Source organism: Saccharothrix coeruleofusca (genome assembly GCF_017876325.1).
GTDB lineage: Bacteria > Actinomycetota > Actinomycetes > Mycobacteriales > Pseudonocardiaceae > Actinosynnema > Actinosynnema coeruleofuscum.
Genome location: NZ_JAGINV010000001.1, coordinates 1,040,314 through 1,153,348, shown reverse-complemented (window position 1 = coordinate 1,153,348; position 113,035 = coordinate 1,040,314). Strand labels below are relative to the sequence as shown.

The window sequence follows — 113,035 nt, the reverse complement described above, 5'->3', positions numbered from 1 at the left end:
AGCTCTTGTCCTTGCGGTAGGAGAACGTCGTGGCGCGGGCGTCGCGCACCACGTGCAGCACCCGCACGTCGAGGTCGGTGCCGTCGCGACCGAGCAGAGCCGCCGCCTCGGCGGGGAACTTCGAGCCGTCCACCAGCACGTCGGCCCCCGAGGCGGCGGCCACCGCCCGGTACAGGTCCGCGGTCACGCCGGTCAACCACTCGACGTCCGGCGGGGTGCGGCGCAGGCCCAGGGATTCGGCCAGCCGGGCGGGCGTGTGCCGCGCGCGCAGCCGGGCCGACTGCACGGCCTCCACGGCCGCGGCGGCGTGCGGGTCCGCGGCGACACCGGTGGTCAGCACGGCCGACCACAGTGGACACCGGGTGACGGTCTCGCCGCAGCCGCAGCTGGAGTTGGTCCCGCTGCGCAGCACGCCGTTGCGCCACAGGAAGTGCAGCTCGCCCACGTGCAGCGTGCGCGCGGCCTCACCGAGCACGTTGCCGATCATGGTGCTGCCGCAGCGCATCATGCCGGTGATGTAGAGCACGCGCATCAGCCCGCCCCCTCCTGCTCCAGCAGGACGAAGTGCTGCGGCAGGTGCACGGCCAGGCCCATGCGACTGCTGGCCTCCAGCAGGTCGCTCCCGTCGGGCGCGGCCCCGCGGCGCAGCTTCAGCGCGGCCACGCCGGGGTCGAGGAACGTGGTCGCCGCGCGGAAGTCCCCCAGCAGCACCTGGTTCTTCGGGATCATCCGGGTCCGGGCGATCCGCACGCCCGCTTCGGCGAGCCTGCCCAGCAGCCCGGTCTCCACCGCCCGCCAGTACACCGCGGTGTGGGCCACGATGCCGTCGCACGAGCCGCCGGTCTCCTCCACCAGCGCGGCCGCGCTGGTGAGCAGCTCGGACGGGTCGCGTTCGGTGGTGATCCGCCGCAGGTCCGGCAGCTCCAGCAGGCCGGGCACGGTGCCGTCCTCGCTGCCGCGCAGCAGGACCTGGTTCTCGGTGGTGCCGAACCGCACCAGCAGCCGGTAGTCGATGAACGACGCCAGCAGTCGCGGCTGGTCGAGCAGGCCGGGCGGCACCGGCAGCGACACGCCGATGTCGGTCAGCCTCGCCTCGGCCAGTTCGAGCTGGAACTGGGCCTCCGGCGTGGTGTCGAAGGTGGTGCCGGACAACTCGCGCCGGTTGGCGCGCGGGCGCGGCTCGTGTATGTAGGAGGCGTCGCCGTCGCGGACGGTGGCCATCTTCATCAGCTGGCGCACGGTGTACCGGGGTCGTTCCGCGAACAGGGGGAACGCCGTCGGCAGGTAGGCCCGGAACGTCACGGTGACGTCGTCGCTCCCGCCGAGCGCGGCGGCCTGCGCGAACTCGGAGCCGGGGGTGCTCTCGGTCATCGCCGGGTCGGCCAACAACTGCCGGGTCTGCGTGATCGGGGAGCTGGTCTGGGTTGTCATCACTGCCTTCCTCGCCTGCCCCCGCCGGGCGGGCGGTGTGGTTCTCCAGGGGTGTCGCGGGAGTGGTCAGGGGGTCGGGCGCCCGGTCAGGCGGCGAGCGCCATGCGGCCGTGCACGACGTCGCCGACCTCTCGGGCCAACCTGCCGGGTTTGGGGTGCTGGAAGATGTTGCGGCCCATCGCCACGCCCGCCGCGCCCGCGCGCACCGCCGAGGCGACCCGGTTGAGCAGGACCTTCTTGTCCGCCACCGGTGGTCCGCCCGCGACCACGACGGGGATGGGGCAGGCCCGCACGACCTCCGCCATCGCGTTCGCCGAGCCGGGGTAGCTGACCTTGACGATGTCGGCGCCCAGGTCGGCGGCCAGGGTGGCCGAGTGCGTCACCAGCTCGGGGTCGGTGGAATCGCTGATCCGCGGGCCCCGCACGTACATCATGGCCAGCAGCGGCACGCCCCAGCGGTCGGTCTCCTCCGCGGTGCGCGCCAGATCGGCGATCTGCGCCGCCTCCTGCCGCGATCCCATGTTCACGTGCACGCTCACCGCGTCCGCACCCAGCCGCAGCGCGGCCTCGACGCTGGTGACCAGGTACTTGGCGTCCGGGTCGGGTGCGTGGGAGGTGCTGGCGCTCAGGTGCACGATCAGCGACGTGGTGACGAACCGCTTCGGGTCGATGTGCCGGACGGTGCCCTTGTGCAGCACCACCGCGTCCACGCGGGCACCCGCCAGCTCACCGACCAGCTCGTCCAGCGAGTCGTCGGGCGTGACCGGTCCATCGGCCACGGAGTGGTCCAGCGGGACGATCATCAGCTTCCCGTCCCCGCTGCGGTTGATCCGGTCCAGGCGCAGGCGCGCGCCGAAGGACTGGGGCTGGCTCACGGTTGGACTCCCCTCTTGTCATGCCGGGACCGCGGACGCGGCCGCGTCGGTGTCCGAGCGGTCGAGGCAGAAGCGCTCGTGCAGCACCCGCACCGCGTCGTGGACGCGGTCGCGCGGCACCAGGAAGCTGCTCCTGGTCTGGCTGCACAGCACGCAGTCGGCCGCGATGCCCGCCTCGGACAGCGCGCTCAGCGCGAGCGCGGTGAGACCGGGCCTGCTCAGCAGCCCGGTGCCCACGGCGGAGACCCGGCCGATGTCGCGGCGCTCGGTCACCGCGCAGTCGTGCGCGGCCAGTTCCTCCAGCACCGCGGCCCGCGCGTCGTCGACCGCGTCGTCGGCCACGCAGAAGGCCATCCGCAGCGGCGATCCGCTGTCCGCCGACCAGGTCACCGCGTCGACGGAGATCTCCCGCCGCGCGACCGCGTCCAGCACCCGCGCGGCGCCCGCGCCCATCGCGCACCGCGCCTCGACGACGACCTGGGTCACCCGGTCGTCGTGCGTCACCGCGATCACACCGGCGCGTCCTTCCAGGACGTCGGAGTCGAGCATGGGTCGTTCCCTCCCGAAGATGGTGCTTCCCGCGCCCGGCCCGGACGCGTCGCGGACGACGATGTCGACGCCGTGGGCCGCGGCCAGCTCCACCGAGCGCGGGTGCAGCACGCGCGCGCCGGAGAACGCCATCTCGGTCATCACGGCGGCGGGGACCTCGCGCAGCAGCCCCGCGTTCGCCACCACCCGCGGGTCCGCCCGCCGCACGCCGTCGACATCGGTGCAGATCTCGCACACGCGAGCCCCGTGGGCGACGGCCAGCGCCACCGCCGAGGTGTCCGACCCGCCGCGGCCCAGCGTGACGACCTCGCCGTCGCGGTCCAGGGCCTGGAAGCCCGCGACGACCGCGACGTGGCCCCTGGCCAGCCAGGAGCGGACGGGTTCGACGTCGACAGAGGCGATCACGCCCGCCCCCGGCCTGCCCACCGCCCGCAGCCCGGCTTCCGGCCCGGACAGCGACACGGCTGGCACGCCCAGCTCCCGCAGCGCGATGGCCAGCAGCGCCGCGGAGGCCAGCTCGCCGGTGGCGAGGAGCTTGTCGGTCTCGCGCGGGTCCGGAGCCGGGCTGACCGCGGTGGCCGCGCGCACCAGCTCGTCGGTGGTGCTGCCGCGCGCGGAGACCACGACGATCACCGCGGCCCCGGTGCGGCGGAGGCGCGCGACGCGGCGGGCGACTTCGGCGACCTGGACGTCGTGCGCCAGGGAACTGCCGCCGTACTTCTGGATGCGGATTTCCATGCCACTCCGTTCGGGGAATTCCGAGGGATTTCGACGTCCGCGGCGCGGTCCGGGCCCGGATGCGTCCGTGGGCTCATTTCCGTCGTCGACCGGGTTCCCGGCCCGTCGCGCGTTCTCGCTCGCGCAAATTCATGAACCTCGCGGAGCGGCATCGCGTGGAATGCCGCCCGACGGGCTGTGCGGGCTCACGTGAATGGGCGAGGCGGACCGGCGGAATGCCGACGCCCGCAGGCGGAGCACCTGCGGGCGTCACGGGAAGGTGGTCCTGGAGGGCGCTCAGCGCCGGTCGTGGGCGCTCCGCGCGCGATCGTGGGCGATGACCTGCAGCGCCAGCTCGACGCGGTTGGTGACGCGGAGCTTGGTGAACGCGTTGCGCACGTGCGTGCCGATGGTGTTGGGAGACAGGGTGAGCCTGGTGGCGATGGCCTTGTTGGTCAGGCCGCGGGCGACCAGACGGGCCACCCGCACCTCGGTTTCAGTGAGGCTGGCCCACTGCTCGGGCGACGGGGGCGGGACCACGCCGTCGGCGGGCGGGCCGTGCGACCGCACTCCGGCCAGGCGGCGGGCCACCCGTCGGGCGGCGGGCTCCGCGCCGCAGGACAGCCACACCCGCTCCGCCTCGGCCAGCAGCTCCTCGGCCCGGTCCTGGTCGCCGAGTTCGCGGGCCAGCTCCCCCGCGTCGACGAGGGCCGCCGCGCGGGCGGGCCGCCGCCCGCTCATCCGGTACAGCTCGGCGGCCGACACGATCGCGGCCGGGTCGCGCTCGTCCAGGCCTCGCAGGTGGGCGGCGGTGGCGGCGGTCCACGGCACGCCGGGGTTGCGGTCGGCCAACTCCCGCACGACTCGGGCGAGCCGGGCGGCGCCCCGCTGGTCACCGCGCAGGCGGGCGAGCCTGGCCAGGACCGGCGCGGCCGGTGCGGCGAGCGTGGCGGTGAACGCGACCAGGTCGGTCGTGGCGAGCAGGCCCGCGACCACCTCCGCCGCCTCGTCCTCCCGGTCCGCGGCGCACAACCAGAGCGCGCGCCACCAGGCCAAGCGCGCTGTGTCGGCACCGCGGCCGGGCAGCAGCTCGACCTCGTGCAGGTCGGTCTCGGCGGCGGCGAGGTCGCCGCGGGTGGTGCGGATCTCCGCCCGCAGCCCGAGCAGCTCGCCCAGCAGACCGTGCGCCGTCCCCTCGCGGGCGGCGCGCACCCCGGACTCCACCTCCGCCTCGGCTTCGGCCAGCGCGCCGCGGGCCGCGCGCACGCGGGCGCGGTAGTAGTGCCACTGCGGGGTGGCCCAGGACGTCCGCAGCTGCCTGGACTCCCCCTCCACCAGCAGGAGCGTCGAGTCGACCTCGTCGAAGCGGTCCAGCGCGATCAGCGGTGGGCACAACCACAGCCGCGCGTGGCGCCGCCGGACGAACGGTCCCAGCCGGTCGGCCTCGCGCACGGCCGCGCGGGTGCGCTCCAGTGCCGAGGAGAACTCGCCCCGGCGCAGCGCGGCCAGGCCCTTGGCCGCCGAGGCGAGCAGCACGGCCTCGCCGCGCCCGCTCCCGGCCGCCGCCAGCGCCTCGTCGGCGGCGACGTCGGCGGCGGTGCTCCGCCCGGTCGAGGCCAGCCGGTAGGCCTGCACGGCCCGCAGCTCGGCGCGGTGGTGCTCGGCGAGATCGGCACGGGCCAGCGCGCGATCCGCGTACTCCACCACGGCGTGGTCGTCGCCCCGGCCGTGCGCGGGGTCGGCCAGCTCGGCCAGGGCGCACACCAGCCGCGTCTCGCTCTCGGCGTCCAGGTCGCGGTGCAGCGCCCGCACCGCCAGCTCCCACGCCCGCTCGCCCCGGTCGGTGGCGGTCAGCAGGTGCACCGCCACCACGGTCAGCTCGTCGGTGAGGGGGTGGGCGTCGCCGAGCAGGTCCAGCAGCCTCAGCGCCAGGTCGGCCGCCACCCCCGGTTCCCGCGCCGCGCGCTCGCGCACCGCCCGGTGCAGCACCTCCACCACGGTGGCGGACCCCGTGTGCCCGGCGCGTTCCAGGTGCTCCACGACCTCGTCCGGGGCCCGGCCCTCCGCGGCGACCACGTCGGCCGCCTCCCGGTGCAGCGCCGCGCGCACCGGTTCCGCCAGCCCCGCGTAGACGGCCCGGCGGATCAGCTCGTGGCCGAAGCCGAGCCCGTTCGGCCGCGGCGCCAGCACACCCGCCTCGACCGCGTCGCCCGCGGCCCGCGCGAGTTGCGCGACCGGCTTCCCGGTCAAGCCCGCCGCCTCGTGCACGGTGAAGGGCCTGCCCAGCACCGCGCCCGCCTCCAGCAGCGCCGTGACCGGCTCGGGCAGGTCGGTCAGCCGCGCCCGGACCGCGCGCACGACCGCGTCGGGCAGCGGGCGGCGCCCGGCGTCCGGGGCGACCTCGGCCACGCCGTCGCGCACCTCGACGTGGCCCGCGGCGTGCAGCGCCCGCACCACGTGGGCGACCAGCTCCGGGTCGCCGTCGACCCCGGAGGCCAGCGCCACCAGACCGGGCCCGGCTTCCGCGACCAGCGCCTCCCCGCACAGCCCCCGCACCGCGGCCTCGGTCAGCCGCTCGGGCGGCACCCGGTGCGCGCCCGTCTCCAGCAGCACGTCGATCACGCCGCGGACCGCGGCCCCGGCCAGCGGCGGGTGCAGGGCGAGCAGCCACAGCACGGGCGCGTCGGCCAGCGCGGGCACCAGGACGCGCAGGGTCAGCGCGGTGAGCTCGTCGGCGTGGTGGAAGTCGTCCAGGCACACCAGCAGCCCCTGCCCGGCGGCCGCCCCCAGCAGCGCGGAGCGCAGCCGCGCCAGCGTGGTGAGCTGGTTGCCGTCCAGCTCGCCGAGGCTGGTCTGCCCGACCGCCCCGCCCGCGGTCAGCGTGGCGACCAGGGTCGACAGCGGCGCCACGCGGTCCAGGCGGGTGGCGCGGCCGTAGGCGACCCGCACGCCCCGCCGCGCGGCCTCGGCGCGAACCCGCTCGACGACGGCGTTGCGCCCGAGCACGCCGGGGTGCTCGGCGATCAGGACGCGCCCGCGGTTCTCGGCCAGCGCGCCGAACGCCGAGTCGACCGCTTCACGGCCTGCCTGCCGCGCGTGCTCCGCCGATCGACCAGGGGACGCGGAATGTGGTCTGCCGACACCGTCGTCCAGCACGTCAATTCCTCCCCAGGCGTCATAGCAGTGGGCACACGTGTCCGGCGTCCACCCGCTACGCACCTGCTTTACCGCATGCGCGGTCAACCCCCTCAGCTCCATCGGGCGACGCTTCGGGACCCCGTTCCGCATTGCGCCGATCCAGTGAATCCCGCACCGATCCCGGTGTGCGGGACCGGCGGGCCGGGGACTTCTTTGCAGACAAAACGAGCATTCGCGAACCGCGTGACCGCGCGGTCCCGATCGGGTCGAGCACATGACCGCCGCGCGACACGTCAACCCTGATGACGATCCCCAATCCCGTTCATCCTGGAGGGCGCAGTGAAGAAGTTCTGGATGTGGGCTTTGTTCGCCGGGGCGTTCGCGGTCGCGTGCACCGAGTTCGCCGTCGTCGGACTGCTGCCCCAGATCGCGCGGGACCTCGACGTGTCGGAGGCGGTGGCGGGGCAGTTGGTGACGCTGAACGCGGTGGCCTTCGCCGTGAGCGCGCCGGTGCTGTCCGCCGTGCTGCACCGCGTGGACCGCCGCAAGGTGCTGTTCGGCTGCCTGACCGTGTTCGCGCTCGGGCACCTCACCGCGGGCCTCGCGCCGAACTACCCCGTCCTGCTGGGGTCGCGCATCCTCTCCGGCGGCATGATGGGTCTCTACCTGGCCACCGCCATCGGCGCCGCCGCACGGCTCAGCGACGAGCACCGGCGCGCGTCGAGGATCGCCGTCGTGCAGGCGGGGGTCAGCACCGCCACCGCCTTGGGCGTGCCGCTGAGCACGCTGCTGGGCCACAACATGGGTTGGCGCGCCCCGATGCTGGTGATCGGCGGCATGGCACTGCTGGCGATGGTCTTCATCGCCGCGGCGCTGCCGCCCACCGGGGCGGACGAGTCCGCGCCGTCGCTGGGCGAGCGGCTGCGCGCCGTGCGCGCCATGCCGGTGGTCATCGGCCTCACCGCCATCACCGTGTTCTGGGGCGCGTCGTTCACCGTCTACACCTACCTGGTTCCGCTGCTGGAGCAGCGCGCGGGCCTGAGCGGCACCATGGTGATCATCGTGCTGTTCATCGCCGGTTTCTGCGCGGTGGTCGCCAACGTCGTCGGCGGCAAGGGCGCGGACGCCAACTCGCGGCTGACGCTGCTGACCACCGCGGGCGTCACCGCGGCGGCGCTGCTCGCGGTGCTTCCGCTGTCGACCGGCGCGGTGCAGGTCATCGTCCTGGTGACGGTGTGGCAGCTGGCCGCGTGGTCGTTCGTGCCCGCGGTGCAGGCCGCGCTGTTCCAGGCCGCGGGCAAGGGCGGTGAGCTGGCCGTGTCCTTCGCCGTGTCGGCGTTCAACATCGGCATCGTGGCGGGCGCCGGGTTCGGCGGCATCGCGCTGGACCAGGGCGGCCTGTCCGGTGTGGCCGTGCTGGGCGGCGCGCTCGGCTTGGTGGCGCTGGGCTTCGTGGTGCTGCTGGTGCGCCAGGTGGCCCGCGCCGAGGCCGCGCAGCCGCAACGGGAAACCGCAACCGCTGCCGCGAGGGGATGATCATGCGACTGGAGTTCGACGCGGTGCTGTTCGACCTGGACGGCACCCTCATCGATTCGACGGAGGCCGTGCGCCGCGCCTGGCGGCGCTGGGCCGAGGAGGAGGGCGTGGACCCCGCCCGGCTCGCCGGGACGAAGGGCAAGCCCGCCAAGGAGATCGTGGCGTCCCTGCTGCCACCGGAGCGGCACGAGGAGGCGCTGGCGCACTACTCGCACATCGCGACGCACGACCTGGAGGGCGTGGTCGTGCTGCCGGGCGCCAGGGAGGCCACCGAGGCGGTGGGTGACCGCAAGGCGATCGTGACCTCCTGCACGCGCGACGTCACCACCGCCCGCACCGCCGCGGCCCGCCTGCCGACGACCGACGTGCTGGTCACCGCCGACGACGTGGACCGGGGCAAGCCCGAGCCCGCGCCGTACCTGCTGGGCGCGCGGATGCTGGGCGTGGATCCGCGGCGCTGCCTGGTCGTCGAGGACACGGCCGCCGGTCTGACCTCGGGGCGCGCGGCGGGCTGCACCACCCTCGGCCTGGGGAACGACCTGGCGGCGGACGTGGTCGTGCCGGACCTGTCGCACGTGCGCTTCGAGGTCGTGGGCGACCGGGTCGCGCTGACCGTCCCCGGTGAGGGCTGACCGGTGGACGACCACGTGCTGGCCCGGCGCCTCGCCGACAGCGCCCGCGACCTGCTGCTGCGGCTGCGCCGGGAGAGGACCGACCTGGAGGGCGCGGAACTGGGCCGGGAGGGCGACCGCCGGGCCCACGCCCTCCTGGTCAGCGCCCTGGGCGAGCACCGGCCCGAAGACGCCGTGCTGTCCGAGGAGGGCGACGGTGTGCCGGACGGGGCGCGCTCGGGGCGGCTGTGGATCGTGGACCCGCTCGACGGCACCCGCGAGTACCGCGACCGGGAACGCCACGACTGGGCCGTGCACGTCGCCCTGGCCGACGGCGGGGAACTCGTGGCGGGTGCCGTCGCCCCGGCCTCGGGCCGCACGCACGACACCGCCGATCCGGCGCCGCTGCCCGAGCCCCGGCGCCGCACCCGCCCGCGCGTGGCGGTCAGCCGCAGCCACCGCCCGCCCCTGGTCGACGCGCTGGCCGAGGTGCTGGACGTGGAACTGGTGCCGATGGGTTCGGCGGGGGTCAAGGCGATCGCGGTGTGCACGGGTGCGGTGGACGCTTACGTGCACGACGGCGGCCAGTACGAGTGGGACAGCGCCGCACCGGTCGCGGTGGCCAGGGCCGCAGGGGCGCACGCGTCCCGAGTGGACGGTTCGCCGCTGGTCTACGGCAACCGGGGCGCGAGCATCCCGGACCTGCTGATCTGCCGCCCCGAACTCGCGCGGGCGCTGCTCGACGCCCTGTCGGCCACCCGCGCCACCAAGTGACCACCACCGCCTGCACACGATTCGGAGTCCTCAAAGGACAGGGACGCGAGGCCGATAAGCAGAGGAGGACCGGATGGCCACCGTTGCCGCTTATGCCGCCAGCGCGGCTGGCTCACTGCTGACGCGCACCACGATCGAGAGGCGCCAACCGGGCCCTCGCGACATCACCGTCGAGATCCGCTACACCGGCATCTGCCACTCCGACATCCACCAGGCGCGCGGCGACTGGGGCAAGGGCCTGTTCCCGATGGTGCCGGGGCACGAGATCGCCGGAATCGTCACCGAGGTCGGCGCCGAGGTGACCCGCCACGCCGTCGGCGACCGCGTCGGTGTCGGCGTGATCGTCAACTCCTGCCGCCAGTGCCGCAACTGCGAGAGGGGGCTCGAACAGTACTGCGCGGGCGGTTCCGTGGAGACCTACTCCGACCTGGACCACTACCGGGGCGACGAGCCCACCCAGGGCGGCTACTCCACCCACATCGTCGTCGGCGAGCACTTCGCCCACCGCATCCCCGAGGGCCTCCCCCTGGAACAGGCCGCCCCGCTGCTGTGCGCGGGCATCACCACCTACTCGCCGCTGAGGCGCTGGAACGCGGGACCGGGCACGAGGGTCGCCGTGCTCGGCATGGGCGGCCTCGGCCACCTCGCCGTCAAGATCGCCCACGCCATGGGGGCCGAGGTCACCGTCCTGTCGCGATCGCCGGACAAGCGGGACGACGCCCTGCGCGCGGGCGCCGACCACTACCGCACCACCGATGACCCCGGCACCTTCGAGGCCCTGGCCCGCGCGTTCGACCTCGTCCTGTGCACGGTCTCCGCCCCGCTGGACGTGGACGCCCACCTGTCCCTGCTGGACACCGACGGCACCATGGTCTACCTCGGCATCCCCGAGAAGCCGCTGTCGGTGGGCGTGTTCTCCCTCCTGCCCGGCCGCAGGACGTTGGCGGGCTCCCAGATCGGCGGCATGGCCGAGACCGCGCGGATGCTCGACTTCTGCGCCCGGCACGGCATCGGCGCCGACGTCGAGGTCGTGCCCGCCGAGCGGATCAACGAGGCGTTCGAGCGCGTGCTGGCAGGCGACGTGCGCTACCGCTTCGTCATCGACGCCTCCACCATCACGCCGCGCTGACCACCCCTCGCCCAAGGGGCGGATCACCGCCCTCGCCGGAGAGGACGGCCCGGACGAGTCCCCTCGTCGAGGTGCCCGCCGGGGCTCCACCACCCGAACAGCGTCAGCGTCAGGCGCTCGGCGCGGTGGCCGCGCCTGCCCGCTCCGGGATCGGGGTGGCGGTGTAGCCGCCCAGCCACGTCCCGGTGCCTGCCGGGATGTGGCCGCCAAGGCGGATCTGGTCGGGCAGTTCGGCGGGCACCTCGTTGATCAGGAGCGCACCGGCCAGCACGTCGAGGGTGATCCAGCCGAATCCCGCCGCCTTGGCCCACATCGGAGCGTCCATGCGGGAGATCAGGAACAGGATCACGAGGTGGAACAGGACGCCGGGGTACTCCGCCCAGCGGGCGCCGGGGTCGACGAAGCAGGCCCAGGATGGAAGCGCGCGGGTACGTCGCTCGGCAGAGGACGGAGGAGGCCACGCGGAGGATTTCCCGCTGTGACACGGGTCGACTCGATGACGTTCGCACTCCAGCACGTGGATCTCCTCCGCAGCGCGGGTACCGACCGGGAATCAGCCGCCTGCCGTCCCCGCGGGCAGTCCGTGTTCCGCGATCACGCCCCGCCGACCCGAGCGCGGAGTTGCTCGCAACATCTGTCACGGATCGCGCAATCCTGATCAGGGAGCCCCTTTCCAGCTCCCCTAGAGTCGCTTTTGGGCAGGCACTCGCGCACCGAAGGCGACCATTCCTGAGTTGTGCCTGCCCAGGATGCGGCGGAATCCTGGAAGAGGGATGACCGATGACAAAGGGAACGGTCCACGTTTACGTCGGCCCGACGTGCTCGGCAGATGAGCTGCACCAGCGGTTCCCCGGAGCAGTGGTTCACCCGCCCGCGTCCCACGGGGACTTCTTCTCCGCCGACATCGGCTCCGGGGACGCGGCAGTCGTCGTCGACGGTCATTACCACCACAGGCTGGGACTGCGCCACAAGGAATACCTGTACGCCCTGGACCGGGGTGTCACCGTGATCGGCGCGGCGAGCATAGGAGCCCTCCGAGCCTTGGAATTGAGCGCTTTCGGGATGCGCGGCGTCGGAACCGTCTACGAGCTCTACCGCGCCGGCGTGTTCGACGGCGACGACGCGGTGGCGGTGGCGCACGAGGACGAAGCGCCGTACTCCAGCTTGAGCGTCCCCCTGGTGAACCTCTACACGGCGGCGCGGGCCGCGTGCGCTGCGGGAGTGCTGCGAGCGGAGGACGTCGACATCGTCATCTCCGCGCTCCGCCGCGAGTACTACCCCACGCGGACGCAGGCCCGTGTCCTCCACGTCCTGCGCCGGACCGGCCTGCCCGAGGTGGCGCAGTGGTACGAGCGGCAGGTGGCCGACGACCCGCACGTCTTCGACCAGAAGCGCAGGGACTGCCTCGCCGCCGTGGACGTGGCGCACCACATCGTGGCCGCCGGTGCCGTCGGACGGGTGGTGGGAGCGGAGGGCGCCGACTGGAAGACCACGTTCCTGCGCGCGTGGGCGAACCACTTCATCGGCATGGCCGGGGATCCGCCACTGGCTCGGCGTATCGCCTACCAGCAGATCTTCGACCCCCACTACCCGCGCGTCTGGGAACGCTACCTGGAGGAAGTCCACAAGCGCGACCACCGGGACTGCGCCGAGCGGCCCGCGCGCGGGTTGGCGGAATCGCTGTCCGAGCGGATCGGCGCGGCCGGGTTTCCGCTCTCGGCGGCCCGCGAGCAGCAGGGCTGGCTGCACGACTTCATCTGCCCGATGCCCGACCTGAGCGATCCGTTCGAGGTGGAACTCCTGCTCGGCGCGGAGGAGCCGTCGGATGTCGAGACCGTCGCCCGGTACCTCCGGCAGATGCGGGAATTCAGCAGCCGGAACAGTGGTCCCCTGGGCCAGGAGATCTCGACCGTGCTCTCCGCGGAGGCCAGCAAGATCCTGCTGTGCGACATATGGGGGGTCCCGCTCAAGCAGCTGTCGCGCGAGTACCGCAGCCGCGGCATTCCCAACGCCAGGACAGCGGTCGGCATCCTCCAGCCGTTCATCGTCGGAACCATAAAGGAGCGGAAGCACGTGCGGGCGGAATCGGCATGACGAGGAAGATCGTGCTCAGGGGAACGCACCGCGCCGTACCGCCCGAAGTGACGTGGTCGCGCATCGAGCCGCTCCTGGGGGACTTCGGCATCACCCGCGTCGCGGACGTGACCCACCTGGACCACATCGGCATCCCCGTGATGATCGCGGTTCGTCCCCTGTCGGAGACCTACGGCACCTCCCAGGGCAAGGGGGCCACCCCGCTGCTGGCCCGGATATCCGCGGCGATGGAGTCCATCGAGATGTGGCACGCGGAGAACTTCGACCGCCCCCAGTTCGAAGCGACCGCGCACGACCTCGAACTGCCCTACCCGATCCGGGCGCTGAACGTCCCACCGCTGAAGCAGCCGCTCGAACGCGTGCGGCTCAGCTGGACGCGCGGCCGCACGGTGGTCGGCGGTGACCCGGTGCCGCTCCCGGTTCAACTGCTGCGCCTGTCGTTCGTCGGCAGCAGCCTCTGGGAGCCCCACCTGTTCAGGGACACGTCCAATGGTCTCGCATCGGGCAACTCCTTCCCGGAGGCGTGCCTCCACGGCATCTACGAGGTGGTCGAACGCCACGCGCTGGCCAGTCTCAGCTCCTCCCACGTGGACTCCCGCGCGCAGGTCGACCTGTCCACGGTCGACGACGAGCACCTCGTGTCGCTGCTCGACCGGCTGGCCGGCGCGGGCACGCAGTGCGAGGTGGCCATGATCCCCAACGAGCTGTCGATCCCCGTGTTCGTGGCGTTCATCTGGTCACCTCTCTACCCGCTCGTCGCGGCGGGTTCCGGCGCCCACATGGACGTCACCGTCGCCATGAGCCGCGCGATAACCGAGGCGGTCCAGACACGCCTCACGCGGATCTGCACCACTCGCGACAACCTGCCGTCCGACTACCAACCGCCTCACGTGTTCGATCCCCGGCTGTCCGCGGGCGCTGGGCGGTCCCTCGCCGACGTGACCGAGGGGTACGGCGCCACCCACGACGACCTCGACGCGGAGCTGCGGGAGGTCGCAGGCCGGGTCGAGAGGCTCACCGGGATGCCACCCGTCGTGGTCGACATGTCCACCCGATCCGATGTCTTCTCGGTGGTCAGGGTGGTCTGCCCCGGTCTGGACTACCCCCGCGGAGGCGGGAACAGCATTCCCAGAGCCATGCCCGCCAAGACTCCCGCTTGAGCCGCGCGGAGGTTTCCGGTCACATCCGCCCCATACCCGTCCGAGGTGATCCCATGAGTGAGGTGCACATCGCTCTCCCCTCGTCCTTGGCGCAGTTCACCGGAGGCGTCCGGCGCTTTTCCGTGCGCGGGGCGACGGTGCGCCAGGTGCTGGAGAACATGCACGAAGCGTTTCCGCTCCTCGCCGGGCGCGTCGTCGACGGCAGTTTTCGCCCCCTGCCCTTCGTCCGCGTCTACGTCGGCGACGAGGACGTGCGCGACCTGGGGCCTGCGGACTCCGCGGTCGCCCCCGGCAGCACCGTGATGATCCTGGCCGCCGTCGCAGGCGGCTGAAGCCCGACGAAGGGAAACGCCTATCGAGGACACCCGGGAAGGACTCGACCCAAGAACCGGACGCACGAGAAGAGGTTTGAATGGAAACCGCACCGCAGGTCATGGCGGGCCACCTGCTGAGCAAGGTGGAGCCGCTCAACGGCACCATGGACGTCCTGGCGGACGAGGGCGCGCGGCAGCAGCTCGACCGGCTCGTCGACTACCTCGTGGACCCCGAGCCGAGCGAACCCTTCGTGACCGTCGGCATGTCCACCCAGACCAACACCAGCACCGACACGGGTCCCTCGAACACCAACACCATTCCCGACGCGGACAGCGACACCGAATCGCGGTGGGACGACGAGTGATCCACCCGTCCGCTGAACACTCCTGAGGCGACCTCCGGCACACGCTGATCCCAGCGTGCGCAACTCCGGAGGCCCACCGAACCGGGGCGGGTCTCCGCGGAACCCGGCGGCCCACCCCGGTTCGCCCACTCGACAGCGAAGTCTTCCAATCGAAGGGACGAGGGTGACGTCATGGGCAAGGCGACGATTCTGATTGTCACGTCCAGGTGGGACACCACGGCCTACGCCGCGGCCGAGATCCTGCGCAGGAACGGCCGGGAGTCGGCTTTCTTCTACCCCGAGGACATCCCGCTGCGCGCACGGATCGACTCGGTGTTCCGACAGGGGAAGTGGTCGAACAAGCTGCACACCGAAGACGGGTTGATCGACCTCGACGACATCAAGGCCGTCTGGTGGCGGAAGCCCTACGTGTCCCGTCCGTCGAAGTCGCTCTCCAGGGTGGAGTTCCCCTACGCCAGGCGGGAGAGCGAGTACGCCACGAGGGGGCTGTGGGAGCTGCTCCTCAGCGATCCCGAGGTCTACTGGATGAGCGACCCGCACAACATCCGCAAGGCGGGCAACAAGATGGTCCAGATGACCAAGGGCGCGGCCCACGGCCTCACCTCGCCCAAGACCATCATCACCAACGATCCCGAGGACGTGCGCAGGTTCTACGACGAGTGCTCCGGCAAGATGGTCTTCAAGTCCATGACGGGACCGTTCCTGCTGCCCGGGGAGGTGGAGGACGAGTACATCCCCGAGACCTTCGTACCCGGCATGCCGCTCGTCCGACCGTTCACCGACGAGGACATGGAGCACGTCGACAGCGTGCGGCAGAGCGCCTGCATGTTCCAGGAGCTCGTGGAGAAGAAGCACGAGTTGCGGGTCACCGTCTTCGAGGACCAGATCTTCACCTGCCGGATCGAGTCCCAGGAGAACGAGCTCACCCGGCACGACTGGCGTCGCCAGGACTCGCTGCCCAGGGCGACCGCCGGGGAGCTGCCCGACTCGGTGGCGAAAGCCTGCCTGAAGCTGCTCGACGAGTTCGACCTGCGCTTCGGGGCTTTCGACTTCATCGTGACGCCCGACGACGAGCACGTCTTCCTGGAGGTGAACCCGAACGGCCAGTGGCTGTTCGTCCAGGAATGGGTGCCACAGCTGCGCCTCATGCAGGCCTTCGTCGACATCATGGTGCGGAACTCGTGACGGGGGCACCGCCGTTCCCCGCCGGGCCACCCCGCCCGATGTCGTGAGGTCCCGGTGACGACCCGCCCAGCGTCAGGTACCTCCTCCTCGGAACAGCTCCTCTTCGGTGGTCGCCTGCTCTACCTGGACGGCTCCGACACCCATGACGGCGCTTCGACCCGGCTCGGCCTGTGGTCCGTGGTGCGGGCCCTGCCCCCGCTCGTCCGCACCACCGTCCGCCTCGCGGGGGAGGTCGACGCCGCGGCGGTGTGGTTGGTCGCCTGCGCCCAGATCGGGCGCGGCGTCGCGCAGGCGGTCGGTCTGGTCGCCGTCAACGCCGTGCTGGCCGCTGTGCTGGCAGGCGGCGACGCGACCGACTGGCTGAGCCAGGCCGCGCCGTCGCTGGTGGTGGCCGCGGTCACCGCGGTGCTCGGTGCCGCGCTCACCGCCGCCTCCACCTACGGTTCGGGGCGGCTGCAGCCCAAGGTCGAACGAGCCGCCACCGAGCAGTACCTGGCGTGCGCCTCGCGCGTGGAGCTGGCCGCGCTCGAGGACGACCAGTTCCGCAGGCTGCTCGACACCGCCCAGTACGGTGCGACCGCCGCCCGCCGAATGGTCGACCACTGCACGCGCGTGATCACCGCGCTGCTCTCCACGGCCGCCGCCGGGAGCGTGCTCACCGTGCTGCACCCGGTGTTGCTGCCGCTGCTGGCCCTGGTGATCGTCCCGCACACGTGGGGAACGCTCGTGATGGCCCGCCGCCGCTACGAGAGCTTCCAGACCTGGGTGCAGCACACGCGCGCGGGCCGGGTCCTCAGCACGGAGCTCACCGCCTTCGAGGCCGCGCCGGAGATCCGGGTCCACCGGGTGGGCCCGTTCCTGCTCGAGCACTTCCGCAACATGTCCGCCGCCTCCGAGGCCGAGCAGACCCGACTGGCCGGGCTGGACGCCCGCACCGGCCTGTGGGTCGCTTCCTGGACCGGGCTCGCCACCGCCGCCACCTACCTCGCCCTGGGCGCCCTGGCCTGGAACGGCGCCATCGCCACGTCCGTCGCGGGGACCGCTGTGCTCGCCATACGCACCGGCACGAGCGGCCTCGGCGGCATGGTGCAGGCGGTCAACCAGCTGTACGACGAGAGCCTGTTCATCGCCGATCTCCAGCGGTTGCGCGCCCGAGCCGCCGAGTGGGCCATCCCGGCCGGTGGTCTGGACGTGCCGGAACACCCCCGCCGCATCACGTTCGACCAGGTCACCTTCCGCTATCCCGGCACCGGTCCGGCGGCGCAGCCCGCGCTCGACGACGTCTCGCTCACCATCCCGAGGGGGCGGATCACCGCTCTGGTCGGGGAGAACGGCTCGGGCAAGTCCACCTTGGTGAAGTTGCTCGCCGGCCTCTACCTCCCGGACAGCGGCAGCGTCGTGTGGGACGACGTCCCCACCCGTCAGGCCGACCGGCAGCAGGTGTTCGACCGGATCGCCATGGTGGCCCAGGACTTCAAGCGCTGGCCCTTCACCGCCAGGGTCAACGTCGCCATCGGCGCCCCCCGCGCTCCCGACGACGACGGCAGGCTCAGCGCCGCCGCCGACCAGGCGGGGGCCACCCCGGTGATCGAGGGCCTGCCCCGTGGCTGGGACACCTTGCTGGCCAGGGGGTACAAGGGCGGCCACCAGCTCAGCGGCGGCCAGTGGCAGCGCCTGGGCGTCGCCAGGGCCCACTACCGCCACGCCCCCGTCCTCGTCGTCGACGAACCCACCGCCGCGCTCGACGCCCGCGAGGAGCAGCGGGTGTTCGACCAGATCCGCGGACTGGCCGAGGGCGGGCAGACCGTCATCCTCATCACCCACCGGATGGCGTCCGTGCGCCACGCGGACCTGGTGCACGTGCTCCACCGGGGCAGGCTCGTCGAATCGGGCACGCCGGACCAGCTGTTGGAGCTGCCCGAGGGGCATTTCCGCGGCCTTTACGAGATCCAGGCCGCCCAGTTCGGCCCGAGAGCCGGTCGTGCGCGCCGCGAGGACCGGTTGCCGGTGGAGGCGGACCTTTCCTGAACTCGTCGCTCCAGTGGTCCGGCGTGGTTCGAAGCCACAGGAGTTGGACGCGCGTCAGCGTCAGGCGCTCGGCGCGGTGGCCGCGCCTGCCCGCTCCGGAACCGCGGTGGCGGGGCGGTGGGTGGTGGCCAGCAGGATCAGCCACACGATGAGCAGGATGGCCGCCGGGCGCAGGTACGGTTCCGGCAGGGAGTGCGCCACGAAGGTGTAGCCGCCCAGCCACGTCCCGGTGATCGCGCCCACGATCCGCACGACCGCCACCCGGTGCACCAGGGACGCCGTCGCGATCCAGAGGCCTGCCAGGATGTGGCCGCCAAGGCGGATCTGGTCGGGCAGTTCGGCGGGCACCTCGTTGATCAGGAGCGCACCGGCCAGCACGTCGAGGGTGATCCAGCCGAATCCCGCCGCCTTGGCCCACATCGGAGCGTCCATGCGGGAGATCAGGAACAGGATCGCGAGGTGGAACAGGACGCCGGGGTACTCCGCCCAGCGGGCGCCGGGGTCGACGAAGAAGGACACCAGCGGCGGCAGGAACAGCAGCAGGGGCAGAATTGCGATGGTCCGGAAGCCGAGGTATTCACGGTCGGAGCTGAGCACGGCGATGCCTTCCACGGTCGTCCAGCGGCTGAGTCACGCGTCAACGTAGAGGGAGGGTGTTGACATGTCAACATGGAAGCCGGGGGAGGCAACTGCCCTTTGGCTGCTGTGGAAACGTGTCAGCGAGGGTATCCGAGCCGGGGTCATCAGCGACATGACAGCGCAGACGGGAGTCTCCGAGCCCGAGCTGACCGTCATCGTGAAGGTCGACGAAGCAGGCGGCACCCTGCGCCAGAACGCGATCGCCGCACGACTGGGCTGGGACCGCACACGCCTGTCGCACCTGCTGACCAGGATGGAAGCACGCGGGTACGTCGCTCGGCAGAAGGTCGCGGGCGGCGTGGAGGTCACGTTGCTCCCCCCGGCGCAGGCGGTGCTCCAAGCATCGGTGCCCGGCCTCGAGAAGTCCGCGCGCAAGCACCTCGTGGACCGGCTCGACCCCGACGAGGCGGCGGCGCTCGGCCGCATCCTGCGCCGCCTCGCCGGGGACTGACCGGGCGCGATGGAGAACGCTCGACCGACGACGCGAGTAACGTGATCTTCATGCCCATCACCCTCCCCGCCCTGCACCACATCGGCATCGTCGTGCCCGACAGCGCGGCGGCCGCAGCCGATTTCGCACGCCGATGGGGTGTCACCGCGGGCGAGCCGTTCGACCTGAACCTGTCGGAAGCGCTGTTCCGCGGCGTGCCGACCGACGTCTCGGCGCGATACCGCTTCATCGACTCCGGCGCCTCGCAGATCGAGCTGATCGAGCCGCTCTCGTCGTCGTCGCCGTACACCGAGTTCCTCGAAGGACGCGGGGAAGGCGTTCACCACCTGGCCTACTTCGTCGCCCGCATCGACGCCTACCTGGGCGGCCTGCGCGACGCGGGCGAGCCGGTCGACGTGCTGTTCGACGCCGTCATCCCTGGCCAGGGTCGCTTCGTCTACCTGGAAGGACTCGCCAACGGCCCGATCGTCGAGCTGGTCGAGATGGTTGCCCCCTGAGCGGGAGCCGAGTCGCCGAACCAGTCGGCCGCGGCCTGGACGAACGCGGCGCGGTCGAACCCGTGCTCGCCCGCCCGGGCGACGACGCCGTCGGGACGGACGAGCACGGCGGCGAAACCGAGGTCGTCCCCGGCCTGCCCGGCCGCGTACCGCACCCGGTCCGCCCACCCCGTCACCGACCCTCGCAAGCGCTGGTCGGCGGTGAAGTCCAGGGCGACACCCCGTCCGCCCCGGAGCAGGTCGGCCAGGCGGGTGCCGTCCGCCGAGCGGAACTCCGGGGCGTCGCGGCCGACGACGGGCTGGTCGCTGCCGAGGTCGTAGCGGATCGACAGCCCGGACAGCCTGCCGTAGACGTAGGTCGCCCCGTCGCGGGTCGCGAGCAGGTCGCGGAGCACGCCCTGGAGCGCTTGGGCGTAAGGACCCGGCTGGATGACCGCCACTTGGACGCGCGTCCAGTCGAGCACCTGCGCCCCGATCGGGTGGCGTTCGCGGGTGTAGGTGTCCAGCAGCCCGTCCGGCCCGTGTCCGCGCACGGCGGCGGCGAGTTTCCATCCCAGGTTCAACGCGCCACCGAGGCCGAGGTTGAGCCCTTGATCACCTACTGGGCGGTGAGCGAAGGCCGGTAGGAACTTCCGGCGAAGTGGTCACCGCGGTGCGGCAACTGTCCGATGTGGACGGGTTCGTCCGCGAAGACGTTCAGCGCGGCCGGGCAGGCCCTCGCGACCCCGGCATCGCCCACGAGCACGTCTAGGCGGCAGAACCACGCGGCCACGACCGGTCGTGCCAGGTTCGCACACCGAGTCACGTCCGGAGAGGTCGCCTCCGACGGATTCCGCCTGCGGTACTCCGGGCTGAAACCGATTACCTCGTGAGGGGTCCGTCGACGGGGATGGCGGGGATCGGCTTCGGCGGTGAGGTTCGCCAGCCGGGTGGCCATGATCGCGGTGGGGAAGCCCCCAGGTCGTCAAGACGTTCGACGACATCCGGGTCGAACACCTGCGGCTCAACGCCCGAAGCGCGGCAGCGCCCGCGACGCCACCCAGGCTGGTTCCCTGCCTCGCGCGCCGGACCGGACAGCGAACCGGGAACAGTCCTGCCTACAGCTGCGTGACGCCGCCGTCGACGAGCAGTTCCGCGCCGGTGGTGAAAGCGCTCTGGTCGCTTGCCAGGTAGAGGGCGGTGGCGGCGACTTCGTCGGGACGGCCCACGCGACCGAGCGGGCTCAGCGGGGCGGGTTCGGCCGTGGTGGGCCGGTCGCCGTGCGGGAGAGCGGCGCGGAGCTCGTCCCCGCCAGGAGTTTCGACCGGGCCGGGGGTGAGGGCGTTGACGCGGATTCCCCGGTCGGCCAGCTCGGCGGCCCAGGTGCGGGCGAGGCTGCGGATCGCGGCCTTGGTGGCGGCGTAGACCCCCAGGCCGGGAACGGCCCGCAGGGCCGCGCTGGAGGACAGCAGCACCACCGAGGCACCGGCCGTCAGCAGCGGCAGCGCTTTCTGCACGGTGAAGATCGTGCCCTTGAGGTTGATCGAGGTGGTGCGGTCGTACTCCCGCTCGGTGATCGTGCCGAGCGGGCCGTACTCCCCGACCCCGGCGTTGGCCACCACGACGTCCAAGCGACCGCTGCGGTCCGCGATCTCGGCGAAGAGCCGGTCGAGGTCGCCCAGGTCCGAGACGTCGCCCCGGACGGCCACAGCTCGGGGGCCGACCTGCGCGACGGCGGCGTCCAACTCGGCCTCGCGGCGGCCGGTGAGGTAGACGGTCGCGCCCTCGGCGGCGAAACGGCGGGCGATCGCCAGGCCGATGCCGCCGGTGGCGCCGGTGACGAGGGCGTTCCGGCCGTCCAGCTGTCCCATGAGACTCTCCCATTCCTTGACGTAACTATTTTTGTTACACCGACGAGCGCGGAACACGACTCCCCCACCAGGGGAGTCAGTGCTCCGAGGTCAGGCGGCCTTCAGGACGTCCCGCAGCACGTCCTCCAGCGTGGTCTTGGCCAACTCCCCGCGCAGGGCGGCCTCCACCTCGTCGTACACGGCGGCCATCACCGGCCCGATGCCGTGACCCACCACGCACTCGGGGTCCGGCGTCGCGGGGTGCAGGGCGAAGAGCGGCCCCGGCTCGATCGCCCGGTAGACGTCGAGCAGGGTGATCGCCGCCAGGTCCCGCGTGAGCATCCACCCCGCTCCCGCGCCCCGGCGAGAATCGGCCAGGCCCGCCTTGCGCAGCTCGGCCAGCAGTCGGCGGATCACCACCGGGTTGGTGTTCACGCTCGTCGCGATCTGCTCGGAGGTGGCGACCTCGTGGCCACGCCGCCGGTACAGCCCGATCCACGTCAGGGCGTGCGCCGCGATGGTCAGCCGACTGTTGGCGCTCACGTCGCGCTCCACCTCCCCGTTCGCCACTCCTGGTCGTAACGATAGTTGTTACGACGGCGTGCGGCAAGTGCCGGGGTGCGGCCACTCCCCCGCGCTGGACCGCCCCAGGCGGGCCGGGGCCACCTCCGTGGTCAGAGGAGGCCACCGGCGTCCGCCTGCGCCCTGGTCAGGAAGCGAGGTGGAGTCGGAGCCGGGAGGAGACGACTTCCTCGGGTGTGGCGTCCGGGAAGTGCGTCACGTACTGCCCCGACGGGGAGATCAGGTAGCTCATCGCGGTGTGCGGAACCCGATACCCGCCCGCCTCCTCGGGATCGTCCACGCGGGCGGCGAACGCCCGGAACTCCCGCATGGCCGACTCGATTTCCGCCGTGGTCCCGGTGAGCCCCGTGAAGCCGGGGTAGGAGCTGAGGAACTCCCTCATCACGGCGGGTGTGTCCCGGTCCGGGTCCACCGTGATGTACAGGGCGTCGACCCGATCGGCCAGATCACCGAGGTCCTTCAGAATCGCGGAGAAACGCCGCAGGGCGCGTGGGCAAACCGATCTGCAGTGGGTGAACCCGAAGAGCACGAGACGCCACCGGCCCTGGAAGTCCCTTTCGGTCACGTGCTGTCCGAAGTGGTCGGTGAGCGAGAACCTCGGATTGGTCGGCGCGCTCATGACACCCGCTTGAAGGTGAACTCCTGGTGTTGGTAGGGGGATCTGAGGATGACATCGGCGGCATCGGTCCAGAGGTCCACCGGTTCGTGCTGCTCCGTCGACACGGCGGCGTCCTCGATGGTGGCGAGCACGCGGTCGTCGGTGCTGACGGTCCAGCGGCCGTTCCCGCGGACGCGCGAGACCGCCACGGTGCCGTCACCCGGCACCCCGGCTACTCGGCGAAGCCGGACGCGCAGCGAGCCGTCGACGAACTCGGCCCGGCTGACGTCGACATCGCGGTCCACCGCCGTGAGCGCGGGCTGCCGGAAACGATCGCGGTCCCACGGTTCGTTGAACAGGGTCCACAAGCCGTCCTGGACGTTCAACCGCGCGTAGCCCAACAGCACGTTCCCGCTCATGGGTTCGATCTCCGTGCGGTTGCCGCGTTCGTCGGTCAGCGCGTCGTTGCGCGGGTAGTACAGGCCGCCGTCCCGCCTGCTCGGGTTCATGAACCTGTCGGCGTGGTCGAGCAGACCGCCGGAGGTGTTCTCGTCGCCCATCTCCGATGCCCACGCCGCGACCCAGCCGAAGTCGCAGCTGTCGACGACGACGGGTTCCCCCATCATCTCCTCGGGCGGCGACGAGGGCACGAACAAGGTTCCTTCCGGGCCCACCGCCACCAGCTTCGTGATCTGGTGGGGGTAGTTGGAGCGCACGAACCCGCGGTTCCACATGTTCATCAGCGCACCGCACCACGCGTCGACCCACGGCGCGTTGAGAGCGTTGGGAAGAACCTGCCGGGAATCCTGCAGGATCATCATGTTGTAGTGCCCGTTCGAGTCCAAGCGGCCGAAGTCGCGCCACGCCCTCTCGTAGCCCGCGACCACCTCCTCCGCACGGCTTCCGCCGGTGATCAGGTCGTGCAGCCGGAAGCCCAGGATCGCGGGTTGGTTGCAGATCTGGAAGACGCAGTTCGGCTCGCAGGCCACCCCGAGGTAGCCGTTGCTCACCATCTGCCAGTAGATGTGCTCGTTGAGCTTCTCCCGGTCGTAGGGAAAACGCTTGCGTTCCCCACCCCAGAACGGTGACCAGTACTGGAACGTCAGCGATCCCTCGGACGCGTACCGGTCGCTGTCGAACAGGTAGTCGTGCAGCAGCGCCATCGACTGGACGTAGGCGCTGTACATGATGTTGTCCCGCGCCACCGGATCCCACTCCTCACCGAGCGAACCCGCGAGTGCCGCGTTGAAGACGCTGCCGCCCCGCCCCACATCCCTCCAGTACATCCAGACCTCGGGGAGCAGGATCTTGTCGATGAGCCGCTGGATCACGGGCTGGAAGAGACCCGGCGCCGCCGGGAGCCGGTTCCGGTGCGTCAGAGCGAGGGCGTAGGCCATGTACGCGAGCTGGAAGCGGTATCCGCCGAAGTCCTCCTGGTTGGCCCCCTTTCCCTGCATCAGGGACCAGTCGTTCGGCTGGCGCCGGGAGAGGTTGTCGAAGTGTCGTAGGTGGCCCAACTGCTCATCGGTGAGTGCGGTGGACATTCGGCTCCTGAATCCTCGATTCCTTGGTGCGACGTAGTCGCTCGACTCGATCCGGACCGCGTGGGTCCGTCACCGGTGTCCGGTGGCCTACCGCGCCACCGACGCCTCGGGCGTGCCCCGGCCCTGTCCGACACCTGCCCAGCGACCGCGCAGGAGGATCCCTGCGGCCATCCCCAGAGCGGAGAGGCTGGCACACGCGAGCAGACCCATGCGCAAGCCCGGCGCGTCTTCCACGCCGTTGGCCAGTGTTCCGCCGTTCATCGCGGACGCGACCACCGTCGCGAGAGCCACGCCCACAGCGCCACCGATCTGCTGCATGGTGATCACGAGGGCCGATGCCACTCCGTGCATGCTTTCGCCGACACCGCTCATGGCCGCGATCGTGGCTCCCGGATAAGCCAGGGCGATGCCCGAGGTCATGACCAGGGAAGCCGGGATGATCACCGCGAGCACCGGCCCCACCAGCCCGGTGAGGGCGTACGTCGCGGTGGCGGTCGCCACCAGCGCGGAGCCCAGGACGAGTCCCGTCCGCGCTCCCGACCGAGTGACCAGTCGGGCCCCTCTCGGCGAGGCGATGATGGAAAGCACCGCGGTCGGCAGGAAGACGACGCCCGCGGCGAACGGTCCGTAGTGCTCGATTCCCTGCAGGTACGAGGACACGATGAAAATGGCCGCGGAGACGCCCGCGAAGAACGTGAACGCCACGAGGTTGGCCGCCTGCACGCTCCGCGAACCGACGAGGGCTCGTGGCAGCTGCCGCGTTCCACGTACTCGCCCGGTGACCACGAGGCAGACCGTCAGGGCCAGGGCGGCTGCCAGGCACGCCGCGGCGACCACCGGATGCGCCGTGATCGAGCCGATGCCGTGGACAGCCGCGAGCAGCGCCATGGTGCTGATCAGCGGTCTGGCGAGGGACCGCGGCCGCAGACCGGTCGCGTTGTCCTTGTCGTCGGGGAGGACGGAGTACCCGGTGCCGAGGATGAGCAGCGCCATGACGACGAAGATCGCGAACCCGGAGCGCCAGCCGAACAACTGCGTCAGCCCGCCCGTGACGATCAGCCCGGCGGCGTAGCCGCTGCCGCCCACCGCCGCCCAGAAGCCCAGTGCGCGGTTTCGCACCGGCCCTTCGGGAAAGGTGGTCGTGATGATGGCCATGGCTCCCGGAACGGTGAACGCGGCCCCGATCCCTTGGACGACGCGGCCGGATATGAGCATGACCGGGTTCACGGCCACTGTCGCGATGAGCGATCCCAGGCCGAAGATGCCGACGGCCACCAGGAAGGCGCGCCGACGGCCGACCGCGTCGGCCAGCTGCCCGCCCAGCAGCAGCAATCCGCCGAACGCCACCAGGTAGGAACTCGCGACGAGCTGGGAGGCGTCAGGAGTCAACCGGAGGTCGGCCGTGATCTGCGGTAGCTGCACGTTGACGTTGGCGAGGTTCATCCCCTCGAAGAGCATCGTCGTGCAGAGCACCCCCAGAACGTTCCGCTGTCCCGAGGAGAACTTCTCGGCGGCATCGTTCGGCGACGCCTCTTCCGTCCCGCCCCCTCCTGCGGCCCTCATGCCCGCGAGCCCCTGATGTCGTTCTCACCGGAGGGCTTCGAGCCGGTTTCCCCACCGGCCACGCGCGCGGCGGCCATCTCGTAGAGGCCGCTGTCGCCGTCGATCGGCCCGGTTCGCCCCACAACCCATTTCCTGATGCGCCAACCGTTTTCGGTGCGGATCAGCTCCAGCTGCCACTTCCCGCGCATGGCGCAGTAGTCGACAGGCCCCGGAGCGTCCCGCAAGTGGTGATAGGCGAGCACATACGCCTGGCAACGCGCGAGGTCGCCTTCCAGATCGATCCGGATGTTGGACACCACGTGGTCGGTGGCGTCGAACCCCTCCAGCGCGTTGCGCGCCCCGTCGACCAACTCCTCGACGGCCACTTCCCTGGGCGGGGAGCCCAGGTGCGCGGACAGGTCGACCACCACCTGCGAGGCGAAGATGCGCGGGAACAGGTCCCAGCCGCGCTCGTCCTGCGCATACGCCAGCGAAGTGACCAGATCGCTGATCGTGATGCGGTCGACCACATGGTCACCGATAGCCGACGTCATGCAACCACTCGATTCTTTGTCAGTTTGATCTGCCGTCCAACGTTCACGGAGCGGTCCGGCACCCGACGTCGTCGACCGGTCCGCGGATCGCCCGCAACCACGACACCGGGACCGAAACCGATCCGCTCGCGTCGGCGTGGAGAATTCACCCGTACCTGTCGACGCCCCGTCGGCCGCGACCGCGTCAACGCTTCCCGGATCGCCGGTCCCGCTCGCTGGTCCGGCTCCACCACCTCCGACGGGGCAACCATGCCACGGCGGCGAAAGATCGTGAATTTCTGTTGCCGAAGCCGCAAAAGCGAGTACCCCACGAGCGCAGACGCACCAGTCATGGCGCGAACGGGAGTAGTCGGCCATCGCGCGCCCGATGACCTCACGGGTGACCAGTTCAACGCCGGGCATTCGCCGTGCTCGGACAGCGGAGGGCAGCGTCGGGGTGGACCTCTACTCACGCATCGCCGCCCCGACGAACCGGTGCACCGCCGTCCTGTTCGGCGACGGCGGTCCAGATCCCCCCGAGATTTTCCCCAGAGCGCGGGGACAGCATCGCCCCGGCAGGCAACGACGTCACGGCCGACATCGAAGTGCCGTCGACCGATGCGTCGCGCGAGGTTGAGCAGGTCAGTGCGCTGCGGCGAGCGCGAACCCACGACTCCGCTCGCAGTCGGCCGGGCGTCACCGCGATATTCCGACAGACCCATCAGAGAGGGGTTGCAGCGTGAAACTGCTCATCACTTGCGCCGTGGCGTCGATTGCGGCTTTGTTCTCGACAGCAGTCGTCACGCCCGCGTCCGCCGTGACCCAGCCCTCCGCGCTGACCGGCGAGCGGTGGCGGTTCCACGCCCAGTACAACGGCCTGGTCATGGACGCCGCCAACTCCGGTGGACATGGCAGCGCCGTTCAACTGTGGCCGTCGAACGGCACCGCCGCCCAGGTGTGGGTGCAGGAGAACGCACGCGAAGGGGGCAACTACCTCCACCCGTCCTACGACTGGGGGTTGTGCCTGGACTTCGACGGAGACCGCGGCTGGGGAGTGCCGATGAAGGTCAACCGCTGTGACGGCAGCGCCTCCCAACGTTGGCATTTCTTCATCCACAGCGCGGGCGGTTACGAACTCGCCACGCACACCGATCGGGCCTTCGTCCTCGACGTGCCGAACTCCAACTTCGCCGCCGGGCAGCAACTGCAACTGTGGGGCCCCAACAACGGCGTCGCGCAGCAGTGGAGCATATGGGGCGCGTAGCCGTCAGCCCCGGAGGAGGACGAGGAGCCCCTGGTGAGGCCGGATCCGCGAAGATCGAGTCCGAGCCGGGGGCTCCTCGTGATCACCTGTCGTGCCGCACTCGACGTGTCCCTCGAACTCGCCGACGCCGCGCCCGCCCGCTGCGTGCGGAACGGTTCCTCGACCCCGTCAGGCGCGAAGCCGCCGACTGACCGCTCATCGCCGAAGAGCACCACCTGCCAGTGGTGCCGGACCGACGACTGCGCACCCAACCGGCTGGCGGTATGCCCTCTGAGCAGCGGGTTCGGCACGACCTGAACACTTTCGCCGCGCGTTGGCAAAGACGGGGTGCAAGGGCGAAGCGAACCGAGGAGCTTCATGTCGTCAGACGCGGAACTGATCGACAGATCACTGCGCGGAGACACCAGTGCCTTCGTGGAAGTGATCAGGCGTCACGAGACGGCGATCGGGAACTACCTCGCGCGCAGAGTGGGCCGCCAGGCCGCCGAGGACGTGCTCGGCGACGTGTGGGTGGCGGCCTACGAGTCCAGGGCGACCTATGACCGCTCGTACCCCGGAGCCAGGCCCTGGCTGTACGGGGTCGCGCTGAACAGGTTGCGGCGGCACTGGCGGTCCGAACCCGCCGAGGAACCCACGCCGGACCTGACCCGCGTGGCGCACGACTGGGATCCCTGGCCCGCGGTGGATGCCCGCGTGGACGTGCAGGCGCCGCTGCGCCGGGCTCTGGCCCGGCTCAAACCGGAGGAGCGGGAAGTCCTGGGCCTGGTCGCCTGGGAGGACCTGACCGTCGCGGAGGCCGGGCGGGTGCTCGACATCCCGGCGGGCACGGCTCGCCGCCTGCTGCACCAAGCTCGCAAGGCGCTGCGAGAGGCTCCGGAAGTGGCCGCGCTGCTGCAAGTCCCGACGACGTGAGAAGACGACACATGGACGAAATGGATCTGATGAAGAAGCTGAGCGATGTGCCATCCCCCAGTCCTGAGGCCTACGACCGCGCTCGCGCGGTGTTGGAGACGGCGGTGGCGGAACCCGTGGACACCGTCGTGCGACCGAAGCGCTGGTTCTCCTGGCCCAGGGCGGGCGTCGCCGCCGTGGGCGCGGCGGCCGTCGCCGCGACCGTGGTGATGGGCGTGACGGGCGGCAGCGCCCCGACCGGCACCTCCACCGAGGCGGCCTCGCCGGTGGTCGAGTCACCGCTGGTGAAACTGGCCTCCGAGGTCAAGGCCGCCGCCGCGCAGCCGGGTGATTCCTCGCTGGTCATCGCCACGAAGACCGCGCCGGACAACTCGCGCCACGTCTACTACACCCTCTACACCGACAAGGGCCAGATCTTCACGGGGGACTCGACGACCCTGGCGTCCTCGGTGACCAGGAACGACGACCAGGCCACGCCGTACAACGCGAAGGTGATGGCGGCCGCCCGCGAAGCCGCGAACGGCGACGTGGAGAAGGCCAGGATCGCGATGATCACCGCCGCCAACAACGCCCTGGGAGTCGGCCTGGACCCCGCCGCGGCGGACAAGGCATGGGCGGACACCCAAGCGGAGGTCGCGGAGACGTTCCGCAAGCTCGGCAAGGAGGTTCCCGCGCCCAGGCCGCGTCCGACGGGCAAGGAGCTGGAGAACCGCATCAACAACCACCTCTGGAGCAATGCCACGTACGCGCTGGTCGTCGGTGCCGCCAACACGGAGGTCCGCGCGGGTGTGCTGAAGCTGCTCGCGACCATCAAGGAGGTGACCGTCGGCGAGACCGACCTCGACGGCCAGCGCGTGCTGACCATCACCGCGAGCCCCGACATCCTGGGCGGCAACGCTTCGGCGGTGCTGACCCTCAACGCCGACAACGGCCTGCCCATCCGCGACGAGGTCTTCCCGGCCAAGGACTCGCCGCAGCCGTCGAAGCACGCCGTGGTGAGCTACGAGTCGTCCCGCGTGAGCCTCGCCGACGTGGCCGCGGGCAAGATCTGATCTCCCGCTGAACCGCCTTTGGGAGGGCAGGCACACGCCTGCCCTCCCAAAGGCGGTTCATGCCACGGGCGCGCCCGGCCCGGTCGAGCCGGTGCGATCTCCTGCCGACGACGACAACGCGGCCTCAGCCGGGTTCGCGTCCGCGCACGTCCCGCGGCCGCGAAACGAACAGGCTATCCGCTAAACTGGAGGTCTGCCCCGAAGCTCGACCGGAAGAGGCGTTGCACATGACCGAAGAGCTCGCGACAGGCAAGCGGGTCGACGCCAGGCGGAACCGCGCCAGGATTCTCGACGTCGCCCGCGAGGCGCTCGCGGAGACCGGCGACCTCCCGTCGATGGCGGAGATCTCCCGGCGGGCCGGGGTCGGCATGGCCACCCTCTACCGCAACTTCCCCGGACGGCCGGAGCTGGTCGAGGAGCTGTACCGCTCGCAGGTCGACGACATCTGCGCCTCGGCGAGGACGGCAGGCGGAGACACCCCCGGTGAGGTGCTGTTCTCCTGGCTCAGGCGCTTCCACGCGGCCGGAGCGCGCAAGGGTCCGCTCGCGACGCTGCTGCTGGAGGACTCCGACGGCGACAGCGCCGTGCTCAACGAGAGCCGGTCACGCGTGATCGCCGCGGCGCAGCCCCTCTTCGACGCGGCCTCGGCCAGCGGCGAGGTGCGTGACGACGTGTCCCCGGGCCAAGTCCTCGACGCCATCGTCGCACTTGAGCGCGTCCGCGAAGATCCGACCTCGAACACCTCGATGATCCAGGTGTTGTTCGACGGTCTTCGCAGGTAGAGACCCTCACTGCGCAGTCTTCTTGCAAACGGACAGCCTCTCCGATACTTTGTGGAGAGGCTGTCCGTTTGCGTCGGGCAGCGGTTCCGCCCCGAGAACGAGAGGACCGGAGATGAGTGTTCAGCCGTTGGACGCAGTCGCCACCACCCCGCCGATCGCCGAGGAAGCCCGTCGAGACGTGCCCGAGTTCGTGCTCTCCGGCGACCGGCGGATGTGGATCGGCGGCGAGTGGGTGGCCGCGGCGTCCGGCCGGACCCTGCCCAACACCGACCCGGTCACCGAGCACCCCCTCGCGACCGTTCCCCGCGGCGATGCCGCTGACGTCGACGCGGCGGTGCGGGCGGCGAAGAAGGCTTTCACGGACCCGTCCTGGGCGGAGATGACCCCCGACCGCCGTGGCCGGATCCTCAACCAGATCGCCGACGTCATCGAGCGGCACGCCGAAGAGCTCGCGACGATCGACTCGGTGAACATGGGCGCGCCGCGCCTGATCACCCGCACCATGCTGGCCGAGGCCGGTGAGGTCTTCCGCTACTACGCGGGCTGGCCCACCAAGCTCTTCGGCACGCAGGTCCCCACCCGTGGCGACCGGCTCGCCTACACCCGCAAGGAACCGCTGGGCGTGGTGGGCGTCATCTGGGGCTGGAACGGCCCGATGGGCCAGCTTCCCGGCAAGCTCGCCCCGGCACTGGCCGCGGGCAACACCGTCGTCCTCAAGCCCGCGGAGACGGCCTCGCTGAGCACGCTGCGCCTGGCCGAGCTGCTCGCCTCCACCGACCTGCCCGACGGCGTGGTCAACGTGGTGACCGGGCGAGGTGACGAGGCCGGTCAGGCGCTGGTCGCGCACCCGGACGTCGCCAAGATCGCCTTCACCGGTTCCACCGCCACCGGCAAGCACGTGCAGAAGACCGCCACCGAGACGCTCAAGCAGGTCACCCTCGAACTCGGCGGCAAGTCGCCCTCCGTCGTGTTCGCCGACGCGGACCTCGAGCGCGCCGCTCGCGGTGTCGCCGCCGGATTCCTCGGCAACGCGGGCCAGGCCTGCGTCTCGACGACGCGCATCTTCGTCCAGGAGAGCGTCCGCGACGAGTTCGTCGAGCTGCTGAAGCAGGCGATGACCACCGTGTTCACCCCCGCGGACTCGCTGTCGTCCGGGACCGTGGTGGGGCCGCTGTCGACCAGGGCCCAGTTCGACCGGGTCAGCTCGTACCTGGAGCTCGCCGTCGAGGAAGGCGCGAACGTGGTCACCGGCGGCACCCGCTACGGCGACCGCGGTTACTTCATCGCGCCGACCCTGCTCGACGACGTGACCCCGGACATGCGCGTGGTGCGGGAGGAGATCTTCGGGCCGGTCGGCGCGTTGATGACCTTCACCGATGTCGACGACGCGATCGCGAAGGCCAACGACACCGAGTACGGCCTGGCCGCGTCGATCTGGACGACCGACCTCACCACCGCGCACCGCATGGCCGCGGCGGTCCAGGCGGGCACGGTCTGGGTGAACACGTGGGGCGAGATGAGCACCGGCAACCTCCCCTTCGGCGGCTACAAGCAGTCCGGCCTCGGCCGTGAGGGCGGTCTGGAAGTCCTCGACGCCTACACCCAGTCCAAGGCCGTCGTCGTCGCCCTGTAGTTCCGCCAAGTCCCCTGCAGTCCCGCGAAGTCCGCGGATCAGGCCGAACCCGCCCGAAGGCGCACCGGCGCAGCTCGAACCGGCCGCTCCCATCCGCGCTCTTCCGGCGCGCATACCGATTTCGGTGAACACCCGCGAATTCCGGGGTGTCTTGCGCATGCCCATCTCACCCGCAGGCGAACGCTGTGGCGGCCCCACCGGTCGGGCGCCGCCACAGCGTTCACCCCCTCCCCGGAAGGAACTCCGATGACCGCCACCCGGCCGAGCCGGTACTCCGGACTGCGGTTGATCATCGCCCTCGGTGCGATGGTCGCCCTCGGACCGCTCACCATCGACATGTACCTGCCCGCGCTGCCCTCGATCGCCGACGACCTCGGCACCACGGCGGCCTCGGTCCAGTTGACGCTGACCGGCAGCCTCCTCGGCCTCGGGCTCGGGCAACTGCTCGCGGGCCCGTACTCCGACGCCGTCGGCAGGCGCCTCCCCCTCGTCCTGGGCACGGTCCTGCACGTGCTCACATCGGTGCTGTGCGCGTTCACCACCGACATCACCACGCTCACCGTCCTCCGCGTCGCGCAGGGCCTCGGCGCCGCGGCCACGACGGTGGTGGCGATGGCCATGGTCCGCGATCTGCACGAGGGAAGCACGGCGGCGAGGATGATCGCCCACCTCATGCTCGTCACGGGCGTCGCCCCCGTTCTCGCCCCCTCGCTCGGCAGCGCGGTGCTGCTCGCCGGGTCCTGGCGGTGGGTGTTCGGCGCGCTGGCGTTCATCGGCGCCGCGCTGATCGCGGTGGCGGTGTTCGCGGTGCCGGAGACCCTGCCCGCGCAGCGCCGGAAACCCCTTGCGCCGCGTTCCGTGTCCCAGGGCTTCCGGACCGTTCTGCGCGATGGCGACTTCGTCCTGCTGACCCTGGCGGCCGGACTCGCCTTCGGGTCGATCTTCGCCTACATCTCCGGGGCACCGTTCGTGCTGCGGCACCAGTACGGCCTGGACGAACAGGAGTTCGGCCTGGTGTTCGCCCTCGGCGCCGTCGCGCTCGTCGGCGGCACGCAGCTCAACCCGTTGCTGCTGCGCCGGTTCACGCCTCTGCGCATCATGTCCTCCGCCACCGTCGTCGCGACCACCGCTGCCTGCGTCCTGATCTTCGCCACGGCGGTGCGGCCCGGATCACTGGCCTGCTTGCTCGTCCCGCTCGCCGTCGTGATCGGCAGCATCGCGCTCGTCACGCCGAACGCGACGGCACTGGCGCTCTCGGGCCACGGCCAAGCCGCGGGCACCGCGGCATCGGTGCTGGGAGCGATCCGGTTCGCACTGGGATCAGCCATCGCACCCCTGGTCGGCGTGCTCGGCGGCGACAGCACCGCCACCGCGGTGGTCATGGCAGGCAGTGCCGCGACCGCGTTTCTGCTCGTCCTGAGGTTGCGGTCGCGCCAGCGGCCCGCCCGCCTGCCGGTGGCGGTCGTGAGCGCGCAGATCAGCGCCCCTGCCGCCTGACAGCTCCCACGGGACGCCGGTGCGGAGTCTCCATCAGCCCCGGAGCGACTCGTTGCCGTCGTACCGGGTCAGCACGAAGTCGACGTCCTTGTCGCCGCGCCCCGACAGGTTGACCAGGATGCGTTCGGTGGGCGGCCTGCCTGCTGCCAGGCGGATCGCGAACGCGAGGGCGTGCGCGCTCTCGAGCGCCGGGACGATCCCCTCCGACCGTGCGACGCGGAGGAACGTGGCGACTGCTTCCTCGTCGGAAACGGTGTCGACGGACAACCGGCCGGACTTGCTCAGCATGGCCATCTCGGGGCCGACACCGGGGTAGGCGAGCCCGGAGGCGATCGACATCACCGCGGCGGGTCCACCGTCGTCCCGCCGCAGGACGACGGACGAGGCCCCGTGCAAGGTCCCCGGACGCCCGAAGGTCAGCGTGGCCGCGTGCTGACCGGGCTCGGCACTCCTGCCGAGGGGTTCGACCGCGTGCAGGGCGACCTCGGGATCGTCCAGGAAACCGGAGTACAGCCCGAGCGCGTTCGAGCCGCCTGCGACGCACGCGACGACGTGGTCGGGCAGCGCTCCGCCGGTGATCGAGAGGAACTGCGCACGCGCCTCCTGCCCGACCACCGACTGGAAGTCGCGAACGATCATCGGGAACGGGTGTGGTCCGATGGCCGAACCTATCCCGTAGAGGGCGTGGGCGTGCTGCTCGGCGTAAGCGTGCATCGCCGAGTCGCTGGCCTCCTTCAAAGTCGACTGACCGGCGGCCACCGGGACGACCTGTGCCCCCAGCAGGCGCATGAGGCTCACGTTCGCGTTCACCTTGTCGGCGTCGACCGCGCCGATGTGCACTTCGCATTCGAGCCCGAAACGGGCTGCCGCGCTGGCGAGCGCGACGCCGTGCTGGCCCGCGCCCGTCTCGGCGATCAGCTTGCGCTTGCCCATCTTCACGGCGAGGAGCGCGAACCCCACGCAGTGGTTGATCTTGTGCGCACCGGTGTGGTTGAGGTCCTCGCGTTTGACGTAGATCCTGGCGCCACCCAGCTGGTTCGAGGTGTTCTCCAGGTGGTGCACCGGCGTGGGCCTGCCCTGCAGACCGACGCGGACGGTGTCGAGCTCGTGCCGGAACTCCGGCGATGCCCGCAGTTCCTCGTACGCGCCGGTGAGTTCCTCGAGCGCGGGCCTCATGCGCTCAGGCCAGTGGTTGCCGCCGAAATCCCCGTAGTAGCCATTGGCGTCGGGAGAGCGGCTGACGTGGTTGCTGCTGTGCGACATCGTGACCACCTTTCAGGAAGGTCGACGGTAGGCACGGCCGAGTCCGGAGTCTTGAACAGGATGTGCGCCACGGCCGCTCAGCGGCTGGAGCGGCCCACGCCGCGCGACAGCGCTCCCGGCGGCACGCCGAACACCTTCTTGAACTCGCGGGTGAGGTGTGGTTGATCGGAGAAGTCCACCATCTGCGCGACGTCGTTCAGCCCGAACCCGGCGCAGATGAGCTCCCTGGCACGGGCGACGCGGACCTGACGGGCGTAGGTCTGCGGGGGAACACCGATCGTCTGCCTGAAGGAGCGGGCGAGGTGGCTCGGGTTGACCCCGATCTGGCGCGCGAGGTCGTCCGTGCGAGTCGAGCGCGCGTCGCCCCGCCTGATGAGCAGGCACGCCATTCGCGCGATCGACATCGGGGTCGACGCGGGGGACTCGACCGAGAAACTGCATTCCCGCAGCAGCCGCCGGAGGGATTCCTCGATCGACGCGCTGTCGGCGATCGGTGCCGACAGCGCGTCGACCAGCTCGCGGGTCGTTCGGCTTCGTGTCACCACACCGGTGCGCGTGGTTCGGATCTCGCCCGGCCGGACCGGACCGGTGCAGCTGTCGAGGAACGCCTCCGATGGGTAGAGGACGTCGTACCGCGCGGGGCCCCCCGCGCTGCTGCCCGCGTGCACTTCGAACGGGTTGAAGAAGAACACGTCGCCCGCGCGGACGGTCCCGCTCCAGCGGCTGGACCGGATGTGCGCGGTTCCGCTCGTGACGGCCACGACCGAGTACGTGTCATGCAGGTGCGGGTCGAAGTCCACCGCCGCCGCCCGCGCACGGAGGAGATCCACGTGCTGGAGCGCGAACGTCATCGAGTCGACCCGTGTCACAGCGGGAAATCCTCCGCGCGGCCTCCCCCGTCGCGGCCACCGGCGCACCTCGCGCATCGACGGCCTTCGCGACAGGGCCTGGACCAACCGGTCGGCGCGGCGGCGACCGACCTCGCGCCGGGCTCGTGGACCGGCTGGGCCTGCCGTCCGGCCGTCGCCTGCTTCATGTGCGTCCTCCGCGGCGTCAGCCGTCATCAAAGCACGCCGCGCATCGTCTCCGGGAAGTCCCCAGCTCTCGGGACGGCCGGTGGCGCGCCGTCCCGGCCGCCGTCACAACGCGAGGCGCCGCACCCGGCCACGCTTTCCGGAACGAGGCGGAGTCACGCCTGGACGAGGTCGGGGTCCGGGGCGACTCCGGTGGCGGAGGCCGTGACCCGCCAGAGGTCGCGCGCGAGCACCGGGTCCTGCGCGGTCGCCGAGCGGCGGGCGGGCCCTGCCGGACCGCGGATCTCGAACGGGCCGGTGGGCCCCAGGTAGCTGCCACCGGTCCGGCAGCACGAGCAGGCGTGCTCGCCACGTGCTCCGGCGGGTGAGGGCGTTGTTCAACAGCTCCGATGACCCTGTTGCCCAATTGCATGCGGCATGAGCGAGCTCGAGCCCGGCCACGTAGGAGATTCGGGCCGGCGCGAGTGGTGTTCCGTTCCACCGGGCGTCGAGTCGGATCAGGGTGACGGCGGCGGCGGTGAAGACGTGCGCGAGATGCGTTTTGGCCAGGCTTCTGCGGCGTGAGCGGCGTACTCCGGTGACGGCGACGGCTTGGTGGATGGTGCCCTCGACACCGGCACGGGCGGCGTGGCGTTGCTCCCACTCCTGGGCGGCCTGCTCGGCCCGGACACGTTCGAGTGGAGCGTTCTGCTCCTGCCTTGCGGCCGAATGACAACCGCACGCCCAGGTCGTCGGCGAGGGTGGCGAGCTGCGCGGAGGTGTACTGGCAGCCGCGGTCGGCGTGGAAGATCACGCCGGGTTCGGGGCGGCGGTGGCGCACGGCGTTGTCCTGGGCCTGGGCGACCAGGCCGGTGCGCAGACGGTCGGCGGTGGCCCAGCCGACCACTCGGCGTGCGGCGATGTCGATCACTGTGACCAGGTGGAGCCGGCCTTCCCCGGTGTGGATGCGGGTGGTGTCCCCGCACCACCGGGTGTCGACATCCTTGGCGGCGCAGGATGAAGCCTCGCCGGATCAGATCCGCGGGCACGGTCGCGGCGGGATCGGCGACGGTGGTGATGGTGCGCCACCGCTCGGGGGCGCGTCCCGCGCGTCCCGCTTCGCGCAGGAGCCGGGCGACGCGCTTGCGCGAATGCCGACGACCTCGTGCCCGCAGCTCGGCGTGCACCCCGGCCGCGCCACAGGGCCCCCGCGACTCGTCGTGGATCGCGACGACCTCCGCGGTCACCTCGGCGTCCTGTCGTGCACAGGCGGTGGACGCGGCGGTGCGGCGGGCGTAGCAGGCGGACCGGGAGACCTTCGGCACAACTCCACGATCAGCGCCTTCTGCCCATGGGCTCCATGATGGGACATCCCTCCGGGGACCCGCGTCCCCCTGATCTCGGATGTCCGTCAACACGGGACAAGCCCACTTCTTGGCTAACAGCGATGCGTTTCCGAGCGGCACTGTCAACGAGATCGGACCGGAGACGACTCGACGTGCAGGCTCGCAGCGGGGTTTCGGCGCTTGGTACCCGCGAAGGCGGCGCGCGGGGCGGACAACGCCCGCTGGAATGCCATTTCCGCCGCTCCGACCAGCGGGCCGTCCTGGCCCAGGGAGGACTGCTCGACGCGGACGCCGCAGACCGCACGACTCACAATGCTGCGACGTTGCACGGTTTCCTCGACGAGTGCCACGACCTCGGCGGGCAGTTCGGCCAGCAGGCCGCCGAGCACCACGAGGTCGGAGCCGAGCAGGTTCACCAGGTTGCAGACGCCGACCGCCAGCCACTCCGCGACCTCGCCGAGTGCGCGCCGCACCGCGACGGGCTCCTGCAGCAGAGCGCGCATCCCGGCGGCGACCTCCTCTCGGCCGCAGTTCTCCGGCAGGTTCAACGCGCGGGCGAGCGCGGCTCTGCCGATCTCGGTCTCCCAACAGCCCTCGCAACCGCAGTAGCACTCCCTACCACCGGTGCGCACGACCATGTGCCCGAACTCGCCCACGTGGCTCCTCGTGCCGAGCAGCGACGCCCCACGGGAGATGACTCCGCCGCCGACTCCCACGTCGACGAAGACGTAGGCCACGTCGTGCGCGCCGCGCGCCACGCCGCGGGTGCTCTCGGCCAGTGCGCCCAGTTCGGCATCGTTACCCAGGTCGACGGGCAGTCGCAGCTCGTTCTCGAACCACTCGCGCAGTGCCACGTCGTTCCAGTGCAGGTTCGGTGCGTCGTGCACTATGCCGTCGTCAAGCCGGACTATGCCCGGGACTGCCACGCCTACACCGCAGATCGGGCGTGTGCTCTCCCCGATCAGCAGTCTGGCGTACTCGGCGATGTCGACCAGGACGTGCTCGACCGGCCATCCGCTGCGCAGGTCCCATCGGCGCCTGGTGAACACCCGGCCGTTTATCCCCATCAAGCCGACGACGACCTCGTCCACCCGGATGTCCACGGACAGCACGACGAGTGCGTCGGGCTGCGGGATCACCAGCGGCGATGGACGACCCGGCCTTTCCCGTCCGTCGGGTAGGCGTTCGACTACGAGCCCGTCCGTGGCCAGCTCGTCCACCAGCGCCTTGATCGTGCTGCGGTTGAGCCGCAGGTGAGTGGTCAGGGTTGCCCTGGTCGCCGGGCCATGCAGGTGCAAGTGGCGCAGCAGGTTCGTCCGGTTACGCCAGCGCAGCTCACTCGGGCTGTTTGACATCGACCTTCCTCCTGCGGCGGGGGAACCCATCACTTCCCCCGGTAAAGAGCAGCGCCAGTGCCACCGCGGCGAGCAGCAGGGCGGTGAGGAACCCACGTTGCACCCCCCACCGGTCCGATAGCAAGCCCAACACGAGTGGGCCGAGAGCGATGGCCGTGCCGACGAAGAACTGGGACCTCGCTGCGGCCCGGTCCGTCAGCCCCTGGGCGGAGGCCAGAGCCAGGGTGAGCGCCAGCGGGAACAGGTTCGCGATACCCAGCCCCGCCGCCATCAGCCCGACCAGCGCGACGACCGGGTCGCGCGAGAGCCACAGCAACAGCATGCCCGCTATCGACAGAACCAACGTGCCCGCCAGCAGGCGCCGGCTGCGTCCCGGCCGACGGGTCAGGCCGCTGCCCACGACCCGGCCGAGCAGCTCGGCGGCGAAGAACAGCGCCATGGCGGTCGCTGCCCACACCGTGTCCACGCCCGTCGTGCTGTGCAGGAGTTGCGCCCCGTAGAACACGAGGCAGAACTCGACGCCGACGACGATGCCGACCAGCGCGCAGAGCAACCACGTGCGCGTGGACATGCGCCCGTCCGCCGAGCCCGTCCCCGGCGTCGGCGTGGCCGAGCGCGGCGGCTCGACCCGCCGGAATACCAGGCCGAGCACGATCAGGGCCAGCACCGGCAATGCCATCACCGCGCGCCACCCCAGCGGGCCCGCCGCCAACCCTCCCAGGGCCAGTGGTGCCAGCACAGCCGCCGCGCTGGCACCGATGTTGGCCTCCACGAGCGCTCGATCGCGCCGCGAGCCGTGGTGGTCCGACAGCACCGCGAACGTGCACGTCTGGAGCAGCGAGCCCGCCGTGCCCAGCAGTGCGGACGCGGTGAGCGTCACCGCGACGTGGTTCCCGACCGCGAACAGGGCCGCTCCCGAGGCGGTGGCGACGAAGCACAGACGCAACAGCCGAGTCCTGCCGAGCACCCGCGCCAGCCGGGCGAAGGTCAACCCGGCGACGACGGTCCCCACGGCCCAGAAGCTCGAATGGGCGCTCATCAGGAAGTACGAGATGCCGAAATTCCGCTGCACGACGGCCAACACTGGCCCCAGCGCGTAGAGGCAGTAGCCGAACACGGCGATCGTGAGGTAGCCCAGGACCGTGGTCCTGCTCCGGACGAACGGGGAGGTGGCACTCGTGGTCATCCCGATCACTGCACCCGGTCGAGGAGGTCGAGCACCAGCGAACTCCACCCGAACCGCTCCGCGCCGTGCCCAGCCGCGTCGAAGGGCCCGTAGCACTCTCGCAGGCCGGACCTGGCGACCATGTCGATCGTGCGCCGCGCCAACTCGTCCGCCACGTCGTGCCTGCCGTGGGCGCGCAGGCCGGAGTGCAGGTACCAGTTGAGGTTGACCCACGTCGAGCCGCGGAAGATCGCCTCGGTCGCGAAGTCCGGGTCGAACGACGGCTCGGTGGCTGCGACGCTGGGCACCGGGAAGTCGAGCCAGAACTCGGACTCGTCCAGCAGGTGGTCGTCGACAAGCCGTCGCACGACGGCGTCCGGCAGGTCGGCCAGCACGAGCGGGAACAGCGAGCTGGCCGTGAGCACGTCAACGCGGCGGCCGGTGACCGCGTCGACGTCGGAGAACACGCCGCGCCGGTCGTCCCAGCAGTGCTCCAGCATGCCGACCAGTACCGCGTCGGCACGGCGGGCGAACACCTCACCCCCCGTGCCGACCAGCTCGGCGAGGCACCGCAATCCGTCCGCGTAGATCGTGTTGACCAGGACGTCGATCCAGGCGAAGGTGCGTCCGTCCGCGCCGAGGTGAGGATCGCGGCGGATGGCCGGGTCGCCGATCAACCGCCTCATCGCGCCGTGCCACTCCGCGCCCACCGTCGCCGATGTCGGGTCCAGCCCCAGCGCGGAGTCGTACTTCGGGCTGCTGTCCAGGCCCGACTCATCGGGTTGGAAGATGAGCAGCAGACCGTGCGGCCCGACACGCCGTGCGTCCAACCAGGCGAAGTGCCGGAGGACCGCAGGCAACACACCCCGCAGCCACTCCTGGTCCCCTGTCGCCCGGTAGACCCGCTGCACCGCACGTGCCAACACCGGCGGTCCGATCGTCGGCGTCCTCCAGTCGTCCCACAGCGCGATGCGGAAATCCGCCACCGCCTGTGCGCGCAGGTCGTCCTGCCACAGCAGCATGTGAGGGATGAAGCCGCTCGAATCCGCGCCGAGCAGCAGCGTGGACAGCTCGGCCTTGGCCCGCCGATGGTCGACGTGGGTGAGCGCGATGGCGTGAAAGCAACTGTCCCAGAACCACTGGAACGGGTACGTGGTGGGCGATGGGCAGGTGAAGTCGAACTCGGCCGGCGGTTCCACCGACCGCCCGCGCCTGCGGTTGCCGTCCAGCACGGCGACCGCGTGCGCCGAGGCCTTCTCCGCCAACCCCAGGACCACGCCGTTGTCAGCCGACACCCGTCACCACCGCGTCCACGCGAGGGACCGACGGCAGCTCGAGTGCATGCTCGAAGACGATCGAGGTCTTCAAGCCCCCGTCCGCACCGTAATTCTCGAACGCGTCCCGCACACCGCCGTCGTCGTCGAAGCTCAGCGTCCTGGTGATCAGGGGCTCGACTTCGACCACGCCCTGGCTGATCAGCGCGAGCGCGGTCCGGGCGCAGTGCGCGGAGCGCGTCATCGGGAACGCGCGCACGTCGAACGGCGTGGCGCGCAGGTGCAACCCCTTCGCCAGCACGTGCCACGTACTCACCGGCTGGGGCAGCATGGTCGCACCGTAGAAGACGTACTCGCCGCCGGGCTTGAGCAGCCCCATGGCGAGCGAGCGCACGTCGGGGCCCTCTCCACGCGGAGCCACGTGCGGCAGGGCGTCGAGAACGTAGTCGGCGAAGCTGTCGTGGTGCTCGCGGACGAACTCGACCAGCTCGGACGCCTGCGTGACGATGTTGAAGCTGCTGTCCGCACCGAACCGGCGAGCCAGCGCGATCCGACGCGCGTCCTGTTCGATGACCAGGACGCGTGCGGCTCCGAGCACCCGGCTCAGCAACTGCACCGCCAGTAGCGCACTCGGCCCGCAGCCAAGCACGACGCACACGTCGCCCGGTTTCGGCGGGTTGACCAGCAGGCAACGCAGGATCGACGTGAGGGGCTCGACCATGGTGGCCAGGCCCGAGGCCAGGCCGTCCGGCACGACAACCGCCGCAGCCTGGTGCGAGTCGTAGAAGTTTCGCTCGGTGTACCAAATCGTCTGTCCGGGTTGGTTGGGGAGCAGCGGCCGGATCACGCGGTATTCGGCCAGGCCGTCGAAGTCGGTCTGGCCCCAGTAGACCAGGCGATCCCCCCATTCGACGCCGGTCACCCGAGAACCGACCCGCACGACCCGCCCGACGTACTCGTGGCCAGGGGTGATCGGCCACCGCGCCGGCTCGAGGTGGCCGCGGTAGTACGACACATCGGTCGAGCAGATCGACACCGCCTCGGTCTGCAACAGCACCTCGTCCTCACCGCACGGTGGCACCGAAATGGACACCGGGTCGATCTTCCCCGGTCTTTCGATCTGATAAGCGCGCACAGGACCCCCATGTCAACGTGTTCCGAAACCGTTCAACGTCAGCGAATTCAGGAGAAATTCGCGGAATTCAAATCCGGACCGCTGAGTGAAATCGAGTCGTCCGTCCCCGACCCGCTCGACGCGGAGGTGCCGATCGCTGCGGCGCGCACGGCGTCCATGACGCGCGCGACCAGCAGCGAGGATTCGACGGGGAAGGCGAAGGAATCTTCCCCTCGCGCAGCCGCCGACACCTCCTCGACCATCAGTCGGTACGGATCAACCGGAGGAAAGGTCGAAATGCTCTCCCGCTGTGCCGATCGCAGGAGCAACGACACTTGATCCTTGGCCGTGAAGACCGGATAGGTGAACTCCACCTCGCCGGAATCGCCCTTGATCAGCAGTTCCTCATCCCGATCACCCCTCAGGCACGCCTCGACAAACGCACTGCCGGTGTCGAAGCGCAAGACCGCTCGAGTGACCGCATCCACGCCCCGATCGGTCGTCTCCTGCTCCGCCGTCACCTCCAGCGGTTCCCGACCCCCGAACGCGGTCAGCGTGGCGGCGATCGCGTAGCACCCCACGTCGTAGAGCGCTCCACCGCCCAGGGCCGGGTCGGTGCGGTAGTCGCCCGCAGCGGGTTGCGCGCCGCGGAAACGGGCCCGGACGGAGCGGATCTCGCCCAATTCACCGTCACGCACGATCCGCGCCAACTCCCGGAACCTCGGGTGCCACTGGTTCCAGTACGCCTCGACCAGCAACCGACCGCTCCGCCTGGCGGCGTCCACCATGCGCGCCACCTCGGCGGCGTTCAAGCCCAGTGGCTTCTCGCACACCACGTGCTTGCCTGCGCGAAGCGATCGGAGGACCCATTCTTCGTGGGCGCTGTTGTGCAGCGCTATGTAAACGACGTCCACTGTCGGATCGTTCAGCAGGGACAAATAATCATCGTGTACCACTTCAGGCTTCAGCGCAGCGGCCCGAACGGGTGACCGAGAAGAAGATGCCCGTAACACCGCGCCACGCGCGGCGTGCACTGCGGGACCGAGTGAATTCTGCGCTATTCCCCCGGCACCGATGAACCCCCATCGCACTACACAGCCCCCCCAAAGCGTGTGTCACCCGGAACGCCAAACCGCGCGCCCCAAGACGAGGCTAGCAGCCCTTCTCGACGTTCCGCCACGGTTTCCACCGGGCACGAAGAGGCACGCTTGGCGAAGAATATGTTGTCCATAGCGCAAAAAGGTCGCACGAGGCTCGCGATCAGCGCGATTCCACGCAACCAGGCCCGAGCACCTCCCCTCTTCCGCCCTGCCGGCGGTACGGGCTGCCGATGGCTACCGCCTGATCCGAGGTGAGCCGCTCGGTACCCCAACCTCGACCGCTACCGGCCACTTCCCGACGAACACTTCGCGGAAGCCTTCGAGATCGACCGGTCGGGCGGACAGGCCACGTGTCCGCCGGAGCGATCAGCAAGTGCTGGGCCGAAGGCTTCGACAGCGGCAAGCGTCCGGCGATCCGGATCCGGTTCGCCACCGGCACCCGCGCGCCCTGCCCTGTGCGCAACCAGTGCACCAGCTCACACCGCTGCGGCAGGCAACTGACCGTCCGTCCTCAGGAGCAGAACGCTCCACTCGAACGCGTCCGGGCCGAGCAGGCCGCCCAGGAGTGGGAGCAACGCCACGCCGCCCGTGCCGGTGTCGAGGGCACCATCCACCAAGCCGTCACCGTCACCGGAGTACGCCGCTCACGCCGCACAAGCCTGGCCAAAACGCATCTCGCGCACGTCTTCACCGCCGCCGCCGTCACCCTGATCCGACTCGACGCCTGGTGGAACGGAACACCACTCGCACCGGCCCGAATCTCCTACGTGGCCGGGCCCGAGCTCGCTCATGCCGCATGCAATTGGGCGACAGGGTCTCCGATGTCGTCAGGCCGGAGTGGGCGGCGATCGACAGCACCAGATCACCGGCGAGGCGCAACCGCCGGTCGAGCGCCAGGCTCGACGTCGTCACCACCCTGGACGGCCGTTCGGGGGTTCCCGCTGCCCGCAACGCGGGCATCAGCAGCCAGGTCAGCGCGGCAGGTCCCAGGATGTTGCGCCCCGCGAGATCGGGTAGGACTTCGTGCGATGGCACCACTGGCCACGTCTCCTGTACGGGTGGTGTCGCCGAGCGAGGTGGCCGACGCGGCGCCGCGCATCGGGTCGGCCGTGATGTCGGGACGCTTTCCCGACTGCCGCTCGGGAAGGGATCGGGCACCGGAGGAGGTGCCCCGCTCAGGGGAGGACCGCTAGTGGGCCAAGGCGCTCTGGAAAATGCCGAAGTTCCCGGTCATCCAGAGGGGCGTCGTTGACGGACAATTCATGTGACAACGTCATATGAATCACCGTCCCCGCTTCACCTGACGTTGTCAACTAAGCTGTCCGCATGACCCGAGCCGAGAGCGCCGCAGCCACGCGACGAGCTCTTGTCCGCGCTGCCACCGAGCTGCTCGACGAGGGAGGACCCGGCGCGGTGACCCTCCGCGAGGTGGGGGCCCGGGCCGGAGTCTCGCGCGGCGCGCCCTACGGGCACTTCGAGAACAAGGAGCACCTGCTGACGCAGCTCGCCATCAACGAGTGGAGCGAGCTGGCGGACGAGGTCGGGAAACTCCGCGCGGATGCCGGTGCTCCCGCGCAGGTGCGGCTCGAGCAGGCCATCCTGACCTTCATCGGAGTCGCCCGACGGCGGCCGCACCGATACGCGCTGATGTTCAGCACTCCGGCGGACACACCGGCCGCCGCCGAGGCCGCCGGTCGCCTCGAAAAGGAGTTCTTCACCCTCGTCGCGGACGTGGTGGGCGAGTCCGACGCGCAACGTTACTTCGCCTTGCTGATGTCCAGCGCGCACGGTATCGCCGGATTGGAGCTGAGCGGTCACCTGTCGAAGGAGACGTGGGGGGTCGGCGTGGACCAGCTCGTCCGCATGCTGGTCGACGCGATCCGGCCCGGCGTCCGCGAGGCCGACCCGTCCGACTGAGACCGGCCCGCCCGCGAGCCGAAGGCCGCCTCGGGACCGCTGACAGCGGCAGCGCCGATGACGGTGACGGTGCGGGAGCCAGCGCGAGCCCAGATGGACTTGAGGACTCGGACGCGGTCCGCCATGGCGCGGCGGGCGAGGTCGGACTCGAAGGCGATGGAGCCGAACTCGTGCGGGGCGCCGGGGTGCAGGTGGAACTCCACCGGCACCCCGGCTCGGCTGAGCTTGGTGGCGTAGGCGGTGTCCTCGTCGCGGAAGACGTCGAGCTGGCCGACCTCGATGTAGGCCGGGGGCAGCCCGCTCGCGTCCTCCAGCCGGGCTGGCGGGCACGTCGAACCCGCCTGCGGCGTCGCCGAGCAGGGCGGGCCACGCGGTGCGGTTGTCGTCGTAGGACCACAGCGCGTGGGGCGCGACGTGCGGGTCGGGGGTGGTGGTGCGGTCGTCGAGCATCGGCATGACGAGGATCTGCCGGGCGATCCAGGGCCCACCGCGCTCGCGGGCGAGGATCGCCAGCGCAGCGCGGCGTAGGCGTCCCTGAGCGGCGTCGGGAAGGGGTGCTCGGGGGTGCGGCGGTACTCCACCGACAGCATCGGCACGCCGCTGGCGGACACGTAGCGGGCGACAGGACCGTCGAACAGGTCGATGTGGCTGAGGACGTACCCGCCGCCGTGGAAGAACAGCACGGCGGAACCCGGTGCGGCACCGTGCTTGGCGTATCAGCGCACCGTGATCCGCGCACCGTCGTCCGTGGTCACGTGGCGGTCGTTCATCGTCACGTCGGTCGGGATCGGCTGGGCCGTTCCGGCGGCGCCGATGATCGGCTCCCACAGGGCGCGCCGCGCCGCGACGTCACCCACCGCGGGCGGGGTGGTCCGCGCCATCGCGTCCGCCATCGGGGCCAACGCCTCGGCGATCTCGGGGTCCGGGTCCAAAGACATGGCTGCGTCCTTCGGGGATCGGTGGACGCGGGGAGTCAGGCGCCGGGCGCGAGGACGACGACCTTGCCGGGCAGCGTGCCCGCGGCGGCGTCGGCGTGGACCGACGCCAACTCCGCCAGCGGCACCCGCCGGGCGATGTCGATGTGCAGTTCGTGGCGGTCGACCAGCTCCACCAGCTGCGCCAGCTGTTCGGCGTCGCTGCGGACGAACACGTCGACGCCGCGCACGCTGCGGTCCTCGTCGGACGGCGCGGGCATCCACACCGTGGTGTTGACCAGGGTGCCGCCGGGACGGATCAGGGTGACCAGCGCGGCCAGCCGCTCCGGGGTGATCGGCGCGAGGTTGAGCACGAGGTCGACCGGCTCGTCCACCGCCTCGACCACCTCGGTGGCGGTGTGGTCGACGACCTCGTCGGCCCCCCAGTCCCGGACGCTCTTGCCGCTGCGCGGACTTGCCGTGGCGATCACGTGCGCACCGGCCCACTTGGCCAGCTGCACCGCGTAGCCGCCGACCGCGCCGCCCGCGCCGTTGATCAGCACGCGCTGCCCGGCCGCCAGCCCGCCGTGGTCGAACAGCGCCTGCCACGCGGTCAGGCCCACCGACGGCAGCGCGGCGGCGTCGGCCAGCGGGACGCGCTTCGGCGCAGGCGTCAGCACCCGGGCCGGTGCGAGCACGTACTCCGCCGCCGCACCGTCCTCCGTCATCGGCAGGAACCCGACGACCCGATCCCCGACCGCGAGGCCCTCGACGCCCTCGCCCAGCGCGTCGACCGTGCCCGCGACGTCGAAACCGGGGGTGTGCGGCAGCGTCACGGGGATGGGGCCCCGCATGAAACCGCCGCGGATGTTGCCGTCGACGGGGTTGAACGACGTGCTCGTCACGCGGACCCGAACCTGCCCGGCACCGGGAACGGGCTGCTCGACGTCTTCGTAGCGCAGGACCTCGGGGGTGCCGTAGTCGTGGAAACGCACTGCCTTCATCGGACTCTCACTCTCGTCTTTTGCTTCGAAGTCGAAGCACCTGTCGGCGACAGTACATCAGCTTCGAATTCGAAGCAAGGTGCGGCGGTCACCACACCGCGCGGTGCCCGCCCACGCCCGACACCGCCCGCACCGACACCCGCGAAACCCCACCCGGCACAGTGCGATGTTCGAATTCGAAGCAGTACACTGGGGTCATGTCCGATTCGCCGTCGCTCGACCCCGTGCAGCTCGGTGCCTACTTCGACCTCATCGAGGTGACCAGCCTGCTCCGACACGCGGTCGAGCAGCAGTTGCGCGAGTCGGGCGATCTCAGCTATGTGCAGTTCCAACTGCTGGCCCGCCTCGGGGACTCGCCGACGGGCAGCCACCGCATGACCGACCTGGCCGACGGTGTCGTCTACAGCCGCAGCGGCCTGACCTACCAGGCGGGTCTGCTCGAGAAGGCGGGGCTGGTCGTGCGCGCCCCTTCCCCGGACGACGAGCGGAGCGTCACGGTCACCATCACCGATGCCGGACGGGCACTGCTGGCGAAGGTGCTGCCGGGCCACATCGAGGTGGTCAGCGGCCTGCTGTTCGAACCGCTGTCGCGCGACGACGTCAAGACCCTCGCCGGTTTGCTGGCACCGGTGCGCGAGCACATGCGCTCGACGCCGCCCCGCTCGGCCGCTCCTCGCCGCCGCAAAGACGGAGCATGAGGACTCGACCCGGTGCCCCCGCCCGCCGTTCCGCCCGCCGTGGCGCGCCAGGGCGGCGGCCCCGTCATCCCAGCCGCGAACCGGACCCGACATCGGGACCGTTCCGTCAATAAGATGGGGCCATGGCGAAGATGGGACGGCCGCGCAAGTTCGTCGAGCAGGACGCGGTCCGGGCGGCGAGGGACCAGTTCTGGGACAAGGGTTACGCCGCGACCTCGATCGACGACCTCATGACCGCGACGGGCCTCGCCAGGGCCAGCCTCTACGGGGCCTTCGGCGACAAGCACGCTTTGTTCCTCCGGGCCTTCGACGACTACTGCGGCCAGTCGATCGACGCGTTTCGCGTCGCGCTGCGGGGCGAGGGCCCGGCCACCGACAGGCTCGAGGCGCTGATGCGGAACACGGCCGCGGCGTTCGCGGACGACACCAGGGGCTGCATGCTCGCCAAGAGCACCGCCGAGCTCGCCGGAACCGACGAGGACGTCCAACAACGCACACGTGCGGCCTACCTCGCGCTGCACGAAGCCATCGTCGACTGCGTCCGCGCCGCCCAGGCGGAAGGCGGTATCGACCCGAGCGCCGACCCGGAGCAACTGGCGGGCGTCCTGCTGGCCGTCACGCGCGGGATGGAGGCGATCGGGAAGGGCGGCGTCGACCGCGCGGTGCTGGACGCCATCGCCGAGGGAGCGATCCGGATGCTGCCCAGAGCCGAAACGCGGTGATCGCGGATCGCCGCCACGTCGATCACGGACCAGACGCGCGCGATGCGACCCTCCCGGTACCGGGAGAAGACGTGTTCGGCGCACGAGACCTCCTTGCCCGATCCGGGCATCCCCCGGAAGGACTTCGGCGTGCATTCGAAGAGGATCGGCACGCCACCAGGTCTGCGGTCACCACCACGAGGCCGGCCTGGTGGTGGAGATCCGGCATCTCCACGACATCGCGCCGCAGCAGGTCCTGGAACTCCGTCAGCGCCAGCCGTCGATCGTTGTGGACGACGGGGTCGTGCACGAACGGGCGAGACCCTCGAACCGTCGCTCGTTGAGGCAGTCGAGGTAGGCCCGATAGCGCGCTTCAACGAGGTTGTCGCCCAAGCTCTTGTCCATGCCGCTCCTGCTCGCGACCAAGCGGTGCTCGTCGGGTCCGACGATACGACCGTCGGATTTCAACGGTGGGACACCGCCGGTGCAGGCGGGCCGTGGACGCCGCGGCGAGCAGGAACACGACGGCCTCGTAGACCATCGCCGCGCCCATCGCCCCCACCGTGTAGACGGCTCCGGCCAGGGCCACCCCCAACGTGCCGCCGAGCTGCTGCGCGGTGGGCAGCAGCCCCGACACCGAACTGGCCGCGTGCGCGGGCACTCGCCGCAGCACCAGGGAGAACGCCGACGCGGTGAAGACGCCGAACGCGAACCCGCCCGCGCCCAGCACCACCCACAGGACCGGCGCCGAACCGGACAGCGCCGGAATGACCAGCAACGACACCACGGCGAGCCCTCCGGACGCGGCAGTGAGGGCGGCGGCGCCGAACCGGCACGCCGCGGCTTCGGCGACCCGGCTGCCCAGCAGGGCGCCGACCGCGTACGGCGCGACCGTCAACGCGGTCACCAGCGGTTCGCGGTTCAGCGCGCCCTGCAGGTGCAGGGACAGCAGCAGGCTGAACGACGGGATGCCCGCGTTGAACAGCAGCACCGCGCCGATGCCCCAGCGGGTCGTCGCCGCCGTCAGGGCTTCGGGCCGCACGAGCGGGTGCCGCGCTCGCCGCTGTGACGCGCCGAAGGCGACGAGCAGCCCCACGGCCAGCACCAGGCTCAGCCAGGTCCACACGGGCCAACCCGCGTCCTGGCCGAGAGTCAGCGGCAGCACGAGCAGCACCAGTCCGGTCAGGGACGAGACGGCGCCGACGGGGTCCACCCGGCCGGCTCCCGTCGGTCCGCGTCCCTCGGGCAGGAGCCGGATCGCGGCCAGCGCGGCGAGCCCGACCGGCACCGGCAAGGCCAGTGCCACCCGCCAGCCGGATCCGAACGGGTCGAGGTGCAGCAGGACGCCGCAGCACAGCGGACCGGCCAGCGACGCCACGGCCATCGTCGCTCCGTAGCGGCCCAGCACGCCCGCCCGCCGGTCGGCGGCCACCGCGGTCTGGATCAGCGACAACACCTGCGGTGCCACCAAGCCGCTGCCCGCCCCCTGCACCAGCCTGGCGACCACGAGCGTCCCCACTTCCGGCGCGGCGGCCGCGGCCAACGACGCCGCGGTGAACACGGTCGTGCCGATCCCGAACAGCCGCCGGTAGCCGAACCGGTCCCCGAGCCGGGCGGCGGTGATCAACACGCAGGCGTAGGTCAGCGTGTAGCCCGCCAGCGCGAGCTGCCCCGCGCCCGAGCAGGCGGCGAGGTCGTGGCGGATGCGCGGGACGGCCAACTGCATGACGGTGACACTCATCAGCTGCACGAACGTCCCCGACAGCAACACCGCTTGCGCGGCGGGCCTCATGCCTGCTTCGCGATCCGCCCGACGAGCTCGGCGAGCTCGTCGGGCCGGGTCAGGAATGGCGAATGGCCGCCGGGCAGGGAGAACACCGCGAACGGGGAGTCCGGTGCCATCCGGTCCGCCTCGGCGATCATCAGGTCCTGGGTGGCCGGTGGCAGGGCGAGGTCGTCGCCGAGCCGGATGTAGCTGCGGGCAACCCGGCCCCATCGCCCCGCGGTGACCGCGAACTCCCCGAGCAGCGACACCAGGGGTTCGTCGGGGTGGAGGGCGAGGCGCCAGCCGGGCCGGTCCGCGGGCCAGTCGTTCAGCAACGCCCGCCGGATGGCCTCCACCTCGGCGGGGTCGGACGAGAGCGGGTTGATCCGGAGCGCACCGATCACGTCGGGATCACCGGAGTAGGGCAAAGGCGCGGCGTCGGCGTTCTCCGGCGCGCTGACGTAGTCGATGAAGCGCGGCCTGCCCGCGGGCACGAACGCCGACAGGTACACCACGTGCTCGGCCAGGTCCGGCTGCCGTTCCAGGGCGGCCGACGCCGGGCCGCCACCCGCGCTGTGGGCGACGAGGACCACCCGTGCGAACCGGCGTCGCACCTCGGCCAGCTCGGCGACCAGCGCGTCGACGAGCACGCCGGTGGTGAGCCCGGTCAGCGCGGAGGGTTCGGTGGCCAAGCCGGGCTGCCCCTGGCGCAAGTACCCCGACGGCATCGGCGCGGCCACGCCGTGCCCCGGCAGGTCCACGGCCACGCTGGGCACGCCGTGGGCGGCCAGCGCTCGCTGGGTCGCGGCCCAGTGCGACGAGGAGTGCCAGGCACCGTGGACGAAGACGCAGGCGGTGGTTGCGCTCATGACGACCTCTCGGAGGGAGTGCGGTACGAGCTCCACTGCACCGCGCCTCGGCATCGGTCATCCACTTTCATATCTCGATAACCCGCACGCGATATCTTCAGAGTATGGAGTCGCGTCACCTCCGGTACGCCTTGGCGCTCGCCGAGCACCAGCACTTCGGCCGCGCGGCCGCGTCCCTCGGGATCTCCCAGCCGCCGCTGTCGGCGCAGATCGCGGCGGTCGAACGCGAGATCGGCGAGCGGTTGTTCGACCGCACCCCCCACGGGGTGTTCCCCACCGCCGCGGGCGTCGCGTTCCTCGCCAGGGCCCGGCGGGCGCTCTGCGAGATGACGGCCGCGGCGGTCGAGGCGAGTCGCGCGGCGCGCGGTGAAACCGGCAGGCTGCGGATGGGCTTCATCGGCTCGGCCCTGCTCGACCCGCTGCCGGGGGTGCTGGGCCGGTTCCGCCGGACCCGGCCGGACGTGCGGCTCGACCTGCGGGAGATGAGCAGCCCGGAGTCGGCCGCGGCCCTGGTCGCGGGCGAGCTCGACGTCGCGGTCAGCCGCGGCGCCCCTCGCGGCGCGGGCGTGGAAGGTCTGGTGACCGTCCCGATCGGCGCCGACCACCTGGTCGCCGTCGTCGGTGTCGGGCACCCCTTCGCGGGCCGCGCGGAGATCCGGCTCGAGCAACTGGCCGCCGAGCGGCTGATCGTGGCGGCGCCCGAGCAGGAACCGGCCGTGGCCGCCCACCTGCGCGGCCTGTTCGGCGTCGACGCGACGGCGCTGGACACCGCCACGTTGTCGCGCGACATCCACACGATCACCGGCCTCGCGGCCTGCGCCGTCGGCGTGGGCCTCGGCCCGTCCCGGATGCGGCTGGCGAGCCGCAAGGACATCTGGTTCTGCGACGTCGCCCCGCGCTTGCGCCTGCCGGACCTGCAATTGTCCTTCCGCGCGGCCGACGACTCCCCGGTGCTCGCCGCGTTCCTGGACGTGGTCCGCGCCAACTGCGCTGAAGTCGGCTCCCGTCTCGACGGCGTCCTCGCGGGCAGGCGGGCCCGGTCGAGCGAGCCCGCTCCCGATCGCGGCTGATCGCGCCGGCCCCGCACGGACGCCGTTCCCGACGAGCACAGGGATGTCACCGTCCTTGCGGTGGAGGGTTGACGGGCGACGCCGGGCGCTGTCCGGTGGGTGCGGACGTGGTCGTCGTCGGGTGTGGAGGTGTGGCGGGTTCGACCGGAGCGGACGACAGCCGCACCGTGAGGCCGTCTGGCTCTTGACCGTGCCTGGGGAACAGCCCAGCGCTCGCGCGGCGTCGTCCACTCCGAGGTCCAGCCAGAACCGGGCCACCAGCACCGCGCTCTGCTTGGCGGACAACGCCGCCATCGCGGGCCAGAGCACCATCTGGTCCTCCCCCTTGTCCTGCGGCGGCGCGGGCACGTCCGGCAGCTCGGAGGCGGTGCGCTCACGCCGCCACCACGAGGCGCGGCGCTGGGCAACGTACTTGCGCAGCAGCAGAGTGCGCAGGTAGTTGCCCAGCCGCTCGCGTCCGTCCACCCGGTCCCACGCCAAGTAGAGCGCGAGGAACGTGGATTGAACCAGGTCCTCCGCCCGATGACGATCACCGCACAGCAGGTACGCGGTCGTCGTCAACGACGCCACGTGTTCGCTGTAGCAGCGGCTGAACTCCGCGTCGTCCGGAGTGGACAGCATGGGGAATGCTCCCCGCGGCTCCGGTCAGAGACCGGGCACCGGCTGTGCGGGGAGCTGCGTGGTGTTCGCGGGGTCCGCCTCGTCGCCCTCGGCAGGCCGCTGGACCGGCTCGGCAGGCCGCTGCACGGGCTCAGCAGGCCGCTGCACGGGCTCCGCCGGAAGCTGGTGCGTCGGCGAGGGAACCGACGTGCTCTGCGTTCCGGCACTCGCGAAGGCAATCGCGGGACCGGCGACCACCGTCAGACCGAGGGTTGCCGCAGCGATGAATCGTGCTCGCACTGATCACTCTCCTGGCAGTAGGCGCACCACTCGTGGGTGGTGCTTCATCTCTTCCCCAGTCCTCGACCGTCGATCCGGTTGCCGGAATTTTCGTGACCGCGCTCACACCACTCCGTTGCCCCTGCGGGAACCGGTCACGGGAACAGCAGCAGTTTCCCGGTCGTCGTGCGCGATTCGATGTCCGCGTGGGCCTTCGCCGCCTCGGCCAGCGGGTAGCGGCCGCCGATCCGGACGACCAGCTCTCCCCTCTCGACCATCCCGAACAGCTCAGCCGCGTGCGCGGTGAGCTCCTCGTGAGTGCGGATGTGGTCGGGGAGCGTGCCGTAGGTCAGGCGGGTGCTGCGTGGGATCTCGTTCATGGCGATGGTCGGCACATCGCCGATCAGCGGCCCGTAGAACACCATGGTGCCGTGCGTGCGCAATACCTGAAGTGATGCGGAGAACGTCGGCCCACCCGCGCCGTCGAACACCGCGTGCACCCCCTCGCCACCGGTCAGCTCCAGCACCCGCTCGACGAAGGCGTCACCCGTGGAGACCAGGACGTGATCGGCACCGGCAGCCGTGGCGATCTCGACTTTCTCCGGCCGCGACACGAGACCGATCACGGTACCGCCACGAGCCTTGATCAACTGGGTGAGCAGCAGCCCCACGCCACCGGCGGCAGCGTGCACGAGCGTGATGTCCCCTGGCCGCACCGGGTGGCAGACAGTGGAGTGGTGGTGCGCGGTCAGGCCCTGCAACAGCACAGCCGCGGCTGTCTCGTCGTCGATGGCGTCGGGTACCGCGACGACGTTGGCGACGGGGAGCACGATCCGCTCCGCGTAGCTGGCATGGGTGTCGGCCGTCAGCCACGCGACCCGATCCCCCCGGGCGAACTCGTGCACGCCCTCGCCCGTCTCCACCACCACGCCGGCGCCCTCCATGCCCGGCACCTCGGCCAACCGGTCCCGGCGGACACCGACGTCGAAGAAGTTCACGCCTGCCACCCGGATGTCCACCAGTACTTCTCCAGGGCCCGGACGAGGTGTCGGCCGCTCCCGCAGCCGCAGCACTTCCGGTCCTCCCGCTTCGCTGACCACTACCGCTCTCATGCGGCCGAAGCTATGTCCGCGAAAATGTACCTGCAAGTACACTTTTCCGTGATCGCGGAGAGCCGCGCAGCGACACCGCGTCCAAGTGCTGGCAGGACCTCGAGATCCGAGCTCCGAGAGATCCGCGCCAAGTCCGGGACCACGCGGGATGATCCAGGTCCTTGACCTGAACGGAGCATCCACCCGGACGGCTCCCACCAACGGCGCGTTCACCGCGCGATGATGCCCCCATGTGGAACTCCCTGCGCCGCTGGGCGGCTCGGCGTTCAGCTCCCCACGAGCACACGACCGGCAACAACGTGGTCGACAACATCGGGGGTTCGGTGCAGGCGGGGCACATCGAACAAGTGCATTTACACACGCCCGCGCCTCCTCGGGCACGACCGCCGGCGGAAAGCTCACCAGGTGATCCCCACAGATCGTTGTCGACGTGGCAATCGCACGCCTTGGTCGAACCGCAGGAACTCGTGCACGTTCAGGAAGTCGTCGCCGAGCTCGCCCGTGCGATCGCCAATCCCACCTCCACCGCCGCGATCAGCGTCTCCGGAGCGGGAGGACTGGGCAAGACGGCCATCACGCACGCCGCCGTGCAACAGGTGGCGACCAGCGAGCACTTCACCCACGTGGTGTGGGCGTCGGCCAAGAACACGCGCTTCTCCAACGCCGGCCAGGGCGACGCCTCCGTCGACTCGATCTACTGGCACGACGTGCTGCGCATGATCGCCGCTCAACTGAACTGCCCCCTCTCCCCGAACCAGGCGCTGTGGGAGCAGGAGTTGACCGACTACCTGGCCGGTGCGCCCGCTGATACGCGCGCGCTGGTGGTGGTCGACAACCTGGAAGTCGTCCACGCCGCCGACCGCGTCTTCGAACGGCTCGGCGCACTGGGTTTGCGGCATCCGCACGTGGTCGTCGTGACCAGCCGTTGGGCCGTCGTCGACGAGGGGACCGATGTCCGCGACTTCAGGATCGTTCCCCTGACGCCCGCGCAGACCTATGACCTGGTTCGCCTGCTGGCTGCCGACACCGGGTCGGACCTGGGCACCGCACAGGACGAGGACCTCGCACCCGTCTTCGGGATCACCGAGGGCAACCCGTTCTTGATCAAGCTGATCACGCGGCGCTTCATCGTCACCGGGCGGTCGCTGGAGCGAGTCATCTCGGAGTTGCGCTCGGTGGCCGACGGCAAGCTCGGGGGGCGTGTGCGCACGTGGCTGTTCGACCGATCGCTGGACGAGTTGAGCGCGCGATTCTCCCAGGAGGACGCGGTCGGACTGCTGTTCTCGTTCTGCGCGAGCGGGCGGGGCGACTCGCTGACCTACCACGAACTCCGCGCCGAGAGCGGCGTGGCCAGTGACGACCGCTTCGAGAGCCTGCTGGAGACGGCGTGCAGGCTGAGCCTGGTGCGTCCCTCGGACCGCAACCGCCGCTACTCCGTGCACAGCTTGCTCTACGAGTACACCTGTCCGCTGGCGTGGCAGCGTCAGGGGGCTTGAACGTGGACGTCGAAGTCCCCGGTCGGTCGAAGTGGCAGTCGCAGTTCGCCGCCCGTGCCCGGCAGCGGTTCCCGGAGAAGATCGTCGACGCCGTGGCGAATTCCGACGATTACCGACGCAGTGAGAACGTGCCGCGACTGGCCACGCTGCTGCGCGGAGCGCTGGTCGCACCCGAGGCAGTCGAATCGCATGTCCTCGCCGGTCTGGTCGAACTCTCCTTCAGCACCTTCTTCACCACCGGCTCGGGCACCGGATTCAGCGAGCACCGGGAGTTCCTCACCAACGCGCTGGCGCTGATCGACGTCCTGCACGAGCGCGGTGCGGCCACCTCGGCCCTGCTGCTGTCCGCCGCGCGGTTCCAGGCGCGGTTGAGCAACGGCACCGCCCGCAGGCGCGGGTTCATCGAACGCGCCGTCGACACCGCCACGACCCCGGACGAACTGGTTGCCGCTCGGCTGACCTTGGCCAAGTACCGGATCGACACCAGCCAGTACCGGGCGGCGCGCAAGCAGTTGTCGCTGTGCCGCGAGGTACTGGCCACCGGAGCGGCGAAGCGCCACGCCACCGATGTCGAGGTGACGACCGGCGTCTTGTACTACTACACCGCCCCGGCCCGGAGCCGCTGCTTGCTCGAGGCGGTCGTCTCGCGATGGCGGGACGGCGGTAGCGGCGGGCCCACCGATCAGCCGGTGGCCACGGCCCTGCACTACCTGGGTCGCCTCGCCGCCGATGACGGCGATCACGTGCTCGCCATCCGGTTCTACGTGCGGGCCGAGGAGCTGTCGGACGACTTCCTCCACGGTCACGGCTTCTACCACCAGCGGATCGCCGAGTTGCTGGTGGAACGCGGCGCCGTCAGCGAAGCGGCGCACCACCTGATCACCGCCAGCGAGACGTTCGCCCGGCTCGGGGAGGTGAGCGTCGGGTCGGCGGTCCTCGACAGCACCTGGGCACGCTTCCACGTGCGTCTGGGCGAACTGGAGAAGGCGGAGCGCATTCTCCGGCGCGGGATCGAGGTCAGTCGTGCGCACATCGGGCCCCGCGCCGAGTTGCTGCTGTTGGCGCAGTTACTGGTGCTGCACGCGAAGCAGCGTGCCTGGGCGACGGCAGCGCGCATCGCTGTGCGTGGCGTGTGGCTCTACGCCAGGACCGAGATCACAGACGATCCGTTGTCGGTGTGGAGCCGGCTCACCGCTGTCGCGCGCCGTGCCCTGAGCACGGCGCGACCATCACGGAGCACGCGGTCACAGAGGCCACCGGAGGCGTTCTCGTGCCCGTGCGGAGAGCCACATGACCGCACAACCGTCGAACTCGGGTAACCCGGACCCGGTCGGGGTGTGCGTGAGCCGCTTCCAGCCTCACCCGGCGTCGAGGTGGGGCTTCCGCACGGGGACGATGCCCGACGCCCGCGTGGATCGCACAAACCGTGTGCCCATCGGTGTGGCCGGGCATCGTCCATGACCGGATCGCGGTGACCGAGCAGTCGCCGCTCGTCAGCGCAGGTCGAGCACGACCTTGCCGGTGACACCGCTCTCCACCGCTTCGTGCGCGGCCGCCACGTCGTCGAGGCCGAAGGAGTGCACGGGCAGAGGTGAGAGCAGGTCCTGCTCCAGCGCCGAGGTGATCTCGGCCGCCGCGCGCAGCAGCGCGTCCCGTGGCGTGGTGAGGAACAGCACGAACCTCAGCACGAGGTTCGGCCACAACAGCCGGAACACCGGCAGCGTCGGGTCCACCGGCTGCGCCGCGTAGGTCACGATCGTCGCCCCCGGCGCGGCGACGGCGAGGTCCAGGTCGAGGTTGTCGGTCAGCGCGACCTCGATGATCCGGTCGACGGGTCCGACACCGTCGAGGATCTGCCGCGCGGCGTCGGCGTCGCGGTAGTTCACGACGAGATCCGCGCCTGCCGCACGGGCCAGTGCCGCCTTCTCAGCTCCGCTGACGGTGGTCACGACTCGAGCCCCGGCGATCTTGCCGAGTTCGATCGCGTAATGGCCGACGGCGCCCGCGCCTGCCGCGACGAGCACCGCGCGGTCCTTCGGCGATCCGTCGGCGTGCAGGCACCGGTGCGCGGTCATCGCCGGGATGCCAAGACCGGCGCCCAGTTCGTCGGAGGCCCCCTCCGGCAGCCGGACAGCTTGTTCGGAGGGCACCACGGTCCACTCGGCGGCGGTTCCCCACGGGGTGCCCGAGCCCGCCATCCAGATCCACACGCGCTCGCCGATCCGACTCGGGTCGACACCGGTGCCGACCGCGTCGATCTCACCCGTGCCGTCCTGGTGCGGAATGCGGCCACGGAGCTCGCCGACAGGTCCGAAGTCCTCGGGTGACGAGTTCGTCCTCATCCACATGTCGCCGGGGTTGATCGCGGAGAGCGCGACGCGAACGCGCACCTGGCCGGGACCGGGTTCCGGTCGCGCGACGTCGAGCACCCGCAGCACGGTCTTCGCGGGGCCGTTGGTGTCGAAGAAAGCTGCCTTCATCGTTCCGGGTTCCTCAATCGTCCTGATGTGGATGGCGCTAGAGGGTGGCGGCGATGCCGCGCATGACCGACTCCAGGTCGCGTTCGCCCTCCGGGGTCTGCGCGCCCTGCTCCAGGGCGCGCGCCATGAGTTGCGCGGGCAGGCTTCCGCTCACCAGTTCGGCCCACGCGTCGTGCTCGGCCTTCAGGCCATCCGCCAGATCCGTCGGCGGGACGAGCCTCTTCGCCGCGGCGATGATCTCCGGCGGGAGCGCGGCGATCTTCCGCGCCACCTCGTCGACGACCGCGTCGAGTTCGGCCGCGGGCACCGCGCGGTTGATCCAGCCGTAGGCGGCGGCGGTGTCGGCGTCCACCAGGTCCGCGGTGAGCAGCAGTTCGAGAGCGCGGTTGCGCCCGACCCGCTCGCGCAGGTACTGCGTTCCCCCGCCACCGGGGACGATGCCCATCAGCACCTCGCTCTGGCCCAAGCCCGCGGTCTCGCGGGCGGCGAAGGCCATGTCGGCCGCCGCGACGAACTCGGCACCGCCCGCACGGGCCTTGCCCGCCAGCTTGACGATCGTGACCTGCGGCTGGTGGCGCAGCAGCTCGCCGACGCCCTGGAACAGGTTGGCGTCGGGATTCCGGTCGGCGATCTCCCGCAGTCCGTCCATCTCCTCGAGGATGTGGATGTCGACGTGAGCGAGGAAGAACTCCGGGTTCGCGCTGGAGAACACGACGACGCGGACCGAACTCTCCTCGCGCAGCGCGCCGAGCACCTCGTGCAGTTCACGGATCAGGGTCGCGCTCAGAAGGTTGACGGGAGGGTTGTCCAGCGTGATCCACGCAACTCCGGCGTCGATGCCGACACTCAGCGTCTTGTGCGCGTTCGGGTCCACGGGTGCCCCTAGGTTGTCGATGAGCAGGTAGGTTTGCAACGCATACCCACCCTGGTCCGAGCGCCAAGAATGATCAATAACGCACTTTTCGAGCACTAAGGATCCCCGTGGACACCACTACGCCGACCCCGACGCCCACCGACGCCCCGCGATTCAACGTCGACTGCCCGAGCCGCCCGATCCTCGACCAGGTCGCCGACAAGTGGTCGATGATGGCGCTGGCGGTCCTGGAACAGCCGACGCGGTTCAACGAGATCAAGCGGCAGCTCGACGGCGTGACGCAACGGGTGCTGACCCAGACCCTGCGCAGGCTGGAGCGCAACGGCCTGATCCAGCGCCGGGTGCTCGAAACCTCACCGGTCGGCGTGGAGTACTCCCTCACACCGCTGGGCGCGTCGTTCCGCGAGCCGTTCCTGTGCCTGTACACCTGGACCGTCGAGCACAGCGGCGAAGTCATGGCCGCGCAGCGGGAGTACGACGACCGGACGTCAGCGCGCTGAGCACGGCGACGGGTGCTCTGCACCGCGCCTGCTACCGATGCCGGCTGCGCTGCCCACGCCGGACAACCCCGTGTCCGACATCCGGTGCCAGGACCCGCCACCCCCTTGCCCCACGCGCTGTACGCGACGCTCCGCTCCCGCACCCGATGCCCGACCGGTCCGAGCGCGGCATGGGAGGACACCGTGGATCGGTGATGACCGGACTCGGTTCACGGTGCCGGGTGGTCGGCCCACCGTCCCCTCTTCGGCGCGGTGAACCACTCGGCGGCGCGGCGGGCGAGGTCTTCGACGGACGACCCGTCCGCCGGGTGGACCAGACCGTCTGGTCCCGACAGGTCGATCAGGGCTTCCTCAGCCCTCACCCCACCGTCCCAGTTGAGGCAGGACGGACTCCAGCCGCCGCGAATGCCGCGCTCGTCGAAGTCCAGGCGCAAGGTGTCGCGCACAGCGCGGTCCTCGATCGAGTCCAGGGACACCAGGAGCCAGGGGGTGCCGTCGTCATCGGCGTGCAGCCAGTAATCCAGTCCGGGGACCAACCCGTTCAACGACATCGCGAAGGCGAGTTCGGCCTCCGTCGCGCCACCCTCGCGCTGCCCGCCCCAGTCGATCTCCGCAGTGGTCACCGGCCCAGCGTAACCGCCGCTGCCTGAGCCGACGTGCGCTCGCCCGCATGTGCGCTGATGCGGTTGGTCGAGAGCCGCGACGCGACCGGTCCGGACGTGCCGTTGAGGTCGGCGGCCGTGGTCCACTTTGGACATACCGGAGGTCCGACCGGAGGTCAGCGCCACCGGACAGCCGAGCGGCGGTTTGGTGACCGTGGACCGATCGCGGCACCGTCTCCGACTGGTGGCACGATCGCGGGATGACGCCGATCGACGAGCACACCGTCGCGGAACTGGCCGGGGAACACGGTGTCCCCGATGAGGTGGCACGGGAGTTGGCGGGGCTGTTGCGGCCTTGCGTCCTGCTGGTGCGGTACGAGGACCTGCCGGAGGCAGGCCGGGCGGGCACCCGGCCTGCCGCGCGGGCGGGAGGACTGCCCCGGCTGCCGGAGGGCGTCGGGTGGCCGAACGGGACGGTCCCCTTCGTGCTGGAAGTCGACTGCGCGGCCCTGTCCCGCCACCACCTCGACATCGGCCTGCCGCCGGACGGGCAGCTGCTGTTCTTCACCACCTTCGTCTACGAGCCGGAGGACTCCGTCGTCCTCCACGTCCCCGCCGGCGTCCCGACCGAGGAGCGCCCGTGGCCGGAGGGGGTGGACGCCGCGCAGAACGCGCCCTACGAGTCGCACCCGCTGTACGCCGTGCCCGGACCGACCATCGACCACGACTGGCGCGCCGCACCGGCGGTGGAGGCGTTCCGAGACGGAGGTTCCGACCGGGACGAGGCGGTGGAGAACCTCGTGAAAGCGATCGTGGCCGGCGTTCACGGCGAATCAGCACCCCACGCCGTCGCGCAGATCGGCGGCTTCTCCAACCAGTGGCAGGTGCCACCCGACCAGGACGGCCTGGTGCTGCTGGCCCAGCTGGACGGGAACGCCGTCGACCACCGGCTGTACACGCTGAACCTGGTCGTGGGCACCAGGGAGGACATCGCCACCGGCCGTTGGGGAGATCTCCGGTGCGAACAGCAGTACTGAGCCGGTCCCGGCCTCGTGCCGCTTGAGAAATCGTCGTCGCGGACGACTCGCCACGAGCGCGAGGGCTCGCGCGTGAGGTCGGCGTCGAGGCGGATCACCAGCGACGGCCTGCCTCATCCCTCGGCGTCGAGGAGACCCGATTCCCACGCCCAGGCGGCGATCTCCACGCGGTTGCGGGCGCCCAGCTTCGCCTGGACGGCCGCCAAGTGCGTCTTGACCGTGCCCACCGTGACGTGCAGGGCGTGCGCCACCTCGGCGTTCGTGCGACCGCGTGCCACCAGCAGCACCACGTCCAGTTCCCGGCGGGAGAGCGGCATGTCGCGGGGCTCGGGGCGTCGGCCCGCCAGTTGCCGGAGCAGGCGCACGGTGATCGCCGGGCTCACCAGCGCCTCACCCGAGGCCGCGGCGCGGATCGCCTCCACCAGCAGGGCCGCGCCCGAGGTCTTGAGCACGAAACCGGACGCCCCGTGGCGCAGGGCTTCGCGCACGTGCTCGTCGTCGTCGAAGGTGGTGACCACGACGACCTTCGGGCCGCTGATCCGGCGCAGCGCCGTCAGGCCGTCCATGCGGGGCATCCTGAGGTCCATCAGCACGACGTCCGGTGCGATGTCCCGCGCCAGCGCCACGGCCTGCACGCCGTCGACGGCCTCGCCCACGACCTCGATGTCCGGTTCGGCGGAGAGGATCATGCGGAAGCCGGTGCGGACCATCGCCTGGTCGTCGGCGATGAGGACGGTGATCGTCATGCGTCCTCCCCGACCGGCAGGCTGGCCTCGACCGCCCAGCCCTCGCGCGGGGCCGGCCCCGCGGACAGGGTGCCACCGGCCGCGACGACGCGTTCGCGCAGGCCGCGCAGACCGAACCCGCCGGAGTGCTCGGGAGCGGGACGGCCGTTGTCGATCACGCGGACTTCGAGGTGGCCGCCGGTGCGGTGGACCGACACCTCGACGGCGCTGGCACCGTGCGCGTGCTTGCGCGCGTTGGTCAACGCCTCCATCACCACGCGGTAGGCCGCGGCGGAGGTGTCGGGGCGCACGTCGGTGAACGGACCGCGCACGTCGAGCCCCACCAGCAGGCCCGACGTGCGGCGGAAGCTCTCCACCAGGGTCGGCACCTCGACGACCCCTGGTGCCCGGTCGTCGGCGGCGTCGCGCAGCAGGCCGACCATGCGGCGCATGGCGTCCACCGCCTCGGTGCCCGCGTGCTCGATCTCCCGCAGCGCGGACAGCACGAGTTCGGGGTCGGTGCGGGCGACCGCCGCCGCGCCTTGGGCGTGCACCACGATCCCGGCGACGTGGTGGGCGACGAAGTCGTGCAGGTCGCGGGCGAACTCGGCGCGTTGCGCGGCGCGGGCGCGCTCCACCTGCCGGGTCCGGGCGACGGTGGCCGAGCGCGCCACCAGACCGGCCGTCACGGCGACCGCGACGCCGAGCGCCAGCACGAGCACCCCGACCGTCGTCCGCAGGTCTTCGGCGTCGCCCCGCAGCGGCTGGGCCAGGACGGACACCGCCAGGACGGGAGCCGCGAGGGCCGTCCACCGGGGCTCTCCCCGCCACACCAGCAGGGCGAGCACGCCCAGCGCGGCAGCGGTCGCGGACAGCGTGAAGGGCATCTCCACCGTCTGGTCGTGGCGGGTCGTCCACCACATGCCCGCCGCGCAGGCGGCCTGCGCCGCCGCGAGCGCGGGCAGACCGCGCGGGCCCGGCCAACCGGCGCACAAGGCCACCGCCACCATCGCCACCGCCCACGGCAGGCGCGTGTTGCCCTGACCGCTGAACTCGCCCAGCCACAGGTCGACCACGCCCAAGGCGGCCAGCGCGCACGCGGCGGCCAGCCGAGGGACTGCTGCTCGCAGGAAGAACCGCACCCGGCCAGCGTAAGGACCGGACGCGATCGGCGGATCGCTCGCGGGAGGGTCTGCCGAAAGGAGGAGGTGGACCCGCAAGACCCGCCTGAGGACGGAGGTCCGCGCGGCGCGCTTCGGCGCACGCTGGCGTCGAGTCCAGTCAGGAGGTCCGCAGGTGTGGGATGACGTCGGTTACGCGGGTGTGGGGATCGAGTCGTGGTACGTGCTCGTGCCCGCGCTCGCGCTGTGGGGCGCGCTGCTCGTGGCGCGTGCGGTGCGCGGCCGGCCGGGGTGGACGGGGCGCCACTGGGTGCTCCGGGCGGCGGTCGGAGCGTACGCAGCGGGGGTCGTGCACTTCACGCTGTTCCCGATCGACGTGCAACGGGGCCCGCATGCCAACCAGGCCGCGTGGTACGAGCAGGTCAACTGGTTCCCGCTGCTGACGGCGGACGTGCCGTCGTTCGTGCTCAACGTGGTGATGCTGGTGCCGTTCGGCGTGCTGCTCCCGCTGGTGTCGTCGGCAGCGGCGAGCGCGGGGCGGGTGGCTGTGCTGTCACTGGCGGTCAGCGCCTCGATCGAGGCGGCGCAGCTGCTGATCTACGTGGTGGCGCGCAGCGGGCGCAGCGTCGACATCAACGACCTGCTCGCGAACACGCTGGGCGCCGTGCTCGGGTACCTCCTGGTCAAGTCCCTGCCCGTGCTGCGGCGCACCGCGCTGCCCGGCTCGGCGGCGTCGCGCGCCTGGCGGTGCTGACGCGCGGGCGGCGGGTGCCGTGTACGAGCGACACAAGTGCGTACAGGCACCCGCCGAGCACCGCGTCGAGGTGGCGGAAGTCCACCGCGACGACGCCTGGGCTTGGACAATCGGGTCAGTTCACGAAATCGGCGGAGGGGTGCGATCGCGGATAGGTCCGCAGGTATTCGAAGAAGCGAGCGAGCACTCGATCGCCACGAGTGAGGTTTCCCGGGGTGTAGTGCATACCGGCGAAGACCGGCAGGTCCTCGCTGGCGATCGACATCTCCAGGTCCAGGACGTAGTCGAGGAACTCGTTGGTCTGCTCCGGCGTCTCCCCCGGCTCCGGTCGCGCGCAGATCGTGTAGAACACGGTCGTCTGACCGGGCGTCGGGATGCCCATCCAGGAGGACCACCCGAACCAGCGGCCGTCGACCGTTCCGTTCTGGTGGAACAAGTTCGTCCCGTGGATCTCCGGACGAATGTCGAGAACGACCCCGGCCGGCGTCAGCGCATGCATGGGGAAGGTGGCCGAGTAGTCCTGCCAGGTGGCCTCCTCGTACGGATCGTTGCGCATCTCGAACTGATGCAACTCGGTGACGTGCAGCAGATCGGGGGTGTTCGCGCAGACGACCCAGGGGTCGACGGAGAACCGATCGGGGAAAGTTCCCGACCTGAGCACCAAGGAATCTTCCGGATAGTCGAAGTCCGGCACCGAGAAGCGCGGCTCCGAGCCGTTGTAGGCGAAGACGACGCCGTACCGCTCCACCGCCGGGAACCGGTAGAGCGAAGCTCGCGGCGGGACCGGGTCTCCGGACGGGAGGTGCGCACACCGCCCGCTCCCACCGTCGTACTCCCAGCCGTGGAACGCGCACCGGATGTTGCCGGAGTCGGTGACCTGCCCGATCGACAGGTCCGCTCCCACGTGCAGGCAGTACGCGCTGAACACGCGGATATCCCCGTGCCGATCGCGTGAAACGATCACGCGCCCGTCGAGGAAATCGCAGCCGTGCACGCCCCGCTCCGGGACGTCGGAGCTCAGGCAGACCGGGAACCAGCTCTCACTGAAAACACCCCCGTCACCTTCCGCCGGTATTCCCCTCCCCCTGAGCCGACGCTGCGGAACTGTCTCACGGGCTTGCTTCCCCTGCGTTGTCGTCACTTGCGCGCTCCTATCCTCGGTTTGCGCTTTCCGCGTTCAGGACACGCACCCGCCACGAGACGGGCGTGGTGACCTCTTCTTGCCGCAGCGACGTCTAGAGTCTAAGCTCTAGGGCAACCGGCGGTCAACCGCTCCCTCTCGGCGAGGAGGCTTCTTTGCCAACACCGAGCTTTCCCGTAGTTGTGACAGCGAGCTGGACCGCAGCACGTCACGTGCTGGCCCTGGAAGTGAGCTCGGATTCAGAACACACACTGCCGAGTTGGACTCCCGGCAGTCACGTCACGATTCACACCCCTGCCGGTTCCTGTTCCTTGTCGCTGTGCGGCCGACCAGCCGACGATCGTTGGCGACTGGGTGTGAGGAATCGCGAGGACGGAGCCGCGCGGTGGCTGCACGACAATGCCGCGGTCGGCACCTCCCTGACGGCCGGCCCGCCGTCGAACACGTTCGAGATCGACCCGACCAGTGACAACCATGTTCTGATCGCCGGCGGCGTGGGGATAACGCCGATACTCGCCATGGCCCTCGAACTCGCCGAGCGAGGGGCGTCCTGGCACCTGCTGTACATCGGCTCGTCCCGCCAGGAAATGGCTTTCCTGGAGCACCTCCGGGGTGTCCGGGAGAGGGTGACCGTGTGGGAGACGGCGTCGCGCGGAAGACCGGACGTCCCCGCCGTGGTGAGCGAGTGGATCGACGGGGCGTCGACCGCCCTCTACTGCTGCGGACCAGCCGGGCTGGTCGAGTCGGTCTCCAGCGATTTCTCGGGCCGGGACGACGTGCGAGTCCTTTCCGAGCGCTTCACGGCCACCACCGAGCTGGGCGGGAGTTTCGAGGTCGAGCTCAATCGGTCCGGCGGCAGGATCAGGGTTCCCGACGGCGTGAGCGTCCTGGACGCCCTCGAAGAGCGGGGAATCGACATACCGTGGTCCTGCCGGGCCGGTATCTGCGGGACGTGCGAAACTCCCCTGATCGCCGGGCGAACCGACCACGGGGACAGCCTCGTCGGCACGACCCGCGCCGACGACGTCTGCTTCCCCTGCGTGTTCCGCGCAGCCGACGACGACGTCATCGTGCTCGACATCTAGCTGCGGAAGCCGCACTCGGCGTTGCCCGTGCGGACCCCACCAGCCCGAAGTTGTCGATGGTGGACAGCTAAGAGCGCACCCGTCGCGCTCCGCTGATCACCTCGCCGGCGGCGATCCGCCCGATCTCGGACGTGACCTCGCCCGCGAAGCTGTCAGTCAAATGCGGCTCCACGATCGAGAACGCCTGACGGGCACCCTCCTCCAAGTGGTCGTGCCCGGCCGCTCGTTCCCCGTAGACCGTTCCCAGGTACTGCCACCAGCCGACGAACACCACCGCGGTGGTCGCCGCGCAGCGCGCGACAGCGCTCGCCGCGAGATCGGGCCGCCGAAAGTGCCCGGACGCTCGCAGTTCCTCGAACAACGCGATCAGGCGGCCGGTCCCCCACGACAGGGACTCCCGGTGCCGCGAAGCGATGGCGGGGCTCATGTGCGCCAGAGTCGTCGAATCCGCGAAGATGAAGCGGAACCGCTGGATTATGTCCAGAGAAACCACGTATACGCGAGCTACCCCGGCGGCCGTCGCCGGCGAATCCCAGGATCCATTCGCGCGCACCTCGTCGGTCATCCGGGAGTACAGCTCGGAGGCAATCTCCTCCTTGTTGCGGAAGTGGTAGTACAGGTTTCCGGGACTGATTCCCAGCTCTTTTGATATCTGGTTCGTGGTGACGCAGTCGAAGCCGTTCTCGTTAAACAGCCGGAGGCTTTCGAGCACAATCCGCTCCCTATTGCCCACCATGACCTCCAGTGCGGAATCCCGGCTCCGTGCCGACGGTCGCGCGCAGCCACGACCGCCCCGGTCCCACGGGCCACCCGAGGTTCGTCCACCTCGCGGCATCGGATGACCCGAACGCACTGCATCCTACCGCTGCCGCCGCGGCGCCCGCGCCGCTCGCCGTGAATTCGCGGACGAGGTGTTATTGCGGATTCCCCCTTCCCGGCCCGGCGCCGCGGTGATCCCGACCAGCGCGGCGGTTCGGGGTCGAGTTCCCTGGCGAAATACGCCGACGCCGCCTTCAGGATCTCGTTCGCCGCGCGACTCGCGCACTTCGCGTTCGAGGTCGGCAACAGCGACAGGACCACTCGGTCGACGGACCCGCCTGCGGCTCGACCTGGCGGGCACGACATCGTCATCGTCTGATGGGCTGGGGGAACTGCCGGTGTGCCCGGTCGAGGACCCGGTCGATCGGGGTTTCGTCGCGGCGGTCCCGGCGCCAGGTCAGGTAGGTGACGATGGTGGGTTGGGGATCGTGCAGGGGGCGCAGCACGACCCGTTCGCCGTGCGGTGCCGAGAAGTGGCTGTGGTCGTGCCAGGAGGCGGGCACGAATGAGCAGTGCGTCCCGTCGGACAGCAGCATCAGCAGTCCGTCCTCGACCGCGGCGTTGACCTGGTCCACCAGCGGAAGCATCGCCAGGTAGGGGTGGAGGACGTCGGGGAAGGTCCAGGGGTCGATGTTGGTGGCCAGGCGCAGTCCGACAATGTCGGCGGGTCGGACCCGATCGAGGCGGTGGAAACGCGGCGTGTCCGGCAGCGCGATCACGAAGCGCTCCTCGAGCAGCGGGAGCTGTTCGAGGTCCTCGTCCTCGCGGAGCTGGTGCCACACCAGGCCCAGCTCGATGTCTCGGGAGCGCAGCGACTCGACCTGCTGGCGCGAGTCCAGCGGGCGCAACGACAGGGACGACCGCCCGACTGCGGGGCGGATGGTGCGCGCGAGGAGCGATTCGCGGAAGTCCGCGGGCAACGAGCGCACGCCCACGCGGATGGGGGGCGCGTGCGCGGTGCGGAACATCGTGTCGACGAGGTCGAACTCGGTGACGATGGCGCGTGCGCGAGGCAGCAGCGCTTGGCCCGCCGCGGTCAGGGTCGCCGGGCGCGTCGAGCGGTCGAAGAGGCTGACGCCCAGCTCGGACTCCAGTTCCCGGACGCGCTCGCTGACCCTGGACGGCGCCAGGTGCAGCTGACGGGCCGCGGCGGTCACGCTGCCGGTCCGCGCGAAGGCGAGGAAGACCTGCATGTGGACGAGCTGGGGCTTCATGTCGGTCTTCCGCGCCCACCGCGGTGGGGTGGGGTGGACACAAGTTTCGACAATACAGAAAGTCCGTCGTTTGTTCCGGATCTACCGTCAAGTGGTCGACACGCTGTCGGCACCACGGTCAAGCACAGGCACGACCTGCGGTGATGACGCGCCGAACATGATCATTGACAGGAGCGACGCATGCTGGCGAACCGACCTCGGCGCATTCGCGCGGCCTGGGAAGCGGGAACCACCGCCTACGGGGTCGCGGTTCAACTGCCCAGCCCCGACGTGGTGGAGATCGCGGGGCAGGCCGGGCTCGACTACGCCTGGATCGACGCGGAGCACGGGTCGTTGTCGCTGGCGGAGATCCGCGAGTTGATCCGCGGTGCGGACGCCGTCGGGATCGACGCGATCGTGCGTGTGGCCGACCACGACCCGTCGTTCATCCAGCGCGTCCTCGACCTGGGTGCGGCCGGGATCATGGCCGCGCACGTGTGCACGCCCGCGCAGGCGTCCGCGCTGGTGGCGGCGGCTCGCTACGCGCCCGCCGGACGGCGAGGGGCCTGTCCTGCGGTGCGGTCAGTCGGGCACGTCACCACCGACTGGGCGGGTGACCGGCGGCGCGCCGACGACGACGTGCTGGTCTTCGGGCTCATCGAGGACCTCGAAGGGGTGGAGAACGTGGAGGCCATCGCGTCGCGATCGGGCGTCCACGGACTCGTTTTCGGCCCGTTCGATCTGAGCATGGCTTGTGGTCTTGACGGTGACGTGGCCCATGACGAGCTTCGGAAGATGCACGACCGCGTGGTTCGCGCCTGCCGTGACGCGGGCATCGAGTACGTGGTCGCGAACGCGGCATGGGAGTTCGACGGGCTCGCGACCACCGCCTCGCGGACCGTGACCCTCGCCGGTGATCGAGGTGTGCTGTTCGACGGGCTGCACCGGTTGCTGGCCTCGGCGCAGCCACGGGGGGCGCGTCGATGAGCGGCGAGGGCACGGACCTCGCCGAGGGCGAGGTGCTCGACTTCTTCACCTCGCTGTCCAACTGGGGTCGCTGGGGCGACGACGACCGCTTGGGCACGCTGAACCTCATCACCGACGAGGTCCGCGCGGCGGCCGCCGCGTCGATACGCACCGGGCGGGCGGTGTCGCTCTCCCGGGACATCGACCCCCGCGCCCCGGACCCCCTGGCGTCCGGCAACTCCGTGGTGCAGCGGTTCACCGGGACCAACGAGGTCGAGGAGCACTTCGGGCGGCCACTGCGGTTCGACGCGGTGACCGAGTTCGTCGGCATCGCCGCGCACGGCTCGAACACCCACGTCGACGGCCTGGCCCACTACTCGTGGGACGGTCGCAACTACAACGGCTTCCCCGCCTCGGAGACCACCTCGCTCGGCGGAGCGCGACGGCTGTCGGTCCACCACGCCGCCCACGGCTTCCTCACTCGGGGCGTGCTGCTGGACATCGCGGCGCTGCACGGCGTCGACTGGCTCGAGCGCGGCCAGCCGGTCACCCCCGACGACCTCACCGCCGCGGAACGACGTCAGGGCGTCACGGTGCGGCCCGGCGACGCTCTGCTGGTGCACACCGGCAACGTGGCCAGGATCTTGCACGAAGGACCCGACGCCGTCGGCCCGGCGGCCCGGCAGGCCGGACTGCACGCGAGCTGCCTGCCGTTCCTGCGCGAACGTGACGTCGCCGTGCTGGGCAACGACGGCGTGCAGGACGTGCAGCCGTCCGGCTACGGCCCGGACCTCACCCGGCCCGTGCACACGGTGGGCCTGGTCGCCCTCGGCCTCTGGCTCATCGACAACATGGAACTCACCGAGCTCGCCGCGGTGTGCCGCGGCGAGCACAGGTGGGAGTTCTTCTTCGCCGCCTTGCCGTGGCGCATGGTCGGGGTCACCTCCAGCGCAGGCAACCCCGTCGCGATCTTCTGACCACCACCGGGGGAAACCCCACGTCGCCTTCCTCCGAAAGGACTCCTGCCCGTGTCCACTACGGCAGTTCTCGTCGTCGACATGCAGAACGGGTTCCTGCACCCGGAAGGGTCCCTCTCCCGAGCCGGGATGGGCCTGCCGGACGCCGAGCCCGCCATCCGCGCGACCGAGGGCCTGCTCGCCTCCGCTCGCGCGTCCGGCCTGCCCGTCCTCTACACCCGACACGTCATCAGCGAGGGCGGGCCCGAGATGTCCCCCCGGTGGCGCGAGGCCGCGGCACCGGTCCTCGCCGTCGAACCGCGGATGCTCAGCCACGGCAGCTGGGACGCCCGGATCATCGATCGGCTCGCTCCGGCGGTGGACGAGGTCGTCGTCGACAAGAACCGTTACGACGCCTTCCTCTACACCGACCTCGAAGACGCGTTGCGCGGACTGGGAGTCGAACGACTCCTGGTCGCCGGCGTCCTGACCAACGTGTGCGTCGAGTCCACCGTGCGCTCCGCGCTCGAACGCGGCTTCGACGTCGCGGTGGCCAGCGACGCCACCGCCGCCTACGACGGGTTCAAGGCACCCTCGCTCGTCGCGATGAGCGCGCTGTTCGCGACCGTCGCGCCCTGGTCCGAACTCGTCCCCGGTCCCGATGTCGAGGAGACATCCGCATGATCGGGAACGGGGCTGAGGTCGTCACCGGTGTCAGCGGCGGGATGCGGGTGCGGCACCCATGACGACGTCGGCCGAGGGACCGGCTGCGACTTCGGTCGCTGCCGCCCGGAGCGGGCTCCGCCGGTGGCCGTCACAGCATCTCGGTGCGGTACTCCGGGGCCAGTGCGATCGCCCGCTGCCCGCGCTCGGCCAGCTCGTCGTCGGTGAGCTGCGGCGGGGGTGCGTCCTTGCTCGCGACTTCGTCACCGACGCGCCGGAAGAACTCGTCCTGGCCTGCGGGGACGCACACGCAGAGCATGCGGGCGGGTGCGCCGGAGACGTTGCGGAAGTTGTGCGGGGCGTTGGCCGGGACGTTCACCGCGGACCCGGCCTTCACGACGCGCTTCTCGCCGCGGAAGGTGAACTCGATCTCGCCTTCGAGGACGGTGAACATCTCCTCGAAGTCGTGCCGGTGCGGGGGCGGGCCGCCGCCGTCGGGCACGCGCATGTCGATCAGGCAGTACTGCCCGTTGGTCTGCTCACCGGTGATGAGCACGGTGTAGGTGTTGCCTGCGATGGAGAGGTGAGTGGTACCGGGGGCGTCGGGGTGGGCCACCGTCAGCGACCGGGTGAGGTCGTCGTCCGGGATGGCGGGTCCGGTGTGCTCGTCGGTGGTCATGCCTGGCTCTCCTCCTGGGCGAGTTCTTCGAAGTAGGCGCGCAGCGAACGGGGTTCGCGCCCGAGAGCGGCGCGCAGGGGCAGGGGGTTGGCGGTCAGTCCGATGCGGTCGTAGTGCTCGAACATCGCCCGCATCGGCGGTGGGGTGCCGGGGCCGGGCTCGGCGCGCTCCGCCCGGACCGGCCTGCCGGTCACCTCGGTGATCAGGGCGGCGACGTCGTGGCGGGACAGCTCGCCCGGCGCGGCCAGGTCGAAGGTTCCCGACAGCAGGTCGTCGCCGCTGAGCGCGCGGGCGGCGACCTCGGCCACGTCGCGGTAGTCGACGCGGGAGAACCGCGTGTCCGCGGACCACGGTTCGGCCAGCACGCCGGTGTCCACAGCGGACCGCCAGCCGCGCCGCAACATCTGGAAGTACAGCGCTGGGTGCAGGAAGGTGAATTCCAGGCCGGCGTCGAGGACCGCTTCCTCCACCGGCGCCTTCGCGGCGTGGTTGATCAACGCCGACAGCACCGGGTGCACCACGGAGGAGAAGACGATCCTGGTGACGCCCGCCGCCACCGCGTCCGCCACGAACGCGCGGCCGATGTCCGCCTCGTGCCGGGCGAAGGCCGGTGCGATGTAGAAGGCGCGGTCGACGCCCGCCAACGCCTTCCGCACGCTGTCGCGGTCGGTCAGGTCGGCCACGGCGACCTCCTCGGCGCCCCTGCTCAGCACGCCTGCGGCCTGCTCCTCCCGGCGGACCAGCCCGCGAACGCGGACGCCGCGCTTCGCCAGGGCGGGCACGACCAGGCCTGCGAACTCCCCGGCGGCTCCCACCGCGAGGACCTTGCCCGAGTAACCGCTCATCGCACCTCCTGGGGACGGGGCTGTCGTGGACACCTCTTGCGTTGCCGAACAGCGGCGCGCTTAAACGGACGATATTCTCCGGTATGGTAGCCCCGATGGGAAGGAGTCGTGATGGCGCTCGACCTGTTCACCCCCGAGGACACCGCGGTACTGCTGATCGACCACCAGGTCGGCACGATGAGCTGGATCCGCTCGGCCCCCGTCGAGCACGTGAAGGCGAACGCCGTGGCGCTGGCCGCGGCCGCCACCGCGCTCGGCATGCCGCTGGTGCTGACCTCGTCGCTGGAGGAGCAGCGGCAGGGGCCGCTGATCGCCGAACTGCGCGACGTCGCGCCGCGCGAGTACGAGTCGCGCGTCCGGCGGTCCGGGATGGTCAACGCGATGGAGGACCCGGACTTCGCCGCCGCGGTGACGGCCACCGGGCGGTCGAACCTCGTCATCGCCGGGGTCACCAACGACGTCTGCACCGTCTACCCCACGCTGAGCGCGCTGCGCGAGGGCTACCGCGTGCAGGTGGTCGCGGACGCGGGCGGGTCCATGAGCGCGGTGGCCGACGACATCGCCGTCGAACGCATGCGCCTCGCGGGGGCAGGCATCGCCTCCACCAACATGGTGCTCACCGAACTGGCCCGCGACTGGAGCTCACCGGCCGGGCAGAGCCTGATCCCCATCGTCGGCAGCCTGATCCCGCAGGGGAGCTGACCCCGCCATGACGACCGTGCCCGGCTTCACGCGCTCCGCGATCGCCACCAACGGAACAGAGCTCAGCGTCCTGCACGGGGGCCGCGGCGAGCCCTTGGTGCTCTTGCACGGCTGGCCGCAGACCGGCGACTGCTGGCTCCCGGTCCTGCCCGCGCTGGCCGAGAGCGGTCACACCATCGTCGTGCCCGACCTGCGCGGCATCGGTCGCTCCGCCTTGAGCGACCGCGGGTTCGAGAAGGACAACCAGGTCGAGGACCTCCGCGGCGTGCTCCGCGCGCTCGGCTTGGGACCTGCCGCGCACGTGGTCGGACACGACATCGGCGGCATGGTCGCCTTCTCCTGGGCACGGCTGCACCCCGGCGAGGTGCGCGGTCTGGCTCTGCTGGACCTGGCCGTACCCGGCCTCGGCCTCGAACGGGCGATGGACGTCGCCCGCGGCGGTCGATGGCACTTCGGCTTCTTCATGGCGCCGCGGGTGGCCGAACTGCTGATCGACGGCCACGAGGACGAGTTCTTCGCGCTCTGGTACGCACAGCTGGCCGGGGACGCCAACCCGTTGTCACCACAGGAGGTCGGCCGCTACGCCGAGGCCTACCGCGGCGTGGAGCGCCTGCGGTCGAGCTTCGGCCACTACCGCACCCTGCTCGACGACGCCGAGGTGAACGCGGCCTGGGCCGCGGCGGGCAACCAGCTCACGATGCCGGTGCTGGCCGCGGGCGGGGAGCTCGCGGCAGGCGACCGGCTCGCCACGAGCCTGCGCTCCGCGGCGCCGCACGTGCAGAGCGCGGTCATCGCGGGCAGCGGTCACTTCCTGGCGGAGGAACGACCGTCCGAAGTGGTCGAGCGCCTCCTCGCGTTCCTTCGCGGGGCGAACGCATACAATGCCGGTCATGAACGCGTCGTCCCGCCGGGGTGAGCGGTGAGCCGCGCTCCGCGCAAGGACGGCATAGCGAATCGGGAAAAGATCCTCGTGGCGGCCTTGCGCACGTTGCAGCGCGACGTGACCGCGCCGATGGCGGTTGTCGCGCAGGAAGCCGGGGTGGGTGCCGGGACGCTGTACCGGCACTTCCGCGATCGCAACGACTTGCTGGCCGCCTTGCAGGTGCGGTCCATCAGCATGGTTCTGGCGCTGGTGGAGGAAATCCTCTCGCGGGACCTGTCGGGGATCGACGCGGTGCACGAGTTCCTCGTCCGCACGGTGCGGCACGGCCCCGACCTCTTCCTGTCCTACCACGGTGCGCCGAAGACGAGCGATCCGGAGTACCTGCGCCTGGAGAAGGGGGTGTGGGACGGCGTGCACGAGCTCGTCGTGCACGGCATCGCGGATGGAACGCTGCGCGCGGATTTGACCGCGCACGACGTCATCATCTTCGGCTCGCTGATCGCCGTGCCCCTCCCCGGAGTGGACGACTGGCCCGCCGTGGCGGGCCGTCAGATCGACCTCTTCCTCGCCGCCGCCCGAGCGGGCTGACGAGAGCCGCGCCGTGGCCGGGCGGCACGGCGCCGGGCCACGGCCGGATCGACCGGGTGAGCGCCATGTCCGCGGCGAGCTGTCCCCGCGCCCTCGGAACGATGGTCGGGACGGTGGATTCCGCCGGAATGACCGGGATGTCGGCCACCGGCCGAGGTGCTCACCCCCGAGCTGGTCGCCGAGGTCTTCGGGGTCCGGTCGCACCGGTGGGTCGACCCCGACACCGGGCAGGTGCACCTGGGCTTCTCCCGCCTGGCCGAGACGACCACGAACGACGACGCCGTCGCGAGCGCGGCGGGACCGGGGCAGGAGCGGGGATGAGGCGGCAGCCCGCCGTGCCGCGCAGGCCGACATCGCGAGGCCCCGGAGAGGAGAACCCGTGACCGCGACCGACCGAACCGACCCGTGGCTCGACCTGCTCACCAGGTGGGACGTCCAGCAGAGCGCCTACATCGCCGACCGCGACCGCGTGTACGAGGTGATGTTCGAGGTGCTGACCCACCTGCGGCCTGCCGAGGACCTCGTGGTGCTCGACCTGGCCTGCGGTCCCGGCGCGATCAGCAGCCGTCTGCTCGCCCGGCTGCCCAAGGCCCGGTCGGTGGCCGTCGACGTCGACCCGGTGCTGCTGTCGATCGGCGAAAGCGCCGTCGGCGACGTGGACGGCAGGCTGCGGTGGGTCCGGGCCGACCTGCGCGACCCGGACTGGCCCGCCGCCCTCGGTGCCGACGGCGCGGACGGCACCTTCGACGCGGTGCTGTCCAGCACGGCGCTGCACTGGCTGGACCCTGCCGTCCTGGTCTCGACCTACCGGCGCGCGTTTCGACTGCTGCGCCCCCAGGGGGTCCTGCTCAACGCCGACTACCTGCCGCACCCTCCCGGCAGCAGGCTGCGCGCGACGTGCGACGCTGTGGCCCGAAGGCGCGCGGGACTGGACGGGGGCCTCGCACCGGTTCAACGAGGCCGCCCTCCTCGACGCCGGGTTCACCGAGGCGGGCGTGGTCTGGCAGGACCTCCAGGAACGCATCCTCGTCGGACTCCGCTAGCGGCGGACCGGGGCAGCCCCGGTCCGCCGGGCATCGGGGAACGTCCAGGCGCACCCGGATGCCGCCGCGAGGCGGGAGGTCGCGGGGTTCCAGCGCGGTGCGCGGGTGCTCGGCGGCGTCGATGGGAGGATCAGCCGCAGGAGCCGCGAGCGGCGCGACCCGGCATCGGCGAACACCCGCCGCGCCGGGGTTCACCGTTCGGTGGCGGCAGTCGTCAGTCGTTGAACGCCTGCTGACCGAGGACGCGGAGGAAGTCGAAGCTCTCCGCCGTGCTGGAGCCCGGCTGCGGCCGGAAGATCACCAATCGATGTCCGGTCGTGGTGCTGAGCACGACATCGCACTGCACCTCCAGTCGGCCCGCCCTCGGGTGCAGGAGGACCTTGGGGGTGGATCGCAGCGGCTGGACGCGCATGTCCTGCCAGTACCGGGCGAACTCGGCGCTGGCGTCGAGGAGGTCGTCGACCAGCCGCTGCGCGGTGCGGTCGGAGCCGAGCCGCGCGGTGGCGGCGCGGAGATCGGCCGCGTACCCGCGACCGATCTCCTCGTGCTCCTCGGGCGTGTTCAACGCACGCGACCCCGGTTCCGTGAACCAGCGCCACGTGACGTTGGCGTCCCGGCCCTCCATCTCGGCCCAGGACCCGATGAGCGCGCGGCTCAACGGGTTCTGCGCCTGCACATTGGTGAGATCGTCGATGACGTGGGCGGGCACGGTGGTGAGCGCGTCCAGGAGGAACATCATCGAGGGGTCGACGTAACCGCCGTGCGCGGGGCGCGCGGGCGGCGGGTAGCCCGCCAGCCGGTAGAGGTAGTCGCGTTCGTCGACCGTCAACCGCAGGGCGCGGGCCAGGTTGGCCAGCAGCGCCTCCGAGGGGTGCGAGCCTTTGGACCGCTCCAGGCGCTCGTAGTAGTCCACGGAGAGGTTCGCCAGCATCGCCACCTCCTCCCGCCGCAGACCCGGTGTGCGCCTGCGTCCGCCGGGGACGAGGCCGACGTCCTCCGGGCGCAACGCCTCCCGCCGGGCGCGCAGGAAGCCACCGAGGTCGTTGTCCGCCATGAGCTGCCTTCCGACTGGGATCACTCCTGGATCGACGCCATCGCCGGGGGTGCGTAGCGCTGGCCGACGACGGCGTCGGCGGGCACGGCCCCGTCGATCTCCTTCAGGGTGGCCTGATCGAGGACGACGCCCGCCGCCGCGACGTTCTGCTCGAGGTACGTCCGGCGCTTGGTACCGGGGATCGCGGTCACGTGGTCACCTTGGGCCAAAACCCACGCCAGCGCCAGCTGACCCGCCGTGACGCCCAGTTCGTCCGCGATGGCCCGCACGCGGTCCACCAGCTGGAGGTTGTGCTGGAGGTTCTCGCCCGCGAACCGCGGCGCGGTGCGGCGGAAGTCGTTCTCCGGCAGGTCCTCGACTCCGCGCAGCCCGCCGGTGAGCAAGCCGCGGCCGAGCGGCGAGTAGGCGATGAAGCCGATGCCCAGTTCCCGGACGGTGTCCAGCACGCCGTTGGTCTCGACGGTGCGGGTGAACAGCGAGTACTCGGTCTGCACCGCCGAGAGGGGCGCGGTGGCGTGCGCGGCGCGGATCGATTCCGGCAGCGCCTCGCAGATGCCCAGGTACCGCACCTTGCCCGCGGCGACGAGCTCGCCGAGCGCTCCGAACGTCTCCTCGACGGGCACGTCCGGGTCGACCCGGTGCTGGTAGTAGAGGTCGATGTGGTCGGTGCCCAGGCGGCGCAACGACCCGTCGACCGCATTGCGCAGGTACTCCGGCCTCCCGTTGGGGCCGCCGACGATCCGCCCGGAGTCGTCGAGCGTCAGCCCGCCGAACTTGGTGGCGACGACGACCTGGTCGCGGCGGCCCGCGAGGGCGCGCCCGAGGAGTTCCTCGCCGCTGAACGGGCCGTACATGTCGGCGGTGTCGAACATCGTGACACCCAGGTCGACGGCGCGGTGCACGGTCGCGACGGACTCCGCGTCGTCAGGGGTTCCGTACATCGCGGTCATGCCCATCGTGCCGAGGCCCTCGACGGAGGACACCAGTCCACGGCTGCCGACGGCGTGCTGCTTCAGAGTCATTGTTTTCCTTTTCGGGCGTCGGTTTCGGCGACCTCGGGCCGCCTCGTGGGACCCAGTCTGCGGGCACTCCGCCCCGCCACGGGCGCCCTCCTCATCCCCGGTCCGGCAGGGCGACCCAGAAAAGCCGGTCCGTCGCTAGCGTTGCCGCCATCCACATCAGTCGCCGCCACGACGGCAGGAACGGTGGAAATTCCTGTGAAAAGCACAGTTGCTGTCGCATGTCTCATCACGACCTTGGTCGCCTGTTCACCGTCCCCCGACCCGGCGGCCACCGCGCCCACCGTGCCCAACGCGCCCACCGCGCCCACCGCGGCGGGACTGGTGCCGGGACAGGTGACCGAGCTGGCTCGCGGCCTGCACATGCCATGGGGCCTGACGTTCCTCCCCGACGGCTCGGCCCTGGTGTCCGGGCGGGTGTCCGGCGAGATTCGCCGCATCCCGGCCGCTGGCGGCGAAGCGGCACTGGTCGGCTCCGTGCCGGGCGCCACCCAGAGCGCGGAGGGCGGGCTGCTCGGGCTGGCCGCCTCGCCCGCGTTCGAGTCCGACCGCACCGTTTTCGCCTACGTGTCGTCATCCCCTGCCAACCGGGTCGTCGCGCTGCGGGTCGCCGAGGACTTCCGGTCGTTGCACCAGGAGCGAGTGGTGCTCGACGGCATCGGCACCGGCAACCGCCACCACGGCGGGCGCCTGCAGTTCGGCCCCGACGGCAACCTGTGGATCGGCACAGGTGACGCGTTCGACACCGCGACCGCACCGAACCGCGACTCGCTCAACGGCAAGGTCCTGCGCATCCGTCCGGACGGGACGGTCCCGCCGGACAACCCCTTCGGCACACCTGTCTTCAGCACCGGGCACCGCAACGTGCAAGGCATCGCCTTCGGCGAAGACGGCACGGCCTACGCCGCCGAGCTCGGTCTGAACGCCTGGGACGAGCTCAACGTGCTGCGCGCGGGTGCCGACTACGGCTGGCCCGGCTCGGAAGGCCCGGACGGGCAGGGGGGCGAGCGGCCGATCTTCGCGCTGCGGCCCACCGAGGCGTCGCCGTCGGGCATCGCGTACGCGGGCGGCGCGGTGTGGGTCGCGTGCCTGCGGGGCCAGCGGTTGTGGCGCCTGCCGGTGGACGGGAGCACTCGCACCGGCGATCCGACCCCCTACCTGGTCCAGCAGTACGGCCGCCTGCGAGCCGTGCACGTCGCGCCCGACGGCGCGCTGTGGATCACCACCTCCAACACCGATCGCACGACGCTCGGCGGCGTCGCCCCCAAGAACGGCGACGACCGCCTCCTGCGCGTCGAGCTCGTTCCCGCCCGATAGTCCGAGGAAGGATCACCATGTCCGTCGTACTGATCACCGGAGCCGCCACCGGCATCGGCAACCACACCGCCAAAGCGCTGGCCGTCGACGGCCACACCGTCTACGCCAGCATGCGGGATCCGTGGGGACGCGACGCCGAACACGCCGAGGAAGCGATCGCCTTCGCCGAACGGGAATACGTCGACCTGCGGGTCATCGCACTGGACGTGACGTCCCAGGAGTCCGCCGACAAAGCCGTTCAGGCGATCCTGGATGCCACCGGCAGGCTGGACGTCGTCGTCCACAACGCCGGGCACCTCGCCATCGGTTACGTCGAAGCGTTCCCGGTCGAGGACGTCGGGCACCTGATCGACATCAACGCACTCGGCGCACACCGCGTCAACCGCGCCGCGCTGCCGCACATGCGAGAGATGAGGTCCGGAGTCCTGCTCTACGTCGGCAGCACCATCGGTGTCACCACACCACCGTTCCTCGGCCCGTACGTGGTCGCCAAGGCCGCCTTCGACGCGCTGGCCGTGGTCACCTCCTACGAGACGCACCCGTTCGGCATCGAGACCAGCATCGTCATGCCCGGCGTCATCGTGCGGGGAACCCAGCACTTCCCCGACGCGGCCCAGGCGACCGACCACGAGGTCACGGCAGCCTATGCCGAGCTCGATCCGCTCGTCGCGCGCAACGAGGAGGCGACCATGGGGCTGTTCCCGCCGGGAGTCGTCTCCGGACCGGAGGGCGTCGCCCGTGAAATCTCCCGCGTCCTCGCGCTTCCGTTCGGGCACAAGCCTTTCCGCACCGTCGTCGACGACACCGAGTCCGGCGTGGACAAGGTCAACGAGACGGCTCAACTCGCTCGCGAGGACTTCGTGACCCGCATGGGCTACAGCGAACTCCTCGTCCCCGCCCAGCACTGAGACTCCCCCGGAGGAACCGATGTCCCAGCACGCCGTCACCGCGCAGACCACTTCGCGGTTCGTCGTCTTCACCGTCATCGCGGGAGCCGTCGCCGCCGTGGCCGCGTTCGCCGCCGACTCGCTGAGCTTCCCCGCCTGGGCGATGTTCGTCGGCTGGGTCGCCTGGTTCAGCCGTCCCACCTCCCCCGTGCAGGGCGCGCACGCCATGGTCTGCCTCTGGCTGGGCCTGGTCCTGGCCGCATCGGGCCAGCTCCTGGCCGGGGCGCTGGCTCCGGTGGCGGGTCCCGCGGCACTGCCACTGGCCGTCTTCGTCCTCGCGCTCGTCGTGGTGGGCCTGCGCACGACGCCGGTCCTGAACAACATGCTCGCCTGGTTCCTGGGTCTGATCGCGTTCTACGCCGCCCACTCCGACGAGATCGGTCCCGCGCTGCTGACCCTGGGGGCCGCCACCGCGATCGGGGCGGCTGCGGGCTTCGCCTGCCAACGCCTTCAGCGCCGGTTCGCCTGAGCCCCGAAGCCGGTGTGCCGGTGGCGTGGAAAGATCCATCGCTGGTCGCCACCGGCACACCGGCCCCCGGTCCCGACGAAGCCACGCGCCCGGACCGGAAGCCCGGACGCTTGAGGCGGGACTGCCCAGCGGACCGCACCGGACCAGTTCTCCTCCGCGCCCGGAGTGGACCGATCGTGCGGCGTTGGCAGCGTTGACGCGCCGACTCCCCCGTCGGCTGCGCGGTCACCCTCAGCGGACGCGCCTGCGGCTGATCGGTCCCGACTGGAGCATCCGCCGGGCCGCAGCCCTCCCGATGGCCGTCGCGCTGCTGATCGTCCGGTCGTCGCGCCCGGATACACGGCTGCCCGCCCTCCCCCCGCAGGGGGAGAGAGAATCACCGCGCAGAGTGACGAACAACGTGTTCAGGCTCTCTAACGTGCCGTTGACCAGCTCACTCGCGCAAAGGACGTTTCGTGACGATCGGTGTGACCGGCGAGCTCGCGGCACTCGCAGGCGGCTTGGCGCTGTTGGCGTCCGCCCGTGGTTCGGGCACGGCTCCGGCAGCGCACGCCTGCCGGACAGGGCCAGGCGCGCACCTCGGTCGGCGGTGCCTCCGAACCGCACCGGCAGGACTGCGATGATCTCCGACGGCTTGACCTGAGTCGGCAGTACTACCGAGTCCTCTGTGGTTGTCGTGGTCCTGCCGCTGGTGGCGGAAGGCGGCGGACGACCACCCGGCATCGACGAGGACGTCCACCGGCACCGGAACGCCGCGGCAAGGTTGCTCCAACCGGTTGGAGCGATGTCGAGCGCTGGCCACCCGATACACCGAACGCGCAGCACCTCGCGTCCGTTGGCGGACAATGACCGATCACCGGACGTCCGTCGAGGACTCTTTGCCGAGACACGCTGGCGCGGACAACAGGAATGAGGAGACTTCGACCGTGACAGAATTGCTTGACGTCTTTGCGCGGCGAGTGCGGGAGCCCGACTTCGTCGCCGCCTCGGCGCAGAAGTTCCTGGAGCTCGGACGTCGAGCGGGCCGGTTCCCGGTGGCGACGGCCTGGCGGGACGGCACCACCGCCGAGATCGACGTCTGGTGCAGCAACGACTACCTCGGCATGGGGCAACACCCGGCCGTGCTGGCCGCGACGAAGCAAGCCGTCGACGAGTTCGGCGCGGGTGCGGGCGGGTCCCGCTACATCGCGGGCACCAACCGCTACCACATGCTGCTCGAACGCGAACTCGCGGAGCTCCACGGCAAGGAGAGCGCGCTCCTGTTCAGCTCGGGCTACATGGCGAACGACGGCTCGTTGACCGTGCTGGCCGGGCAGGCGGCGGACTGCCTGGTCTTCTCCGACGAGCTCAACCACGCGTCCATCATCGACGGTCTGCGGCACAGCGGAGCGCAGAAGCACGTCTTCCGGCACAACGACACCGGCCACCTCGAGCAACTGCTGGCCAACGCCGACCCGAACCGCCCGAAGCTCATCGTCATCGAGTCGGTGTACTCGATGACCGGTGATATCGCGCCGCTCGCCGAGATCGCCCGCCTGGCCGAGCGCTACCGCGCGATGACGTTCCTGGACGAGGTCCACGCCGTCGGGATGTACGGGCCGCAGGGTGCCGGGATCGCCGCCCGCGACGGCCTCGCCGACCGGTTCACGGTCGTGATGGGCACGCTCGCCAAGGGTTTCGGCACGACCGGCGGTTACATCGCCGGTCCCACCGCGGTGGTCGAGGCGGTCAGCGCGTTCGCCCGGCCGTTCATCTTCACCACGGCCCTGCCGCCCGCGGTGGCGGCCGGTGCCCTGGCCGCCGTCCGGCACCTGCGCACCTCCGAGGTGGAACGGGACCGCCTCAAGGAGAACGCACGGGTGCTGCACCAGCAACTGCGGGCTGCGGGCATCCCGTTCCTCTCCGACCACACGCACATCGTGTCGGTCCTGGTGGGCAGCGACTCGGCCTGCCGCGAGCTGGCCGCCTTGCTGCTCGACCGGCACGGCATCTACATCCAGGCGATCGCCGGGCCGAGCATCCCGGCCGGGCACGAGATCCTCCGGATCGCGCCGGACGCCACGCACACCCCTGACGAGGTGCGGTCGCTGGCCGCCATCCTCGACGGGTTGTGGAAGGAGCTCGGCCTGCCGTTCAGCCCGCGCTGAGCGTGCTGAACGGTTTCCGCTCCAGCGCCCTTCCCGCCCCGGCTGCGACTCGGGCGGGAAGGGCACCGCCCCGGTGGTGCTCGTGCGCGGCGATCATGGACACCGGTTGTCGAACCGGCGGGGCGCGGTGGTTCGAGCGGCGAGGAGTGAGCTGCGCCGGGACGGTTCGACCACCCACGCCGAAGCCGCCCGTCAGGCCCCGCCCCGACGCGATCCAGGTCGGCGACCGATGGCACCTGTGACGCGATCTCCGCGACAACGTCCTGCTCGAAGTCCGCGCGCATGCCGCATGTCGGGCCACCCTCGACCCTCCCCGACCCGATCCGACCCGACCCGACCCGACGGAGCACAACTTATTGACCAGTCAGTCAAAAAGCTGCTAGCCTGGTCGGGAGCGCCTCGGCAAGGCCACGTCGGAGGCATCGCCGACCAGAGGGCGGCGTCGCCACCCGACGCCCGCCGGGCGACGGCAACTTATCTGCCGCAACGACACCGAGCCCCAAGGAAGAGCAGAAGTGAAGAGCAATGAAGAGATTGTCCGCGAGGCATACCGACTGTCGGAGGGGAACGTCCTCGACGGGCAGGGCTTTCGCGCCTTGTTCACCGAGGATGGAACTTTCAACGACGTGCCGAACTCGCAGACCTTCCGCGGGGACGAGATCCCTCAGGCGTTGGCGGGCTTCGCCAGCGTTTTTCCTGACGTCCACCGCGAACTGCTCGAAGTGCGTGTGCTCGGTGATGTCGTCGCCGTCGAACTGCGAATTCAGGGAACGCATCTCGGCGAGTTCCCGACGCCGATCGGCAACATCCCCCCGACCGGCAACCGCATCGACGTGCCCGCAGCGGATCTGTGGTACCTCCGGGCGGGGAAAATCGAGAGGTTCAACTGCTACAACGCGGCGAACGTGCTGCTCGCTCAAATCGGAGCCACCCCCGACTTCAAGTCGGCGATCGAGGCCGCCAAGACGACCGCCACAGGGGCGTAGCACTGTGTGACCGCTACCCCTTCTGCGGGTCAGCACACGCTTCACCCGCGTGCTTAGCGCACCGATCAACCGTGCGCCCACCGCGGCCGCCGACGCCCACGAATCCCAACTGACGCCCACGCCCTGCAGCCGGACCGGAACAGTGCCATCGTTCCGCGGACAGTGCCGCAGGGCGTGGCCCTCCTGCCCCAGGGTCTGATCGTCCTCGCCCGGCCCACATCCCGAACGGAATTCGGTCATGTACCAGATCAGGATCTACACCCTGCGCACGGCAGAAGCGCTCCGGCAGTACGCCACCGTGCACTGGCCGCGCCATATCACCAGCATGCCCTCGTTCGGCGTCACCGTGCACGGCTTCTGGACCGAGCACCAGGCAGGCGCGCACCGCTTGATCGCCCTGCTCTCGTTCCAGGAGGGCATCGACCCCGCCGAATTCACCGCCGCTTACCTGGCGAGCCCCGAACTGTCGGAGGACATGTGGGGCTTCGACATCGGCGACATCGTCGACGTCGAGGAACTGCTGCTCGATCCGGTCGCCGGGTCTCCCCTGGCCTGAGCGTCACGCACCTCGGTGATGAGGTCCTAGCGCCGATTCGGGAGCAGTGCGCCTGCCTGCCGGGACATCCGGAGATTCCCACGGCACTTGCAGAGGTTCAGCCGGTGATGGCGACTGCTCCGATCGTGGTGGCGCGAGGGCGGCCCGGTCCGAGCCAGGCAGCCCTGGACTGTCCGGGTCCCACCGACTGTCCTCTGTGGAGCCGGCGCGGGCACTCATCGCGCGCGGAAGTCGTCCGGGTCGTCGGCCGACCCTGCGACGACGTCACCACGTTGCGTCTCGCGGGCGCCGTGGAACGTGTTCGAAGCGCCGGGTTCGCGGGCGGACGAACTCCGCCTGCCGCCCCTTTCCGGCTCCTCCCGAACCGCTCATCGCGCCGCCTGCGCGAACTGCGCAGTGATCTTGCCGTCGAGCACGTCGCGGACGCTGAACCTCTCGAGCTGGGCCACCAAGGCGTCGGCGATCGCGGCGTCGAGCACGGTGAGCGCCCGTTGGACGCCCTCCCCCGTGACGCAGGAGGGATTGGGTCCGTGCAGTCCGAGCACGTGGTCATCACCTTGCAGCAGCCGCCAGACCGTGCCGAGTGAGATCCCCTCGGGACGACAGGCGAGCTCCCACCCACCGCGCGCTCCGGCATGCGAGCGCACCAGGCCGGCCTCACGAAGAGGGCCGAGCACTCGGCGGACGTGTACGGGATTGACCCCCGCGCTGTCGGCCAGTTCCTCGGAGCTGACCACGCGGCCGTCGTTCACACCCGCGAGCAGCGTGAGGACGTGCACGGCGACGGCGAACCGGGTGTTTGTCGATCGAGCCATCCCTCCATGGTGACCTACCGCCATCGTTATGGCTACGTTTCCCGCCGCACACCAGGCGACAGCAGCCCAGCGGGGCACCCGGCTTGCGTTATCGCAACCATCGTGACTACAGTTCAACTGTAACCACGACGACTACAAATGGAGCTGTCGATGACCATCGCCATCACCGGCGCATCCGGCCCACTGGGACGCGCAGCGGCGGAGTTCCTCCTGGAGCAGGTCGACCCGCGCGAGGTCGTGCTCACGACGCGCTCACCCGACTCGCTCGCGGACTTCGCGGCGCGGGGCGCGCGGGTGCGCAGGGCGGACTTCACCGAGCCCGAGACGTTGTCCTCGGCGTTCGACGGCGTCGAGCGGCTGTTGCTGATTTCCCTGGACGCCATCGGCGCGCGCCTCGAGCCGCAGCGCGCTGCCATCGCGGCCGCGGTCGCCGCCGGAGTCGGCCACATCGTCTACACCTCGCTGCCCGAGCCGGTGCCCGCCAACCCCGCCGTGGTGGTCCCCGACCACGCGGGCACGGAGCAGACGCTGAGGGAGAGCGGAGCGCAGTGGACCATGCTGCGCAACAACTTGTACGCCCACACGCAGGCCGCGACGGTCGCGGGAGCAGCGGCGGCCGGGCGGCTCGTGACGAACTCCGGCAGCGGAGCGACCGCGTACGTCGCACGGGAAGACTGCGCAGCAGCAGCTGCCGCCATCCTGGCCGGGGGTGGACACGAGAACCAGGCGTACGACATCACCGGGCCGCGAGCGGTGACGGCGCACGACCTCGCGGCCCTCGCCGCCGAAGTCGGCGACGGTGCGGTCGAGGTCGTGCAGGTCGAGGACGGCGAGATGATCGCCCACCTCCAGCGGGCAGGGCTTCCGCTGCCCGCGGCCGAGCTCGTGACCTCGTTCGGCGCCTCCGCGCGCGCCGGCTACCTCTCCACCGTCAGCACAACGGTCCAGGACCTCACCGGGCGCGCGCCGAGGTCCCTGGAGGACGTCGTGCGCGCCAGCCGGGCCTCGTGATCCCGAAAGGCGCGCGGTCGGCGGTCCTGCTCCTCGGAGCACTGTCCTCCCTCGGTCCCCTGTCGACCGACGCCTACCTGCCCGGACTGCCGGAGATCGCCGACGACCTCTCGGTGAGCACGTCGACGGCGCAGCTCACCATGACCGCGTGCCTGATCGGGTTGACGGTGGGACAGCTCGTCGCCGGGCCGCTGAGCGACGCGCTGGGCAGGCGCAGGCCCTTGTTCGTCGGGCTCGGGTTGTACGTGCTGGCAAGCGTGCTGTGCGCCGTCGCGATGAACGCGACCAGCCTGGTGGCGTTCCGCGCACTGCACGGTGTGGCCGGTGCGTTCACCACCGTGATCGCGCTCGCTTGCATCGGGGATCGTGAGACGGGCGCTGCCGCGGCGCACACGTTCTCCTCGGTAATGCTGCAGGTCGGAATCGTCCGCGTGCTGACGCCGCTGACCGGCGCACTGCTGCTGGGGCTCGCGGGCTGGCGAGCGGTTTTCGCGGGGCTCGCCGTGCTGTCGGCATCGGTGCTCGCGTGGTCCGTGGCCGCCATGCCCGAGACACTTCCGCCCGGCCTGCGTGGCCGCCGCTCCCGCACCCGGTACCTCGACCTGCTCCGCGACCCGTTGCTGGTCAGGTACACCCTCGTCAACGGCTTCGTGTTCGGTGCGCTGTTCGCCTACCTCACGGGCTCGCCGTTCGTCCTGCAGAACACGCACGGCATGTCTGCCCAGCAGTACGGCGTGGTCTTCTCCATGAACGCGATCGGCATGGCAGTGGCGGTCTACGCCAGCGGCCTCCTCGCTCGCCGTTGCGCGGTGCGGACACTGCTCGGTGCGAGCCTGGCGAGCGGGGCACTGGGCGGTGCCGCACTCCTCGTGGTCGTTCTTGGGGGCCTCGGCCTGCCCGCACTGCTCGCGGCCCAGTTCGTCGCGGTGGCGAGCATCGCGTTCGCACAGCCGAACGCGATCGCCCTGGCGCTCGAGAACCAGAAGTCCCGGGTGGCCACAGCCACCGCGGGCTTCGGGTTCGTCCAGTTCCTCGGCGGCGGACTGGGCGCCTCACTGGCGGGGCTCGGCGACACCACGTCCGGGCTGCCGATGGCTGCGGCCATGGCGGGATTCGCACTGGTGGCCTGCGCCGCGTTCCTCATGCTCCCTTCGGTTGCCGTCAGTTCGAGAAAGGTTCGCCAAGTGCGCTGACATCACCGCAAGCTGACGCCTCTCGCGGCTGGAGCGTTCGCTCAACCGCACGGCGAGCGCGTTGCCGGATTCGAACACCACTTCACGAAGGAGCGCGACATGCGAACACGACGACTGGGCTGGGCAGGCCTCGAGGTGGAGGCCGCGGGCAAGAGACTGGTGATCGACTACGTGCGGGACATGACCCCGCTGTTCAACGGCTGGCTGCCGGGCATCGGCCTGGCGGCTCCGAGCGGGAAGGTCGACGCAGCGCTGGTCACCCACCTGCACCGCGACCACATCGATCCGGCAGCGCTGGTGGACGTCCTGCCTGCCGGTGTCCCCCTGCTCCGGCCCGCACCCGGCTACGGCGATGAGGTGGACAACGCGGGAACGTCGCTGAGCGAACACGAGATCGTCGAACACCGGTTGCCGACCGAGGTCGTGGACACCTGGTCCTCCCGCGAGTTCGGACCGTTCAAGGTCACCGCCGTGCCGTCCCTGGACGGCCTGGGAGATCCACAGGTGAGCTGGGTGGTGGAAGCGGACGGGCAGCGCGTCTTCCACGGCGGCGACACCATGTTCCACGGCTGGTGGTGGCTCATCGCACGCCGCTTCAGCCCGTTCGACGCGGTCTTCCTGCCCGCCAACGGCGCGATCGTCGACGCACCCCACCTGCAGCCACCGAGTCCCCTGACCGCCGCCATGAACCCGCGGCAGGCCGCCGTCGCCGCGAACATCCTCGGCGCCCGGCACGCCGTGCCGATCCACTACGAGGTCGAGCAGCCGTTCAAGATCAGCGGCTACGTCGAGGTCGCCGACCCCGCGAAGGAGTTCCGCGAGCAGGCGGGAGAACGCGCTCGCGTGCTCGCCGTCGGCGAGTGGCTGGACCTGGACTCCTGATCAGCAGGTGCAGCCGGTCGTCGCGGACCGCGTCCGGCACCCGTGCCGCGCATCCGCGAACCCCGCTACCTCGACCAACGCCCCGCCGAGGCCGACGGCCGACCCCGCGAGACCCACGACTGGAGAAACCCAGCGAGGTGTTCACCGAACTCCTCGAGCGGACATAGGCTCGACGAATGCGAATCGGCGAGCTGTCCAAGCGCACGGGCGTGAGTCCGCGCGCACTGCGGTACTACGAGGAGCAGGGTCTGCTGACCAGTTCACGCTCCGAGGCGGGACAGCGTCACTATTCCGATGCCGCGGTCCAGCGCGTGTCGCTCATCCGACAGCTGTTCGACGCGGGTATGTCCAGCCGGGTGATCGCGACTGTGCTGCCGTGCGTGGACGTCCCCGATGACCTGGACGTCGCCGAGGAGACGTTCACGGCGATGACACGCGAGCGCGACCGCATCGACGCCGACATCGCTCACCTGGTCGAGACCCGGGATGCGCTCGACGTGCTGATCAAGGCCAACAGCAGGCACCGGGCGGAGCTGTCCACGACCTTGGAACCGGTGACCCGGTCGGCCTGAGGCTGTGACCCGCGCCTCAGCCTCTTGCCCCTGACATTGACGTGAAGGGTGACGATGGCCGCAGAGCCCGGAACCACCGGGTCGGTCAGCCGGGAGGCGGCAGAAGATGGGTCAGGCGTGGGGTTTCCGCAGGCATGGCGGGCCCGAGGTGCAGGAGTTCTTCGATCGTCCCGATCTCGTCCCCGGTCGCGGCGAGGTGCTGATCCGGGTGGAGGTCGCCGGCGTGAACCCCCTAGATCACCTCCTGCGCTCGGGTCTGGTCCAGGGGCTCGACGGCGGGCGTGCGTTTCCCCGCGTGCTGGGCATGGAGGCGGCGGGAACCGTTCTCGCCCTGGGCGAGGACGTCGACGGACTCGAGGTGGGTGACGCGGTCTTCGGCTTCGCGCTCACCGGTGGCGGCACCTACGCCGAGACGACGGTGCTGTCCGCGCCGAACACGGCGCGCATCCCGGCGGGTCTGTCCGCGACCGTGGCGGCAACGCTGCCGGTGGCCGGGACGACCGCGGTGGACGCGCTCGACCAGCTCGGCCTTCCGGCCGGTGCCGCGATCCTGGTCAACGGGGTCGGCGGCGGGGTCGGACTCGCCGTCGCCCGGCTGGCCATCAGTCGCGAGCTGCGGGTGATCGGCACCGGGAGTGCTGCCAAGCGCGAGCACGCCGAAGCCATCGGGGTGCGGTTCGTCGACTACACCGCCGAGGACGTCGTCGCCGCGGCACGTGAACTGGTTCCGGACGGCTTCGACGGGATCGTCGACCTGGTCGGAGGCACCTCGCTGCGGACGGTCGCTCCGCTGGCCCGAGATCCCCGCAACGTCATCGCCGTGGGCGACATGTCCGTGCCCGATCTCGGTGGGCGTGTCGTCGAGCGTCGCCTCGACCGCGAGAACCTGGAGCGGTCCGCCCGGCTGGCCCTCGACGGAGTTCTCGCACCCGTGATCACCGCGATCCACCCGCTCTCCGACGCCCCGGCCGCCCTCGCCACCGTCGAGAGCGGTCACACTTCGGGCAAGGTGGTCATCAAGGTGGCATGAGAACGCGCCTGTTGTGGGCCATGACGTTGGTGACGGCCGGTAGTGGGGTTGACGACAGGAGTGACGATGCCGAGTAGAGTCGCGATCTTCATTCTGGCCGCACTCGTGCTGGTCGTTGGTACGGCTGTTGTGCAGGACATGCGCGCGGCGGTGTTCGCCTTGCTGGGCTGTGTCCTTGTGGGGGTCGTTCTGCTTCTTGTCCAGCGCTCCCGGTCGAACAGTCGCTGACTCCGGTCGCCGACGACGCACACCGATCGGTGAACGGATAGTCCCGGAAGCATCATCACGCGGGGGTGTATGCGGTCGACGGCGACTGCATACACCCCCGCCGCTTTGGCGATGTCAACCACCACGCCGTCGGGCCGCCGTGATGCCCTCCGACGTCACCGCATCGCCGAGATCTGGGCGAACGGACTCAGCGGGTCAGGGCGAACGGCTTCTTGCACACTCCGCGAACGACTGGTCCGGCGGGATCTGTCAAACGAGCGGTTCCGTCGCTGATTGCGTGATCAACGACTCGAGGTGAAGGCCACGGCGTCGACGGTGGATGAGGAGCACGGCGAACTCGCGGATCCGCTGGGCGAGCACCGTCATCGGCAGGCCCCGCAGGGAGGGTAGGACGCGCTCGGGTTCGGTGCGTCCTTCGACGCGGGCGTAGCGCTTGACCGTGTTGAGCGATATGCCGAGTCGTCGCGGGTGTTCCAGCAGCCCGACGCCTTGGCCGAGCAGGTGGTGGACCGCGGCGTGCCGCTGCGGGGGCCGCTCCTCGCGCGGTCCTGGTGCGCCGTGCCGGTCCGGCATACCGGCACGTGCTGTGGGCGGTCGCGGTCTTCTCCACCGCCGGGACGGGGTCGTCCCGGATGCGCAGGCGGTCACCGATCCGGACCGCGCCCGGAGCGCCCTGGCGGATGGCCTCGGCGCAGGTGGCAGAGGGTGTCCCGACAGACCATGCCCACGCCGGGATCTCCGCCCAATTACGCGGCCGGGGTCGCGGCCTTGCCGTCGGGCGGCACAACGACGCGGCGATGGGTGACCGCGTCGATCAACGCGGTCGCGTAACGGCGACCACGCCGCAGGGCGAAGCCGTCGACCGCGAGCACCCGCACCGCTGCCACCGGTGGATCAGGCAGGTCGTGCACCAACCGCAGCAGCGTGCTTCGACTCGTCGGCAACCCGAGACCGGCGGCCAGGTGTGCTCCGCTCCGGCTCGCCAACGCCAATCCGATGCGCTCCAACGCGGTGCGCGACAACGGACAGCACGCAGCGCCGGCCAGCCCAACAAGTTGATCACTCAATCAGCGACAGAACCGCTCGTTCGGCAGACCCCATCCCGGTGGAACAGCAGCCAGCGGGGTCACAGGGCCTGCTCAGCCTTCCCCGCCGAGGTCCTGACGGAGGCACCGCCGAGTTGGCGGGCGGTGTTGACCAGTCCCTCCATGCTGAACGCCTGGGGCGTGTTGCCCATGTGGCGGCCGGTGGCGGTGTCGTACTCCTCGCTGAGCAGGCCGACGTCGTTGCGCAGGTCGAGCAGCTTCTCGAACAGTTCGCGGGCCTCGTGGACGCGGCCGGTGCCGTGCAGGGCGTCGGCGAGCCAGAACGTGCAGGCCAGGAACGCGCCCTCGGTGCCCGGCAGACCGTCCACGCCGCCGTCGGCATCGGTGCGGTACCGCAACACGAAGCCGTCCTGGCACAGTTCGCGGCGCACCGCGTCCACCGTGCCGCGCACGCGCGGATCGTCCCAGGGCAGGAATCCGACCCTGGGGATCAGCAGCAGAGCGGCGTCCAGTCCTTGTGAACCGTAGAACTGGGTGAACGTGCCCCGCTCGGCATCAAAGCCCTTCTCGCACACCTCGGCGTGGATGCGGTCGCGCACCTCGCGCCATCGGTCGGCAGGCCCGTCCAGGCCGTGGTTCTCGACCGTGTGCACGGCCCGGTCGAACCCGGCCCACGCCATGACCTTCGAGTGCACGAAGTGCTGTCGCGGCCCCCTCACCTCCCACAGGCCGTTGTCCGGGTCGGCCCAGTGGCCCTCCAGGTGGTCCAGCAGCGCCCGCTGCAGGTCCCACGCCGTATCGGTGGTGGGCAGCCCTACCTCCCTCGCCAGGTGCAGGCCGTCGAGCACCTCACCCCAGACGTCGAGTTGGAACTGGTCGGCCGCGGCGTTGCCCACCCTGACCGGTGTCGCGCCCTCGTAGCCGGACAGCCACGGCAGTTCCTGCTCCGGCAACCTCCTGCTGCCGTCCAGGCCGTACATGATCTGCAGCTTCGCCGGGTCGCCCGCCACCGCCCGCACCAGCCACTCGCGCCAGGCTCGGGCCTCGGCCACGAAGCCGGTGCCCAGCAGCGCCTGGAGGGTGAACGTGGCGTCGCGCAGCCAGCAGTAGCGGTAGTCCCAGTTGCGCGGGCCACCCCACTGCTCGGGCAGCGACGTGGTGGCCGCGGCGACGATGCCGCCGGTGGGGGCGTAGGTCAGCGCCTTGAGCGTGACCAGGGCACGCCGCACCGCTTCCCCCCACGGGCCGGTGTAGGTGCAACCGCTCATCCACCGCGTCCAGAAGTCCTCGGTCTCCAGCAGCGCCCGTTCGGCGTCCACGGCGTGCGGTCGGGGCAGGTGGGAGGCGGTGTGGGTGAGCACGAACGGCACCCGCTGCCCGGCGCGCACCTCGAACTCCGCGGTGGTGGTCAGGTCGTGGCCGTGCACGGGCACGCCCGCCTCCAGCCACACCGCGTCCGGTCCGGCGATCGCACCGAGCGCACCGTCGTGGTGGCGCACCCACGGCACGGCGCTGCCGTAGTCGAACCGCAGCCGCAGGTCCATCCGCATCGGCACGCTGCCCGACACGCCCTCCACCACGCGCACCACGTCGGCGGCCTCGCCGCGCGGCGGCATGCAGTCGACCACGCGCACCGTGCCGTGCGGGGTGTCCCACTCCGACTCCAGCACCAGCGTGTCACCGCGGTAGCGGCGTCGGGTGGCGTGACCACCACCAGCGGGGGCGAGCAGCCAGCGCCCGGCGTCGACGTCGTCGAGCAGCGCCGCGAAGCAGGCGGGCGAGTCGAACCTCGGCAGGCAAAGCCAGTCGACACTGCCGTCCCGACCGACCAGCGCGGCGGTGTGCAGGTCGCCCAGCAGTGCGTAGTCCTCGATCGGCGAGGGCATCGGTCAGCGGCCTCCTTCCAGTTCGACGACGACCTTCACGTCGTCGGGCCGGGCGTCGAAGGCGTCGGCGAACGACTCCAGCGGCACGCGCCGGGTGATCAGGCGGGTCAGCCAGTCGCGATCGGCCGCGGCCAGCTCCTCGGCGGCCTGCCGGTAGTGGCGCAGGTTGGCGTTGACCGAGCCGACCACCACGTCGTTCTCCAGCACCATCTCCCGGTTCACACCCCCGGCGTCCACCTCGATCCGCCGTCCGCCGGAGGAGACGCCGGTCAGGCACACCACGCCGAAGGGGGCGGTGTTGCGCATCGCGGAGAACACCAGGCTGCCCACCCCGGTCGCCTCGATGACGACGTCCGGCTCCAGCTTCCCCGCCACCTCGTCGATGCCCCGGTGGTGGTAAGTGGCTCCCAGGCGCTCGACCAGCGCCGGTTTCGGCCCTTCGGTCACGAGGTCGAGAACGTGGACGTCCAAGCCCTGCCGCACGCCGATCATCGCCGCGAGCAGGCCGATCGGCCCGGCGCCGGTGATCAGCGCCCGCTTCGGCTCGTACCAGGCGCGCTCCCCCACCCGCCACACCTGCTCCCATGCCTTGGCCACCACCGTGGTCGGCTCCACCAGCACCCCGACGTCGGCCAACGCCTGGTCGAGGCGAACGGCGTAGTCGGTCTCGACGCACCACAGCTGCGCCCCGTAGCCGTCGATCCCCTTGATGCCGCGTTCGGTGTAGCGGCCGTTGCGGCAGTTGTCGAACTCGCCCCGGGCACACGCCCCGCACGGCACCGGGTCGGGCCGCCGCACCACTCCCACCACCAGGTCCCCGACCGAGAACCCGCTGCCCTCCGGCGCGGTCCTCACCCGACCGAGCGATTCATGCCCCAGCACCAACCGCTCCCGTCCCGGCGGAGCCCACCCGTACTCGGCGCGCACGATCTCCCTGTCCGTCCCGCACACGCCGACCGCCAGGCCCTCCACCAGCAACTCCCCCGCCCCCGGTTCGGGATCGGGCAGTTCGGTCAACTGCAACGACCCCGCGGTGCCGGGGACGACGGTGAGTGCACGCATACCTCCGGGCTACCCGGCGCTATCCCCGCCATGCACGCAGTACGGCAGGAATCCTCGCCCACCTGATCGCATTCGTCGGGTGAACTGTCGCAAAGGTCCGATGCCTACGGCATCTCCAGCCCGGAGTGGTGGGCACCGCTTTCCCGCAGAGAACACCGGAGATACCGGTGCCACCAACCTCCGACAGCGACTGTCCGAAGAGGACAGCAGGCGACCTCGATACCCGATTGCTCGCCTCGACCGGTCCGATCTGGCGACTGGCTCGCACTGTCGTAAGTCTGGGATCACTGGCCGCTGGGGTCCTCCTACGCGCATCGGGGGCACTGCGGCACAGAGGAGGTGCTGAGTCTCCATCACGAGCACGTACCGGAAAAATCTTTCCCCCGGTGGCACTCGCTGCTCAGCTGATGACGGCGAGCAGGTCGCGGCAGGCGGTCTCGCACGCCCGGCACGCCTCGGCGCACGCGATCAGCGCGTCGATGGCCCCGCCAGTTCCGCCCGGTCCAGGGTGATCTCGGCGGGATAGGTCTCCAGCATCGACATGGTCGTCGTAGTCAGGTCAACCTTCCTCCTTCGATCTTCGATTCGGGAATGAACTTCTCCCAGCCGGCACCCCCGAGCCCGGCTGCGGTCACAGGCCGGTGTTGTCCGGCCCTGGTTCGACCGGTCCCACCCCCAGGAACGGTCCGTTCATCGGCGGCTCGCACGCCACCGCGTCCTCGGCGACGAACACCGGATCAGTGCTGCCCGGCGGGTATACCCGAAGACCGCCCACGTCCACCCGGCGGCAGTCCGGCGTCTTCAACGGCGCGCTGGACTCGAACAAGCCTGCCGACGCGGTCTGCCCCGGTGCCAGCGTCACCACCGGCCCGTCGGTCTCCCGCGTCGCGGGCAACCCGATCTGCTCGCCGCCCTCACCGGTCACGTAGGAGACCCCTGGCGCGCCGTGCAAGGTGCACGCCTGGGAACCGGTGTTGGTGAACTGCAACGGCAAGTGCGTTCCCCGCATGTCGTGGTTCGCCTCCGAGCCCAAGCCGACGTCCAAGTCGGCGGTGCGACACCGGTCGTCCTGTGGTGCGCCGACGGCGCGCTGGTCGGAGGTGGCCGAGGGCGAGCCCGCGGGCGGCGTGGCGACCTGGCCGGTCACCTCCGCACCGCAGCCCCACAGCGCCAGCCCCGCGGCGCACACCCCCGCCGCCATCCCGGCGGCACTGGTCATCGATCGGAACAACATCGCCCACTCCTGTCCGGTGCTCTCGTGGCATCCCCTGGCCGCTTTCCGGCATGGCGCGGACTCTCGCACCGCGAACGGGTGCCCTGCGGGCGGGCTTGTGGATCACCTCTACTCAGCAGGTACCGCCCGCAGGCGGTGGCGAGGGCGTGACAGCCCGGTTCGACGCCGAGACCGCCCTTGGCCTCTGGCCGGCGGCTCAGTCGAACCGTGCCGGACGGGCGTCCGGCATCGGCGGCACGACACGACCGCGGTGGTCGACGACCCGGCGTTCAGGGAACGCCTACCTCTTCAGCGCCACCGCGAGGACGGGATGCGCTTCCTGGTCGTGCACCGGGTACCCATGACGGGGGGAAGGAGTGCCGGCGGACGCGCTCCGTCACACAACCGAAAGGTTGTCGACGAGCACAGGCACCGCCTCACCGCGACGGTCCCCGAGCGGGGCATCGACTGTCACGGGCGGTGAGCTGGCCTCCTGCCGCGCTCCAGCGCTCTGTAGCGCGGTCCTCGACAACGGCGACAGCGATCGACACAGCGTGGTGACGCGCGGAACACCCACCAGCGTAACGACGCGAACGAGTGCTTCGCCCCGGCTTCGCTGCTGCGGTCGGCAGCGGGATCGGGCCGTCTTCAGCGCGTGGTAGGGGCGGTCCGCGCCTGGGCAACGGCGAACGGCGTCCCCTGTTGGCAGGTAGTGACCCGGTTCGGTCGGACCGCGCCCTCGACGACGACCTCGGCTCCCGGTCGCGGCGGCGAGGTGGTGGGTGAGGCCGGAGACGCTGCGCAGGTGGTGGGTGAGGGCACCTCCTCGCCTTCTTGGAACAACACCAGCAGATCGTCGTCACCGTAGGCGTCCGCGTTCAGCACGATCGATCCATCGGTGACGTCCATGGCCACGGTGCTCGCGCCGCCATCAGCGATGGGATTGTCGTCGCTGCCGTATCCGTGCCACATCCGGTCATCGCGGTGACGAGCGCGAGGGCCGCGCTCGTCACCGCCACCGTCTCGTCGGTGCTCGGGACATTTCGCGCTCTCGCCCACGAGTCGGTCCACTTCCGCTGTCAGCGCCCGCGCGCCGCGACCTCCACCTCCAGTTCCTGCCGTTGCCCGTCCCGCACGACCACCAGGCCGATCCGCTGCCCCGGTTCGGTGCCCCGCAGCGCGCCCAGCACGTCCTCGACGCCGCGCACGTCCTGCCCGGCCAGTCCGACGATCACGTCTCCGGGGCGCACCCCGGCGCCTGCGGCCGGGCCGCTCTCGTCCAGTCGCAGCACCAGCGCGCCCTGATCGGCCTCCACGCCCAACCGCTCGCGGATGCCCTCGGTCAGCCTGCCCAGCGACACCCCCAGGTAGGGGTGGGTGGCGGTGCCGTCGTCCAGCAGTTGTCCGGCCACGTCGACCGCGGTCGACGACGGGATGGCGAACCCCAGCGACACGGCACCCGCGGCGGGCGGGATGTACGCCTCGTTGATCCCCACCACCCGGCCCGCGGTGTCCAGCAGCGCGCCGCCGGAGTTGCCCGGTGATATCGGGGCGTCGGTCTGGATGAGGTCCACCAGCGCCTGCGTCCGCGCCGTCGTCCCAGGGATCTCCCGGTGCAGTCCCGAGACGATCCCGGCGGTCACGGTGTTCTCGAACCCCAGCGGGCTGCCGATGGCCAGCACCACATCACCCGGACGGGGCAAGTCCTCCCGGTACTCGGGCACCGGGAGGTCCTTGCGCTCGGTGCGCACGACCGCCAGGTCGGTGATCTCGTCGGTGGCCAGCACCTCTCCCGACGACCTCTCCCCGTCCGCGTACTCGACCATGACGCCCTTCCGCCCCCCGACGACGTGCTGGTTCGTCACCACCACGTCGGAGCGGAACACCACACCGCTGCCCAGGCCGCCATCGGTGCGGATGGTCACCACGTGCGGCGCGACCCGTTCCACCAGGTCGGCGTAGGACGATTCGGCCGCCGCGGTCGCGGGCACCGAGGTCGACGAGGACGTCGTGCCGCCCGGTCCGGTGCCGCCCGGTCCGGTGGTGCACGCGGCGGTGGCCACGACGAGCGCCGCGGCGGCTGCCATGCGGTTGAGCGCCACGTCTCAACTCCCGGTGGTCGTGGGACAGCGGGTGGGGGGCGGCACGTCGCCGTCGCCGCCCGCCTCCACCATCGCCTCCACCGTGGTCTCCCCGGCGTTCTCGAAGATGAAGGTCAGCGGGACGGTCGTGCCCGCGAGGACCTCGTCGGAGAAGTCCACGACGCGCAGGTGGTAGGTCAAGTCCACGCTGCCCGGCTCCCCGACGGCCCCCTCGGCGGGCACGGGGATGCGGGGCACGGTCTCGCTGGTGCCGTCGCAGTCCCGGTCGGAGCGCAGTTGCACTTCGTCCGCGTCCGAGGTCCGCACTCCCAGCAGCGCGTCGGGCCGGTCGGAGCGGCTGAACATAGCCAGTTGCACCACCGCGTCGTCACCGGGCTGGTAGGAGTGGTCCTCGGGTGCCCGCACGAAGACGTTGCGCAACACCACGTCACCCACTTGGGCGTTGGTGCCCATGGTGCCGCTCTTCAACTCCTGCTGCGGCTCACCGCACGAGGCCAGCACCGCGGCCACCGACGCAGCGGCGATTCCCAGAGTGCCGATCCTGTCCATGCTCCCCGGCTACCCGGTGTGCGGACAGCGGACCCCGACGGGCGTCGTCGTCAGGCAACCGCAAGGTTCAGCGGACCGGAGCGCGCCGCTTCTCGAGCTCCCCCGGGCCGCACACCTCGCTCACCGGAGCGAGGTCACGCCGAAAGAGGCCGATCGGCCGCACCACCCCCGCGTCATTGTCAGTCAGTCGTCAGGTCGAACGCACCGCGGTGGCGGCATCCTTGGAGGAGGGAACCACAGAGTCGGAGGGTCCTTTGATCACTCAACACAGCCAACCCGACCAGTACTGCCGGGAAGCGCTCGGCAGGCTGACCGCGGAATTCCGCGGTGTCCTGCCGCAGGAGGTGGTCACCGGCACGGTGCTCGCCGCACGCCGCGACCTCGAAGGCCAGGTCGCCCGCGAAGCCCTCGCCGAGATGCTGCACCACCTCGCGCACCACCGACTCGACCGGTTGCGGACCGGCGGCTGACGGCGCCCCCGCCCGCGAGCGGATCACGGCCGGCTCCGACCGGTGCGGGACGGCACTCCACCACGTCAGTGTCCGTGAATGCTGTTCAGCTCCAGTACGACCACGGCACCCGCACGATCGCTGTGCCACCGGACCGGTTCCGGATTCGGCGGCACAGCGACGTCAGCGAACGCCGCTCGGCGCGGCCACGACCCGTTCGGCGAGCAGGAATTCCTCGCTGGGGCAAGCCTCTTACACCGACCGCTCGGACAGGCCGAACTCGTTGGCGTGCTCGGCGTGGGAGAACCGTCCGATCGTCCCCGCAACCGTGGTCCCACCCGCGGCGTCCCCGACGTCCTTTCCCCTCGGCACGAGGACCAGCAGCAAATCATCGCCGTAACCGGCCGCGTTGAACACCACGGCGTCACCGGCAGGTCCTCCACCGCCTTGCCCACGATGGTCACCCGCCCGCCGAGATGGGCCTCGCCGTCGAAGTAGCGCGGTCGGCAGACCTGTTCCGCGGTCGTCACCTCCGCCGCCACAGCCCGCCAACACGGCTGTTTGCGCCACGCAGGCGGCCATGAACGCGCGCGACCACCGCTGAGGTCCGGATTTCCGCTGACGTGCCAACATCGTTCCCCTCCCGGCAGCACTGCGCACCACCGATGTGCTACCCGCTGCCTGCTTGCGGCCTCGACGAAGGCGTTGATGTCCACGACGTTCGCCGGAGGCCACGAACACGCCCGCACGGCATGGGCATGGGTACGCCTCCGGGATGGGACAACGCGAAACGGCGGGACCGGCGGTGGCAGCGGTTGGCCGACGTCCTGGCGGCGGGTCGGGCGCTGTGGTCGGTGTTCGTCCGGGAATTCGACCGTGGTCGTGCTCGCCTGCGGTCAACTGCTGGCGGTGACCGGTGTCGAGAAGCGCTACGGCACCGCGTTGCACGACGTGCTGCTCGCCAGGTGCTCAGCGATGGTGTTCGCGACGCTCGCCGCCAGTCGGGGCTTACTCCCGCCGTCCGGACGCTCCGGACCGGACGGCGGGGGCGGGAACCGCCCGCCACTCGGTCGCTCCCTTTCCGCGCACGCCGCGAAGGCGAATACGGCGCGGACTGCGTCGGTCTGCCGGGCGTGTTCTCATTCTCACGACCGTGCGGCTGCGGGTGTGGTGCCACTTCGCCGCTCCTCGGGAAGGTGGTGTGGTCGAAGTGGACCGCTTGTACCTGGTGCTCGCCGTGACCGGCATCGCGGGCGCGGCGCTGGCGCTGGTCAGCCGCTCCATCCATCGGTTGCCGCTCAGCGAGCCGCTGGTCGTCCTGCTGCTGGGCGTCGTCCTGGGTCCGCAACTGCTGGGGTTGCTGGAGATCGAGCGGGAGCTGCGGGACCCGCTGCTGCTGGAGGGCGCGCGCCTGCTGCTGGCGGGTTCGGTGATGGCGGCCGCGCTGCGGTTCCCGGCGACCACGCTGACTGCCCTGGCACGTCCCCTGGTGCTGCTCCTGCTCCTCGTCATGCCGCTGGCAGCGGTCGCGGCGGGTGCCGCGGCCCTCGTGCTCGGCCTGCCGCTCGCGCTCGCCCTGCTCCTCGGGGCCTGTCTGTCGCCGACCGATCCCGTCCTGGCGGCCTCGGTGGTCACCGGCGAGCCCGCCGAACGGGACCTGCCGTCTCGCCTCCGCCGACTGCTGACCGCGGAGAGCGGTGCGAACGACGGATTGGCACTGCCCCTGGTCGGTCTCGCCCTGGTGTCCGTGCTGCCCGCCACCGGGTTCGCCGAGGCGGCGGCACGGCTGGGCTGGGAGGTGCTCGGCGGCGTGCTCGTCGGGCTGCTGCTCGGCGTGCCCGCCGGTCGGGCGGTGCGGGCCGCCGTCCGGCAGCAGAGCCTGGCGCGAGGCCCGGAACTGGTGTTCACGTTGCTGCTGGCCATCGCGGTGCTCGGCGTCGCTCGCTTGGCGCGCACCGACGGCGTGCTGGCGGTCTTCGTGGCCGGGCTCGCTTACAACCGCGTGGTCGGCCGGCGTGAACGAGGCCCCCAGGACGCCATCGACGAGGCGGTGAACCGCTACGCGGTGCTACCGCTGTTCCTCGTCCTCGGCGCGGTCCTGCCATGGCGGGAATGGGTCGACTTCGGACCCGCCGCCGTCCTCTTCGCCGTTGCGGTCCTGCTGATCCGCCGCCTGCCCTTCGTCCTCGTGCTGGCCCGGCCGCTGGGTCTGACGTGGCGCGACGCGGCGTTCACCGGCTGGTTCGGCCCCATCGGCGTCAGTGGTGTGTTCTACCTGACCCACAGCCTGCACGAAGGAGTGAACGATCCGCGCCTGTTCGCCGCGGGCACGCTGGCCGTCGCGGTCAACGTCGTCGCCTTCGGCTTGACCGCGACCCCCGGTCGTGGGATCTACTCGAAGTCCCGGCCAGCGTGAAGCCGATCGACCGCGCCGACTTCCGGTGCCCCTCTCTCGGAGCCACCGCGGCTTGACACCTGAAAGCGGTTCGTGGCACTCGTGTTGTCGATCAGCGCGTCGCTGCGCCCGCGCCACCCGCCGCACCGGGTCGGGCGTTCTCCCACAGGCGGGTGAAGCGGTCGATGCGCCACAGTTGTGCCAGGATCAGCACGGTGGCGCCGAACACCGTGGGCCACACCCGCAGGGCGACCAGGCCCCACACGATCAGCCCGAACGCGACGAGGCCCAGGAGCACCAGAAGACGCAGGACGGCGCGGTGGTCGGGCGGGACGCGGTCGCGGTCGCGCAGCCAGACCCGTTCGCCGTAGATGCCGCGCGAAGCCCAGCTCTCGGGGTGCTCGACCGGCGGGAACGCCCGCGGGTTGACGAACAGCCACGCCACCACGACACCGATCGGCAGCAGGCTCCACCAGCCGATCCAGGTGCGGCTCCAGACGGCCACCAGCAGGGCCGGGACGGCGGCGAATCGGGTCCAGACGCTCCAGGGGTTGGCGTGGCGCCGCCACGCCTCGTCGTCCATGTGAAAGGTCTTGGCGATCCGGTCGGTGACGTCCATGGTGCTTCCTCTTTGGGGACGGGTTGCTAGCGGACGAGGTGTTCGAGTGCGGCGGCCGCCTGGGTGACGCCGTCCTCGGCGCGGATGTCGGCGCCGAGTTCCCGTGCGCGCCGGCGCATCGCCGTGTCGTGCACGGCGGCGGTGACGGCTTCGGCGAGCGCGGTGGCGGTGAGTCGTTGTTGGCGGACCGGTGGTGGTGCGACACCGACGGCGTGAGTGCGCTGCGCCCAGTGCGGCTGGTCGGCGACGAACGGGCACACCACCTGCGGCACGCCTGCGGCCAACGCGGCCGCGGTGGTCCCCGCTCCTCCGTGGTGCACCACCGCGCTCACGCGGGGGAACAGCCACTGGTGCGGAACCTGGTCGATGATGTGAACACCCGGCGTGGACGGTGGTGCGAGACCTCCCCGACCGGTGGCCAGCACGGCGCGGACACCGGCCGCGCGGACCGCCTCGGCGACGATCCGGCCGGTGCGCGCGGTGTCGCGGCCTGCCATGCTGCCGAAGCCCAGGTACACCGGCGGCGGTCCGGCGGACAGGAACCGCTCCAAGTCCGGCGGCGGCGTCCACGACGCCTCGGGCAGGAACCAGAAGCCGGTGGTGCGCACGGCGGCCGCCCAGTCCGGGGCGACGGGGGTGATCAGCGCGCTGAACGCCTGCAGCACCAGCCGGTCGCGGCCGTGCTCGTCGCGCAGCGGGTCGTGGGCGCCGCGGCGGCGCGGCAGGCCGAGCTGGTCGCCCCGCCACCGGTCGGCGATGCCCGCGTAGGCGCGCAGCGTCGCGCCCACCAGCAAGTAGGTGGCGCGGTTGAGGCTTTTCGGCAGCCGGGGCAGCGGCAGCATCGGGCACGGGAACGCCGCGGTGGGCACCCAGCCCGGTTGCAGCGCGGCGAGCACCGCCGGGACGCCCAGCAGTTCGGCGACGTGCTGCGCGGGCAGGGCCGGGGTGTGCACGACCACGTCGGCGGCCGAGTCGCGCCCGATACGGCCCAGGTCGCGCAGCACCTCCGCCATCAGCGGCTTGATGCGGCGCGCCGTGCGCACGGCGGTGACCTTGCCCCGCAAGCCGCGGTAGCCGCCGTCCACGGCCTGCCGGAGCAGGGGGTCGTCCAGCAGTCGGTTGGGGCCTTCGTCCAAGCCGGCGAACTCCACCCCGTGCTCGGCCGCCATCGCGGCGGCGGAGTGCGGTGCGGCCATCAGGACGCCGTGGCCCGCGCGGCGCAGCGCCACGGCCAGCGCGAGCACCGGCTGGACGTCGCCGCGCGTGCCGTGGGTGACCAGCAGCGCCCTCACCGCCGCCCACCCCGGTCGAGTTCGGTGAAGGTGCGCAGCCAGTGGTCGTCGGTGAACAGCCCGCCGGTGAGCATCTCCAGCCCGGCCCGCGCACCGCGGGTCGCGGTGGACGCCTCGGCCGGGTCGCCACCCAGCAGCCGACCGACCTGCTCGCCCAGCAGCAGCGGCGCGAGCTGCCAGGACACGTACACCACGGCCCGCGCCCGCGAGTCCGCCGTCGGGCGCACCCACCCGGCGGTCTCGCCCTCGGCCAGCCACCGCTCGGTGCGCTCCACGATCCGGTCGAACAGCGCGGTCGCGGCGTCGGCGCCGTCCAGCAGCGCGCGGGCCAGGTAGCGCCGCACCGGCGTCGCCGCCGCCAGCACTTCCGCCAGCGCCTCCCCGCGCAGGTCGTCGCCGCTGTCCATGGCCGCCAGCACGTGCTCGTCGCACGCCTGCCGCAGTCCTTCTTTCGACCCGAAGTGGTGCACCACCAACGCGGGCGAGACCCCGGCGTCCGCGGCGATGGCGCGCACCGAAGCACCTGCCACCCCGTCGACACCGAAGCGCACCAAGGCGGCGTCCCGGATGCGGGCCCGCGCCGTCAGGTCCGACTTGGCTGAACACATGTTCATAGTATTGAACACATGTTCAGCAAACCGCCATGTTCGGAGGTGGATTTTTACGCCGTCTTTGCGGTTCCGCCTGCGTTGTTCCACGACCGCGTCAAGAACGAGTCAACGTGCGAGGGCGCATGATCACCCGCTGGTGGGATGTGTGATCGTGGGAAGCATGGCGTCGGGGTCGAGCGTGGTCGTTCGGGTGGTCCGGTGAGCGGGATTCGGTGGTGGCGGGGCCGTGGCGGCCCCGTCGGCGTCGGCCACCCGGCCAGGCTGGTCGTGCTCGGGTTCGGGGCCGCCGTGCTGGTGGGCACGGCGCTGCTGATGCTGCCTGCGGCGAGCGAGGACGAGCGGGCCACCGGTGCGCTGACGGCGCTGTTCACCGCGACCTCGGCGGTGTGCGTGACCGGCCTGGTCGTGGTCGACACCGCCACCCACTGGTCGACCTTCGGCGAACTGGTCGTGCTGGGCCTGATCCAGGTCGGCGGCCTGGGTGTGATGACGCTGGCCTCGCTGCTCGGGTTGCTGGTCGCGCGCCGCATGGGCCTGCGGATGCAGCTGACCGCCCAAGCGGAGACCAAGACTCTCGGGCTGGGCGAGGTCAAGGACGTGGTGCTGCGGGTGCTGGCGGTGAGCCTGGCCGTGGAGGCGGTCACAGCCGCCGTGCTCACCGCGCGGTTCGCCACCGGCTACGACATGGGGTGGAGCCGGGCGGTCTACGAGGGCGCGTTCCACTCGGTCTCGGCGTTCAACAACGCCGGGTTCGCCCTCTACGCCACCAGCCTGACCCCGTTCGCCACCGACGCCTGGGTCGTGGTGCCCGTGACGGTCGCCCTGGTCACCGGCGGCCTGGGGTTCCCGGTGCTGTTCGAGATCGGCCGCAGGCTGCGGGGGCGGTTGCTCCGCTGGTCGCTGCACGCCCGGATCACGCTGCTGACCTACGCCGCCCTGACGGTGGTGGGTGTCGTGGCCATCACGGCCGTCGAGTGGTCCAACCCGGGCACGCTCGGCGCGCAGGGGCTGTGGGGAAAGCTGCTGATCGGCGCCTTCCACGGCGTCAGCCCGCGCACCGCCGGGTTCAACACCCTCGACGTCGGCCAGATGACCCCGGCATCCCTGCTGGTCACCGACGCGCTGATGTTCGTCGGCGGCGGCAGCGCAGGCACCGCGGGCGGCATCAAGGTCACCACCTTCGCGCTGCTGGCGTTCGTCATCGCCGCCGAGGTCCGCGGCGAACCCAACGTGCACGTGCTCGGGCGCCGCCTGTCCTCTCAGGTGCAGCGCCAGGCGCTGACCGTGGCCCTGCTCGGCGTCGGCCTCGTGGCCTCCGCGACCCTGGCCCTGCTGCTGATCACCGGCCTGCCGCTGGACGCGGTCCTGTTCGAGGCCGTCTCCGCGTTCGGCACCGTCGGGTTGTCCACCGGTATCACCGCCACGATCCCCCCGGCGGGACAACTGGTGCTCGTGGTGCTGATGTTCATCGGGCGCCTGGGCCCGATCACCCTGGCCTCCGCGCTGGCACTGCGTGAGCGCGCCCGCCGCTACGAACTACCCGAGGAGCGACCGATCGTTGGCTGACCACGACACCGCCCGCCCCAACCGCATCGCCGTCATCGGCCTGGGCCGCTTCGGCTCCTCCCTGGCCAGGGAGCTGACCGCGCACGGCTCGCAGGTGCTGGGCATCGACTCCGACCCCGCGCTCGTGCAGCGCTACGCCGACGACCTCACCCACGCCGCGGTCGCCGACTCCACCGACGAGACCGCCCTGCGGCAACTGGGCGTCCACGACTACCGGCGCGCGGTCGTGGCGATCGGCTCGGACCTGGAGGCGAGCATCCTCACCACCGCGCTGCTGGTCGACTTCGACGTCCCCCACATCTGGGCCAAGGCCAACAGCCGCCGCCACGGCCACATCCTCCAGCGCATGGGTGCCCACCACGTCGTGCTGCCCGAGCACGAGATGGGCGAGCGCGTCGCACACATGGTGACCGGCCGCATGCTGGACTACATCGAGTTCGACGACGACTACGCCATGGTCAAGACCACCGCCCCCGCCCGGGCCATCGGCGTGCCCCTGGCCGACAGCAGGCTGCGCACCCGCCACGGCATCACCGTCGTGGCGATCAAGCGGCCCGGTCGGGACTTCACCTACGCCACCGCCGACACGGTCGTCGAACGCGGCGACATCCTCATCGTCGCGGGCCGCACCCGGCAGGTGGAGGCGTTCGCCGACTTGACCTGACCAGGGCTCGCGGCATTGCCGGGTCGCCCACGTCCGCTCCCGAGCCCCGGTCCTCGTGGAAGGCGAGCAGCAGGGCGGCCACCGGGGCCAGCCAGCACCGGCGAGTGCGGGCACCCCACTGGACCACACGAGGGAATCGCCGACCGGACTTCCCGGCACACCACGCTGCCCCCGAACCAGTGACAGCGCCGAACACCGCATCGACGCGGACGCCGGTCCCAACACTCCGGCACTCCGGTTCGCGCTGCCACCCGGTTCGTGGCCACAGTCGCCGAACGCATCACCGGACCGTGTTCAGGGACTGAACGCCGCAGCACTCCCACACGAGGCCCAACCCCCGCTCCGTCCGGCGACGCACTCACCCGGTGGCCCGGAAAGTCACCTCGGCGGAGTAGCGGGCCAGTCCGTGCTCGCCGTCGCCAAGGTAGAAGCGGGTTGACATGGCGCGGTCCGCGACGTCGAACACGGTCCGCCACATGGTCCGCCACGGCTCCTCCGGCACGGCCCGCATGGCCACCGCGTCGAGCGCCTCCCGCAGCGCGACGGCGGACAGCGGCGCCGCGGTGCGCTCGGCGAGGGTGCGGGCGCGGGCGTAGGTGTGGAACGACCTCTCGGTGTCCGGCGGCAGGTCGTTGACGTCAGGGTGGACGTGCAGCAGGTGGTTGGTGGCGCACAGCGCGCCCTCCGCTGCGGGGAGGACGTGCTCGGTGTCGAACCGGCCCCGCTCCCACACGAACGCCTGGCCCGAAGCGTCGGCGACGACGTAGTGGCACGGCACGCCCTGGTTGTAGTGCTTGGCGCCGAGCAGCGCCTGCTTGGCCTGCTCGACGTTCTCGCAGGTGTCGAGCAGGAAGCGGGGGACCTGCGTGACGTTGAGCCCCACCTGGGGGCCGATCGGCGCGGTGGGTGGTTCGCTGTCCACCACCTCCGCGAGCAGCAGCACGACGCACAGCCCGGCCTCGTTGATGCCCTCGGTGCAGCCGTCCAGCTCCGACATCGTGACAGCCGTCGAGGCGAGCCCGTCCTCGGGGTGCGTCGTGACCACGCAGGGGCGTGAGGCCATGGGCGGCCCACCTGCCGACGTCGGGTCACCGCCCGTGGCCAGGGCCGCGAGGGCCTGCTCGCTCAGCGTGAAGAGGTCGTAGTTGCGGGCCAAGCGGCCACGGCCGTCGGTGGACAGCCCCGGCGGGCACCACACCGCCGAGCAACCGGAACCGGACGGCAGCGTGGGCATCCCGTCGACGCAGTACCGGTCGTCGTCCGGGTCGACCCCGAGCACGGCGGCCGCCCCGGACATCCGCGCGTGCTGCTGCGGCCAGTTGCGCTCGAACCACGTCCAGCGCGCCCGGTTGACCACGGGGTCGATCTCGGCAGGCACCCATCCGGCGCTGGCGTGGGCCTCCTCTGCCAGCGCCGCGCCGATCGCGGTGTGGTCGCCCCGGACCACCAGGTGCCGAACGGTCATGAAGTCGTCGCGGCCACCGGCCACGATGGAAATTTCGTTCACGGTCCCCACAGTGCCGCCGTGCGCTGACCGGTCACGCACCGATCGCCGGCAGCGTCCCGGCACACCGTCAGCGGCCGTGCGCCGGTCACTCGCGACGCCAGCCGGCGCGAGCGCGCCGAGGTGGCTCAGCGCCGCTCCGGCCGCGTACGCCGTCTCGTAGCCGACTACGCCCAGGTCGGCGCGGACGGCCGCCGTCGAGCAACGCGACCCCGGCGAGACCTTCCACAGCAGGCGCGGCGGCAGCCAGATCACCCCTGTCCACAGCGGACGCGATCGCGCTCAGGTGGAGCCCGGCCGCTTCCCGGACCGCTCCCCCTGCCTCGCCGACCCGCCCCAGCGCGATCATGCTTCGGTCCCGCGCCGCCTGGAACGTGAACAGCCCACGGGGCGGCCGCGCACTCCTGGCGGACCTGCCGGAGGTCACCGCGCAAGCGAGGTCGCCGCCCCCCGTTGCGTGCCGGACATGGATCTCCATGCCGCCCGCCCGTGTGGCCAGCTCGGCGAGGCCCCTCACCGCACCGAGCTGCTCGACCGGTTCCAGCGCCTCCGCCAGCAGCGGCAGCACTCGGGCCTCCCCACCGACCCGGTGTCCGCCTCGGCCATCGTCGGCCGCGCCGACACGACGGGCCGGCCCTGCCCTTCGTGCTCGTCCTCCTGACCACCGCCACCCACTGCCCTGTCGACCGTCCCGCACTCCTCCACCGACGTCCCGGTGGCCAAGGCGCTCGGCGTGGAGCCGCCGGGCTGCCTGCCGTGTCGGGCCGGGTGGTCACGCGGTTCGAGGGCCGGTGGGCAGCGCACACTGGTGGGACCGGCTCAGCATCGTCGTCCCCGTTGATCGGGCGACGTCGGTCGTTCACCGCGGTGTGATCCTCGCGTTCGCGCGTGGGTGCCGGCCCCGGGGTACGGTCGGGGTGTTGCCCGTGTGCGGGCATGGTGTGCCGGGAAGCCTGGTCGGCGACGTGTCCAGCCGACCCCGAGGAGCCGCCCGTGCAGCGCCGTGCCGTGAAGTTGTTCGACCGGGGCACCTGGCCCGAGGCCAAGCGGATCGCCGACATCCTCCGACTGGAGACCGTCGGCGGGGTGATCATGCTGGTCGCCGCGCTGCTGGGCCTGGTGTGGGCCAACTCGCCGTGGGCACCGGCCTACGAGGCGCTACGCGAGTTCGAGGTCGGCATCGCGGCGCTGCACCTGGAGCTCAGCGTCGGGCACTGGGCCTCCGACGGCCTGCTGGCGATCTTCTTCTTCGTCGCGGGTTTGGAGCTCAAGCGCGAGTTCGTGGCCGGTGACCTGCGCGACCCGCGGCGGGCGGCGGTGCCGGTGGCCGCCGCGTTCGGCGGGGTCGCGGTGCCCGCCCTGATCTACGCCCTGGTCAACCTCGGCACGCCGGGCGCGGCGTCCGGGTGGGCGATCCCGACCGCCACCGACATCGCCTTCGCCCTGGCCGTGCTGGCGGTGATCGGGCGGTGCCTGCCCACGGCGTTGCGCACGTTCCTGCTCACGCTCGCCGTGGTGGACGACCTGATCGCCATCGTGATCATCGCCGTGTTCTACACCGACGACCTGGCCGCAGTGCCGCTGCTGCTCACGGCCGTGCCGCTGGCGCTGTTCGCCGTGCTGGTGCAGCGGCGGGTGCGCTCGTGGTGGCTGCTGCTACCGCTGGCCGCGCTGACCTGGGGCCTCATGCACGCCTCCGGGGTGCACGCGACCGTGGCCGGGGTGCTGCTGGGCTTCGCCGTGCCGGTCATCCGCCGCGCCCCCGGCGAGGGGCCGGGGCTGGCCGAGCACTTCGAGCACCGCTGGCGGCCGCTGTCGACCGGGGTGGCGGTGCCGGTATTCGCCTTCTTCGCCTCCGGGGTGTCCATCGGCGGCCTGGCGGGCCTGACCTCGTCGCTGACCGACACCGTCACCCTCGGCATCGTCGCCGGCCTGCTGCTGGGCAAGGTGGTCGGCATCACCGCCGCCACGTGGCTGGTGTCGAGGTTCACCAAGGCCGAACTGGACGGCGACCTGGCCTGGGTGGACGTGGTCGGCCTGGCGGTGCTGGGCGGTATCGGGTTCACCGTCTCACTGCTGGTGGGTGAACTCGCCTTCGGCGAGGGCAGCCGCCCCTACGACGACGCCAAGATCGGCATTCTGCTCGGCTCGCTGCTGTCCGCGCTGGTGGCCACGGTGATCCTGCGCGCGCGCAACCGCGTCTACCGACGCATCCACGAGGAGGAGACGCGCGACGCGGACCACGACGGCGTCCCGGACGTCCACCAACGAAATGTTATTGACTAACTTATGTTAGTGGCTAACACTACGGCTCGTGGTCGTAGTGGTGGTCGGCGCGGGTCCCACCGGTCTGGCGGCGGCGTGCGCGCTGCGCCTGCACGGCGTGCGGGTGCGGGTGGTGGACGCGGCACCAGGGTCCGCGACCACCTCGCGGGCCCTGGGCCTGCAACCGCGTGGCAGCGAGGTGCTGGAACGGCTCGGCGCGCTGGGCGACCTGCCGTCCCGGTCGGTCGGCATCCGCCGGGTGGTGGTCCACGTCGGCGGTCGCCGCTCCGGCGAGCTGCGGGTCGGCCGCCCCACCGCGCTGGTCCGCCGCCCCGGCCTGCTCGTGTCGCAGGCCGAGGTGGAAGCCGGACTGCGGGCACGCCTGGCGGATCTGGGGGTTCGGGTGGAGTGGGGCACCCCGGTCGCCGACATCGCCCAGGACGGGCACAGCGCGGTGCTGTCCACCCCGGCCGGTCCGGTGCGGGCCGACTGGGTGGTCGGCTGCGACGGCGCGCACAGCGCGGTCCGCAAGGCCGCGGGCATCGGATTCCCCGGCGTCCCGCTGGTCGAGGGCTTCGTCCTCGGCGACGTGCGGGCCGAACTGCCGCTGCCCCGCGACGCGGTCGGGGTGTGGGTGCTCGGCGAGGAGATGTTCTCCGCCTTCCCACTGCCGGAAGGCGTGTGGCGGTTCATGGCCCCCGCCCCCGGTACCTCGGTGCGGGACGTTCCGGCGTTCCTGACCCGCGCCGCGCAACGGCACGCGGGCGTGCGCGTCCAGCCGGGCCAGGAGTGGGCGTGGACCTCGGTGTTCCGCATCCACCGTCGCCTGGCCGAGACCTACCGGCGCGGCCGCGTGCTGCTGGCTGGCGATGCCGCGCACATCCACAGCCCGTTCGGCGGACAGGGCATGAACACCGGTCTCGGTGACGCCGAGAACCTGGCCTGGCGGCTGGCCCTGGTGTCCTCGGGCCGCGCGGGCGAGCGGCTGCTGGACGGCTACCAGGACGAACGCCGCCCCGTCGCCGAAGAAGTGCTGGGCGCCACCAGCGGCCTCACCGGTCTGGTGCTGGGCGAGTCGCGCCTGGCCCGGCTGGTGCGCGACCGCGTGCTGTTCCCCCTGATGAGCTTGCCAGCGGTGGAGCGGCTGATCTGGGAGCGGGCGTCGCAGCTGCGCACCAGCTACGCCCGCTCGCCTTTCGGCAAGCGGCCCAGGGTCGGCGACCGGGTGCCGGAGTTCGCGGCGACCGGCCGGTTCGGCTGGACCCTCGCCGGACCACGCGACGACGGCTGCGCCGCGATCGCCCGCGACGCGCTCGGCGACGTCCGGTGGACGCGCCGCGACGGCGACGCGCTGCTGGTGCGCCCGGACGGCCACCTCGCATGGCGCGGCACCCCGGAACCCGCCGCACTGGGCCGAGCGCTGGCGGTCATGCTTGACCGGTGACGAACCAGGCAGGCCGGGGCGGGTTGCGCGAGCAGCGCAAGGCGCGCACCCGCCGCGCGATCCAGGAGCACGCACTGCGACTGTTCCTCGACCAGGGCTACGAGCAGACCACGGTCGAGCAGATCGCCGCCGCGGCGGGGGTGTCGCACATGACCTTCTTCCGCTACTTCCCCACCAAGGAAGCCGTGGTCGAGGACGACGACTACGACCCGCTCATCGCCGACCTGATCCGCGCCCGCCCCACCGGGGAGAGCCCCCTGGAGGCGCTGCGCGCCGCCCTGCGCACCGGCCTGGACGCGGTGCTGGACACCGACCGCGACGCCGTCTACACCCGCACCCGGCTCATCGTCACCACCCCCGCCCTGCGAGCGCGCCAGTGGCACAACACCGCCGCCACCGGCGACCTGCTCGCCGCCGCCCTCGCCGATCGCGCGGGGCGACCGGTCGACCTGCGGTTGCGCGTCATCGCCGCAGCGGCCACCGCGGCCCTCACCACCGCCCTGACCTCGTGGGTCGAGGGCGAGGGCTCCGACGACCTCCGCTCACTGGTCGACGAGGCGTTCGCGGCCCTGGCACCAGAGGACGCACCAGAGGACTAGGACATGCCCTCCGGCCCGGAAGCACCCCTCATCACCCGTCACGGGTTGTCGTCCCACCACGCCCACGACGGATTGCCGGTGAGGGCCTGGGTGACCGCCCACAGGCGTTCGCGGGCCGCCGGGTCGTAGGCGGACGGGGGCGCCTTCACGGGCCGTCCGCGCTCGTCGACGTAGACGCCGTGGACAGTCCCGTCCGCACGTTCACCCCCACCCTCCGTGATGCGCACGTATGCGGCGGCCAAGTCCTCCGGTGAGGCGGCCAGTCGGTTCTTGGCGATCGAGAAACGACTGGCGGCCGAGGACCCCGAATTCGCCGAGCGCTTCCGCGCCCTGGACCGCACGGGCAGCCGAAGGGCCACCTGGCTCCTCACCACCGCCGTGCTCGTGTCAGCGGTGGCGCTGATCGGACTCCCCGGCGGTCCGGCGTTGGCTGTGGTCGGTGGCGTGATCGCCGCGACCGCCTTCTTGATCCGCCAGCAGCCGGCCGCACCGCGAAAGCGACATCACGCCTCCGGACCGGACGCACCACCCGCGCCGGGTGGATCCGCCTGAGAGGTTCTAACAAATCGTCGGGCGTGCGGTAGCGATGCAGGTGGCGAGGCCGAGGAAGGCCGCGGCGGCCGCGGACAACGCGGGCACGAAGACGAAGGAGACCGCCCCGGACGACCCGTTCCACCGCTACCGGCTCAAGGGCATGTGGAACGTCGTGACAGCGGTGACTCCGACCGGCGACCGCGTCCACGTGCTGCCGCAACCGGTCCAGGGCTACCTGGCCACAGGCCAGGTCGACGACCTGAGCGGGCACCCCGGCCTGCCGCCGGTCACCGACGCGATGCGCCAAGAGGCGCGGCGGAACCCGGACGGCTGGGTGTGGTGCGCCGACCCGGACATCGACCCGCGCTACATCGAGGGCGCACCGACCCCCACGCTGCTCGGCGCGTACAAAGTCGGCCCGGACGGCAGGCTGACCGGCGCCGCCGCCCCGATGCGGACCACCGGCCGCGAACTGATCCCCGCCCTGACCGGCGTCACGCTGATCGCCGACCCAGCCGCGGCGCGGTTCACGGCCTGCTCGGAGTGTGCGGGCTTCACTCGGCGACGACCAGCCCCACCCGGTAGGCAAGGACAACCGCCTGCACGCGGTCACGCAGATCGAGTTTGGTCAGGATTCGGGAGACGTAGGTCTTCACGGTTTCCGTGGCGATGCACAGCTCCTCGGCGATCTCCGCGTTCGACAGGCCCGCGGCGAGCTGTTCGAGCACTTCGAGTTCCCGGCGAGCGAGGGTCTGCCGAACGTGGTCCCGGCCAGGTCGGGCGGTGTCGGTGGGGCGCAGGCGCTCGGCGAAGTGGCCGATCAAGGTGCGGGTGACGGCTGGGGCCACCAGCGATTCCCCGGCGGCGACAGTGCGCACGCCCTTGACCAGTTCCGCCGGTGGCGCGTCCTTGAGCAGGAACCCGCTGGCGCCGGCTTTGAGCGCCTCGTAGACGTATTCGTCGACGTTGAAAGTGGTGACCACCAACACTTTCGCCGGGTTGTCCACGCCGGGCCCGGCCAGCAGGCGAGTGGCCTCGATACCGTCGAGGATGGGCATGCGGATGTCCATCACCACGACGTCCGGGCGCAACCGCAGCGTCTCCTCGACAGCCTGCCTGCCGTCCGCGGCCTCGCCGACGACCTCCATGTCCGGTTGCGCCGAGAAGATCGTGGTGTACCCGGCGCGCACCAGTTCCTGGTCCTCGCACACCAGAACCCGGACAGTCATGCCTACCTCCGTGACGGGATGAGAACGTGCACCCGGAACCCGCCTTCGGGCCGGGCCTCGGCCACCAGTTCACCACCGAGCATCCGCACCCGCTCCCGCAGCCCACTCAGGCCGCGTCCACCCGACCCGAGCGCAGGCGCGCCCGCGGCGGTCCCATCCGTCGTCACCTCGATCTCGATCCGGTCGTCGTGATCGTCGATCTCGACCAGGGTCCTGTGTCCCGTCGCGTACTTCATCGCGTTGGTCAGCGCCTCCTGCACCACCCGGTACGCCGCCAGCTCGATGTCGACCGCGTGCTCACGCTGGTCGCCCCGCCTGTTCAGCTCGACCGGCTGACCGGACAACCGAGCCTGCTCGACGAGGTCACTGACCCGGCCCAGGGCAGGCGACCGGTCGACCGTCGCCGAGTCACCCGTCGCCTCGAGCACGCCGAGCAGGTGACGCAGTTCCGTCAACGCCCGACGGCCCGTGTCGCTGATCGCGTTGAGCCCCTTCCCCACGTGTTCGGGCGGCCCGTCGAGCAGGAACTGCGCCGCGTCCGCCTGGACGACCATCGCGGTCACGTGGTGGGTCACCACGTCGTGCAGGTCCCGTGCGATACGGGCCCGCTCTCCGGCGGTCGCCACCTCGACACTCAGCCGACGGTTCTCCGCCTCCTCGGCTCGCCACCGGCGCACCGCGGTCCCGGCCATCCACATCACCACCAGCGTCAGGTAGAACACAACGAGGACTTGGAGCTGACTGGGCGAACCCAGCAGGTGCAACGTGACCGCCAGCCCGGTGTAGCCCGCGGTCGCTGTCGCCGCTG

109 protein-coding genes and 7 pseudogenes (2 of these 116 running past the window's edge) are annotated in these 113,035 nt (G+C 71.1%); 56 read left to right on the top strand and 60 right to left on the bottom strand.

The window, feature by feature from the left end; genetic code table 11:
- The 5 genes from JOF41_RS05500 to JOF41_RS05480 form a co-directional block, all read right to left on the bottom strand.
- Positions 1–532: the 5' portion of a sulfotransferase gene (locus JOF41_RS05500; RefSeq protein ID WP_189225360.1), read on the bottom strand. Its footprint begins 392 nt before the window's first position; 532 of the gene's 924 nt are visible here — the first part of the coding sequence; its start codon is at positions 530–532; its stop codon lies beyond the left edge, outside the window.
- Entirely contained in the window at positions 532–1,431 is a 900-nt protein-coding gene (locus tag JOF41_RS05495; protein ID WP_209616624.1) for a family 3 encapsulin nanocompartment shell protein, read from the bottom strand. The genes JOF41_RS05500 and JOF41_RS05495 overlap by 1 nt, the downstream gene beginning before the upstream one ends.
- A gap of 86 nt (positions 1,432–1,517) precedes the next feature.
- Positions 1,518–2,306 carry a 2-amino-3,7-dideoxy-D-threo-hept-6-ulosonate synthase gene (locus JOF41_RS05490; RefSeq protein WP_189225358.1) on the bottom strand — a complete coding sequence of 263 codons (789 nt, stop codon included), beginning with the start codon at positions 2,304–2,306 and terminating at the stop codon, positions 1,518–1,520.
- Positions 2,307–2,324: 18 nt separating this feature from the next.
- The gene (locus tag JOF41_RS05485; protein WP_209616621.1) at positions 2,325–3,593 is read right to left on the bottom strand and encodes an aspartate kinase; all 1,269 of its coding nucleotides are present in this window, start codon (positions 3,591–3,593) and stop codon (positions 2,325–2,327) included.
- A gap of 276 nt (positions 3,594–3,869) precedes the next feature.
- A complete protein-coding gene (locus JOF41_RS05480) occupies positions 3,870–6,728 on the bottom strand; it encodes a helix-turn-helix transcriptional regulator (RefSeq protein ID WP_189225355.1) in 2,859 nt (952 codons plus the stop codon).
- Between the two features lie 321 nt (positions 6,729–7,049).
- On the opposite strand from JOF41_RS05480, the gene JOF41_RS05475 reads away from it, so the two are divergent.
- From JOF41_RS05475 to JOF41_RS05460, 4 genes are all read left to right on the top strand, one after another.
- Positions 7,050–8,246, top strand: coding sequence for an MFS transporter (locus JOF41_RS05475; protein WP_189225354.1), 1,197 nt, complete (start codon positions 7,050–7,052; stop codon positions 8,244–8,246).
- 2 nt (positions 8,247–8,248) lie between these two features.
- Positions 8,249–8,878, top strand: a complete 630-nt coding sequence (locus JOF41_RS05470) for an HAD-IA family hydrolase (protein WP_189225353.1) — start codon at positions 8,249–8,251, stop codon at positions 8,876–8,878.
- Between the two features lie 3 nt (positions 8,879–8,881).
- A complete protein-coding gene (locus tag JOF41_RS05465) occupies positions 8,882–9,631 on the top strand; it encodes an inositol monophosphatase family protein (protein WP_209616615.1) in 750 nt (249 codons plus the stop codon).
- A gap of 73 nt (positions 9,632–9,704) precedes the next feature.
- Positions 9,705–10,760: an NAD(P)-dependent alcohol dehydrogenase gene (locus tag JOF41_RS05460; protein ID WP_209616611.1), complete on the top strand. Its 1,056-nt coding sequence runs from the start codon at positions 9,705–9,707 to the stop codon at positions 10,758–10,760.
- 109 nt (positions 10,761–10,869) lie between these two features.
- Here the strand turns inward: JOF41_RS05460 and JOF41_RS05455 are convergent, their stop codons facing one another.
- On the bottom strand, positions 10,870–11,109 hold the full coding sequence (locus JOF41_RS05455) for a hypothetical protein (protein ID WP_209616608.1): 240 nt from the start codon (positions 11,107–11,109) through the stop codon (positions 10,870–10,872).
- 431 nt (positions 11,110–11,540) lie between these two features.
- Between JOF41_RS05455 and JOF41_RS05450 the strand changes: the two genes are divergently transcribed.
- The 6 genes from JOF41_RS05450 to JOF41_RS38140 all read left to right on the top strand — a co-directional run bounded on the left by JOF41_RS05450 (position 11,541) and on the right by JOF41_RS38140 (position 17,906).
- Positions 11,541–12,854, top strand: a complete 1,314-nt coding sequence (locus JOF41_RS05450; protein WP_209616605.1) for a TfuA-like protein — start codon at positions 11,541–11,543, stop codon at positions 12,852–12,854.
- Positions 12,851–14,014 (top strand): YcaO-like family protein, encoded by a 1,164-nt coding sequence (locus JOF41_RS05445; protein WP_209616602.1) that lies wholly within the window; start codon positions 12,851–12,853, stop codon positions 14,012–14,014. The genes JOF41_RS05450 and JOF41_RS05445 overlap by 4 nt, the downstream gene beginning before the upstream one ends.
- A gap of 53 nt (positions 14,015–14,067) precedes the next feature.
- Positions 14,068–14,346 carry a MoaD/ThiS family protein gene (locus JOF41_RS05440; protein WP_189225347.1) on the top strand — a complete coding sequence of 93 codons (279 nt, stop codon included), beginning with the start codon at positions 14,068–14,070 and terminating at the stop codon, positions 14,344–14,346.
- Between the two features lie 80 nt (positions 14,347–14,426).
- A complete protein-coding gene (locus JOF41_RS05435; RefSeq protein WP_189225346.1) occupies positions 14,427–14,693 on the top strand; it encodes a hypothetical protein in 267 nt (88 codons plus the stop codon).
- Between the two features lie 171 nt (positions 14,694–14,864).
- Positions 14,865–15,878, top strand: a complete 1,014-nt coding sequence (locus JOF41_RS05430) for an MvdC/MvdD family ATP grasp protein (protein ID WP_209616600.1) — start codon at positions 14,865–14,867, stop codon at positions 15,876–15,878.
- Positions 15,879–15,932: 54 nt separating this feature from the next.
- Complete coding sequence (locus JOF41_RS38140) at positions 15,933–17,906, top strand: ABC transporter ATP-binding protein (protein WP_209616597.1); 1,974 nt, start codon at positions 15,933–15,935, stop codon at positions 17,904–17,906.
- Between the two features lie 60 nt (positions 17,907–17,966).
- Here JOF41_RS38140 and JOF41_RS05420 read toward each other — a convergent pair whose 3' ends face one another.
- Positions 17,967–18,518, bottom strand: a complete 552-nt coding sequence (locus tag JOF41_RS05420) for a hypothetical protein (RefSeq protein ID WP_229795998.1) — start codon at positions 18,516–18,518, stop codon at positions 17,967–17,969.
- A gap of 139 nt (positions 18,519–18,657) precedes the next feature.
- Here JOF41_RS05420 and JOF41_RS05415 point away from each other — a divergent pair, with 139 nt between their 5' ends.
- Both JOF41_RS05415 and JOF41_RS05410 read left to right on the top strand, forming a co-directional pair.
- Positions 18,658–18,996 carry a MarR family winged helix-turn-helix transcriptional regulator gene (locus tag JOF41_RS05415; protein ID WP_229796031.1) on the top strand — a complete coding sequence of 113 codons (339 nt, stop codon included), beginning with the start codon at positions 18,658–18,660 and terminating at the stop codon, positions 18,994–18,996.
- A 50-nt stretch (positions 18,997–19,046) separates the two neighbouring features.
- The gene (locus JOF41_RS05410; protein WP_209616594.1) at positions 19,047–19,493 is read left to right on the top strand and encodes a VOC family protein; all 447 of its coding nucleotides are present in this window, start codon (positions 19,047–19,049) and stop codon (positions 19,491–19,493) included.
- Here the strand turns inward: JOF41_RS05410 and JOF41_RS05405 are convergent.
- The 8 genes and pseudogenes from JOF41_RS05405 to JOF41_RS05375 form a co-directional block, all read right to left on the bottom strand.
- Positions 19,433–19,933 (bottom strand): aromatic-ring hydroxylase C-terminal domain-containing protein, encoded by a 501-nt coding sequence (locus tag JOF41_RS05405; protein WP_372448520.1) that lies wholly within the window; start codon positions 19,931–19,933, stop codon positions 19,433–19,435. The two genes, JOF41_RS05410 and JOF41_RS05405, sit on opposite strands and share 61 nt — an antisense overlap.
- Before the next feature lie 21 nt (positions 19,934–19,954).
- A pseudogene (locus tag JOF41_RS38560) lies at positions 19,955–20,095 on the bottom strand (FAD-dependent monooxygenase); the annotation flags it as partial.
- Positions 20,096–20,590: 495 nt separating this feature from the next.
- Positions 20,591–21,343, bottom strand: a complete 753-nt coding sequence (locus JOF41_RS05400; protein WP_189225343.1) for an SDR family NAD(P)-dependent oxidoreductase — start codon at positions 21,341–21,343, stop codon at positions 20,591–20,593.
- Positions 21,344–21,433: 90 nt separating this feature from the next.
- Positions 21,434–21,865 carry an Rrf2 family transcriptional regulator gene (locus JOF41_RS05395; protein ID WP_307867246.1) on the bottom strand — a complete coding sequence of 144 codons (432 nt, stop codon included), beginning with the start codon at positions 21,863–21,865 and terminating at the stop codon, positions 21,434–21,436.
- Between the two features lie 166 nt (positions 21,866–22,031).
- Positions 22,032–22,523: an SCO family protein gene (locus JOF41_RS05390; protein WP_189225341.1), complete on the bottom strand. Its 492-nt coding sequence runs from the start codon at positions 22,521–22,523 to the stop codon at positions 22,032–22,034.
- Entirely contained in the window at positions 22,520–24,046 is a 1,527-nt protein-coding gene (locus JOF41_RS05385) for a linalool dehydratase/isomerase domain-containing protein (RefSeq protein ID WP_209616584.1), read from the bottom strand. The genes JOF41_RS05390 and JOF41_RS05385 overlap by 4 nt, the downstream gene beginning before the upstream one ends.
- An 87-nt stretch (positions 24,047–24,133) precedes the next feature.
- Positions 24,134–25,609 (bottom strand): MFS transporter, encoded by a 1,476-nt coding sequence (locus JOF41_RS05380; protein WP_209616582.1) that lies wholly within the window; start codon positions 25,607–25,609, stop codon positions 24,134–24,136.
- A complete protein-coding gene (locus JOF41_RS05375) occupies positions 25,606–26,142 on the bottom strand; it encodes a nuclear transport factor 2 family protein (protein WP_209616579.1) in 537 nt (178 codons plus the stop codon). Before JOF41_RS05375 ends, JOF41_RS05380 begins: the two co-directional genes overlap by 4 nt.
- A gap of 718 nt (positions 26,143–26,860) precedes the next feature.
- Between JOF41_RS05375 and JOF41_RS05370 the strand changes: the two genes are divergently transcribed.
- The 6 genes from JOF41_RS05370 to JOF41_RS05345 all read left to right on the top strand — a co-directional run bounded on the left by JOF41_RS05370 (position 26,861) and on the right by JOF41_RS05345 (position 33,261).
- Positions 26,861–27,385: an RICIN domain-containing protein gene (locus JOF41_RS05370; protein ID WP_189225337.1), complete on the top strand. Its 525-nt coding sequence runs from the start codon at positions 26,861–26,863 to the stop codon at positions 27,383–27,385.
- A gap of 420 nt (positions 27,386–27,805) precedes the next feature.
- Positions 27,806–28,297 carry an RNA polymerase sigma factor gene (locus JOF41_RS05365; RefSeq protein ID WP_307867245.1) on the top strand — a complete coding sequence of 164 codons (492 nt, stop codon included), beginning with the start codon at positions 27,806–27,808 and terminating at the stop codon, positions 28,295–28,297.
- Between the two features lie 11 nt (positions 28,298–28,308).
- Positions 28,309–29,349 carry a hypothetical protein gene (locus tag JOF41_RS05360; protein ID WP_229795996.1) on the top strand — a complete coding sequence of 347 codons (1,041 nt, stop codon included), beginning with the start codon at positions 28,309–28,311 and terminating at the stop codon, positions 29,347–29,349.
- Positions 29,350–29,576: 227 nt separating this feature from the next.
- A complete protein-coding gene (locus JOF41_RS05355; RefSeq protein WP_209616574.1) occupies positions 29,577–30,131 on the top strand; it encodes a TetR/AcrR family transcriptional regulator in 555 nt (184 codons plus the stop codon).
- 112 nt (positions 30,132–30,243) lie between these two features.
- Positions 30,244–31,764: an aldehyde dehydrogenase family protein gene (locus JOF41_RS05350; RefSeq protein WP_209616571.1), complete on the top strand. Its 1,521-nt coding sequence runs from the start codon at positions 30,244–30,246 to the stop codon at positions 31,762–31,764.
- Positions 31,765–32,010: 246 nt separating this feature from the next.
- Positions 32,011–33,261 carry a multidrug effflux MFS transporter gene (locus JOF41_RS05345; RefSeq protein WP_209616568.1) on the top strand — a complete coding sequence of 417 codons (1,251 nt, stop codon included), beginning with the start codon at positions 32,011–32,013 and terminating at the stop codon, positions 33,259–33,261.
- 33 nt (positions 33,262–33,294) lie between these two features.
- On the opposite strand, the gene trpB is transcribed toward JOF41_RS05345, so the two are convergent.
- From trpB to JOF41_RS05300, 10 genes and pseudogenes are all read right to left on the bottom strand, one after another.
- Positions 33,295–34,524 (bottom strand): tryptophan synthase subunit beta, encoded by a 1,230-nt coding sequence (gene trpB, locus JOF41_RS05340; RefSeq protein ID WP_189225333.1) that lies wholly within the window; start codon positions 34,522–34,524, stop codon positions 33,295–33,297.
- A gap of 77 nt (positions 34,525–34,601) precedes the next feature.
- Positions 34,602–35,375 (bottom strand): helix-turn-helix domain-containing protein, encoded by a 774-nt coding sequence (locus JOF41_RS05335; RefSeq protein ID WP_244990261.1) that lies wholly within the window; start codon positions 35,373–35,375, stop codon positions 34,602–34,604.
- A gap of 288 nt (positions 35,376–35,663) precedes the next feature.
- Positions 35,664–36,248 (bottom strand): annotated as a pseudogene (locus JOF41_RS36685) (transposase); the annotation flags it as partial.
- Between the two features lie 19 nt (positions 36,249–36,267).
- Positions 36,268–36,522 (bottom strand): annotated as a pseudogene (locus JOF41_RS38555) (DDE-type integrase/transposase/recombinase); the annotation flags it as partial.
- Between the two features lie 121 nt (positions 36,523–36,643).
- A pseudogene (locus JOF41_RS38550) lies at positions 36,644–36,784 on the bottom strand (IS3 family transposase); the annotation flags it as partial.
- A gap of 221 nt (positions 36,785–37,005) precedes the next feature.
- Complete coding sequence (locus JOF41_RS05320) at positions 37,006–38,238, bottom strand: ROK family protein (RefSeq protein WP_209616562.1); 1,233 nt, start codon at positions 38,236–38,238, stop codon at positions 37,006–37,008.
- Positions 38,219–39,424, bottom strand: coding sequence for an MFS transporter (locus tag JOF41_RS05315; RefSeq protein WP_209616559.1), 1,206 nt, complete (start codon positions 39,422–39,424; stop codon positions 38,219–38,221). The genes JOF41_RS05320 and JOF41_RS05315 overlap by 20 nt, the downstream gene beginning before the upstream one ends.
- 5 nt (positions 39,425–39,429) lie before the next feature.
- On the bottom strand, positions 39,430–40,698 hold the full coding sequence (locus JOF41_RS05310) for an amylo-alpha-1,6-glucosidase (protein WP_209616554.1): 1,269 nt from the start codon (positions 40,696–40,698) through the stop codon (positions 39,430–39,432).
- The gene (locus JOF41_RS05305) at positions 40,688–41,812 is read right to left on the bottom strand and encodes a zinc-dependent alcohol dehydrogenase (protein ID WP_189227800.1); all 1,125 of its coding nucleotides are present in this window, start codon (positions 41,810–41,812) and stop codon (positions 40,688–40,690) included. The genes JOF41_RS05310 and JOF41_RS05305 overlap by 11 nt, the downstream gene beginning before the upstream one ends.
- Before the next feature lie 47 nt (positions 41,813–41,859).
- Positions 41,860–42,882 carry a Gfo/Idh/MocA family protein gene (locus JOF41_RS05300; protein ID WP_209616552.1) on the bottom strand — a complete coding sequence of 341 codons (1,023 nt, stop codon included), beginning with the start codon at positions 42,880–42,882 and terminating at the stop codon, positions 41,860–41,862.
- A gap of 260 nt (positions 42,883–43,142) precedes the next feature.
- On the opposite strand from JOF41_RS05300, the gene JOF41_RS38545 reads away from it, so the two are divergent.
- Entirely contained in the window at positions 43,143–44,084 is a 942-nt protein-coding gene (locus tag JOF41_RS38545) for a transposase (RefSeq protein ID WP_372448470.1), read from the top strand.
- A gap of 133 nt (positions 44,085–44,217) precedes the next feature.
- On the top strand, positions 44,218–44,808 hold the full coding sequence (locus JOF41_RS05290; RefSeq protein WP_209616545.1) for a TetR/AcrR family transcriptional regulator: 591 nt from the start codon (positions 44,218–44,220) through the stop codon (positions 44,806–44,808).
- 92 nt (positions 44,809–44,900) lie between these two features.
- Here JOF41_RS05290 and JOF41_RS38540 read toward each other — a convergent pair.
- A pseudogene (locus JOF41_RS38540) lies at positions 44,901–45,746 on the bottom strand (alpha/beta hydrolase fold domain-containing protein); the annotation flags it as partial.
- Positions 45,747–45,781: 35 nt separating this feature from the next.
- Positions 45,782–46,726, bottom strand: coding sequence for an NADP-dependent oxidoreductase (locus JOF41_RS05280; RefSeq protein ID WP_209616543.1), 945 nt, complete (start codon positions 46,724–46,726; stop codon positions 45,782–45,784).
- A 197-nt stretch (positions 46,727–46,923) separates the two neighbouring features.
- On the opposite strand from JOF41_RS05280, the gene JOF41_RS05275 reads away from it, so the two are divergent.
- Positions 46,924–47,424 (top strand): MarR family winged helix-turn-helix transcriptional regulator, encoded by a 501-nt coding sequence (locus tag JOF41_RS05275; RefSeq protein WP_189226112.1) that lies wholly within the window; start codon positions 46,924–46,926, stop codon positions 47,422–47,424.
- Between the two features lie 122 nt (positions 47,425–47,546).
- Positions 47,547–48,146, top strand: a complete 600-nt coding sequence (locus tag JOF41_RS05270; RefSeq protein ID WP_229796121.1) for a TetR/AcrR family transcriptional regulator — start codon at positions 47,547–47,549, stop codon at positions 48,144–48,146.
- Positions 48,147–48,163: 17 nt separating this feature from the next.
- On the opposite strand, the pseudogene JOF41_RS38535 reads toward JOF41_RS05270, so the two are convergent.
- The 3 genes and pseudogenes from JOF41_RS38535 to JOF41_RS05260 all read right to left on the bottom strand — a co-directional run.
- Positions 48,164–48,298: pseudogene (locus tag JOF41_RS38535) on the bottom strand (ester cyclase); the annotation flags it as partial.
- Between the two features lie 200 nt (positions 48,299–48,498).
- Positions 48,499–49,917 (bottom strand): MFS transporter, encoded by a 1,419-nt coding sequence (locus JOF41_RS05265; RefSeq protein ID WP_244989513.1) that lies wholly within the window; start codon positions 49,915–49,917, stop codon positions 48,499–48,501.
- On the bottom strand, positions 49,914–50,759 hold the full coding sequence (locus JOF41_RS05260; RefSeq protein ID WP_209616541.1) for an alpha/beta fold hydrolase: 846 nt from the start codon (positions 50,757–50,759) through the stop codon (positions 49,914–49,916). The genes JOF41_RS05265 and JOF41_RS05260 overlap by 4 nt, the downstream gene beginning before the upstream one ends.
- A gap of 104 nt (positions 50,760–50,863) precedes the next feature.
- Here JOF41_RS05260 and JOF41_RS05255 point away from each other — a divergent pair, with 104 nt between their 5' ends.
- Complete coding sequence (locus JOF41_RS05255; protein WP_209616538.1) at positions 50,864–51,829, top strand: LysR family transcriptional regulator; 966 nt, start codon at positions 50,864–50,866, stop codon at positions 51,827–51,829.
- Positions 51,830–52,063: 234 nt separating this feature from the next.
- On the opposite strand, the pseudogene JOF41_RS05250 reads toward JOF41_RS05255, so the two are convergent.
- Both JOF41_RS05250 and JOF41_RS05245 read right to left on the bottom strand, forming a co-directional pair.
- Positions 52,064–52,450: pseudogene (locus JOF41_RS05250) on the bottom strand (sigma factor); the annotation flags it as partial.
- 413 nt (positions 52,451–52,863) lie between these two features.
- The gene (locus JOF41_RS05245) at positions 52,864–53,820 is read right to left on the bottom strand and encodes a quinone oxidoreductase family protein (RefSeq protein WP_209624034.1); all 957 of its coding nucleotides are present in this window, start codon (positions 53,818–53,820) and stop codon (positions 52,864–52,866) included.
- 230 nt (positions 53,821–54,050) lie between these two features.
- Between JOF41_RS05245 and JOF41_RS05240 the strand changes: the two genes are divergently transcribed.
- Positions 54,051–55,316, top strand: coding sequence for an NB-ARC domain-containing protein (locus JOF41_RS05240; RefSeq protein ID WP_209616535.1), 1,266 nt, complete (start codon positions 54,051–54,053; stop codon positions 55,314–55,316).
- Positions 55,313–56,635, top strand: a complete 1,323-nt coding sequence (locus tag JOF41_RS05235) for a hypothetical protein (RefSeq protein ID WP_189226117.1) — start codon at positions 55,313–55,315, stop codon at positions 56,633–56,635. The genes JOF41_RS05240 and JOF41_RS05235 overlap by 4 nt, the downstream gene beginning before the upstream one ends.
- 174 nt (positions 56,636–56,809) lie before the next feature.
- Here JOF41_RS05235 and JOF41_RS05230 read toward each other — a convergent pair whose 3' ends face one another.
- Both JOF41_RS05230 and JOF41_RS05225 read right to left on the bottom strand, forming a co-directional pair.
- On the bottom strand, positions 56,810–57,796 hold the full coding sequence (locus JOF41_RS05230; RefSeq protein WP_209616533.1) for an NADPH:quinone reductase: 987 nt from the start codon (positions 57,794–57,796) through the stop codon (positions 56,810–56,812).
- A gap of 37 nt (positions 57,797–57,833) precedes the next feature.
- On the bottom strand, positions 57,834–58,670 hold the full coding sequence (locus tag JOF41_RS05225) for an enoyl-CoA hydratase/isomerase family protein (protein WP_209616531.1): 837 nt from the start codon (positions 58,668–58,670) through the stop codon (positions 57,834–57,836).
- A gap of 107 nt (positions 58,671–58,777) precedes the next feature.
- Between JOF41_RS05225 and JOF41_RS05220 the strand changes: the two genes are divergently transcribed.
- On the top strand, positions 58,778–59,170 hold the full coding sequence (locus JOF41_RS05220; protein WP_189226119.1) for a winged helix-turn-helix transcriptional regulator: 393 nt from the start codon (positions 58,778–58,780) through the stop codon (positions 59,168–59,170).
- A 209-nt stretch (positions 59,171–59,379) separates the two neighbouring features.
- Here the strand turns inward: JOF41_RS05220 and JOF41_RS05215 are convergent, their stop codons facing one another.
- Positions 59,380–59,793: a hypothetical protein gene (locus tag JOF41_RS05215; protein ID WP_189226120.1), complete on the bottom strand. Its 414-nt coding sequence runs from the start codon at positions 59,791–59,793 to the stop codon at positions 59,380–59,382.
- Between the two features lie 239 nt (positions 59,794–60,032).
- Here JOF41_RS05215 and JOF41_RS05210 point away from each other — a divergent pair, with 239 nt between their 5' ends.
- Positions 60,033–60,809 carry a DUF1963 domain-containing protein gene (locus JOF41_RS05210; protein WP_209616528.1) on the top strand — a complete coding sequence of 259 codons (777 nt, stop codon included), beginning with the start codon at positions 60,033–60,035 and terminating at the stop codon, positions 60,807–60,809.
- A gap of 113 nt (positions 60,810–60,922) precedes the next feature.
- Here the strand turns inward: JOF41_RS05210 and JOF41_RS05205 are convergent, their stop codons facing one another.
- Both JOF41_RS05205 and JOF41_RS05200 read right to left on the bottom strand, forming a co-directional pair.
- Positions 60,923–61,555 (bottom strand): response regulator, encoded by a 633-nt coding sequence (locus JOF41_RS05205; RefSeq protein WP_189226121.1) that lies wholly within the window; start codon positions 61,553–61,555, stop codon positions 60,923–60,925.
- Positions 61,552–62,676 (bottom strand): sensor histidine kinase, encoded by a 1,125-nt coding sequence (locus JOF41_RS05200; protein WP_189226122.1) that lies wholly within the window; start codon positions 62,674–62,676, stop codon positions 61,552–61,554. Before JOF41_RS05200 ends, JOF41_RS05205 begins: the two co-directional genes overlap by 4 nt.
- A gap of 154 nt (positions 62,677–62,830) precedes the next feature.
- On the opposite strand from JOF41_RS05200, the gene JOF41_RS05195 reads away from it, so the two are divergent.
- Positions 62,831–63,409 (top strand): VanZ family protein, encoded by a 579-nt coding sequence (locus JOF41_RS05195; RefSeq protein WP_209616525.1) that lies wholly within the window; start codon positions 62,831–62,833, stop codon positions 63,407–63,409.
- Between the two features lie 115 nt (positions 63,410–63,524).
- On the opposite strand, the gene JOF41_RS05190 is transcribed toward JOF41_RS05195, so the two are convergent.
- Complete coding sequence (locus tag JOF41_RS05190; protein ID WP_209616522.1) at positions 63,525–64,550, bottom strand: aromatic ring-hydroxylating oxygenase subunit alpha; 1,026 nt, start codon at positions 64,548–64,550, stop codon at positions 63,525–63,527.
- A gap of 356 nt (positions 64,551–64,906) precedes the next feature.
- On the opposite strand from JOF41_RS05190, the gene JOF41_RS05185 reads away from it, so the two are divergent.
- On the top strand, positions 64,907–65,635 hold the full coding sequence (locus JOF41_RS05185) for a flavin reductase family protein (RefSeq protein WP_209616519.1): 729 nt from the start codon (positions 64,907–64,909) through the stop codon (positions 65,633–65,635).
- A gap of 67 nt (positions 65,636–65,702) precedes the next feature.
- Here JOF41_RS05185 and JOF41_RS05180 read toward each other — a convergent pair whose 3' ends face one another.
- Together JOF41_RS05180 and JOF41_RS05175 are read right to left on the bottom strand one after the other, a co-directional pair.
- Entirely contained in the window at positions 65,703–66,347 is a 645-nt protein-coding gene (locus tag JOF41_RS05180) for a TetR/AcrR family transcriptional regulator (RefSeq protein WP_209616517.1), read from the bottom strand.
- A 415-nt stretch (positions 66,348–66,762) separates the two neighbouring features.
- Positions 66,763–67,668, bottom strand: a complete 906-nt coding sequence (locus JOF41_RS05175; RefSeq protein WP_209616514.1) for a LysR family transcriptional regulator — start codon at positions 67,666–67,668, stop codon at positions 66,763–66,765.
- Between the two features lie 180 nt (positions 67,669–67,848).
- On the opposite strand from JOF41_RS05175, the gene JOF41_RS05170 reads away from it, so the two are divergent.
- From JOF41_RS05170 to JOF41_RS05160, 3 genes are read left to right on the top strand one after another with little or no spacing between them, the layout of a single operon-like run.
- Positions 67,849–68,634 (top strand): HpcH/HpaI aldolase family protein, encoded by a 786-nt coding sequence (locus JOF41_RS05170; RefSeq protein WP_189226128.1) that lies wholly within the window; start codon positions 67,849–67,851, stop codon positions 68,632–68,634.
- A complete protein-coding gene (locus tag JOF41_RS05165) occupies positions 68,631–69,590 on the top strand; it encodes a cyclase family protein (protein WP_189226129.1) in 960 nt (319 codons plus the stop codon). Before JOF41_RS05170 ends, JOF41_RS05165 begins: the two co-directional genes overlap by 4 nt.
- A 51-nt stretch (positions 69,591–69,641) precedes the next feature.
- Positions 69,642–70,253, top strand: coding sequence for a cysteine hydrolase family protein (locus JOF41_RS05160; RefSeq protein WP_209616511.1), 612 nt, complete (start codon positions 69,642–69,644; stop codon positions 70,251–70,253).
- A gap of 130 nt (positions 70,254–70,383) precedes the next feature.
- Here the strand turns inward: JOF41_RS05160 and JOF41_RS05155 are convergent, their stop codons facing one another.
- Positions 70,384–70,911 (bottom strand): cupin domain-containing protein, encoded by a 528-nt coding sequence (locus tag JOF41_RS05155; protein WP_209616508.1) that lies wholly within the window; start codon positions 70,909–70,911, stop codon positions 70,384–70,386.
- Positions 70,908–71,756 carry an SDR family oxidoreductase gene (locus JOF41_RS05150; RefSeq protein ID WP_209616505.1) on the bottom strand — a complete coding sequence of 283 codons (849 nt, stop codon included), beginning with the start codon at positions 71,754–71,756 and terminating at the stop codon, positions 70,908–70,910. Before JOF41_RS05150 ends, JOF41_RS05155 begins: the two co-directional genes overlap by 4 nt.
- A gap of 111 nt (positions 71,757–71,867) precedes the next feature.
- Here JOF41_RS05150 and JOF41_RS05145 point away from each other — a divergent pair, with 111 nt between their 5' ends.
- From JOF41_RS05145 to JOF41_RS05125, 5 genes are all read left to right on the top strand, one after another.
- On the top strand, positions 71,868–72,458 hold the full coding sequence (locus JOF41_RS05145; protein WP_189226133.1) for an isochorismatase family protein: 591 nt from the start codon (positions 71,868–71,870) through the stop codon (positions 72,456–72,458).
- Between the two features lie 7 nt (positions 72,459–72,465).
- On the top strand, positions 72,466–73,374 hold the full coding sequence (locus JOF41_RS05140; protein WP_209616502.1) for an alpha/beta fold hydrolase: 909 nt from the start codon (positions 72,466–72,468) through the stop codon (positions 73,372–73,374).
- A gap of 3 nt (positions 73,375–73,377) precedes the next feature.
- Entirely contained in the window at positions 73,378–73,929 is a 552-nt protein-coding gene (locus JOF41_RS05135; RefSeq protein ID WP_209616499.1) for a TetR/AcrR family transcriptional regulator, read from the top strand.
- Between the two features lie 156 nt (positions 73,930–74,085).
- On the top strand, positions 74,086–74,250 hold the full coding sequence (locus JOF41_RS05130) for a hypothetical protein (RefSeq protein ID WP_189226136.1): 165 nt from the start codon (positions 74,086–74,088) through the stop codon (positions 74,248–74,250).
- A gap of 58 nt (positions 74,251–74,308) precedes the next feature.
- A complete protein-coding gene (locus tag JOF41_RS05125; protein WP_209616497.1) occupies positions 74,309–75,208 on the top strand; it encodes a class I SAM-dependent methyltransferase in 900 nt (299 codons plus the stop codon).
- Here JOF41_RS05125 and JOF41_RS05120 read toward each other — a convergent pair.
- Together JOF41_RS05120 and JOF41_RS05115 are read right to left on the bottom strand one after the other, a co-directional pair.
- The gene (locus JOF41_RS05120; protein WP_209616494.1) at positions 75,187–76,026 is read right to left on the bottom strand and encodes a helix-turn-helix transcriptional regulator; all 840 of its coding nucleotides are present in this window, start codon (positions 76,024–76,026) and stop codon (positions 75,187–75,189) included. The two genes, JOF41_RS05125 and JOF41_RS05120, sit on opposite strands and share 22 nt — an antisense overlap.
- 20 nt (positions 76,027–76,046) lie before the next feature.
- Entirely contained in the window at positions 76,047–77,048 is a 1,002-nt protein-coding gene (locus JOF41_RS05115; RefSeq protein WP_209616491.1) for an aldo/keto reductase, read from the bottom strand.
- A 234-nt stretch (positions 77,049–77,282) separates the two neighbouring features.
- Between JOF41_RS05115 and JOF41_RS05110 the strand changes: the two genes are divergently transcribed.
- From JOF41_RS05110 to JOF41_RS05085, 6 genes are all read left to right on the top strand, one after another.
- Positions 77,283–78,362: a PQQ-dependent sugar dehydrogenase gene (locus JOF41_RS05110; RefSeq protein WP_209616489.1), complete on the top strand. Its 1,080-nt coding sequence runs from the start codon at positions 77,283–77,285 to the stop codon at positions 78,360–78,362.
- A gap of 17 nt (positions 78,363–78,379) precedes the next feature.
- Positions 78,380–79,270, top strand: coding sequence for an SDR family NAD(P)-dependent oxidoreductase (locus JOF41_RS05105; RefSeq protein ID WP_189226139.1), 891 nt, complete (start codon positions 78,380–78,382; stop codon positions 79,268–79,270).
- A 19-nt stretch (positions 79,271–79,289) separates the two neighbouring features.
- Positions 79,290–79,778 (top strand): DUF1097 domain-containing protein, encoded by a 489-nt coding sequence (locus JOF41_RS05100; protein ID WP_209616486.1) that lies wholly within the window; start codon positions 79,290–79,292, stop codon positions 79,776–79,778.
- Positions 79,779–80,704: 926 nt separating this feature from the next.
- Entirely contained in the window at positions 80,705–81,925 is a 1,221-nt protein-coding gene (gene hemA / locus JOF41_RS05095; RefSeq protein ID WP_307867240.1) for a 5-aminolevulinate synthase, read from the top strand.
- A 515-nt stretch (positions 81,926–82,440) separates the two neighbouring features.
- Entirely contained in the window at positions 82,441–82,911 is a 471-nt protein-coding gene (locus JOF41_RS05090; RefSeq protein WP_189226142.1) for an ester cyclase, read from the top strand.
- A 238-nt stretch (positions 82,912–83,149) separates the two neighbouring features.
- Complete coding sequence (locus tag JOF41_RS05085; RefSeq protein WP_189226143.1) at positions 83,150–83,467, top strand: NIPSNAP family protein; 318 nt, start codon at positions 83,150–83,152, stop codon at positions 83,465–83,467.
- Between the two features lie 368 nt (positions 83,468–83,835).
- Here the strand turns inward: JOF41_RS05085 and JOF41_RS05080 are convergent, their stop codons facing one another.
- Entirely contained in the window at positions 83,836–84,282 is a 447-nt protein-coding gene (locus JOF41_RS05080; protein ID WP_189226144.1) for an Rrf2 family transcriptional regulator, read from the bottom strand.
- 150 nt (positions 84,283–84,432) lie between these two features.
- Here JOF41_RS05080 and JOF41_RS05075 point away from each other — a divergent pair, with 150 nt between their 5' ends.
- The 5 genes from JOF41_RS05075 to JOF41_RS05055 all read left to right on the top strand — a co-directional run bounded on the left by JOF41_RS05075 (position 84,433) and on the right by JOF41_RS05055 (position 88,970).
- Positions 84,433–85,293 carry an NAD(P)H-binding protein gene (locus tag JOF41_RS05075; RefSeq protein ID WP_209616480.1) on the top strand — a complete coding sequence of 287 codons (861 nt, stop codon included), beginning with the start codon at positions 84,433–84,435 and terminating at the stop codon, positions 85,291–85,293.
- Positions 85,290–86,486 carry a multidrug effflux MFS transporter gene (locus tag JOF41_RS05070; protein WP_209616477.1) on the top strand — a complete coding sequence of 399 codons (1,197 nt, stop codon included), beginning with the start codon at positions 85,290–85,292 and terminating at the stop codon, positions 86,484–86,486. The genes JOF41_RS05075 and JOF41_RS05070 overlap by 4 nt, the downstream gene beginning before the upstream one ends.
- A gap of 99 nt (positions 86,487–86,585) precedes the next feature.
- On the top strand, positions 86,586–87,368 hold the full coding sequence (locus JOF41_RS05065) for an MBL fold metallo-hydrolase (RefSeq protein ID WP_189226147.1): 783 nt from the start codon (positions 86,586–86,588) through the stop codon (positions 87,366–87,368).
- Positions 87,369–87,544: 176 nt separating this feature from the next.
- On the top strand, positions 87,545–87,940 hold the full coding sequence (locus JOF41_RS05060; protein ID WP_189226148.1) for a MerR family transcriptional regulator: 396 nt from the start codon (positions 87,545–87,547) through the stop codon (positions 87,938–87,940).
- Between the two features lie 106 nt (positions 87,941–88,046).
- Positions 88,047–88,970, top strand: a complete 924-nt coding sequence (locus JOF41_RS05055; RefSeq protein ID WP_209616474.1) for a quinone oxidoreductase family protein — start codon at positions 88,047–88,049, stop codon at positions 88,968–88,970.
- A gap of 477 nt (positions 88,971–89,447) precedes the next feature.
- On the opposite strand, the gene JOF41_RS05050 is transcribed toward JOF41_RS05055, so the two are convergent.
- The 8 genes from JOF41_RS05050 to JOF41_RS05015 all read right to left on the bottom strand — a co-directional run bounded on the left by JOF41_RS05050 (position 89,448) and on the right by JOF41_RS05015 (position 97,056).
- Complete coding sequence (locus JOF41_RS05050; protein ID WP_209616471.1) at positions 89,448–89,771, bottom strand: hypothetical protein; 324 nt, start codon at positions 89,769–89,771, stop codon at positions 89,448–89,450.
- A 173-nt stretch (positions 89,772–89,944) separates the two neighbouring features.
- Positions 89,945–90,112 carry a hypothetical protein gene (locus JOF41_RS05045; RefSeq protein ID WP_209616469.1) on the bottom strand — a complete coding sequence of 56 codons (168 nt, stop codon included), beginning with the start codon at positions 90,110–90,112 and terminating at the stop codon, positions 89,945–89,947.
- A gap of 212 nt (positions 90,113–90,324) precedes the next feature.
- A complete protein-coding gene (locus tag JOF41_RS05040; protein WP_209616465.1) occupies positions 90,325–92,130 on the bottom strand; it encodes a glycoside hydrolase family 15 protein in 1,806 nt (601 codons plus the stop codon).
- Positions 92,131–92,133: 3 nt separating this feature from the next.
- The gene (locus JOF41_RS05035; RefSeq protein WP_189226153.1) at positions 92,134–93,192 is read right to left on the bottom strand and encodes a glucose 1-dehydrogenase; all 1,059 of its coding nucleotides are present in this window, start codon (positions 93,190–93,192) and stop codon (positions 92,134–92,136) included.
- A gap of 631 nt (positions 93,193–93,823) precedes the next feature.
- The gene (locus JOF41_RS05030; protein WP_209616463.1) at positions 93,824–94,426 is read right to left on the bottom strand and encodes a DUF4232 domain-containing protein; all 603 of its coding nucleotides are present in this window, start codon (positions 94,424–94,426) and stop codon (positions 93,824–93,826) included.
- Between the two features lie 627 nt (positions 94,427–95,053).
- Entirely contained in the window at positions 95,054–95,464 is a 411-nt protein-coding gene (locus JOF41_RS05025) for a hypothetical protein (RefSeq protein WP_209616458.1), read from the bottom strand.
- A gap of 20 nt (positions 95,465–95,484) precedes the next feature.
- Positions 95,485–96,507 (bottom strand): S1C family serine protease, encoded by a 1,023-nt coding sequence (locus JOF41_RS05020; RefSeq protein WP_307867239.1) that lies wholly within the window; start codon positions 96,505–96,507, stop codon positions 95,485–95,487.
- Positions 96,508–96,510: 3 nt separating this feature from the next.
- Positions 96,511–97,056: a copper chaperone PCu(A)C gene (locus JOF41_RS05015; RefSeq protein ID WP_209616456.1), complete on the bottom strand. Its 546-nt coding sequence runs from the start codon at positions 97,054–97,056 to the stop codon at positions 96,511–96,513.
- A gap of 254 nt (positions 97,057–97,310) precedes the next feature.
- On the opposite strand from JOF41_RS05015, the gene JOF41_RS05010 reads away from it, so the two are divergent.
- Positions 97,311–97,526: a hypothetical protein gene (locus tag JOF41_RS05010; RefSeq protein WP_209616453.1), complete on the top strand. Its 216-nt coding sequence runs from the start codon at positions 97,311–97,313 to the stop codon at positions 97,524–97,526.
- 231 nt (positions 97,527–97,757) lie between these two features.
- Here JOF41_RS05010 and JOF41_RS05005 read toward each other — a convergent pair whose 3' ends face one another.
- Positions 97,758–97,925, bottom strand: a complete 168-nt coding sequence (locus JOF41_RS05005; RefSeq protein WP_209616450.1) for a hypothetical protein — start codon at positions 97,923–97,925, stop codon at positions 97,758–97,760.
- 733 nt (positions 97,926–98,658) lie between these two features.
- Between JOF41_RS05005 and JOF41_RS05000 the strand changes: the two genes are divergently transcribed.
- A complete protein-coding gene (locus JOF41_RS05000) occupies positions 98,659–99,921 on the top strand; it encodes a cation:proton antiporter domain-containing protein (protein ID WP_209616445.1) in 1,263 nt (420 codons plus the stop codon).
- A 91-nt stretch (positions 99,922–100,012) separates the two neighbouring features.
- Here JOF41_RS05000 and JOF41_RS04995 read toward each other — a convergent pair whose 3' ends face one another.
- The 3 genes from JOF41_RS04995 to JOF41_RS04985 are packed head-to-tail and all read right to left on the bottom strand — an operon-like array spanning position 100,013 to position 102,419.
- Positions 100,013–100,519, bottom strand: coding sequence for a DUF6653 family protein (locus JOF41_RS04995; protein WP_209616442.1), 507 nt, complete (start codon positions 100,517–100,519; stop codon positions 100,013–100,015).
- Between the two features lie 26 nt (positions 100,520–100,545).
- Complete coding sequence (locus JOF41_RS04990; protein ID WP_209616439.1) at positions 100,546–101,811, bottom strand: glycosyltransferase; 1,266 nt, start codon at positions 101,809–101,811, stop codon at positions 100,546–100,548.
- A complete protein-coding gene (locus JOF41_RS04985; RefSeq protein WP_244989511.1) occupies positions 101,808–102,419 on the bottom strand; it encodes a TetR/AcrR family transcriptional regulator in 612 nt (203 codons plus the stop codon). Before JOF41_RS04985 ends, JOF41_RS04990 begins: the two co-directional genes overlap by 4 nt.
- Positions 102,420–102,620: 201 nt before the next feature.
- On the opposite strand from JOF41_RS04985, the gene JOF41_RS04980 reads away from it, so the two are divergent.
- Both JOF41_RS04980 and JOF41_RS04975 read left to right on the top strand, forming a co-directional pair.
- Positions 102,621–103,988: a TrkH family potassium uptake protein gene (locus JOF41_RS04980; RefSeq protein ID WP_307867238.1), complete on the top strand. Its 1,368-nt coding sequence runs from the start codon at positions 102,621–102,623 to the stop codon at positions 103,986–103,988.
- Positions 103,981–104,652 carry a potassium channel family protein gene (locus JOF41_RS04975; protein ID WP_244989510.1) on the top strand — a complete coding sequence of 224 codons (672 nt, stop codon included), beginning with the start codon at positions 103,981–103,983 and terminating at the stop codon, positions 104,650–104,652. Before JOF41_RS04980 ends, JOF41_RS04975 begins: the two co-directional genes overlap by 8 nt.
- Before the next feature lie 358 nt (positions 104,653–105,010).
- On the opposite strand, the gene JOF41_RS04970 is transcribed toward JOF41_RS04975, so the two are convergent.
- Complete coding sequence (locus tag JOF41_RS04970) at positions 105,011–106,159, bottom strand: C45 family autoproteolytic acyltransferase/hydrolase (RefSeq protein WP_307867236.1); 1,149 nt, start codon at positions 106,157–106,159, stop codon at positions 105,011–105,013.
- 990 nt (positions 106,160–107,149) lie between these two features.
- Here JOF41_RS04970 and nhaA point away from each other — a divergent pair.
- The 4 genes from nhaA (at position 107,150) to JOF41_RS04950 (ending at position 111,016) form a co-directional block, all read left to right on the top strand.
- Positions 107,150–108,442 (top strand): Na+/H+ antiporter NhaA, encoded by a 1,293-nt coding sequence (nhaA, locus tag JOF41_RS04965; RefSeq protein WP_307867235.1) that lies wholly within the window; start codon positions 107,150–107,152, stop codon positions 108,440–108,442.
- 28 nt (positions 108,443–108,470) lie between these two features.
- Positions 108,471–109,865, top strand: coding sequence for an FAD-dependent oxidoreductase (locus JOF41_RS04960; protein ID WP_209616429.1), 1,395 nt, complete (start codon positions 108,471–108,473; stop codon positions 109,863–109,865).
- A complete protein-coding gene (locus JOF41_RS04955) occupies positions 109,862–110,464 on the top strand; it encodes an acyl-CoA-like ligand-binding transcription factor (RefSeq protein ID WP_209616426.1) in 603 nt (200 codons plus the stop codon). Before JOF41_RS04960 ends, JOF41_RS04955 begins: the two co-directional genes overlap by 4 nt.
- A 219-nt stretch (positions 110,465–110,683) precedes the next feature.
- Positions 110,684–111,016, top strand: a complete 333-nt coding sequence (locus tag JOF41_RS04950) for a DUF3040 domain-containing protein (RefSeq protein WP_209616424.1) — start codon at positions 110,684–110,686, stop codon at positions 111,014–111,016.
- A 536-nt stretch (positions 111,017–111,552) separates the two neighbouring features.
- Here the strand turns inward: JOF41_RS04950 and JOF41_RS04945 are convergent.
- Together JOF41_RS04945 and JOF41_RS04940 are read right to left on the bottom strand one after the other, a co-directional pair.
- Positions 111,553–112,227, bottom strand: a complete 675-nt coding sequence (locus JOF41_RS04945; RefSeq protein ID WP_189226166.1) for a response regulator — start codon at positions 112,225–112,227, stop codon at positions 111,553–111,555.
- Positions 112,228–112,229: 2 nt separating this feature from the next.
- Positions 112,230–113,035, bottom strand: the 3' portion of a protein-coding gene (locus JOF41_RS04940; RefSeq protein ID WP_189226167.1) for a sensor histidine kinase. 337 nt of this gene lie beyond the right edge of the window; the window shows 806 of its 1,143 coding nt (coding positions 338–1,143); the start codon falls outside the window, past its right edge; its stop codon occupies positions 112,230–112,232.

Excerpts from the sequence above, each read along its gene's own strand:
- JOF41_RS05470 (WP_189225353.1), top strand. The coding sequence starts at position 8,249 with ATGCGACTGGAGTTCGACGCGGTGCTGTTCGACCTGGACGGCACCCTC.
- JOF41_RS05400 (WP_189225343.1), bottom strand. The coding sequence starts at position 21,343 with ATGGGACAGCTGGACGGCCGGAACGCCCTCGTCACCGGCGCCACCGGC.
- JOF41_RS05440 (WP_189225347.1), top strand. The coding sequence starts at position 14,068 with ATGAGTGAGGTGCACATCGCTCTCCCCTCGTCCTTGGCGCAGTTCACC.
- JOF41_RS05290 (WP_209616545.1), top strand. The coding sequence starts at position 44,218 with ATGACCCGAGCCGAGAGCGCCGCAGCCACGCGACGAGCTCTTGTCCGC.
- JOF41_RS05050 (WP_209616471.1), bottom strand. The coding sequence starts at position 89,771 with ATGCCGGACCGGCACGGCGCACCAGGACCGCGCGAGGAGCGGCCCCCG.
- JOF41_RS05485 (WP_209616621.1), bottom strand. The coding sequence starts at position 3,593 with ATGGAAATCCGCATCCAGAAGTACGGCGGCAGTTCCCTGGCGCACGAC.
- JOF41_RS05085 (WP_189226143.1), top strand. The coding sequence starts at position 83,150 with ATGTACCAGATCAGGATCTACACCCTGCGCACGGCAGAAGCGCTCCGG.
- JOF41_RS05430 (WP_209616600.1), top strand. The coding sequence starts at position 14,865 with ATGGGCAAGGCGACGATTCTGATTGTCACGTCCAGGTGGGACACCACG.
- JOF41_RS05495 (WP_209616624.1), bottom strand. The coding sequence starts at position 1,431 with ATGACAACCCAGACCAGCTCCCCGATCACGCAGACCCGGCAGTTGTTG.
- JOF41_RS05035 (WP_189226153.1), bottom strand. The coding sequence starts at position 93,192 with ATGCGTGCACTCACCGTCGTCCCCGGCACCGCGGGGTCGTTGCAGTTG.
- JOF41_RS05390 (WP_189225341.1), bottom strand. The coding sequence starts at position 22,523 with ATGAGCGCGCCGACCAATCCGAGGTTCTCGCTCACCGACCACTTCGGA.
- JOF41_RS05075 (WP_209616480.1), top strand. The coding sequence starts at position 84,433 with ATGACCATCGCCATCACCGGCGCATCCGGCCCACTGGGACGCGCAGCG.
- JOF41_RS05355 (WP_209616574.1), top strand. The coding sequence starts at position 29,577 with ATGACCGAAGAGCTCGCGACAGGCAAGCGGGTCGACGCCAGGCGGAAC.
- JOF41_RS05320 (WP_209616562.1), bottom strand. The coding sequence starts at position 38,238 with ATGTCAAACAGCCCGAGTGAGCTGCGCTGGCGTAACCGGACGAACCTG.
- JOF41_RS05115 (WP_209616491.1), bottom strand. The coding sequence starts at position 77,048 with ATGACTCTGAAGCAGCACGCCGTCGGCAGCCGTGGACTGGTGTCCTCC.
- JOF41_RS05410 (WP_209616594.1), top strand. The coding sequence starts at position 19,047 with ATGCCCATCACCCTCCCCGCCCTGCACCACATCGGCATCGTCGTGCCC.
- JOF41_RS05100 (WP_209616486.1), top strand. The coding sequence starts at position 79,290 with ATGTCCCAGCACGCCGTCACCGCGCAGACCACTTCGCGGTTCGTCGTC.
- JOF41_RS05065 (WP_189226147.1), top strand. The coding sequence starts at position 86,586 with ATGCGAACACGACGACTGGGCTGGGCAGGCCTCGAGGTGGAGGCCGCG.
- JOF41_RS05265 (WP_244989513.1), bottom strand. The coding sequence starts at position 49,917 with ATGAGGCCCGCCGCGCAAGCGGTGTTGCTGTCGGGGACGTTCGTGCAG.
- JOF41_RS05280 (WP_209616543.1), bottom strand. The coding sequence starts at position 46,726 with ATGAAGGCAGTGCGTTTCCACGACTACGGCACCCCCGAGGTCCTGCGC.
- JOF41_RS05275 (WP_189226112.1), top strand. The coding sequence starts at position 46,924 with ATGTCCGATTCGCCGTCGCTCGACCCCGTGCAGCTCGGTGCCTACTTC.
- JOF41_RS05435 (WP_189225346.1), top strand. The coding sequence starts at position 14,427 with ATGGAAACCGCACCGCAGGTCATGGCGGGCCACCTGCTGAGCAAGGTG.
- JOF41_RS05205 (WP_189226121.1), bottom strand. The coding sequence starts at position 61,555 with ATGACGATCACCGTCCTCATCGCCGACGACCAGGCGATGGTCCGCACC.
- JOF41_RS05170 (WP_189226128.1), top strand. The coding sequence starts at position 67,849 with ATGCTGGCGAACCGACCTCGGCGCATTCGCGCGGCCTGGGAAGCGGGA.
- JOF41_RS05335 (WP_244990261.1), bottom strand. The coding sequence starts at position 35,375 with ATGACGTTCGCGCTCCAGCACGTGGATCTCCTCCGTGCGCGGGCGGCG.
- JOF41_RS05350 (WP_209616571.1), top strand. The coding sequence starts at position 30,244 with ATGAGTGTTCAGCCGTTGGACGCAGTCGCCACCACCCCGCCGATCGCC.
- JOF41_RS05165 (WP_189226129.1), top strand. The coding sequence starts at position 68,631 with ATGAGCGGCGAGGGCACGGACCTCGCCGAGGGCGAGGTGCTCGACTTC.
- JOF41_RS05175 (WP_209616514.1), bottom strand. The coding sequence starts at position 67,668 with ATGAAGCCCCAGCTCGTCCACATGCAGGTCTTCCTCGCCTTCGCGCGG.
- JOF41_RS05080 (WP_189226144.1), bottom strand. The coding sequence starts at position 84,282 with ATGGCTCGATCGACAAACACCCGGTTCGCCGTCGCCGTGCACGTCCTC.
- JOF41_RS05375 (WP_209616579.1), bottom strand. The coding sequence starts at position 26,142 with ATGACGTCGGCTATCGGTGACCATGTGGTCGACCGCATCACGATCAGC.
- trpB (WP_189225333.1), bottom strand. The coding sequence starts at position 34,524 with ATGTCGCACAGCAGCAACCACGTCAGCCGCTCTCCCGACGCCAATGGC.
- JOF41_RS05140 (WP_209616502.1), top strand. The coding sequence starts at position 72,466 with ATGACGACCGTGCCCGGCTTCACGCGCTCCGCGATCGCCACCAACGGA.
- JOF41_RS05255 (WP_209616538.1), top strand. The coding sequence starts at position 50,864 with ATGGAGTCGCGTCACCTCCGGTACGCCTTGGCGCTCGCCGAGCACCAG.
- JOF41_RS05145 (WP_189226133.1), top strand. The coding sequence starts at position 71,868 with ATGGCGCTCGACCTGTTCACCCCCGAGGACACCGCGGTACTGCTGATC.
- JOF41_RS05055 (WP_209616474.1), top strand. The coding sequence starts at position 88,047 with ATGGGTCAGGCGTGGGGTTTCCGCAGGCATGGCGGGCCCGAGGTGCAG.
- JOF41_RS05460 (WP_209616611.1), top strand. The coding sequence starts at position 9,705 with ATGGCCACCGTTGCCGCTTATGCCGCCAGCGCGGCTGGCTCACTGCTG.
- JOF41_RS04985 (WP_244989511.1), bottom strand. The coding sequence starts at position 102,419 with ATGTGTTCAGCCAAGTCGGACCTGACGGCGCGGGCCCGCATCCGGGAC.
- JOF41_RS05230 (WP_209616533.1), bottom strand. The coding sequence starts at position 57,796 with ATGAAGGCAGCTTTCTTCGACACCAACGGCCCCGCGAAGACCGTGCTG.
- JOF41_RS05210 (WP_209616528.1), top strand. The coding sequence starts at position 60,033 with ATGACGCCGATCGACGAGCACACCGTCGCGGAACTGGCCGGGGAACAC.
- JOF41_RS05385 (WP_209616584.1), bottom strand. The coding sequence starts at position 24,046 with ATGTCCACCGCACTCACCGATGAGCAGTTGGGCCACCTACGACACTTC.
- JOF41_RS05120 (WP_209616494.1), bottom strand. The coding sequence starts at position 76,026 with ATGGCGGACAACGACCTCGGTGGCTTCCTGCGCGCCCGGCGGGAGGCG.
- JOF41_RS05450 (WP_209616605.1), top strand. The coding sequence starts at position 11,541 with ATGACAAAGGGAACGGTCCACGTTTACGTCGGCCCGACGTGCTCGGCA.
- JOF41_RS05260 (WP_209616541.1), bottom strand. The coding sequence starts at position 50,759 with ATGAGCGCAACCACCGCCTGCGTCTTCGTCCACGGTGCCTGGCACTCC.
- JOF41_RS05360 (WP_229795996.1), top strand. The coding sequence starts at position 28,309 with ATGGACGAAATGGATCTGATGAAGAAGCTGAGCGATGTGCCATCCCCC.
- JOF41_RS05060 (WP_189226148.1), top strand. The coding sequence starts at position 87,545 with ATGCGAATCGGCGAGCTGTCCAAGCGCACGGGCGTGAGTCCGCGCGCA.
- JOF41_RS05415 (WP_229796031.1), top strand. The coding sequence starts at position 18,658 with ATGACAGCGCAGACGGGAGTCTCCGAGCCCGAGCTGACCGTCATCGTG.
- JOF41_RS05240 (WP_209616535.1), top strand. The coding sequence starts at position 54,051 with ATGTGGAACTCCCTGCGCCGCTGGGCGGCTCGGCGTTCAGCTCCCCAC.
- JOF41_RS04950 (WP_209616424.1), top strand. The coding sequence starts at position 110,684 with ATGCGCACGTATGCGGCGGCCAAGTCCTCCGGTGAGGCGGCCAGTCGG.
- JOF41_RS05155 (WP_209616508.1), bottom strand. The coding sequence starts at position 70,911 with ATGACCACCGACGAGCACACCGGACCCGCCATCCCGGACGACGACCTC.
- JOF41_RS05445 (WP_209616602.1), top strand. The coding sequence starts at position 12,851 with ATGACGAGGAAGATCGTGCTCAGGGGAACGCACCGCGCCGTACCGCCC.
- JOF41_RS04945 (WP_189226166.1), bottom strand. The coding sequence starts at position 112,227 with ATGACTGTCCGGGTTCTGGTGTGCGAGGACCAGGAACTGGTGCGCGCC.
- JOF41_RS05030 (WP_209616463.1), bottom strand. The coding sequence starts at position 94,426 with ATGTTGTTCCGATCGATGACCAGTGCCGCCGGGATGGCGGCGGGGGTG.
- JOF41_RS05015 (WP_209616456.1), bottom strand. The coding sequence starts at position 97,056 with ATGGACAGGATCGGCACTCTGGGAATCGCCGCTGCGTCGGTGGCCGCG.
- JOF41_RS05345 (WP_209616568.1), top strand. The coding sequence starts at position 32,011 with ATGACCGCCACCCGGCCGAGCCGGTACTCCGGACTGCGGTTGATCATC.
- JOF41_RS05150 (WP_209616505.1), bottom strand. The coding sequence starts at position 71,756 with ATGAGCGGTTACTCGGGCAAGGTCCTCGCGGTGGGAGCCGCCGGGGAG.
- JOF41_RS05245 (WP_209624034.1), bottom strand. The coding sequence starts at position 53,820 with ATGAGAGCGGTAGTGGTCAGCGAAGCGGGAGGACCGGAAGTGCTGCGG.
- JOF41_RS05315 (WP_209616559.1), bottom strand. The coding sequence starts at position 39,424 with ATGACCACGAGTGCCACCTCCCCGTTCGTCCGGAGCAGGACCACGGTC.
- JOF41_RS05040 (WP_209616465.1), bottom strand. The coding sequence starts at position 92,130 with ATGCCCTCGCCGATCGAGGACTACGCACTGCTGGGCGACCTGCACACC.
- JOF41_RS05105 (WP_189226139.1), top strand. The coding sequence starts at position 78,380 with ATGTCCGTCGTACTGATCACCGGAGCCGCCACCGGCATCGGCAACCAC.
- JOF41_RS05270 (WP_229796121.1), top strand. The coding sequence starts at position 47,547 with ATGGCGAAGATGGGACGGCCGCGCAAGTTCGTCGAGCAGGACGCGGTC.
- JOF41_RS04995 (WP_209616442.1), bottom strand. The coding sequence starts at position 100,519 with ATGGACGTCACCGACCGGATCGCCAAGACCTTTCACATGGACGACGAG.
- JOF41_RS05380 (WP_209616582.1), bottom strand. The coding sequence starts at position 25,609 with ATGAGGGCCGCAGGAGGGGGCGGGACGGAAGAGGCGTCGCCGAACGAT.